At 72.3% G+C, this 88,946-nt stretch carries 76 protein-coding genes and 1 pseudogene; 40 read left to right on the top strand and 37 right to left on the bottom strand.

The genetic code is table 11. The features are described from left to right. Window positions 1-148 precede the first annotated feature (148 nt). Window positions 149-970: a LuxR C-terminal-related transcriptional regulator gene (locus tag AB0C84_RS29610; protein ID WP_361072857.1), complete on the top strand. Its 822-nt coding sequence runs from the start codon at window positions 149-151 to the stop codon at window positions 968-970. On the opposite strand, the gene AB0C84_RS29605 is transcribed toward AB0C84_RS29610, so the two are convergent. Then, complete coding sequence (locus AB0C84_RS29605; RefSeq protein ID WP_361072854.1) at window positions 916-2,367, bottom strand: MFS transporter; 1,452 nt, start codon at window positions 2,365-2,367, stop codon at window positions 916-918. The genes AB0C84_RS29610 and AB0C84_RS29605 overlap by 55 nt on opposite strands. A 501-nt stretch (window positions 2,368-2,868) precedes the next feature. Here AB0C84_RS29605 and AB0C84_RS29600 point away from each other — a divergent pair. Continuing rightward, window positions 2,869-3,711 carry a polysaccharide deacetylase family protein gene (locus tag AB0C84_RS29600; protein ID WP_361072852.1) on the top strand — a complete coding sequence of 281 codons (843 nt, stop codon included), beginning with the start codon at window positions 2,869-2,871 and terminating at the stop codon, window positions 3,709-3,711. 3 nt (window positions 3,712-3,714) lie between these two features. Here the strand turns inward: AB0C84_RS29600 and mca are convergent, their stop codons facing one another. Then, window positions 3,715-4,563, bottom strand: coding sequence for a mycothiol conjugate amidase Mca (mca, locus tag AB0C84_RS29595; protein ID WP_361072849.1), 849 nt, complete (start codon window positions 4,561-4,563; stop codon window positions 3,715-3,717). Continuing rightward, the gene (locus AB0C84_RS29590; RefSeq protein ID WP_361072846.1) at window positions 4,560-4,697 is read right to left on the bottom strand and encodes a hypothetical protein; all 138 of its coding nucleotides are present in this window, start codon (window positions 4,695-4,697) and stop codon (window positions 4,560-4,562) included. The genes mca and AB0C84_RS29590 overlap by 4 nt, the downstream gene beginning before the upstream one ends. Window positions 4,698-5,001: 304 nt before the next feature. Between AB0C84_RS29590 and AB0C84_RS29585 the strand changes: the two genes are divergently transcribed. The 3 genes from AB0C84_RS29585 to AB0C84_RS29575 all read left to right on the top strand — a co-directional run bounded on the left by AB0C84_RS29585 (window position 5,002) and on the right by AB0C84_RS29575 (window position 7,863). Continuing rightward, window positions 5,002-6,303 carry a histidine kinase gene (locus tag AB0C84_RS29585; RefSeq protein WP_361072864.1) on the top strand — a complete coding sequence of 434 codons (1,302 nt, stop codon included), beginning with the start codon at window positions 5,002-5,004 and terminating at the stop codon, window positions 6,301-6,303. After that, window positions 6,267-6,911: a response regulator transcription factor gene (locus tag AB0C84_RS29580; protein ID WP_179845488.1), complete on the top strand. Its 645-nt coding sequence runs from the start codon at window positions 6,267-6,269 to the stop codon at window positions 6,909-6,911. The genes AB0C84_RS29585 and AB0C84_RS29580 overlap by 37 nt, the downstream gene beginning before the upstream one ends. Window positions 6,912-6,975: 64 nt before the next feature. Continuing rightward, window positions 6,976-7,863 carry a hypothetical protein gene (locus AB0C84_RS29575; RefSeq protein WP_361072842.1) on the top strand — a complete coding sequence of 296 codons (888 nt, stop codon included), beginning with the start codon at window positions 6,976-6,978 and terminating at the stop codon, window positions 7,861-7,863. A 17-nt stretch (window positions 7,864-7,880) separates the two neighbouring features. Here AB0C84_RS29575 and AB0C84_RS29570 read toward each other — a convergent pair whose 3' ends face one another. Then, the gene (locus AB0C84_RS29570) at window positions 7,881-8,654 is read right to left on the bottom strand and encodes an enoyl-CoA hydratase-related protein (protein WP_258944642.1); all 774 of its coding nucleotides are present in this window, start codon (window positions 8,652-8,654) and stop codon (window positions 7,881-7,883) included. A gap of 653 nt (window positions 8,655-9,307) precedes the next feature. Here AB0C84_RS29570 and rho point away from each other — a divergent pair. After that, a pseudogene (gene rho / locus AB0C84_RS29565) lies at window positions 9,308-10,405 on the top strand (transcription termination factor Rho); the annotation flags it as partial. A gap of 24 nt (window positions 10,406-10,429) precedes the next feature. Here rho and AB0C84_RS29560 read toward each other — a convergent pair. Together AB0C84_RS29560 and AB0C84_RS29555 are read right to left on the bottom strand one after the other, a co-directional pair. Beyond that, on the bottom strand, window positions 10,430-12,064 hold the full coding sequence (locus AB0C84_RS29560; RefSeq protein WP_361072838.1) for a serine/threonine-protein kinase: 1,635 nt from the start codon (window positions 12,062-12,064) through the stop codon (window positions 10,430-10,432). A 128-nt stretch (window positions 12,065-12,192) separates the two neighbouring features. Continuing rightward, on the bottom strand, window positions 12,193-13,767 hold the full coding sequence (locus tag AB0C84_RS29555; protein ID WP_361072835.1) for an acyl-CoA synthetase: 1,575 nt from the start codon (window positions 13,765-13,767) through the stop codon (window positions 12,193-12,195). Window positions 13,768-13,985: 218 nt separating this feature from the next. Between AB0C84_RS29555 and sigE the strand changes: the two genes are divergently transcribed. Together sigE and AB0C84_RS29545 are read left to right on the top strand one after the other, a co-directional pair. Beyond that, the gene (gene sigE / locus AB0C84_RS29550; protein ID WP_258944667.1) at window positions 13,986-14,534 is read left to right on the top strand and encodes an RNA polymerase sigma factor SigE; all 549 of its coding nucleotides are present in this window, start codon (window positions 13,986-13,988) and stop codon (window positions 14,532-14,534) included. Between the two features lie 25 nt (window positions 14,535-14,559). After that, window positions 14,560-15,390, top strand: coding sequence for an alpha/beta fold hydrolase (locus AB0C84_RS29545; RefSeq protein ID WP_361072832.1), 831 nt, complete (start codon window positions 14,560-14,562; stop codon window positions 15,388-15,390). A gap of 43 nt (window positions 15,391-15,433) precedes the next feature. Here the strand turns inward: AB0C84_RS29545 and AB0C84_RS29540 are convergent, their stop codons facing one another. Then, window positions 15,434-16,003, bottom strand: coding sequence for a TetR/AcrR family transcriptional regulator (locus AB0C84_RS29540; protein ID WP_179845482.1), 570 nt, complete (start codon window positions 16,001-16,003; stop codon window positions 15,434-15,436). A 102-nt stretch (window positions 16,004-16,105) separates the two neighbouring features. Between AB0C84_RS29540 and AB0C84_RS29535 the strand changes: the two genes are divergently transcribed. Continuing rightward, on the top strand, window positions 16,106-17,017 hold the full coding sequence (locus tag AB0C84_RS29535; RefSeq protein WP_361072829.1) for a chlorophyllase: 912 nt from the start codon (window positions 16,106-16,108) through the stop codon (window positions 17,015-17,017). Window positions 17,018-17,059: 42 nt separating this feature from the next. On the opposite strand, the gene AB0C84_RS29530 is transcribed toward AB0C84_RS29535, so the two are convergent. Beyond that, entirely contained in the window at window positions 17,060-17,878 is an 819-nt protein-coding gene (locus tag AB0C84_RS29530) for a dienelactone hydrolase family protein (protein WP_258944647.1), read from the bottom strand. A gap of 93 nt (window positions 17,879-17,971) precedes the next feature. Here AB0C84_RS29530 and AB0C84_RS29525 point away from each other — a divergent pair, with 93 nt between their 5' ends. Continuing rightward, complete coding sequence (locus tag AB0C84_RS29525) at window positions 17,972-18,943, top strand: helix-turn-helix domain-containing protein (protein ID WP_339155767.1); 972 nt, start codon at window positions 17,972-17,974, stop codon at window positions 18,941-18,943. A gap of 70 nt (window positions 18,944-19,013) precedes the next feature. Here the strand turns inward: AB0C84_RS29525 and AB0C84_RS29520 are convergent, their stop codons facing one another. Then, the gene (locus tag AB0C84_RS29520) at window positions 19,014-19,742 is read right to left on the bottom strand and encodes a choice-of-anchor P family protein (RefSeq protein WP_258944649.1); all 729 of its coding nucleotides are present in this window, start codon (window positions 19,740-19,742) and stop codon (window positions 19,014-19,016) included. 89 nt (window positions 19,743-19,831) lie between these two features. Next, the gene (locus AB0C84_RS29515; protein ID WP_361072825.1) at window positions 19,832-20,635 is read right to left on the bottom strand and encodes a L,D-transpeptidase; all 804 of its coding nucleotides are present in this window, start codon (window positions 20,633-20,635) and stop codon (window positions 19,832-19,834) included. A 235-nt stretch (window positions 20,636-20,870) separates the two neighbouring features. Between AB0C84_RS29515 and AB0C84_RS29510 the strand changes: the two genes are divergently transcribed. Then, complete coding sequence (locus AB0C84_RS29510) at window positions 20,871-21,419, top strand: YceI family protein (protein WP_179845476.1); 549 nt, start codon at window positions 20,871-20,873, stop codon at window positions 21,417-21,419. Window positions 21,420-21,506: 87 nt separating this feature from the next. Here AB0C84_RS29510 and AB0C84_RS29505 read toward each other — a convergent pair whose 3' ends face one another. Further along, window positions 21,507-22,850, bottom strand: a complete 1,344-nt coding sequence (locus AB0C84_RS29505; RefSeq protein WP_361072822.1) for an ATP-binding protein — start codon at window positions 22,848-22,850, stop codon at window positions 21,507-21,509. 160 nt (window positions 22,851-23,010) lie between these two features. On the opposite strand from AB0C84_RS29505, the gene AB0C84_RS29500 reads away from it, so the two are divergent. The 3 genes from AB0C84_RS29500 (at window position 23,011) to AB0C84_RS29490 (ending at window position 26,304) form a co-directional block, all read left to right on the top strand. Beyond that, window positions 23,011-24,480: a glutamate--cysteine ligase gene (locus AB0C84_RS29500; protein ID WP_361072819.1), complete on the top strand. Its 1,470-nt coding sequence runs from the start codon at window positions 23,011-23,013 to the stop codon at window positions 24,478-24,480. 70 nt (window positions 24,481-24,550) lie between these two features. Next, entirely contained in the window at window positions 24,551-25,237 is a 687-nt protein-coding gene (locus AB0C84_RS29495; RefSeq protein ID WP_361072816.1) for a response regulator transcription factor, read from the top strand. Further along, on the top strand, window positions 25,234-26,304 hold the full coding sequence (locus AB0C84_RS29490; RefSeq protein WP_361072813.1) for a HAMP domain-containing sensor histidine kinase: 1,071 nt from the start codon (window positions 25,234-25,236) through the stop codon (window positions 26,302-26,304). Before AB0C84_RS29495 ends, AB0C84_RS29490 begins: the two co-directional genes overlap by 4 nt. Here AB0C84_RS29490 and AB0C84_RS29485 read toward each other — a convergent pair. Further along, window positions 26,282-26,836 (bottom strand): NUDIX hydrolase, encoded by a 555-nt coding sequence (locus tag AB0C84_RS29485; protein WP_361072810.1) that lies wholly within the window; start codon window positions 26,834-26,836, stop codon window positions 26,282-26,284. The genes AB0C84_RS29490 and AB0C84_RS29485 overlap by 23 nt on opposite strands. Next, window positions 26,833-27,582 (bottom strand): GntR family transcriptional regulator, encoded by a 750-nt coding sequence (locus AB0C84_RS29480; RefSeq protein ID WP_258944656.1) that lies wholly within the window; start codon window positions 27,580-27,582, stop codon window positions 26,833-26,835. The genes AB0C84_RS29485 and AB0C84_RS29480 overlap by 4 nt, the downstream gene beginning before the upstream one ends. Before the next feature lie 126 nt (window positions 27,583-27,708). Between AB0C84_RS29480 and AB0C84_RS29475 the strand changes: the two genes are divergently transcribed. Beyond that, on the top strand, window positions 27,709-27,960 hold the full coding sequence (locus tag AB0C84_RS29475) for a hypothetical protein (RefSeq protein ID WP_361072807.1): 252 nt from the start codon (window positions 27,709-27,711) through the stop codon (window positions 27,958-27,960). Here the strand turns inward: AB0C84_RS29475 and AB0C84_RS29470 are convergent, their stop codons facing one another. Continuing rightward, on the bottom strand, window positions 27,961-29,238 hold the full coding sequence (locus AB0C84_RS29470; protein ID WP_179845470.1) for a PucR family transcriptional regulator: 1,278 nt from the start codon (window positions 29,236-29,238) through the stop codon (window positions 27,961-27,963). Window positions 29,239-29,520: 282 nt separating this feature from the next. Here AB0C84_RS29470 and AB0C84_RS29465 point away from each other — a divergent pair, with 282 nt between their 5' ends. Both AB0C84_RS29465 and AB0C84_RS29460 read left to right on the top strand, forming a co-directional pair. Continuing rightward, window positions 29,521-30,534 carry an ABC transporter permease gene (locus AB0C84_RS29465; protein ID WP_361072803.1) on the top strand — a complete coding sequence of 338 codons (1,014 nt, stop codon included), beginning with the start codon at window positions 29,521-29,523 and terminating at the stop codon, window positions 30,532-30,534. A 514-nt stretch (window positions 30,535-31,048) separates the two neighbouring features. Next, on the top strand, window positions 31,049-32,890 hold the full coding sequence (locus tag AB0C84_RS29460; protein ID WP_361072800.1) for a glycoside hydrolase family 15 protein: 1,842 nt from the start codon (window positions 31,049-31,051) through the stop codon (window positions 32,888-32,890). Between the two features lie 198 nt (window positions 32,891-33,088). Here AB0C84_RS29460 and AB0C84_RS29455 read toward each other — a convergent pair whose 3' ends face one another. Both AB0C84_RS29455 and AB0C84_RS29450 read right to left on the bottom strand, forming a co-directional pair. Then, window positions 33,089-34,006 (bottom strand): hypothetical protein, encoded by a 918-nt coding sequence (locus tag AB0C84_RS29455; protein WP_361072797.1) that lies wholly within the window; start codon window positions 34,004-34,006, stop codon window positions 33,089-33,091. Window positions 34,007-34,140: 134 nt separating this feature from the next. Further along, entirely contained in the window at window positions 34,141-34,752 is a 612-nt protein-coding gene (locus AB0C84_RS29450; protein WP_361072794.1) for a LysE family translocator, read from the bottom strand. Window positions 34,753-34,857: 105 nt separating this feature from the next. Between AB0C84_RS29450 and AB0C84_RS29445 the strand changes: the two genes are divergently transcribed. Beyond that, complete coding sequence (locus AB0C84_RS29445; RefSeq protein WP_258944661.1) at window positions 34,858-35,310, top strand: Lrp/AsnC family transcriptional regulator; 453 nt, start codon at window positions 34,858-34,860, stop codon at window positions 35,308-35,310. Window position 35,311: 1 nt separating this feature from the next. On the opposite strand, the gene AB0C84_RS29440 is transcribed toward AB0C84_RS29445, so the two are convergent. The 3 genes from AB0C84_RS29440 to AB0C84_RS29430 form a co-directional block, all read right to left on the bottom strand. Continuing rightward, window positions 35,312-36,199: a carbohydrate-binding protein gene (locus tag AB0C84_RS29440; RefSeq protein ID WP_361072791.1), complete on the bottom strand. Its 888-nt coding sequence runs from the start codon at window positions 36,197-36,199 to the stop codon at window positions 35,312-35,314. Between the two features lie 167 nt (window positions 36,200-36,366). Beyond that, on the bottom strand, window positions 36,367-37,701 hold the full coding sequence (ccrA, locus tag AB0C84_RS29435) for a crotonyl-CoA carboxylase/reductase (RefSeq protein ID WP_179845462.1): 1,335 nt from the start codon (window positions 37,699-37,701) through the stop codon (window positions 36,367-36,369). Window positions 37,702-37,741: 40 nt separating this feature from the next. Then, window positions 37,742-44,251, bottom strand: coding sequence for an SDR family NAD(P)-dependent oxidoreductase (locus tag AB0C84_RS29430; RefSeq protein WP_361072787.1), 6,510 nt, complete (start codon window positions 44,249-44,251; stop codon window positions 37,742-37,744). A gap of 358 nt (window positions 44,252-44,609) precedes the next feature. Here AB0C84_RS29430 and AB0C84_RS29425 point away from each other — a divergent pair, with 358 nt between their 5' ends. The 3 genes from AB0C84_RS29425 (at window position 44,610) to aac(3) (ending at window position 50,227) form a co-directional block, all read left to right on the top strand. Continuing rightward, window positions 44,610-47,816, top strand: coding sequence for a DHA2 family efflux MFS transporter permease subunit (locus tag AB0C84_RS29425; RefSeq protein ID WP_361072784.1), 3,207 nt, complete (start codon window positions 44,610-44,612; stop codon window positions 47,814-47,816). A gap of 8 nt (window positions 47,817-47,824) precedes the next feature. Then, entirely contained in the window at window positions 47,825-49,054 is a 1,230-nt protein-coding gene (locus tag AB0C84_RS29420) for a glycosyltransferase (RefSeq protein ID WP_361072781.1), read from the top strand. Window positions 49,055-49,381: 327 nt separating this feature from the next. Then, window positions 49,382-50,227: an aminoglycoside 3-N-acetyltransferase gene (gene aac(3), locus AB0C84_RS29415; protein WP_361072778.1), complete on the top strand. Its 846-nt coding sequence runs from the start codon at window positions 49,382-49,384 to the stop codon at window positions 50,225-50,227. A gap of 8 nt (window positions 50,228-50,235) precedes the next feature. On the opposite strand, the gene AB0C84_RS29410 is transcribed toward aac(3), so the two are convergent. The 4 genes from AB0C84_RS29410 to AB0C84_RS29395 form a co-directional block, all read right to left on the bottom strand. Beyond that, entirely contained in the window at window positions 50,236-53,061 is a 2,826-nt protein-coding gene (locus AB0C84_RS29410; RefSeq protein ID WP_361072775.1) for an MMPL family transporter, read from the bottom strand. A 61-nt stretch (window positions 53,062-53,122) separates the two neighbouring features. Next, window positions 53,123-54,919 (bottom strand): fatty acyl-AMP ligase, encoded by a 1,797-nt coding sequence (locus AB0C84_RS29405; RefSeq protein ID WP_361072772.1) that lies wholly within the window; start codon window positions 54,917-54,919, stop codon window positions 53,123-53,125. Window positions 54,920-55,187: 268 nt separating this feature from the next. Further along, window positions 55,188-55,436, bottom strand: a complete 249-nt coding sequence (locus AB0C84_RS29400) for a zf-TFIIB domain-containing protein (RefSeq protein WP_179845456.1) — start codon at window positions 55,434-55,436, stop codon at window positions 55,188-55,190. A gap of 156 nt (window positions 55,437-55,592) precedes the next feature. Then, complete coding sequence (locus tag AB0C84_RS29395; protein WP_361072768.1) at window positions 55,593-55,868, bottom strand: hypothetical protein; 276 nt, start codon at window positions 55,866-55,868, stop codon at window positions 55,593-55,595. 1,816 nt (window positions 55,869-57,684) lie between these two features. Between AB0C84_RS29395 and AB0C84_RS29390 the strand changes: the two genes are divergently transcribed. Beyond that, window positions 57,685-58,434 carry an IclR family transcriptional regulator gene (locus AB0C84_RS29390; RefSeq protein WP_361072765.1) on the top strand — a complete coding sequence of 250 codons (750 nt, stop codon included), beginning with the start codon at window positions 57,685-57,687 and terminating at the stop codon, window positions 58,432-58,434. 13 nt (window positions 58,435-58,447) lie between these two features. Here the strand turns inward: AB0C84_RS29390 and AB0C84_RS29385 are convergent, their stop codons facing one another. Continuing rightward, entirely contained in the window at window positions 58,448-58,810 is a 363-nt protein-coding gene (locus AB0C84_RS29385) for a YkvA family protein (RefSeq protein ID WP_179845452.1), read from the bottom strand. A 344-nt stretch (window positions 58,811-59,154) separates the two neighbouring features. Here AB0C84_RS29385 and AB0C84_RS29380 point away from each other — a divergent pair, with 344 nt between their 5' ends. Beyond that, complete coding sequence (locus tag AB0C84_RS29380) at window positions 59,155-60,144, top strand: hypothetical protein (protein WP_361072761.1); 990 nt, start codon at window positions 59,155-59,157, stop codon at window positions 60,142-60,144. Between the two features lie 52 nt (window positions 60,145-60,196). Here AB0C84_RS29380 and AB0C84_RS29375 read toward each other — a convergent pair whose 3' ends face one another. The 5 genes from AB0C84_RS29375 to AB0C84_RS29355 all read right to left on the bottom strand — a co-directional run bounded on the left by AB0C84_RS29375 (window position 60,197) and on the right by AB0C84_RS29355 (window position 65,212). Beyond that, complete coding sequence (locus AB0C84_RS29375) at window positions 60,197-60,826, bottom strand: septal ring lytic transglycosylase RlpA family protein (protein ID WP_361072758.1); 630 nt, start codon at window positions 60,824-60,826, stop codon at window positions 60,197-60,199. A gap of 485 nt (window positions 60,827-61,311) precedes the next feature. After that, window positions 61,312-62,334, bottom strand: coding sequence for a hypothetical protein (locus AB0C84_RS29370; RefSeq protein WP_361072755.1), 1,023 nt, complete (start codon window positions 62,332-62,334; stop codon window positions 61,312-61,314). Between the two features lie 259 nt (window positions 62,335-62,593). Continuing rightward, window positions 62,594-63,700 carry a ferritin-like domain-containing protein gene (locus tag AB0C84_RS29365; RefSeq protein WP_179845447.1) on the bottom strand — a complete coding sequence of 369 codons (1,107 nt, stop codon included), beginning with the start codon at window positions 63,698-63,700 and terminating at the stop codon, window positions 62,594-62,596. Window positions 63,701-63,895: 195 nt separating this feature from the next. After that, window positions 63,896-64,540 (bottom strand): hypothetical protein, encoded by a 645-nt coding sequence (locus tag AB0C84_RS29360; protein ID WP_361072752.1) that lies wholly within the window; start codon window positions 64,538-64,540, stop codon window positions 63,896-63,898. Between the two features lie 48 nt (window positions 64,541-64,588). Then, window positions 64,589-65,212 (bottom strand): TetR/AcrR family transcriptional regulator, encoded by a 624-nt coding sequence (locus AB0C84_RS29355; protein WP_361072749.1) that lies wholly within the window; start codon window positions 65,210-65,212, stop codon window positions 64,589-64,591. A 168-nt stretch (window positions 65,213-65,380) separates the two neighbouring features. Between AB0C84_RS29355 and AB0C84_RS29350 the strand changes: the two genes are divergently transcribed. From AB0C84_RS29350 to AB0C84_RS29320, 7 genes are all read left to right on the top strand, one after another. Beyond that, window positions 65,381-66,685, top strand: a complete 1,305-nt coding sequence (locus tag AB0C84_RS29350) for a GH1 family beta-glucosidase (RefSeq protein ID WP_361072746.1) — start codon at window positions 65,381-65,383, stop codon at window positions 66,683-66,685. Window positions 66,686-66,753: 68 nt separating this feature from the next. Next, the gene (locus tag AB0C84_RS29345) at window positions 66,754-67,044 is read left to right on the top strand and encodes a chorismate mutase (RefSeq protein ID WP_361072743.1); all 291 of its coding nucleotides are present in this window, start codon (window positions 66,754-66,756) and stop codon (window positions 67,042-67,044) included. Window positions 67,045-67,077: 33 nt separating this feature from the next. Next, on the top strand, window positions 67,078-68,775 hold the full coding sequence (locus tag AB0C84_RS29340) for a peptidylprolyl isomerase (RefSeq protein WP_361072740.1): 1,698 nt from the start codon (window positions 67,078-67,080) through the stop codon (window positions 68,773-68,775). Then, window positions 68,775-69,500, top strand: a complete 726-nt coding sequence (locus tag AB0C84_RS29335; RefSeq protein ID WP_361072738.1) for a hypothetical protein — start codon at window positions 68,775-68,777, stop codon at window positions 69,498-69,500. The genes AB0C84_RS29340 and AB0C84_RS29335 overlap by 1 nt, the downstream gene beginning before the upstream one ends. Before the next feature lie 86 nt (window positions 69,501-69,586). Continuing rightward, complete coding sequence (locus tag AB0C84_RS29330; protein WP_179845441.1) at window positions 69,587-69,784, top strand: hypothetical protein; 198 nt, start codon at window positions 69,587-69,589, stop codon at window positions 69,782-69,784. 53 nt (window positions 69,785-69,837) lie between these two features. Beyond that, window positions 69,838-70,485: a GNAT family N-acetyltransferase gene (locus tag AB0C84_RS29325; protein WP_361072735.1), complete on the top strand. Its 648-nt coding sequence runs from the start codon at window positions 69,838-69,840 to the stop codon at window positions 70,483-70,485. Continuing rightward, on the top strand, window positions 70,482-71,243 hold the full coding sequence (locus AB0C84_RS29320) for a class I SAM-dependent methyltransferase (RefSeq protein ID WP_361072732.1): 762 nt from the start codon (window positions 70,482-70,484) through the stop codon (window positions 71,241-71,243). Before AB0C84_RS29325 ends, AB0C84_RS29320 begins: the two co-directional genes overlap by 4 nt. Window positions 71,244-71,253: 10 nt before the next feature. On the opposite strand, the gene AB0C84_RS29315 is transcribed toward AB0C84_RS29320, so the two are convergent. After that, the gene (locus tag AB0C84_RS29315; RefSeq protein ID WP_361072729.1) at window positions 71,254-72,309 is read right to left on the bottom strand and encodes an MBL fold metallo-hydrolase; all 1,056 of its coding nucleotides are present in this window, start codon (window positions 72,307-72,309) and stop codon (window positions 71,254-71,256) included. Window positions 72,310-72,413: 104 nt separating this feature from the next. Here AB0C84_RS29315 and AB0C84_RS29310 point away from each other — a divergent pair, with 104 nt between their 5' ends. Continuing rightward, the gene (locus AB0C84_RS29310; protein ID WP_361072726.1) at window positions 72,414-73,214 is read left to right on the top strand and encodes an SAM-dependent methyltransferase; all 801 of its coding nucleotides are present in this window, start codon (window positions 72,414-72,416) and stop codon (window positions 73,212-73,214) included. Here AB0C84_RS29310 and AB0C84_RS29305 read toward each other — a convergent pair. Beyond that, window positions 73,211-73,981: an endonuclease/exonuclease/phosphatase family protein gene (locus AB0C84_RS29305; protein ID WP_361072723.1), complete on the bottom strand. Its 771-nt coding sequence runs from the start codon at window positions 73,979-73,981 to the stop codon at window positions 73,211-73,213. The two genes, AB0C84_RS29310 and AB0C84_RS29305, sit on opposite strands and share 4 nt — an antisense overlap. 107 nt (window positions 73,982-74,088) lie before the next feature. Between AB0C84_RS29305 and AB0C84_RS29300 the strand changes: the two genes are divergently transcribed. Then, window positions 74,089-75,195, top strand: a complete 1,107-nt coding sequence (locus AB0C84_RS29300) for an LLM class flavin-dependent oxidoreductase (protein WP_361072720.1) — start codon at window positions 74,089-74,091, stop codon at window positions 75,193-75,195. Next, window positions 75,192-76,184 (top strand): helix-turn-helix transcriptional regulator, encoded by a 993-nt coding sequence (locus AB0C84_RS29295; RefSeq protein WP_361072717.1) that lies wholly within the window; start codon window positions 75,192-75,194, stop codon window positions 76,182-76,184. The genes AB0C84_RS29300 and AB0C84_RS29295 overlap by 4 nt, the downstream gene beginning before the upstream one ends. Before the next feature lies 1 nt (window position 76,185). Here AB0C84_RS29295 and AB0C84_RS29290 read toward each other — a convergent pair whose 3' ends face one another. The 3 genes from AB0C84_RS29290 to AB0C84_RS29280 all read right to left on the bottom strand — a co-directional run bounded on the left by AB0C84_RS29290 (window position 76,186) and on the right by AB0C84_RS29280 (window position 79,393). After that, the gene (locus AB0C84_RS29290) at window positions 76,186-78,003 is read right to left on the bottom strand and encodes an SDR family oxidoreductase (protein ID WP_361072860.1); all 1,818 of its coding nucleotides are present in this window, start codon (window positions 78,001-78,003) and stop codon (window positions 76,186-76,188) included. Beyond that, complete coding sequence (locus tag AB0C84_RS29285) at window positions 77,996-78,202, bottom strand: hypothetical protein (protein WP_361072714.1); 207 nt, start codon at window positions 78,200-78,202, stop codon at window positions 77,996-77,998. Before AB0C84_RS29285 ends, AB0C84_RS29290 begins: the two co-directional genes overlap by 8 nt. Window positions 78,203-78,289: 87 nt before the next feature. Further along, the gene (locus AB0C84_RS29280; RefSeq protein WP_258941907.1) at window positions 78,290-79,393 is read right to left on the bottom strand and encodes a CapA family protein; all 1,104 of its coding nucleotides are present in this window, start codon (window positions 79,391-79,393) and stop codon (window positions 78,290-78,292) included. Between the two features lie 178 nt (window positions 79,394-79,571). Here AB0C84_RS29280 and AB0C84_RS29275 point away from each other — a divergent pair, with 178 nt between their 5' ends. From AB0C84_RS29275 to AB0C84_RS29250, 6 genes are all read left to right on the top strand, one after another. Then, a complete protein-coding gene (locus AB0C84_RS29275) occupies window positions 79,572-79,787 on the top strand; it encodes a hypothetical protein (RefSeq protein WP_361072710.1) in 216 nt (71 codons plus the stop codon). 114 nt (window positions 79,788-79,901) lie between these two features. Then, the gene (locus AB0C84_RS29270) at window positions 79,902-80,522 is read left to right on the top strand and encodes a hypothetical protein (RefSeq protein ID WP_218905551.1); all 621 of its coding nucleotides are present in this window, start codon (window positions 79,902-79,904) and stop codon (window positions 80,520-80,522) included. Between the two features lie 150 nt (window positions 80,523-80,672). Beyond that, window positions 80,673-82,928: a molybdopterin oxidoreductase family protein gene (locus AB0C84_RS29265; RefSeq protein ID WP_361072706.1), complete on the top strand. Its 2,256-nt coding sequence runs from the start codon at window positions 80,673-80,675 to the stop codon at window positions 82,926-82,928. 106 nt (window positions 82,929-83,034) lie between these two features. Beyond that, window positions 83,035-83,949: a Rieske (2Fe-2S) protein gene (locus AB0C84_RS29260; protein ID WP_179845430.1), complete on the top strand. Its 915-nt coding sequence runs from the start codon at window positions 83,035-83,037 to the stop codon at window positions 83,947-83,949. Window positions 83,950-84,344: 395 nt separating this feature from the next. After that, window positions 84,345-85,025: a hypothetical protein gene (locus AB0C84_RS29255; protein WP_179845429.1), complete on the top strand. Its 681-nt coding sequence runs from the start codon at window positions 84,345-84,347 to the stop codon at window positions 85,023-85,025. 4 nt (window positions 85,026-85,029) lie between these two features. Beyond that, entirely contained in the window at window positions 85,030-85,716 is a 687-nt protein-coding gene (locus AB0C84_RS29250; protein ID WP_361072703.1) for a class F sortase, read from the top strand. A 52-nt stretch (window positions 85,717-85,768) separates the two neighbouring features. Here AB0C84_RS29250 and AB0C84_RS29245 read toward each other — a convergent pair whose 3' ends face one another. The 3 genes from AB0C84_RS29245 to AB0C84_RS29235 form a co-directional block, all read right to left on the bottom strand. Continuing rightward, window positions 85,769-86,008, bottom strand: a complete 240-nt coding sequence (locus AB0C84_RS29245; protein ID WP_179845427.1) for a hypothetical protein — start codon at window positions 86,006-86,008, stop codon at window positions 85,769-85,771. A gap of 90 nt (window positions 86,009-86,098) precedes the next feature. Next, window positions 86,099-86,872 carry a sulfite exporter TauE/SafE family protein gene (locus AB0C84_RS29240; RefSeq protein ID WP_361072700.1) on the bottom strand — a complete coding sequence of 258 codons (774 nt, stop codon included), beginning with the start codon at window positions 86,870-86,872 and terminating at the stop codon, window positions 86,099-86,101. Window positions 86,873-86,978: 106 nt separating this feature from the next. Further along, window positions 86,979-87,767 carry an ABC transporter ATP-binding protein gene (locus AB0C84_RS29235; RefSeq protein ID WP_361072697.1) on the bottom strand — a complete coding sequence of 263 codons (789 nt, stop codon included), beginning with the start codon at window positions 87,765-87,767 and terminating at the stop codon, window positions 86,979-86,981. Window positions 87,768-87,993: 226 nt separating this feature from the next. Between AB0C84_RS29235 and AB0C84_RS29230 the strand changes: the two genes are divergently transcribed. Then, on the top strand, window positions 87,994-88,761 hold the full coding sequence (locus AB0C84_RS29230; RefSeq protein WP_179845424.1) for a hypothetical protein: 768 nt from the start codon (window positions 87,994-87,996) through the stop codon (window positions 88,759-88,761). The last annotated feature ends 185 nt before the right edge of the window (window positions 88,762-88,946 follow it).

The following is an 88,946-nucleotide window of genomic DNA, read 5'->3' as shown; positions in this document are numbered from 1 at the left end:
GGGCGAACGCGGCATCGCTTCGCGATCTGCCCGGCTCCGCTCGCCTCCGGCCTCGCTCCACCGGCCAGGTCACGCGTTCGCGCGCGTGGCCGAGGTTCGTCGGCCCCGCCACTTTCGGGGCGGGGGGCACGCAGGGCATCCTCGATGCATGGGCGATGACGTGGGGGCCGTCCGGTCGGCGGTGCTGACGCTGCAGCGCACGACCGGCCTGCCCATGGTGTTCGGGGGCGCCCTCAGCGGCCAGGACCGGCTGGTGATCACCGAGCTGGTCGGCAACACGACGGACTCGCTGACCGGGCTCGTGGTGCGCCAGGGCAACGGGCTCGGCGGCAAGGCTATGGCCATGGGACGTCCCGCGTGGGTCAGCAACTACCCGTGCTCGGCGTCGATCAGCCACGACTACGACAAGCCGGTCGGGCGCGAGGGGCTGCTGTCGATCGTCGCCGTCCCGATCGTCGTGCGCCGCCGCGTCCGCGGCGTCCTCTACGGCGCGCTGCGGGAACCGCTGTCGCTCGCCGACCGCGTCGTGGGCGCGGCCGTGGAGGCGGCCCGCGACCTCGAACAGGACCTCGCCGTCCAGGACCGGGCGGACGAGGCGCTGGCGCGGACGCCGCCCGGCACGTCGGCGGCGCGCTGGGAGGAGGTCCGGGCGGTGCACGCCGAACTGCGCGCCCTGGCCGAGCGGGTCCGCGACCTGCCGACCCGCGACCGGCTGCGGGAGGCGTCGCTGCGCCTCGCGGCGGCCGGGCTGGACGAGCCGTCCGGGGCGCCGCGCCCCGTCCTGTCGCCCCGCGAGCTGGACGTCCTGTCCTACGTCGCGATCGGCTGCACCAACGCCGAGGCCGCCGAGCGGCTCGGGCTGCTGCCGGAGACGGTGAAGAGCTACCTGCGGTCGGCGATGCGCAAGCTCGACAGTCACACCCGGTTGGAGGCCGTGACCGCCGCCCGCCGCGCCGGGCTGCTCCCCTGATCCTCGCGCCGCGCCGCCCGGTGCCCCGCGAACGAGGCGGCGGCCGCGGCGAGCGCCGTCCCGCCGAAGCCGAGCATCACGGCGGTGAACGCCGGGCCGTGGCCGCCGGGGACGCCGAGGTACAGGGTGCCGAAGACGGCGACGCCCGCGACGCCCGCGAGCTGGAAGTTCATGTTGACCAGGCCGCTGAGGTCGGCCGCGTGCCGGTCCGGGACATGCGCCGTCAGCCGCCCGAGCTGCGGCGCGAACCCGAAGCCGAGGCCGAGCCCCCCGAACCCGAGCAGGGCGGCGAGCGCCGCACCGTCCGCGCGGGTCAGCCCCGCCGTGGCGTACACCGACGCGAGCAGCAGGTAGCCGGCGATGGGCGCGCGGGCGGCCAGGCGGGCGGGGAGGCGCGGCACGAGCGGCCCGGCTATCCCGAACGCGGCGACCCAGGGCACGAGGACCAGACCGGAGAACAGGGCGCTGCGGCCCAGGCCGTCCTGGAGGTAGAGGGCGAGGACGAACATCATCGCGTAGAAGGTGCCGGTGGCCGCGCCGAGGGCGCCGAGCGTCCACGCCACGACCGGGCGGCCCAGCACGCCGAGGGCGAGCAGCGGGGACTCGACGCGGCGCTGCCGTCTGACGAACAGGGCGGCCACCGGCACGCACGCCGCGAGCGACGCCCACGTCCACGGCGGCCAGCCCGCCTCGCGCCCGAACAGCAGCGGAACGACCGCCAGCAGCGCCGCCGCCGACAGCAGGGCCGCCCCGCCGAGGTCGAGGCGCGCGCCGCGGCCGGGCGCGTCCGCCGGCAGCAGCCGGGCGCCGGCCGCGAGCAGCACGATCCCGGCCGGCACGTTGACCAGGAAGACCGGGCGCCAGCCGAGCCCGCCCACGTCGGCCGAGACCAGCACGCCGCCGAGCACCTGTCCGGCGACCGCGCCGCCGGACAGCGCCACCGCGAGCAGCCCCTGCGCCCGCGCCCGCGCCGGGCCGGTGAAATGGAGCTGGATGCCCGACAGGACCTGCGGCACCATCAGCGCCCCGGCCGCCCCCTGCGCCAGCCGCGCGGCGACGAGCGCGCCGGTGGACGGGGCCAGCCCGCACGCGAGCGAGGCCGCCGTGAACGCGCCGAGCCCGAGCAGGAACATCCGCCGGTGGCCGCGGGCCTGCCCGAGCCGGGCGCCGGTCACCAGCAGGACGGCGTACGCCAGCGTGTACCCGGAGACGACCAGTTCGAGGGCGCCGCCGGACGGCCGCAGATCCTGCCTGACGGACGGACCGGCGACGTTCACGACCGCGATGTCGACGTTGACCATGAACTGCCCGGCGAGCAGCACCGCGAGCATGAGGCCGGGCCGCCGGGGGCCCGGGGCCGGGGGTTCGCCCATCGCGGGCGCGGAGACGGAGGACATGGGGGACCAACCCCGGCCGCCGCCACCGGGTTGCAGTGGAGCGGGCCGGCGGGTGGGTTCCCAGGGCCGGTGAACACCGCGGGGCCGCGCGGTCTTCGTCGGATCGACCCGGCGACGGGGTCAGCGGCGTGGGCGTCGTCCAGTACAGATCGGCCCCCGCGGCGCACTGCCTGGTAACGGTCACCGCACGCCGGCTGCGCCGGGCCGTGCTCGCTCGGCCGTCCCGCCTCGTTCCCGGGCAGGGACGTCCGGCCCCCGAATCGCACTGAAGACGGTAACACCTCCGCCGGCACCGTCGTCGCCGTCCGCACGGCGCCGCGCGTGGGCCGCGACACCCCTCCGGACGGCCTGTCCCAGGTCGGACGAGGAAGGCCGCTCGGCCGCCGGCAGTGGCCCGACCTGCGGCTCCGTGCTCGCGCCCGAAATCGGACCACTCGGGTGAGCCGATTGTGATCCCGGAGCGGCCTCCTACCCCCCCAAAACCCCGATAGCGTGGGACTTGTGGAGGTTGAGGACTCAGGTTGGACATCTCGCCGCAAAGCACTCTGGCTGATGGGGGCGGCCGCCGGTCTCGCCGCGCTCGGCGCGGACGGCGCGCGTCCGCCGCACGGATCGGGGGAGCCCGCGTGGGCCGCGCCGACCCCCCGCGCGCGCCCGGTCATCCATCCGACCCCGACGCCCACCCCGACCCCGACCCCGACGCCCCGGCCCGCGCCGTGGACGCCGGCGAAGCTCACCGCGCTGGAGACGCCCGTCCGCGAGCTGTCGCAGCTGTCTCCCCCGCCGCCCGCCGAGTCGATCGCCCTCACCATCGACGACGGCCCCAGCCCCCTGTGGACGCCCCGGGTGCTCGACCTGCTGGCCGAGCACCAGATCCACGCGACGTTCTTCGTCATCGGTGAGCAGGTGAAGGAGTTCTCCAAGCTCACCCGCCGCATCACCGACGCCGGGCACCAGATCTGCAACCACACCGAGACGCACCCGATCTACATCGCGAACATGTCGAAGAAGCGGGTCCGCAAGGAGATCGTGGAGGCGCACGACCGGATCGCCGACGTGACCGGCGTCGTCCCCCAGTTCTTCCGCTCCCCCGGCGGCGCGTGGACGAAGTCGATCCTGGAGACGGTGGCCGAGCACGACATGCTGCCGATCGACTGGGCCGTCGACCCGCGCGACTGGGCCCGTCCGGGCGTCGGCCACATCCGCCGCACGCTCATGAAGGGCAAGGCCGGCAACATCATGCTGTGCCACGACGGGGGCGGCGACCGCTCCCAGACGCTCAAGGCCCTGGACACCGTCATCCCGAAGATGAAGAAGCGCGGCCTGACCTTCGTCGCCCTCTGAGCGTCAGCGCAGACCCGCGAAGAGGTCGTTCTCGGGCAGTTCCGTCTCCACGCTGGAACGGGCGAGGTGATAGTCCTCGGTCGGCCAGACGGCGCGTTCGACGTCGCGCGGGTGGGCCATGAAACCCGCGTTCGGGTCGATCTGCGTGGCGTGCGCGAGCAGCGCCTCATCCCGGACGGCGAAGTAGTCCGCGCAGGGGACGCGGGTGGTGATGTCGAGCCTGGGCGCGGTGTCCGGCCATGCGGCGAGCACTGGGCCGATGGCCGATTCCAGGCCGCGCCCGGTCATCCCGTCGTGCAGCGCCTGGAACCACTCCTTCGAGAAGGCGCCCTGGTAGTAGAGCTTGCCGGGCCGCCACGGCTCGCCCGTCCCCAGGTAGCGGGACGGGTCGGCGGACGCGTCGAACGCCTCCGCCGTCACCTCGTGCGTCCTGATGTGGTCCGGGTGGGGGTAGCCGCCCGTCTCGTCATAGGTGACGACCACGTGGGGACGGAATTCGCGGATCAGCGCCACGAGCGGGCGGGCGGCCTCGGTGAGAGGCGTCCGCGCGAAGCAGCCGTCCGGGAGGGGCTCACCGGCGGCGGGCAGGCCGGAGTCGACGAAGCCGAGGAACCGCTGCCGGATGCCGAGGATCCGGCGCGCCGCCTCCATCTCCGCCCGCCGGATCGCCGGCAGGTCCGCCCGGACCCCGGGCCGGTCCATCGCGGGGTTGAGCACGTCCCCGCGCTCCCCTCCCGTGCAGGTCGCGACCATGACGTCCGCTCCCTCGGCCGCGTACTTCGCGAGCGTGGCGGCACCCTTGCTCGACTCGTCATCGGGGTGCGCGTGCACGCTGAGCAGCCGGAACCTCATCGGTTCTCCTTCCGGGACGGGTAGAAGAGGGCGGGAACGAGGGTCAGGGCGGACAGGGCGACCGCCCACCAGAAGGTGTGGCCGTAGGCGGCGGCGGGCGGGCGGCCGTCCCGAGCGCAGGGCGTGCGCGGCATGACCGGCCACGAGCGCCGTTCCGGCCGGCAGCGGCACCGCGACGTCCGGTCGCCGCGCCGCCGGGGCGCGGACGGGTGCGGTCATGGAACGTCCTCCAGTCAATAGGTCGAGCCTAAAATTAGCTTCGACACACCGAGTTGGTCAAGCCCATTTTTATGTTCGTTCTAGTTATGAGAGCCCGGGCAGGGGTGTACTCAGGTACACCTCATGCTCGGGTTGCGGGCACACTGTGCTGCGAGGGCGCCGCCAGAAGACTGGACTCCAGAAGGCAAGCGACCCGCGGAGGCTCCGGTGAACGGTGGACTGGTGGAAGAGACACGGCTGCAACGGCATGTGAGGGCGCCCTGGCGCGGGCTGGCCCTCTGGCTGCTCGCCATCCCCGCGACGCTCGTCGGCCTGTGGTTCATCACGGTCGTCTCGATGATCACGAGCTTCGTCGGGGTGCTGCTGTTCCCGTCCGCGACGATGCTGCTGCGCGAGCGGCTCGACGCGTACCGGGTCCGCATCAACCGGTGGACCGACGTCCAGATCGCGCGGCCGTACCTGCCCGAGCCGGAGCGCGAGCCCGGCATCGGCGGCGTGCTCAAGCGGTTCGTCGCGCTGATCAGCGACCCGGCCACCTGGCGCGACTACCTGTGGGCGCTCGCGGACCCGATCGTCTCGGTGTTCACCGCGGCGCTGCCCGGGCTGCTGATCCTGTACGGAGTGTGGGGGTACGTGCTCGCCGCCTTCGCCGGCGACATGATCGGGCACTACGGCGGCAGCGACTGGTACACCTACATCCACGTCACCGAGGGGTACGGCCGCGACACCGGACGGGTCGTCTCCACGGTGATCGTCGCCACCGCGTGCATCGCCCTCGGGTACGCCATCGGCCCGAAGATGCTGACCGCCTACGGGCACTGGGGCCGCGCCATCCTCGGCCCGACGCGCAAGTCGGAGCTGGCGCTGCGCGTCCAGCACCTCACCGAGACCCGGTCGGAGGCCGTGGACGCCTCCGCCGCCGAACTGCGCCGCATCGAGCGCGACCTGCACGACGGCGCGCAGGCCCGGCTCGTGGCGATGGGGATGAGCCTCGGCGCGATCGAGCACCTGCTCGACCGGGACCCGGAGAAGGCCCGCATCCTGCTCGCCGAGACCCGTGCGTCGTCGGCCAAGGCGCTGCACGAGCTGCGCGACCTCGTCCGCGGCATCCACCCGCCGGTGCTCGCCGACCGCGGCGTCGGGGACGCCGTCCGGGCCCTCGCGCTCGACCACCCGCTGGACGTCGAGGTCTCCGCCGACCTGCCTTCGCGGCCCGAGCCGCCGGTGGAGTCCGCCGCCTACTTCGCGGTGTCGGAGATCCTCACCAACGCGGCCAAGCACTCCGGAGCGTCCCGCGTCTGGATCGACATGCGGCACGAGAACGGCATGCTGCGGATCACCGTCACCGACGACGGCCGCGGCGGCGCGACCCTGGAAGGCGGCTCCGGGCTGCGCGGGATCGAGCGGCGGATCGGTACATTCGACGGCGTCCTCGCCCTCAGCTCGCCCGTGGGCGGCCCGACGATCGTGACCATGGAGCTGCCGTGCGCGTTGTCCTCGCCGAAGACCTCGCCCTCCTGAGGGAGGGTCTCGTCAGCCTCCTGGAGTCGCACGACTTCGAGATCGCGGCGGCCGTCGACAACGGCCCGTCCCTGCTGAAGGCACTGCTCGACCACCGCCCGGACGTGGCGGTGGTCGACGTGCGCCTGCCGCCGTCCTTCACCGACGAGGGCCTCCAGGCGGCGCTGGAGGCGCGGCGGCAGGTCCCGGGGCTGCCCGTCCTCGTCCTGTCGCAGTACGTCGAGCAGCTCTACGCCCGCGAGCTGCTCGCCGACGGCACCGGCGCGATCGGCTACCTGCTCAAGGACCGGGTGTTCGACGCGGCGCAGTTCGTGGACGCCGTCCGCCGGGTCGCCGCGGGCGGCACCGCGATGGACCCCGAGGTCATCTCCCGGCTCGTGGCCCGGGGCACCCGCGACACCCCGCTCGGCCGCCTCACCCCGCGCGAGACCGAGGTCCTGGAGCTGATGGCGCAGGGGCGCTCCAACGCGGCGATCGCGGAGAGGCTCGTCGTCACCGAGCGCGCGGTGACCAAGCACACGGCGAACATCTTCGCCAAGCTCGACCTGCCCGTGACCGGCGACGACAACCGCCGCGTCCTCGCCGTCCTGGCCTACCTCAACCGCTGAGTCGCGGGCCGCCGGGCGCGGCGGTGGCGTAGTCTGCCCCGCGAGCGGGCCCGGGGAGGGCGCTATGACGGTGGTTCTGGTTCTGCTGTGCCTGGCGATCGCCGGGCGGGAGCTGTACCTGGCGTTCGAGCGCGGGCGGACGCCGGGCGCGCCCGAGGTCGCCGACATCCGCACGCAGCTGCGCGCCCTCAAGGGGACCCGGGACGAGCTGGAGGAGTTCCGCGCGTCCCAGCGCGAGCGCCTCGACCGGCTCGCCGCCGACCAGGAGAGCGACCGCGCGGCGTTCGGCGAGGCCGACGCCCGGATCCGGTCGCTCGTCACGCAGATCAACGACCGGCTGGTGCCGGAGGTGAGCGGCCGGCTGAGCGAGCAGCGGGAGGCCGCCGAGGAGCAGCGGGCGGCCGTCGAGCGGCTGGCCGCCGAGACGGCCGAGCTCCGCGGCCACCTCGCCCGGCGGCTCGACCAGGCCGCCGCCGCGTCCCTCGGCGCCGAACCCGCCGACATGGTCACCGGGTGCCTCGCCGTCGCGCCCGCCGAGGCGCGCCCGGCGCTGACCGGCCCCTTCGAGCGGTTCGCCGAGCACCACGGGCTGCACGTCGAACTCACCGACGAAGACCGCTACTACCTGTCCGGACGCAGCCCGCGTGCCCTGGAACTCGACTTCATCGACCTCGCGGCCGCGCTGCGCGAGCACTGCGCGGAGTCCACCGGCCCCGCGCGGGCCCTTCTTGGCGCGCTGCGCGACGTCGACCGGGGCGGCGCGCGGATCGGGCCGCTGCTCATGGTGCGGACGCCGGAGTCGCTGGTGTGCGGGGTGCTGCCGCTCGCCGAGCTGCGCCGCCCCGACGCCGCCGGGCTGCTCGGCGACCCGGACGCCGCGGCCCGGCGCCTCCACCGCCTCCCCGAGAGCCGCTTCTGCGACGTGTCCGCCTGGCCGGCGCTCAACGCCTGACCGTCACCAGGCGGCCGCTACCGCAGGGGAGCCTTCCAGGGGAACTCGGGCGCTCGGCGTTCGAGGAACGCGGCGATGCCCTCCTCGACCTCCCCGCTCGCGGCGACCTCGGCGAGCCACCGCCGCGTCTTCTCCTCGACCGGGCCCGCGGCGACGATGGCGTCCACGATGTCCTTGGTCGCCTGCTGGGTGAGCAGGGACCGGGACGCGAGGGTCGCGGTGAACTCGGCGACGCGGTCGTGCAGGCCGCCCTCGGGGACGACCTCGTCCAGCAGCCCGATGCGCAGCGCGTGCGCGGCGTCGACCAGATCGGCCGAGTAGAGCAGGTACTTCGCCGCCGACGGCCCCACCAGCCCGACGAGCCGCGCCGTCGCGGCCGCCGGGTAGACGATGCCGAGCCTGGCCGGTGTGATCCCGAACCGCGCGCCCCGCGCCGCGAAGCGCAGGTCGCAGGCGGCCGCGAGCTGGCAGCCGCCGCCCACGCAGTACCCCTCGATCGCGGCGAGCGTCGGCTTGCCGAACGCGGCGAGCGCCCGCTCGGCGACCGTCGACAGGTGCGAGTCGTCGTCGCGGTGGATGTCGTCCAGCTCGGAGATGTCGGCGCCCGCGCAGAAGTTCCCGCCCGCCCCGGTCAGCACCACGACCCGGACGTCCGGATCGGCGGCGAACCCGTCCAGGATGCCGGGCAGCGCCCGCCACATGTCCGCCGACATGGCGTTCCGCTTGGCCGGCCGGTCGATCGTGACCGTCCCGACGCCCCCGGACGCCTCGAACCGCAGCCCCTCGCCCATCGTCCTCCCTCGCCCGCGCAGCGCGGCTCATCGTATTCGCCCGCCGCCCGGGGCCCGGCGACGGGCCGCCGGAGGTGCCGCCGGAGGGTCGCCGGAACCCGGAGGCCGGTTCGATAGTCATAACCACCGTGAGCACGGAGCACCGGGGACGCGGGTCGGGGGACGCCGCGGCACCGGACGGACGCAGGAGGACATCCGCGTGAAAGCCGTCACCGAACCGGGGGAATGCGAAAGCGCCCTCGATTGCTGTACTGTCGAGGCAACGTCCTTGGACTATCACGACTCGCGTCGAGGACGTCCCTTCCCCGCCCGGGCCATCTGAGCGCCCGGTGAGTTTCGGTCCGGCACGCACACGGCGTGCGGGGCCACCGCACAAGGGAGCCGACGTCAGCCCGGTGGACCGAGCTGCATCCTTCGCATTCCTCTCGCGTACGCGCCGCGGGTTCCGCCGCCGTACGCGGACTTCGACCCCGGGCGGCGCCGCCCGCCGCGCGCCAGCCTGAGAAGGGACACGTATGTCCGCCCCCACCCTCGAAACAGAACCCGCGTCAGGCCGCAAGGCCCCCGCACGCGGCGCGCACGCCGTGTCCGCGCAGAGCGCCCGCAAGGACGGGCGGCAGCAGCAGCGGCGCCCGGCCGACGACGCTCCGACCGTCCCCTTCCACGGCCTCCTGTCCCTCCAGGACAAGCACGCCTTCGTCCGCACGTCCGGCTACCTCGCCGGCCCGGAGGACGTGCACGTCTCCCTCACCCAGGTCAGGGCGCACCACCTGCGTCCCGGCGACGTGGTCGCCGGCTTCGCCAGGGCGCCCAAGCAGGGCCGGGGCGACTCCCCCACCCTCGCCCGCGTCGAGACGGTGAACGGCCTCCCGGTGGCCGAGGCGGCGAACCGGCCCGAGTTCGGCGCGCTGACCCCGCTGTTCCCCGACGAGCGGCTCCGCCTGGACACCGGCCCGCTCGCGACCCGCGTCATCGACCTGGTCGCGCCGATCGGCAAGGGGCAGCGCGGGCTCATCGTGTCGCCGCCGAAGGTCGGCAAGACCATGGTGCTCCAGGCCGTCGCGAACGCGATCGCGGAGAACAACCCCGAAGTGCACCTGATGGTCCTGCTCATCGACGAGCGGCCCGAAGAGGTCACCGACCTGCAGCGGACCGTGCGCGGCGAGGTGATCCACTCGACCTTCGACCGGCCCGCGCGCGACCACACCGCGCTCGCCGAGCTCGCCGTGGAGCGGGCCAAGCGCCTCGTCGAGCAGGGCCACGACGTCGTGATGCTGCTCGACTCGATCACCCGGCTCGGCCGCGCCTACAACCTCGCGGCGCCCTCCAGCAGCCGCATCCTCGCCGGCGGCGTCGCGACGACCGCGATCTACCCGCCGAAGAAGTTCTTCGGCGCCGCCCGCAACATCGAGAACGGCGGCTCGCTCACCATCCTCGCCACCGCGCTGGTGGAGACGGGGTCCCGCATGGACGACGTCTTCTTCGAGGAGTACAAGGGCACCGGCAACATGGAGCTGAAGCTCGACCGGGGCCTCGCCGACCGCCGCGTCTTCCCCGCCGTCGACATCGAGGCGTCCGGGACGCGCCGCGACGAGCTGCTCATGTCCCCCGAGGAGCTCGCCCTCTCCTGGCGCCTGCGCCGCGCCCTCCAGGGCCTGGACAAGCAGGCGGCCGTCGAGCAGCTCCTGGAGAAGATGAAGGGCACCTCCTCCAACGCCGAGTTCCTCCTGCGCCTCCAGCAGACGACCTGACCGGCCCCGCGATCCGGCCGGGGCTCAGCCACCGTTCTCCGGCCTGAACGACCTGAGGATCCGGTCGTAGAGGCGCTGGCCCGGCGTCCACTCCGGGTCGGGCGCGTGGAAGCAGAACTCGTACCCGGCCGCACGGCCGCACAGCACGTGCCGGACGGCGTCGTGCACACCGTCCCGCCAGGTGAACTCCCATTCGGCGGCGCCGTCGATGACCTCGGGCACCGGTTCCAGCCGCAGCCGCTGGTAGCCGGGATAGCGGTGCCCCGCCACGGCGCCGCGCTCCTCGGCGCGCAGCCCGGTCAGCGGGTCGCCGGGGGCCGGGGCGATGCGCAGCCCCCGTCCCGTGCCGGCGTCCTTCCAGGTCATCACGCTGCCGCGGCGCTCCGCCTGCCAGCCCACGGGCACCCGCACCGAGTAGGCGCCCGCCTCGTGATACTTCGCCGTCTTCGCCGACACGCCCGCCGCGGGCCGCAGCGCCACCGCGTCGCCCTTGCCGATCGACGTCCACCGGGCCGTCCAGGTGCCCGCCCCGGCCGCGAGCGCCGCGAGCAGCGCCACGCTGACGACCGTCCCGGGCCGCAGCCGCCGCGACGGCATCGCCGGGACGCGCCACCCCGCCTGCCGCGAGCCGCACGGCGGTTTGCCGGGCGGCCTGCCGCCGCGCAGCGTCCACGGGACCCGCGGGCCGCGCGGGACCGGCGCCCTCGGCGCGTCCCTCGGCACCCAGGCGGCGCTGAGCGCCCACGGAACGCGGCGCCGAAGGGCGGTGCGGTGCACGGAGAAACGGCGGGGATGCGGTACCGGCGCGCGGGTGAAACCAGGTTCGGGGGCCGTTCCGATGACCCTTTCCAACATTTCCGCGGTGGCCTCGGCCGTCAATCTGTCCTCCGGCCGCTGCCGCAGCAGTCCTTCGATGACCGAAGCCAGCGGCCCGGCCCGCACAGGGCGCGCATAGTCGCCCAGAAGAACCGCCACCATCGACGCGAGAGCGTGGCAGCGCAGGAAAGGTGAAAACCCCTCGACCGCCGTGTAAAGCGTCGCGCCGAGCGACCAGAGGTCGGACGCCTCCACGCTCGGCAGGCCGTTCACCCGTTCCGGCGGGAGGTAGGCGGGAGAGCCCTCGATCCCGGCGAGCAGGGTGTCGGCCGGCTGCGCGCCCTTCCCGGTGTGGACGGCGAGGCCGAAGTCGCTGAGCAGGACCCGCCCGTCGTCGCACAGCAGGACGTTGCTGGGCTTGACGTCGCGGTGCAGGATGCCCGCCGCGTGCGACGCGCGGAGCACCGACAGGACCGCCGCGCCGATCTCCGCCGCGCGGCGCACGCCGAGCGGGCCGTCCTCCGTGACGAGCCTGTGCAGGGAGCACGACTCCAGGAACTCCATGACGATCCAGGGGCGGCCGTCCTCGATGATGAGGTCGTGCACGGCGACGACGCCGGGATGGCGCAGGGCCGCGGTCGCGCGGGCCTCGGAGAACAGGCGCCTGCACATCACCCTGCGCTCGCTCTCGGTGATGCGCGGGGGGAGGTGCACCTCCTTGACCGCGACGTCCCGGTCGAGCATCTCGTCGTACGCCCGCCAGACGGTGCCCATGCCGCCTCTGCCGACGACAGAGAGCAGGCGATACCGGCGCGCGAGCGGTATCAGCCGATCCCCACTCATGGGGCGGTTATTCGCCGGAACGCGCCCAAGGCACGCTCCCTCGCCATCAATTGATTCTTGACTGGCGGCCGCCGGAGAAAAAGTGCCCGGGCGTGGTATAACCCACACACGGTGACTTTACCAAAACTCTACGCGAGCACACTCCTGGCCCACTTGTAATCGGACTTCCCGACCGCAGTTCGCTGTACCTCGTCGACCAGGGTCATCTGCCGCGGAAGCTTGTAGCCGGCAAGACGTTCGCGGCAATATTCGGTCAAATCCTCAAGGGTCACCGACGCACCCGGGCGCGGGGCGACCACGGCCGCGACGCGCTGGCCGAACCGCTCGTCCGGCAGGCCCACGACGACCGCGTCCTCCACGGCGGGATGGTCCTTGAGGGCGACCTCGACCTCCTCCGGGTACACCTTCTCGCCGCCCGTGTTGATCACCAGGGAGCCGCGGCCGAGCAGCGTGATCGTCCCGTCCTCCTCCAGGCTCGCGAAGTCGCCGGGCACCGACCAGCGCGTCCCGTCCGCGGCGGTGAAGAACGTCGACGCCGTCTTGGCGGGGTCGTTGTAGTAGCCGAGCGGGATGTGGCCGCTTCGGGCCAGCCTGCCGATCTCGCCGGGCCGCACGACGTTCAGGTCGTCGTCGAGGACGGTGATCCCGGGCTTCATCATGAACCGGGCCGTCCCCTCCTTGGCGCCGACGGACGGGCCGCACGCACCGGTCTCCGACGCGCCGTAGTTGTCGAGGAACATGATGTTCGGCAGGTGCTCCCGGAGCGCGTCCTTCGCGCCCTCGGTCAGCGGCGCCCCGCCGGACGCGATCGCCATCAGTGAGGACGTGTCGTGGTCGCCGGAGGCGAGCGCCTTCGCGACCGGGCGCGCCATGACGTCGCCGACGAGCATCATCACGTTCGCCTGCTCGTCCGCGAGCAGCCGCAGGGCCCTGTCCGCGTCGAACACGTGGTCGGTGTAAAGGACGACCTTGGCGCCGCTGAACAACCCCATGAACGCGACCCACTGGCCGGCGCCGTGCATGACGGGCGCGCAGTCGAGCACGGCCATCGCGGGCTGGTCGGCGTTGGAGGCCAGCTCCTCAGGGCTGCCGATGGGGTCGCCGAGGACGTTCCCGCCGCCGAGCGCGCCGAAGAAGATGTCCTCGCAGCGCCACTCGACGCCCTTCGGATAGCCCGTCGTCCCGCCCGTGTACATGATGTAGCGGTCGTCGCCGGAGCGTTCGGGGAAGTCGTCGCCGGAGGCGGCGCCCGCGAGCGCCTTCTCGTACTCGACCGCGCCGGGGATCTCGGCCTCGGACCCGTCCTCCAGCACGACGACGTGCCGCAGCGCGGGCAGCTCGCCGCGGATCTCCTCCACCTTGGCCAGCAGCGAGCGCTCCCCGACCAGCGCCACCGAGTCGGAGTCGGCCAGGACGTGGCGCAGCTCGGCGGCGACGTAGCGGAAGTTCACCGGGATCGGCACCGCGCGGATCTTGAAGATGCCGAGCATCGCCTCGATCCACTCGGCCCGGTTGTAGGCGAGGATCGCCACGTGCTCGCCCGGCCGGACCCCGGCCTCCGCGAGATGGTGCCCGACCCGGCTCGCCCGCTCGCTGAGCTGCCGGTACGTCCGCCGCTCCGCGCCGGCCACCAGCGCGGGGCGGTCCGGCCCCGCCGCGGCCAGGATCTCGAGCAGGTCGGCCAGGTTGTAGCTTCGCGCCATGCCACGTCCTCGCGTGTCGGGGTGGGGACTGCCCCCGATCCTCCATGCGGACCGGCGCCGACTCAATCCTTGTCGACATCCGGTCCAATGAGATGAGTCACATCTCACGTGCCTGATCCGGCCACGCTCAAGGTTCTTACACGGCTCTTATCTGGGTACCGGCATGCTTGGCCGTAACGATTGAGTATCAGACGGGGGTAGTGGTGAGCGCAGGTGCGATGGCGTGGACCCCGCCGACGTGGGAGCAGATCGTCAGCGAGCACTCGACCCGGGTGTTCCGGCTGGCGTACCGGCTGACGGGCAACCGCCACGACGCCGAGGACCTGACCCAGGACGTCTTCATCCGGGTCTTCCGCTCCCTGTCCTCCTACAGTCCCGGCACGTTCGAGGGCTGGCTGCACCGGATCACGACGAACCTGTTCCTCGACCGCGCCCGCCGCAAGCAGCGCATCCGGTTCGACTCCCTCGGCGACGACGCCGCCGAGCGCCTGCAGGGCCGCGAGCCGAGCCCCGCGCAGGCCTACGACGAGCGGCACCTCGACCACGACATCCAGAAGGCGCTCGACGGCCTCGCCCCCGAGTACCGCGCCGCGGTCGTCCTGTGCGACATCGAGGGCCTGTCGTACGAGGAGATCGCCGCGTCGCTGAACGTCAAGCTCGGCACCGTCCGCTCGCGCATCCACCGGGGCCGCGCGCAGCTGCGCACCGCCCTGGAGCACCGCCGTCCCGCCGAGTGCGCCGTGACGAGCATCACTAGTGACCGCTGAGTAACTTCCGGCCTACCCTTCGCCCGTGGACAACGCGCGGGTGAACATCGCTTACGAGCGCCGCGGCGAGGGGCCGCCCCTCGTCCTGCTGCACGGCATCGGCCACCGCCGCCAGGGGTGGGCACCGGTCATGGACCTGCTCGCCGCCGAACGCGAGGTTCTCGCGGTCGACCTGCCCGGCTTCGGCGACTCCCCGCCGCTGCCCGACGGCACCCCCTACACCCTCGACGCGGCCGTCTCCGCCCTCGCGGACGCCTTCGCCGCCCTCGGCCTGGACCGCCCGCACATCGCGGGCAACTCCCTCGGCGGCCTCTTCGCCCTCGAAGCCGCCGACCGCGGCCTCGCCAGCTCGGCGACGGCCCTGTCCCCGGCCGGCTTCTTCAACAGCCTGGAGTTCCGCTACGGCATGTCGGTGCTGCGCGCGTCGCGGTTCGGCGCCCGCGTCCCCGAGACGTTCCTCACCCGGCTGGCCCGCTCCCCGCGCCGCCGCACGCTCATGTTCGGCATGATCTACGGCCGTCCCGACCTGATGGACATCGAGACCCTCACGGGGGACGCCCGCGCCATGCGCGACGCCCCGGGCTTCGAACCCACCCTCCGCGCGGGCCGCTCCACCCGGTTCCTCGGCTCCTGCGCCGACGTCCCCGTGACCATCGCCTGGGGCACGAAGGACCGCCTGCTCCTGCGCAGCCAGGCCATCCGCGCCCAGCGCCGCCTTCCGGGCGCCCGCTTCGTCTGGCTGGAGGGCTGCGGCCACGTCCCCATGGCCGACGACCCCGCCCTCGTGGCGAAGGTCCTGCTGGAAGGCAGCGCGCACCCGCTCCGCGGCGCCCGTCCCGAGGCCGCCGCGTCCTAGGCCGTTCTCCGACGGCGGCCCCGGAGCGATCGGCGGGCCCGGTTCATGCCTCGCGCCGGCATCCGGCGAGGAGGGTGGCGACCATGCGCCTGGCGTCGGCCTGGCCGTAGTCGGGGCCGGTGATGCAGAGGTTGCCGATGGCGCGCATGAGCGTGTAGGCGGAGACCTCGGGGCCGAGTTCGCCGGCGGCGGCGCATGCGTCGAGCAACGTCGCGCAGGCCGGGACCAGGGTGTCGAGCATCAGGGCGTGGAGGTTCTCCAGCCCTGGATCACCGGACCCCAGGGCGGCTCCGAGGCCGTGCTTGGTCACGAGGAACTCGACGAACGCGTCCACCCAGCGGGTCAGGGCGGTGAACGGGGAGGCCGACTCCTCCAGGAGCCGGGGGGCGAGTGCGGTGGCCGTGTCGATCTGGTGCCGGTAGACGGCGGTGACGAGATCCGCCCGGGTCGGGAAGTTCCGGTAGATCGTGCCGACGCCGACGCCGGCGCGTTCGGCGATGTCGCGGACGGGGGCCTGGACGCCCTGTTCCACGAAGACCGCCGCCGCGGCCGCCAGCACGCCGCTGCGGGTGCGCTGCGCCTGTGCTCGGCGCACTCCGGCCGGTTCCGGCACGGGATCCTCCTTTTGCTCGCGGAACAATGTTCCGCTAGTTTGGCGGAACAACGCTCCGCCAAAGTATGGCAGAGCGATCCCCGGAGGAAGCGCAGGTCTCCCATGTCCCACCGTCAGCTCGACCAGCGGATCGTCTCGGTCAAGCCCATCACCGTCCCCGCGCCCGGCCGCGGCATCGACCTGCAGGTGAAGGTCACCGCCCCGATGTCGGGCCGGAACCTGCCGGTCATCGTGTTCTCCCACGGCAACGCATGGTCCCTGGACGCGTACGAGCCCCTCGTCGACCGGTGGGCCGCGGCCGGATTCCTCGTGGTGCAGCCCACCCACCTGGACTCCCGCCGCAACGCCATCGGCTGGGACGACCCGCGCTTCGCCACGGTCTGGCGCGTCCGGATCTCCGACCTTCACGCGATCCTCGACGGCCTCGGCGACATCCTCGCCCAGGCCGGCGGCCTGGAGGCCCGCGTCGACCGCGAGCGCATCGCGGTCGCCGGCCACTCCTGGGGCGCCCAGACCGCCGGCGCGATCCTCGGCGCGCGCGTGCTCGACGCCGACGGCGTCCCCGGAGAGGACTTCTCCCACCCCGCGGTCTCGGCCGGCGCGCTGATCGCCGCGACCGGGACCGGCGACTCGCTCACCCCCTTCGCCGCCGAACACCTTCCGTTCATGAGGCCGGACTACTCCACCATGACCGCTCCGGCCCTGGTCGTCGCGGGCGACGAGGACCGGTCGCGGCTCTCCACCCGGGGGCCGGAGTGGTTCACCGACGCCTACCGCCTCAGCCCGTCCCCGAAGAGCCTGCTCGTCGTCGCCGAGGGCGAGCACACCCTGGGCGGCGTCGCCGGCGAGGCGGTCGCCGAGACCACCGACGAGGACCCCGCCCGCGTCGTCCTCGTCGCCGACGCGATCTCCGCCTACCTCCTCGACGCCTTCAAGGTCGACGACGCCGCGTGGACCGCCTTCGGCGACGCCGCCGCGGCCGGCGAAGGCGCGTGGAGCATCTCCAGCAAGTAGCCCGGCCGGACCGCTCCGTCGCGATCTCGGGGAAAACGGCCTCTAGGGCTTCAGGCGGTCGGTCAGATAGGTGAGGATCTCGTCCCTGGCCTGGAGCGTGGGGTGGCCGTCCTCGTCCACGAGGTGCGCGGTGACGACGCTGTGAGGAGTCGCGACCACGTCGCGGAAGAACGGCGGCGGGTCGGTGTTCGCGACGCCGCCCGGGAGCACGCGTCCGTCGAAGGCGTCCCCGAGCAGAGCTTGGTAGGCGGCGAACCGCTGACCCGTGCACCACCGGTCGTTGTCGAAGCGGTAGGCGAGGACGGTCAGGCCGTCGCGCGCGACGCGCTCCTTGAGCGCGCGGGCGTCGTCGTCGCCGAGTTCCAGGCCGGCGGGGTCGTCCAGCGGCAGTGACGGGTGGTTGACGACCGGCGCTATGACCGCCGGTTCGAGCGCCATGGTCAGGGCGAAGTTCCCGGTGAAGCAGAGCCCGATCGCACCGACCCCCGGCCCGCCGCACTCGGCGTGGGCCTGCCGGGCGAGCCCGCGCAGCCACGCCGTGACGGGACTGGTGCCGCCCCCGGCGAAGGCTCGGAACTCGGCGCTCACGCACGCCCGGCGAACGATCCGCTCCCCGTCCTCGACAGTCGGATAGGCGCCGTCACGGCCGAAGAGCGAGGGGACGTGGACGGTGAAGCCCGCGTCCCGCACCCACCGCGCCAGCCGCAGGACGTCCGGGCTGATGCCCGGCATCTCGGGCATCAGCACGACGGCCGGGCCGGCGCCCGCGACGTAGACCGTCTTCACCACCCCGTCCACGTCCACCTGCCGCCGCGAGAAGTCGGCGATCGCATCATCAAGGCGCCCGCTGTCAGTGTTCATGAGGACAGCGTGGCGGGGCGGCGGCCTGCGCCGGGATAGGCCGGATCGCCATGTTCGGGGGTAATCTCGCCACCGAGCGGACGGGAGGCGGGCATGGGTGCGTTGCGGGTGGGGGTGCTGGCCTATCCGGGCTGTTTCGCGTCGGAGGTGTTCGGCGTCCCCGACCTGCTGACGATGGCCGGGCACGTCGCCGGCCCGGACCGCGCCGGCTACGAGGTGTCGGTGGTGTCGCCGCGCCGCCGCGTCGTCGCCTCCGGGGGCGTGGCGCTGGCCGCCTCCCCGCTCCGCGAGGTCGACGTCCTCGTCGTGCCCGGGTTCGAGCTCCACGCGGGCCTCGACGTGGACGCGAAGCTCGCGGGGCTGGCCCCGGAGCTCGCGGCCGTCCGCTCGCACGCCGCCGCGGGAGGCGCGGTCGTCTCGATCTGCGTCGGCGCGTTCCTGCTCGCCGCGGCCGGGCTGCTCGACCGGCGCCGGGCCACGACGGCGTGGTTGTTCGCGGACGAGCTGGCCAGACGCTGCCCGTCCGCCGACGTCCGGCCGGACCTCCTGGTCGTCACCGACGCGGGAGTGACGACCACGGCGGCGTTCAGCGCCATGTACGACTTCGCCCTGGAACTGGTCCGCCGGCACAGCGGCACCGGCGTGGCCCGGGCGACCGCGCGGATGGCGCTCGTGGACGACGCCCGCTCGTCCCAGGCCCCGTACGTCGACGCCCGGCTCCTCCCGCGGCCCGGGCACGACTTCTCCCGCCGGGTCATGCGGCACCTCGACCAGAACCTCGCCGCCCGGTACGACCTCGCCGGGCTGGCGGACGCTTTCAACGTCAGCACCCGGACGCTGCTGCGGCGCTTCGCGCAGGAGACGGGCCAGAGCCCGCTGGAGTACCTCCAGTCGGCGCGTGTCCGCCGCGCCCGCCACCTCCTGGAGACCACGGACAGGACGGTCGCCGCCATCGCCGCCGCGGTCGGTTACCGGGACCCCGGGACGTTCTCCGCCCTCTTCGCCAAGCTCACCGGGCGGCGCCCGAAGGACTACCGCGTGACCTTCGGGCGTCCCATCGGCTGACGGCCCACGGGAAAGGCCGGGGTCCGCGCGCGCCACGCGGACCCCGGCCTCATGTGAGGGACGGTTCGGCTCAGCCGGTCACCGGGAGGTCACCGGGGACCGGGGTCGGGGCGGGGGCCTCTCCGGGCGGGGTCGCGGGCGACGAGGGCTGGCCCGGCTGGGAGGGCTGGGACGGCTGACCGGGCTGGCCAGGCTGGCCCGGCTGGCCCGGCTGGCCGCTCTTTCCGCAGCTGGCGGACGCGATGCTGATCGTCTGCGTCTTCCCCGCCAGGGTCGCCGACACCTCGATGGCCGTGACCGTGAGGTTCCCGTCGTGCCCGCGGACCTGCTTGTTCAGCGTGACCGTGACGTTGCCGAGGCCCTTCAGGTCGGTGGTGACGGTGGTGTTGGGCGTCGCGCCGACCTTCAGCGCCCGGGTGCCCAGCGTCGCGCCCACCACGTGGGAGACCCCGTTGCCGTTCTCGCACTTGGCGGAGACGGCGTGGGCGGACAGGCCGAGCTTGGCGACCCGCAGGTCGGCGACGGACGCGCGGCCGTGCCCGGCCCAGGCGGAGCCGTTCAGCAGCCGCGCCTGGACGAGCGGGTTGGCGGGCAGTTCCGCCACGCTCTTGCTGGTGGGCCGCTGCGCCGCGGAGGCCACCGAGGACGTCGGCGGGACGACGACGGTGCCGGTGGCGGCGATGGCGACCGCCGAGCCGGCGCCGCCCGGGGAGGCGGAGGCGGGGGCGGCGGACAGGGCGAACGGCAGGGCCAGCGCGCCGGCGACGGCCGCGCACTTGGTGAGTGCCTGCAAACGCACGGTTCTCTCCTCAGGGGGTTCGTGATCGCGGGGATGGGGTGGGGGGTCGTGCGGCCCGGCCGTACGGCCGGGGGTGGAACGCGGGACCGTCAGTCCGTGATCTGGACGGGCGTCCCGAGCGGGACCTTGGCGAGCTTGTTCAGGGCGTCGGCGGGCACCCGTACGCAGCCGTGCGTGACGGCCTTGCCGAACACCGACTTCGACGGCCAGCCGTGGAACGCGACCGTCCCGGGGCCTCCGCCGAAGGTGTCGAGGGTGGCCGAGTGCGCGCCGACGGGCAGGACCAGCGGGCTGAACGTGGGCTTCGCGGGGGCGAGGGAGGCGAGCATGAACGTCCGTCCGGTGGGCGTCGGCGTCTTCGGCGCGCCGATCGCCACGGACCACGAGCCCACCTGGCGACCGCCTTGGGACAGGGTCAGCTTCTTGTCGCCGAGGTCCACCTTGACGGCGCTGGAGCTGCGCGCGGACTTCAGGCCGGAGTCGGGGATCCAGCCCGTCACGCCGTTCGGGCGGCTCGGCAGCAGCACGCGACGCCAGCCGGGGCGGCTCTCCACGACGGGCACCCAGGTCGGGCCCTTGAGCTGGGTGCTCGGCAGCTCCGCCACGGCGGGCGCGCCCGGTTTCGCCGACACCGGGACCGCGTCGTTCGGGTGCACCACGGTCCCGTCGCTCTTGGCGGACGGGGCCTCGTCCCGCGGCAGGTCGTTCAGCGTCGTGTACGTGGTGGCCTCGGGCAGCTTCTCCTTGCCGCCGGCAGGGGCCGCGCCGGCGGACGCCCCCTTGTGCCCTCCGCCGCAACCGGTCACGATCAGGGCCGTCACCAGCAGGGCCGGTGCCGCCGTCAGGGCCGTTCTGGCCGTCCGCCCGGCGGCTCGCGGTGGTTCGTCGTTCACGAAGACTCCAAGTGCTCCCGCCGGAGAGGGGCTCCGGCTCGTCTCTGTGCCCGCTCTCTACGCGCGAGGGCCCGGAGAGGTTGCACGGTGTGGAGAACTAGTCGCGATCCGTGCTTCACCACCGCCTTCCGCCGGTACGGCACTGCCGGGAACAAGCGGGGATTGACATCTGTTTGAACCCTCAACTAACCTTCGACGAGTTCGTTGAAGTTTCAAGCATTGGACAGGAGACCCCATGAGCATCGCCGCCGTCGCCCCCGAGCTGACCGTCGGAACCTGGAACATCGACCCCGCCCACTCCGAGGTCACCTTCGTGATCCGGCACCTGATGACCAAGGTGCGCGGGACGTTCACCGACTTCACCGGGTCCGTGCAGATCGCCGAGGAGCTGTCGGAGTCCACCGCCGCGGCGCAGATCCAGGTCGCCTCGATCGACACCCGCCACGCCGACCGCGACGCCCACGTGCGGACCTCCGACGTCCTGGACGTGGAGAACCACCCGACCATGACGTTCACGACCAAGGGCGTCCGCGCGCAGGACGGCGAGTACCTCCTGGACGGCGAGCTGACGATCAAGGACGTCACCCGTCCGATCACCCTGACGGTCGAGTACAACGGCGTCGGCGAGGACCCGTGGGGCGGCACCCGCGCCGGCTTCTCCGCCGCGACCACGATCAACCGCAAGGACTGGGGCATCGAGTTCAACATCCCGCTGGCGGGCGACAAGGCCCTGCTCGGCGACAAGGTCGACATCCAGCTGGAGATCCAGGCCGTCCGCGCCTGAGCGTCCCCGCTGCCGGAAAGGCCGCCCGATACCGGGCGGCCTTTCCGCTTTCCAGGGGCAGGACCGCCCCGCCGGCAGGCCGAGGCGCTACTCCAGCGGCAGGCGCAGGGCGAAGCGGGCGCCGGACGGGTGGTCCTCGATCCGCAGCGTCCCGCCGTGCGCCCGGGCGATCTCGCGGGCGATCGCGAGGCCGAGCCCGGCGCCGCCGGCGCCGCGGCTGCGCGCGGTGTCCAGGCGGGTGAAGCGCTCGAAGACGCGCTCCCGGTCGGCGGGCGCTACGCCGATGCCGTCGTCGGTGACGACGAGCAGCGCCCGGTCGTCCTGCCTGCCCACCCGCACCGTCACGCACGACCCGGCGTAGCGCTCGGCGTTGTCGAGCAGGTTGCCCAGCAGCCGGACGAGCTGCATGCGCACCCCGCGCACCACGACGCCGCGGGTCAGCTCCGTGACGATCTCCAGCTCGGAGGAGCGGCGGCGGACCTCGGCGCCGGCGAGCGCGGCCAGGTCGATCGGCTCCTGCGCGGCGCTCCCGCCGGTGCCGATGCGGGCGAGCAGCAGCAGGTCGGTGACGATCGACTCCAGCCGGTCGGTGTCGCGCAGCGCCGAGGCGATGACGCCCCGCAGGTCGTTGTCCTCCGGGTGCATGGAGGCGTCCTCCAGGTTGGCCCGGAGCCCGGCGATCGGGGTGCGCAGCTCGTGCGAGGCGTCGGAGGCGAACTGCCGCTGCCGCGCGACGGCCCGCTCCAGCCGGTCCAGCGTCTCGTTGGCGGTGCGGGCGAGCTGCGCGATCTCGTCCTGGCCCGGCGGCTGCGGCACCCGGCGGCTGAGGTCGGTGGCGCTGATCTCCGCGAGCTGGGCGCGGATCGCCTCGACGGGGCCGAGCGTGCGCCCGACGACGCGCCAGGTGATCCCCGCGGCGACGGCGGCCAGCAGCAGCACGCCCGAGCCGAGCACCCCCTCCAGGAGCCCGTTCACCAGGTAGGCCGGCTGGCGCGCGGCCGCGTACACGACGACGGAGTCGGGCGCGGTGCTCACGCGGATGGCCTCGGCCACGAAGCACTCGCGGTCCGGCCACCGGCCGCGGCACCGGGTGAAGTCCTGGACCCGCATGTTGCTCGGCGGCCAGAGTCTGCTCACCGGGGGCCTGTCCGTAGCGCCCGGTGTGGCGTTCGTCACCCGCCCGCCGGGCTCGACGACCTGGATCATGACGCGGCCGCCGGACTCGTCGCGGATCGCGCCCTCCAGCGTCCCGTCGCGGACGCCGCCGCTGACGCGCCGGGCGTCCACCTGCGTCCGGCGCAGCAGTTCCGCCTTGACGGCGCTGCGCACGGCGACGTCCGCGCCGATCGCGGTGACCCCGAGCACCAGTACGGCGATCACGGCGGCGACGAGCGTGTCCCTGGCCCGGATCGACCGGGGGCGCATGCGCATGGGCCCTCCATGACGACGTACCGGTCTCCCGGCAGGACGACACACGCTACCGGCCGGTCACGAAACGGGGAGCCCGAAATTGCACGCAGTGTTTTCACCTTCGCCTCCTGGGACATCCCGTTTTATGACGATTCCCTCCGGAGTACAGGGACGGACACACATGGGCAGGGACGTGGCTTCGGTCGCCATCAGCGGCGAGGACCGGCGGCGGTATCGCGACAAGGTGCGCAGGTGCCTCGACGTACTGGCCCGGATGCTGGGCGAATCCCAGTTCGACTTCGAGCGCCCCCACATAGGCCTGGAGATCGAGCTCAACCTGATCGACTCGCTCGGCGACCCGCTGATGCGCAACGCGGACGTGCTCAAGGCGATCGCGGACCCGGCGTGGGCGACCGAGCTGGGCCAGTTCAACCTGGAGATCAACATCCCGCCCCGCGAACTCGGCGGCGAGGGCACCGGAGCCCTGGAGACGGAGGTCCGCGACCACCTCGCGCACGCCGACGACCGGGCCCGCGAGGTCGGCGGCCGGCTCGTGATGATCGGCATCCTGCCGACCCTGCGGCGGACCGACATCGGCGAGGAGACCCTGTCGTCCAACGCCCGCTACAAGATGCTGAACGACCAGATCTTCGCCGCGCGGGGGGAGGAGATGCGCATCGCCATCGACGGTCCCGAGCCGCTGCGCATGCACACCGACACGATCATCCCCGAGGCGGCCTGCACCAGCGTCCAGTTCCACCTGCAGGTGAGCCCGGACGAGTTCGGCGCGTACTGGAACGCGGCCCAGGCCATCGCGGGCGCGCAGGTGGCGATGGGCGCCAACTCCCCGTTCCTGTTCGGGCACCGGCTCTGGCACGAGACCCGCATCACCCTGTTCGAGCAGGCCACCGACACCCGCCCGGACGAGCTGAAGACGCAGGGCGTCCGGCCCCGGGTGTGGTTCGGCGAACGCTGGATCACCTCCGTCTTCGACCTCTTCGAGGAGAACGCCCGGTACTTCCCGGCGCTGCTGCCGCTGTGCGACGACGAGGACCCCCGCGAGGTGCTCGACCAGGGCGGCATCCCCGAGCTCGGCGAGCTCTCCCTCCACAACGGAACGATCTATCGCTGGAACCGTCCGATCTACGCCGTCGTGAAGGGCCGCCCCCACCTGCGCGTGGAGAACCGCGTCCTGCCGGCCGGGCCGTCCGTCGCCGACGTCGTCGCCAACGGCGCCTTCTACTACGGCGTCGTCCGGATGCTGGCCGAGGAGGACCGCCCCGTCTGGTCCCGCATGTCCTTCGCCACCGCCGAGGAGAACCTGCACCGCGCCGCCCGCGACGGCCTCGAATCGACCCTCTACTGGCCCGGCATGGGCGAGGTGCCCGCCGCCGAGCTCATCCTGCGCAAGCTGCTGCCCCTCGCCCACGAGGGCCTCGACCGCTGGGGCGTCGACCCCGCCCGCCGCGACCGCCTCCTCGGCATCATCGAGCGCCGCTGCGTCACCGGCCAGACCGGGGCCGCCTGGCAGATCGACACCGTCCGGGCCCTGGAGGAGGAGCACGGCGTCGGCCGCCACGACGCCCTGCGCATGATGACCCGCGCCTACGTCGAGCACATGCGCGACAACGAGCCCGTCCACACCTGGTGACACGAAGATCTTCACAGCTCCCGCACACATCACACGACAACCTCACAAACCGGCCTTCTAGAGTCGGGGCGTGAGCGGACACGAGACACGCGTCCTGATCGTGGAGGACGAGCCGACGATCGCGCGGGCCGTGGCCGACCGGCTCGCGGCCGAGGGGTTCGGCGTCGAGACGGCCGGGGACGGGCCCTGCGCGGTCGAACGCGCCCGCGCGTACGAGCCCCACCTCATCGTGCTGGACGTGATGCTGCCCGGGTTCGACGGCCTCGAGGTCTGCCGCCGCGTCCAGGCGGAACGTCCCGTCCCCGTGCTGATGCTGACGGCGCGCGACGACGAGACCGACCTGCTCGTCGGCCTCGGCGTCGGCGCCGACGACTACGTGACCAAGCCGTTCAGCATGCGCGAGCTGGTGGCGCGCATCCGCGCCGTGCTGCGCCGCGTCGAACGCCCCGCGATGGACACCGGCGACGGGGCGGTGCGCGTCGGGGATCTGGAGGTCGACCAGCGGGCCCGCCGGGTCCGCCGCGACGGCCGCGAGGTGCACCTCACTCCGACCGAGTTCGACCTGCTGGCGTGCCTGCTGCGCAACCGGGGCACGGTGCTCACCCGCGCCGTCCTGCTGGAGCAGGTGTGGGACTGGGCGGACGCGTCCGGGACGCGGGTCGTCGACAGCCACGTCAAGGCGCTGCGCCGCAAGCTCGGCCAGGAGCTGATCCGCACCGTGCACGGCGTCGGCTACAGCCTGGAGGCCGCGCCGTGACCGCCGAGGGCGCCCGGTTCGCCCGCAGGCTGTGGGCGCGGCTGCCCCGCCCGCTGGACCCGCTCCGCTCGATCAAGGTGAAGCTCGGCGTCGTGGTCGTCGTGACCGCGTGCGTCGCCGTCCTGATCGTGCTGTGGGGGTATCCGCTGGGCTTCCGCGCGCGGCAGACGATGCCGGTCGGCGTGCTCATCTCGCTGGTCGTCACCCAGCTGCTCGCCCACGGCATGACCGCGCCGCTGCGCGAGATGACGGCGGCGGCGCGGACGATGGCCCGCGGCGACTACAGCCGCCGCGTGCGCGCCACCTCGCGCGACGAGGTCGGGGAACTGGCGCAGGCGTTCAACCGGATGGCCGCCGACCTCGCCGAGGTCGACCGGCAGCGCCGCGAGTTCGTCGCGAACGTCTCGCACGAGCTGCGCACCCCGATCAGCGCGCTTCGGGCCGTGCTGGAGAACGTCGCGGACGGCGTCACGCCCGCGACGCCGGACGTCCTGGAGACGGCCCTCGACCAGACCGAGCGGCTCGGACGCCTCGTCACCCAGCTCCTGGACCTGTCGCGGGTCGAGGCGGGCGCGGCGGCGCTCGACGTGGCCGACATCGACATCGCCGCGTTCGTCGCCGACGTCGTCGCGGAGGCGCGGGCGGGACGCCCGGAGGCGGTGTTCGAGCCGGACGTCACGCCCGGCCTGCGCGCCGCCGCCGACCGCGACCGCCTCCACCAGGTCGTCGCGAACCTGCTCGACAACGCCGCCCGGCACGGTCCGGACGGCCGACCCGTCACGGTCACGGCCCGCCCCGCGGGCCCGCCCGGCGGGCTGGTCATCGAGGTGGCCGACGAGGGCCCCGGCATCCCGCCCGAGGAGCGCGCCCGCGTGTTCGAGCGCTTCTCCCGCGGCTCCGCGCCCGGCTCCGGCACGCCCGGCGGCGGCACCGGGCTGGGGCTGGCCATCGCGAACTGGGCCACCGAGCTGCACGGCGGCGACATCACCGTCATGGACACCCCCACCGGCTGCCGCATCCGCGTCGTGATCCCCGCGGACCCCGCTACCCGTCCGGCTCCATGGTGAGCAGGGCGTACGCGGCGAGGGTCGAGTCGTCGGTGATGCGCCCGTCCCGGACGAGCGCCCTGAACTCCTCCCGCGACACCCACTTCTGCCGCATGTCCTGCTCCTCGGGCTCCCGGTCGGCCTCCCCGGCCTCCAGGTCGGACGCGACGAAGACGTTGAAGCCCTGCCCGCTCATCCCGTGCGAGCAGTTCAGGTACCCGATGCGCCGCAGCGTCCCGGCCCGCAGCCCGGTCTCCTCGGCGAGCTCCCGCCGGGCGAGCTCCTCAGGGTCGGCCTCGCGCCGGCCGGGCGCCGAGCCCTGCGGGAAGCTCCACGTGCGCTTGCCGATCGGGTACCGGTACTCCTCGACGAGGTGGAACCCGTCGCCCTCTTCCGGGATCACCACCACGAAGTCGGGCTTGTCGATCACGCCGTAGATGCCGCGCGAGCCGTCCAGCCGCTCGACCTCGTCCTCCCGGACGACCATCCACGGGTTCTCGTAGACGACGCGCGACGCGACCTGGCGGACCGCGGGCCGCTCCTCGCCGCTCATACGCCCTCCCCGTAGCGGTAGACGAGTTCGTGCCGGTCGCCGACCACCACCCGGTGGGTGGCCTCGACGACCCGGTCGCGCTGGTCGTGGGCGCGGCGCCACAGCGTCAGGACGGGCTGGTCGGGCTTGATCTCCAGCGCCTCCTGCTCGTCCGGGCCGGGCAGGCGGCACGTCACCGACTCCTCGAACGTGATCCGGTAGCCCGCCTCCTCCAGCCGGGAGTAGATGCCGCCCGGGCCCGTGTCGATCTCGCGCAGCACCGGGACCCGCTCCACGACCTCAAGGATCACCCAGGTCGTCGCGGTCTGGACGGGCGGCTCACCCTCGACGCCCTGGACGCGCGCCCGCTCCAGCACCCGCGTCCCGGCCGGGACGTCCAGGCGGAACGCGAGCCGGTCGTCGGCCTCCACCTCGGCGACGGTCGTGCGGGTGAACGGGGTGTGGCCGTCCCGCCGCGCCGACACGTGGAACCCGCGCCAGTCACCGACCTGCCGCGTGATGTCGGACGCCGCGCGCCGCACCCTCGGGGCCGCCCGCACCTGCGCGCCCGCGCCGTGCCGCAGCTGGACGAGGCCCTGCTCCGCCAGCAGCCGCAGCGCCCGCCGGACGGTGGAGCGGTCGGCCTCGTACACCCGCGCCAGCTCCCGCTCGGACGGCAGCCAGGCGGCCGGGTCCAGCTCGCCCTCGACGATACGAGCGGCGAGCGCGTTGCTGATCGCCTGTGCCTTCGCGGGGGGTCGCGGCATACCAGATCCTGCTCCTGGTCGGTGCATTGACCTCATACCGTACAGATCCCACTTGCTCCCGCACCCTCTTGGGGTTGCGGCGAACGCATTGTGGTCAGTGTTTGGTGGTTCTATGGTAGACCTACCATGAACCGACCGAGGGAGCCCCGCTTCATGTCGGCGACCATGTGCATGCCCGGCTGGCACAGCGAACGCTCCGGCACCGGCCTGCGCGCGACCCGCCTCACCCCCCTGTCGGACTACCAGCTCCTCAACGGCTGCCTCGAGGAGATCGTCGCCGCCGACGAGGGCGAGCTGTGGCTGCTGTGCGACGCGCAGACCCGGCTGGCCGAGCGCGTCGCCACCGCCGAGCGGCTGCGGGCCCCCCACCACGCCTGATCAGCCCCGCCGCAGGCTGACGACCTCCCCGGACTCGCCGACCGCCGCGCGGGCCGGCGGCATGATCCGCTCTCCCGCGTTGTCGGCCAGCAGCGCCCGGGCGCGCAGCACGATCTCCAGGTCAAAGCGCAGGTCCGGGTCCAGGAGCTGGTCGCCGAACAGCTCCTCCAGCTGCCGCAGCCGGTAACGGACGGTCTGCGGGTGGACGTGCAGCCGCATCGCGACCTCGTTGGCATTGCGCCCCGACTGCAACCACGCCAGCAGGGTCTCGGCGAGCCGGTCCTGCTGGCTGGCCCGCAGATGCGCCAGTGGCGCGAGCCGCAGGTCGGCCAGCGAGGTGATGAGCCCCTCGTCCTGGAACAGGATCAGCGTGGACATGTGCTCCACGCTGCGGATCACGCCGCTGTCGGCCTCGATCACCCCGCGCTGGACCAGGCAGAGCGTCTTGCGCGCCCACTGGATCGAGCGCGCCGCCTCCATCAGCGGGACGGTCGGGCCGACGACGGCGAGCGTGCCGGACAGGGCGCGGTCCACGAGCTTGGCGCGGCCGGGGCCGTCGGGGTCGGGGATGATCAGGCTGGGGGTGCGGCGGGTGAGGTCGGCCAGCACGTCCGGCGGGAACGCGGGCTGGCGGGTGTCGGCGTGGTGCCGGCCTAGCGCGACCGCGGCGACCGTCCGCGGGACGGGCCAGTGCGCGGCGGCGGCCAGGTCGGCGATCGCCTCCTGCGCGGCCGGCGGATCGGCGAACAGCAGGTCGAGCAGGCGCTTGCGGCGGCGCTGCATCTCGCCCGCGACGGCCGCCTTGGCCTGCGAGAACCCCTCGGCGGCCGCGTGCGCCAACTCGTCCTGGAACTGCATCAGGACCTCGCCGACGGCGCCGAGCGTGCGGGGCGGCACCTGCAGGGCCTCGGCGCCCTCGGTCATCCGGCGCCACGCCACCATGCCGCCGACCCGCATCGCCGTCTGCATCGCGTCGAGGCTGCGTCCCTCGCCCGCCTCGCCGCGGCCGATGGCCCGGAAGAAGTCGGTCACCGGAGCGGGATCATGGCCGGGATCGGCCACCCGCTCGACGAAGAAGTGGAGCACGCGCTCGACGGCGAGGCGGAGGGTCCCCGAGTAGGAGCCGTCCCCGGGCCGGTCGTACTCCCTGACGCGCGTCTGAATCTCCTGGATCATGTCGTCCGCCACCTCGTCGAGGTGGGGTCGCATGTGATCCGCCAGTTCCCTCGGCAGATCCGCCCACGGGCGCCCGCTGGTGGTCGAACCGTCGTTCGCCACAGAACCTCCCAGCTCCGTCCCCCTGCGTTGCGCGCCGTACACACGGGGTAATTACTTACTTATGGGACCTGTGTGGGGCAAATCATGACCCGCGACGTGCCCGAGGCGCAAAGTCTAGGTCGGCGAACGACCAGGTTCGGCCGGTGACGTGAGAAAAATTCACACTCTTCGCCACCGGGGGAAGCGGTTCTGTGACTTCACCGAGACCGGCCTGATCGCCAGGGCGCGCACGCTGGGATCAGGCCCGGCGCGAGGGCACCGGGCCGGACGGGACCGAGACACGTGTTGGCCTACTTCGTCCGGCGCCTCATCGGCGCCGTCCTCATGCTCCTGCTGATCACCCTGGTGACCTTCGGCATCTTCTTCTGGTTACCGAAGCTGGCCGGGCAGAGCACCGACCAGATCGCCGCCGCCTACGTCGGCCGCGCGTCGACCCCCGAGGCGATCGAGGCGACCAAGGAGAGGCTCGGCCTCGACGAGCCGGTCGTGGTGCAGTACGGCGAGTACCTGAAGTCGATCGTCGCGGGCGCCGACTACGACGCCGGCCCCGTCACCGACCGCTGCCCGGTGCCGTGCCTCGGGTACTCGTTCCGCAGCAGCCAGCCGGTCCTCGGAACGCTGCTGGACCGGGCCCCGGCGACCCTCTCCCTGGCCTCCGGCGCGGCGATCATCTGGCTGGCCGCCGGCATCGCCACCGGGGTGCTCTCGGCACTGCGCACAGGCTCGGTCTGGGACCGCACCGCCATGATCATCGCACTGGGCGGCGTCTCCCTGCCGATCTACTTCACCGGCCTGGTCTCCCTCGCGCTGTTCTCCTACACCCTGAAGATCTTCCCGGGCGGCGGCAGCTACCGTCCCCTCACCGACGCTCCCCTGACCTGGTTCGAGGCGCTCGTGCTGCCCTGGGTGACGCTGGCGTTCCTCTACGCCGCGATGTACGCGCGCCTCACCCGGGCCGGCATGCTGGAGACGCTGGACGAGGACTACATCCGCACCGCCCGCGCCAAGGGGGTCCCGGAGAGACTCGTCGTGACCAGGCACGCGCTGCGTTCGTGCCTCACCCCGATCGTCACGGTCTTCGGCCTCGACCTCGGACTCCTCATCGGCGGCGCGGTGCTGACCGAGAACACCTTCAGCATCCCCGGCCTGGGACAACTCGCCCTCACGTCGGTCCAGAGCGGCGACCTCCCCATGGTCCTGGGCGTCACCCTGCTCACGTCCGCCTCGATCGTCCTGCTCAACCTGCTCGTCGACCTGCTCTACGCAGTGATCGACCCCCGCGTCACCCTCACTTGATCCCCTGCCGCGCGGGGAGATGGCAACGTCGTCACCACCCGCGTCAGCATCCCTAGCCGGACGACCTTGACGTCCCGGCGTCTTCGCCCAGGTTGGCCGGATGCGGCCATTTGACTAGTGACTCCGGACACGCCCGGCCCCCACATGGGTCGCGCCTCCCGGCCCTGGCGCCGCCGACCGGGTCGCCCGAGCCCGGGAGGCCGGCGCGCCCGGTCCGGATGCCGCTGCTCCGGCGCTTCCGCCGTCCGGCGTGGCCGTTCCGCAGGCTTGGGAGCACTACCTTCCGATCGATGTCCACGCTCCGAAAGGCCGAAAAGGCTATAGCCGTCCGAGCCGCCAAGGCAATAGCCACTTCGACATGAAGGTATGGCGACGTCCTACCCGTGTCCTCCGAGTTTCGCCTGTGTTGACCTTCCGTTAACTCCTCGGACTGTCTTACTTGCGCGCCATTTGACGCGCACACACAGAGCTCCGGCCAAGCCGGGTTGCTCACGAACAAAAGTTAGGAGGACTCATGTTTTCATCGAGTCCGTTCACCCCGGCGGGCCCGGGCGATTCGCCCCGGCCCCCCGGAATGGGAGAGGTCCCGATCAAGGACCTCGCCTTCCTGTACGACTGCCGCACGGCGGCCGCGGTGTCGCCCGGCGGCACGGTGCTGATGTTCTCCCCCGGGTACGTCGACGACCCGAGCGTCTTCACGAGGCTCCTCGGAGGCAGGGGCCAGTTCAGGCTGGCTCCGATGGGGTGCAGTGTGCCGGACGAGCGGCGCTACATCCCCGGGACGAACGTCCTGGAGACCACGTGGCTCACGCCCACCGGTGACGTCAAGGTCGTCGACGCGCTGGACTGGTCCCCCGAGAAGGGATCCGGCCAGACGCTGCTGCGGCTGGTCGAGGTCACCAGGGGAACGGTCGTGATGGACGTCGACTGCGACGTCCACTTCGACTACGGTTCCATCCCCGCCAGCTGGCAGCGGCGGGAGTACCAGGGCTACCGCGAGGGCCGTACCAGTCACGACGGAGTCGAGCTCGTGCTCCGGAGCGACATGGCCCTCAGGTTCCAGGGCTCCCGGGCGGCGGCCCGCGTCACCCTCCACGAGGGCGACCGCGTCTTCATCGCCCTGGGCTGGGGTGACCGTGAGCTGCCGCGGACCTACAAGAAGGCCCGCAAGCAGCTGACCACCACCATCCAGGGGTGGCGTTCGTGGCTCGCCACGGGCAACATCCCCCAGCACGAGCTCCGGCAGGAGCTCGTGCGGGACCTGCTCGCCATGAAGGGAGCGTGTCTCGACACGGGGGCGGTCATCGCCGCGCCCACCTTCTCGCTGCCGGAGGCGCCGGGAGGTCCCCGCAACTGGGACTACCGGGCGTGCTGGCCGCGGGACTCCAAGGAGGTCCTGGAGGCGCTGCGACTCGCCGGCTTCGAGCAGGAGGGTCACGCGTACATCAGGTTCCTCCTGGGGCTCCCGGACTTCCGGACCAAGCCCCAGATCATGTTCGGGCCGCGGGGCCAGTTCCTGCTGCCCGAGCGGGTGCTCCACCACCTGGCCGGGTACGGCGGGGCCACGCCGGTGAACGTCGGCAACCTCGCCGCGAAGCAGCTCCAGCTCGACCTGATGGGGCAGGTGAACCGGACGATCCGCCTCTTCGAGATGGACCGGCTCACCCCGGAGCTGTACCGGCTGGTGAGGTACACCACCGACACCGCCGGGGCGACCTGGAACGTTCCCGACGCGGGGCCGTGGGAGCAGCGGGGGGAACCCCGCCTCTTCAACGGTTCGCGGCTCATGCAGTGGACCGCCCTCGTCGACGGAGCGGAGATCGCCCGGGCCTTCGGCAAGGTGGAGGACGCCATCCGGTGGGAGGCCCAGGCCAAGAGCTTCTACGAGGAGCTCTTGGAGGAGGCCCAGTACCGCGGCAAGTTCACCGCGGCCAAGGGCATGGACGCGATGGACGTGTACTGCGTCCGTTTCGCCCTCGAAGGGTTCCTGCCGGCGACGGACCCGCTGTTCGTCGCCACCGTCCGGGCGGTGGAGGAGGAGCTGACCCACCTGGGTCTGCACTTCCGCTACCTGAACGCGCAGTACGTCGACGGGCTGGAGGGTGAGGAGAAGATGTTCCTCATCGGCTCCTACTGGCTCGTCGAGGCCTACGTCGCGATGGGCGAGCCCGACCGGGCCCGCAAGCTGCTCCGGGAGCTGCGGACCTTCGACTCGCGCATCCTCCTCCTCCCGGAGGAGGTCGACCCGGAAACGGGCGAGCACTGGGGGAACACCCCCCAGAAGTTCGTGCACGCGGCGCGCGCGAAGGCGATCATGGCCCTGGCCCGCGCCGAGGGCTGGCTGAGCGCCCTGTAAGGGGAGTTCACGCTCATCCCGAGCCGGCCCGCTCCAGAGCGGGCCGGTGACCACCCATCGTGTCGGCCCGCGCCTTCGGGCGCGGGTCGGCACGACCACAACAGAACATCGACAGGCCGGCTCGTGCCCTTCCGGGGCACGAGCCGGTTCTTCTGTGCGCACCGAGGCTCATCGTCCACCGCGCTGCGGGGCAGGGCGTCAGGTGAAGATGTCCTCAGCCGAATCGGCGCTGATGGCACGCTGGATCCAGCGCTCGATCTGCTCGAGATCAGTGCACCCCTGAACCCGAGCCCGGACATCCGCGGGAACGTCGAGACCGCGCGCCTCAAGCATCAGCAGGAGGGCCTTGACCTCCCCCTTGGCCTCTCCCTTGGCCTCTCCCTTGGCCTCCCCCTTCGCTTCTCCCTCAGCGAGGCCCTCGGCGCGACCTTCGGCGCGGTGGGTTATGGCGAACTCTGACTGCCACTCGTAGTTGTCGAGTTTCACCGTTTCCTCCATGAGTTTGCGGGCGGCGTCAGAGAACCGCGACAGTACGTAGTCATAGTAGAGCTTCCCTGTGTCACCGCTGAGTGAGCCGATGGCGGCGGACAGGCCTTGGAGGACGGCTTGCGACTGCGGGCCGTCCGCGTGGGCGGGGGCGCTGAGGACCGCCAGTTCGGGGAGGCGGCGGGCCTGGTTCGGGTCGGTGATCGGCGGCAGCATCCCGGGGTGGACGGTCAGGGGTTCGAGGACCCATCCGGGGTGTCCCATGTCGATCGGGGCGGCGCATCCTCTCGCCGTGGCCGGGTCCGGGCACAGCACGAGGAGCATGACGGGGCAGCGGCGCCGCAGACGTAATGACGCCAGGTAGGCGGGCCAGCTGTAGGACTTCTGCTTGAGGGCCCTCAGCTGGGATTCCACCACGACGCCCATGACGGGAGACTTCGGGTCGCCGAGCAGGACGGTGGCGTCGCAGCGCAGTTCAGCCGGATTCGTGTCGGCGTAGGACTCCGACGCCAGCGTGGCGCGGGCTTGGTCGGACACGTCGAGTCCGAAGACGGTCCGCAACATCTCGGGGACGAGCTGCGGCCTGTTGCGGACCATCTCCAGCGGCAGCTCGTGATTGTTGGTGGGCATGCATGCAAGCTAAGAGTAATCACTTGGCAACATAGAGCTAACGGATCGATTCCCTCCCTACGGGCCATGGAGGGCGGATCTCGGTAGCCCGATCGCGTCATCGGCCTGGTCGCCAGGGGCGGTTGCGGCGCTGGTCAGGGTAGGAGGCGGTCCAGGAGAAGCCAGGCACCTATGGCGGTCATCGCGGCTCCGGAGAGGCGGGTGACCGTGCGGGCGGCCGCGGGGCGGGGGTCCAGGACGGTGCGGGTCAGGGTGCCTAGGCAGAGGTAGAACGCGGCGCAGGTGGTCATGAAGGTCAGTCCCAGGACGGCGAGTTGCAAGGGCACGGGCCAGGCGTAGCGGGGATCGGTGAACTGGGGCAGGAGGGCCAGGAAGATCAGCAGGCCCTTGGGGTTGAGGCCGCTCACGCCGACGCCACGCAGGAAGGTGCCCCAGTCGGTGCCGGCACCGGCCCGGACGTCGAGGGCGGCGGGGCGGGCGAAGGTCGTCGCGCCGTGCCAGATGAGGTAGAGGCCGCCGACGGTGGTGAGGCCGGTCAGGACGGACGGGGAGCCCGCGACCAGTGCGCCGACGCCCGCGGCGACGATCGCGGTCACCGCGCCGTAGCCGGTGACCAGACCGCCCACGGCGGGTACGACGGAACCGCCGCGCAGGCCGGCGCCGATGGTGAAGGCCCAGTCCGCGCCCGGGACGACGATGAGCAGCAGCGCCACCGCCCAGAACGCGAGCACCGATCCCGTTGCCATCGCATTCCTCCCCGGTCGGCCATTACGGGAAGAATACGATTGAAGTGAAAGGAAATGGTTTCAACTTTTGCCCCACTCTAGCCTTTTTGTGGAAGAATCTGCTCTGTGGACGCCATCGATCGGCAGATCCTTGCCGTGCTCCAGGAGGACGGGCGGTTGACCGTCACCGAACTCGCGGCGCGGGTCGGGTTGAGCGTCTCGCCGTGCCACCGGCGGCTGCGGGAACTGGAGCGCGGCGGCACGATCCGCGGATACCGCGCGGTCGTGGACGCCGCCGCGCTCGGCCTGACCTTCCAGGCGCTGGTCTTCGTCACCATGCGGCAGGAGGACCGCGACACGCTGCTCGGCTTCGAGGCCGCCGTCGCGCAGGTGCCCGCGGTGGTGCAGGCCCAGCGCCTGTTCGGCGACCCCGACTACCTGCTGCGCATCGTCACCGCGGACCTGAAGGCCTACCAGGAGCTGGAGGACGACGTCCTCGCGGCGTTGCCGGGGGTGCAGCGGCTGAACTCCACGCTCGTGATGAAACACGTCGTGAACGATCGGCCGCTGCCCACCTGAGCTACTGCTCGACGATCCAGTGGTCGTTCGCGCCGGCGCGGACGAATCGCAGCGACGGGCACAGATAGTCGCCAGGGTTCGGGGTGGCGGTCGGCTGCCAGGGCGAGTCCGACGGGGTCGCCGGGCTCCAGGCGCCGTTCCGGCGAAGCTGGATGGAACTGCTCTCGAAGACGACGTTCTTCGCGTCCGCGCAGTAGTAGGCGGTGCCCGTGCTCGGGTTGCGGGTCGCGTAGATCTCGAAGATGTCCCAGCCGTAGGCGAGCGAGCTCGTGTCCCGGCCCGACTTGCTGTAGAAGAGGCTCCAGGAATTCGTCGTGTAGTTGTAGAGGTACGCCGACCACGCGTTGGTGGAGGCGTTCGTCTTGACGAGCTGGACGCTGTAGGCGGGGTGCCCGTTCACGCTCTTGGTGTAGCTCTGGAGGAAGTTCGCGTCCATCTTCACCTCCTTGGCGGGGCCGTTGCCGCCGCACCAGTCCCAGGCCCAGATCTCGTTCCCGACGGCCTGCGAGTAGACGGTCGTGATCTCCATGCAGGACCCGGCGGCCTTGATAGTGGGCGTGTAGGTGAAGTCGGCGCTGTTGGACACGCGGTAGCTCGTGTCGACGCTGTGGGTGGCCGCCATTCCGTCATGGGAACCCGCGGCCGGCTCGACGCCCCAGAAGTGGTGGATCTGCTCGCGGTTCAGGCGGGAGCGGTGCAGGTCGCGAAACCTCTGCACGGCCTGGGCGTTGCGGGCGTCGGGAACGAATGCGCGGGCGCCCGCGACGTTTCCGATTCGAGGGGCGGACGGGTCGGGAGCGGAGGAAGCCGACGCCGCGGAAACGCTCGCGGCGGGAATGGCGGTAAAGGCGGTGAGAACGGCGCAGGCGAGCAGGGTTCGACGCTGCATCACGCGACTCCTTTGAGCGGGGGCGGTCTGCTAGCGCGCGCTGATACCGTCCAAAAGAATCGCCATCCACGTCTCGTACTGTCAACGAAACGTTTTTCAATCCGCCTTCAGAAGCCGTAGAAGAAAGGGACGGGCCCCGCGCTCCGGGCCCGTCCCGCAGGCACGCGTCAGCGGCGGTAGAGGTTGAGCTTCTCCTCGCCGATGCGCTCGCGCAGCGCCGGGTCGTCGACGCCCTGGCCCTCTCCGGTGGCGCCGCACAGGACCGCGACCTTGCCGATGTGCTGGTTCGTCTGGACGGCGCGGGTCGCGTCCCCGGCCTCGTCCAGCGGGAAGACCGTCGACAGCGTCGGGTGGATCATGCCGAGCCCGATCAGCCGGTTGATCTCGACGGCCTCGTGGTAGTTGAAGCCGTGCGAGCCGATGATGCTCTTCAGCCGCATCCACAGGAACCGGTTGTCGTACTCGTGCCGGTACCCGGTGGAGGAGCCACACGTGACGATCTTGCCGCCGCGCTTGGCGACGTAGACGGACGCGCCGAACGTCTCGCGGCCGAGGTACTCGAACACGATGCCGGGGTCCTCGCCGACGAGCCGGCGGATCGCCTCGCCCAGCATCCGGCCCGCCTTCGGGTGCCGCAGGCCCTGCTCGCCGAGCTCCAGGTCGTTGCGGTTGATGATGTGCTCGCAGCCCTGCGACCGGACGATCTCCGCCTTCTCCTCGGAGGAGACCACGGCGACCGGGATGCCGCCTCCGTTCTTGACGAGCTGCGTGGCGAACGAGCCGAGCCCGCCGGTCGCGCCCCAGATCAGCACCACGTCGCCCTGCTTCATGCGGGCGCCGTGGGACCCGACGAGCATCCGGTAGGCGGTCGCGGCGCAGAGCGTGTTCGACCCGGCCTCCTCCCAGGTCAGGTGGGCGGGCTTGCGGATCAGCTGGTTGGCCTTGACGATGCAGTACTCGCCGAGCGACCCGAAGTTCGTCTCGAAGCCCCACGCGAGCTGGCTCTCCGACATCATGCCGTCGTCGTAGGAGCCGTGGTCCTCCTCGTCCACGTAGGACGGGGACAGCACGACCTTGTCGCCGACCTTCCAGCTCTTCACCCCGCTGCCGGTGCGCACGACGACGCCCGAGCCGTCCGAGCCGAGGATGTGGTACGGCAGGTCGTGCCGGGCGCCGTACCAGCCCTGCCGGCCGAACTTCTCCAGGAACGCGAACGTCGGGACCGGCTCGAAGATCGCCGACCAGACGGTGTTGAAGTTGATCGCGGCGGACATCACCGCGACGACGCACTCGTCGGGCGCGAGCTCGGGCATCTCGACCTCGCCGACGTGCAGGGAGCGGCGCACGTCCTTGTCGGTCTGGCCCTCGAAGATCCCGACCTCGTCCTTGCGGGTGAACGCCGCGCGGAAGCGGGTCGGCAGGTCGATCTCCTGCAGCTCGGGACCGCTCGCGCCGGACCGGACGGCGTCGAGCAGGGCGTGGGACGGGCCGGACTGGGCCATGGGGGTGTCCTCCGTGGAACGGGGTTCGGGGGGGCGGCCCTCAGCGGGCCGTGATCGGCGTGGGGACGGCGTCGCTCTCCCGCCGTCCCGCGAGCCGGGCCTCCAGGTGCGCGGCGAGCAGGCCCACACCGGGCGGATCGAGCAGGTTGAGATGGTGCGCACCGGGGATCGTGACGATCTCCAGGTCGGCGCAGAGCCCGCCGAAACCGTTGGTCCCGTCGAGCACATAGCGCGCATCCCGCACGGCCCAGGGGGTCTCCTCGGGCGCGTAGTAGAGGATGACGTGCCCGTCGTAGGGCTCCGGGTTGTACGCCTCCAGGGAACGGGTGTCCTGGTGGGACGTGAGCTGGTGGGTGAGCGCCGCAGGGGGGATGTGGTCGACCAGCGGCGCCGCACGCTCCATGACCAGCGCGAACTGCGACTCCTCGTCCAGCCCGGACAGCTCCTCGTAGGTGAGGGCGACCTCCAGGCCGTAGGTCTCGTTGATGTAGTCGGCGAACGCGGAGAAGCGGCGGGCGAGCGTGTCGGACTCGTCGTCCACGGCCAGGGGGAGTCCCGCGTCGAACAGCGCGACGAACTCGACCTCGCGTCCCGCCGCCTTCAGCTGCCGGGCCGTCTCGTAGGCGAGGACGCCGCCGAACGACCAGCCGCCGAGCCGGAACGCGCCCTCCGGCTGCGCCTCCAGCAGTTCGCGGACGTAGCGGGCGGCGCGCTCCTCGACCGGGGGCGCGTCCTCGAACCGCTCCAGGCCGTACACCGGCTGGTCGTCGCCGAGGAGGTCGACGAGCTGGCGGTAGCAGGCCGTGGTGCCGCCCGCCGGATGCGCGATGAAGATCGGCCGCCGGTCGCCGGCGGGCCGGTCATCGCGGGGGGACGACCCCGCGCGCCCCTTCAGCGGGCGGACGATCTGCCGCGCCGCCTCCTCGTCGGCCGCCCTCAGGTACTCGGCGACGTTCTGCGCGGTCGGCGTCTCGAACAGCTCCTCGCGGGTGACCTCACCGCCGAGCTCCCTCGCGACGATCGCGACGACCTGGTCGGCGTGGTGGTCCTGCCCGCCGAGGTCGGCGAAGAAGTCGGCGGTGACACCGACGCGGTCGAGGCCGAGGACGTCCTCGAAGATGCGGACGGCGAGGCGCTCGGCGGCATCGCGCGGCATGACGTACCCGGACTCGGCGTTCGACACCGCCGCGGAGGCGGGGGCGGGGGCGCCGGCCAGGCCGAGCTCGCCGGCCGCCCACTCCTCGAACACGTTCACGCTGGCGCCCTGGAGCAGCACCGACGCCGGGACGGTCAGCCCGAGGTCGTGCTCGACGCCGCTCTTGATCCGGACCGCGACGAGGGAGTCCAGGCCGAGGTCGGTCAGCGGGACGGCCGGGTCCAGGCGCTGCGGGTCGAAGCCGAGCACGGCCGCGATCCGGTGCCTGACCTGCGCGGCGATCATCTTGCGGGCGGTGGCCGGGTCGAGGTCCCCGAGCGCGTCCACGCCGGGCCAGTCGCCGGCGTCGCCCGTGCCCAGCTCGTCGGCCGCCGCCGTCAGCGCGGCGAAGTACGGCATGTTCCGGATCTCGGGGAACAGCCCGACCGCGGTGGCGGGGTCGAAGCGCAGCACGCCCGTCGCCGCCCTGCCGTGCACGAGGAGCGCCTCCAGCGCCTCCGCGCCCTCCGCCGGGCTGATCGGGTCGATCACGGTGACCGTCGTCCCGGCGGCCCCGCCGACCCGCGACCACGTGCCCCAGTTGATGGTCGTCCCGGGGCGCCCGTTCGCGCGCCGGTACGCCATGAGCGCGTCGATCGCGGCGTTCGCGGCGGCGTAGGCGGCCTGCCCCGGCGAGCCGAGCAGCGCGGCGGCCGAGGAGTGCGTGACGAGCCAGTCGAGGTCGAGGTCCCAGGTGGCCTCGCTGAGCCGCCGCGCGCCCTCGACCTTCGCCGTCCACACCCTGTGGAGATCGTCCGGGCCGAGGTCGGCGATCAGCCGGTCGTCGATCGCCCCGGCGCCGTGCACCACGCCGCACAGCCTGGTTCCGCCCTCCTGGGCGACCCTGACCAGGCGCTCCGCCGTGCCGGGCCGGGCGATGTCGCCGAGCACGACCCCGACGTCCACGCCGTCCTCGCGGAGGCGGGCGATCACCTTCTCGGCGTCGGCGTCGGGCCCGCCGCGCCCGGACAGGACGATGCGCCCGGCGCCCCGCTCGGCCAGCAGCCGCGCGGTGACCAGGCCGATCCCGCCGTACCCGCCGGTGATGACGTACGCGCCGCCGCGCCGGACGACGCGCTTCTTCTTGGCCGGCGTCTCCGGCAGCACGGCCTGCGCGAGGCGCGCCACCTGCCGGGTGCCGGCGCGCCAGGCGACCTCCCGCGCGTCGTCGCCCGCTAGGAGTTCCGCGACGAGATCCGCGGGACGGTCGACGTCCACATGGGTGGCGCGCTGGACGGTGCGTTCGAACGCCAGAACCCTGGTGAGCGCGCTGACGAACCCGTGGCCGGGCACGCCTTCGCCCGCCAGGGGCAGGGCAGAGCGGGTCGCGACGAAAAGGCGGGGACCGTCGGGCAGCGAGCGGCTCACCCCCGCGACGGCCAGGACGAGCTCTTCGTCCACGAGATCGGCGGACGGGACGAGCACGACGCCTTCGACCGGCTCGTCCATGGCCGGATGGTCGTCCGGCGGCCGGTTCGTCGGCCGGTGCCGGACGACGCGCTTCCCGCGCTCCTCCAAACCGACGGCCGTCGCGTTGCCCAGCGCGTCGTCCATCTCGGCCAGCACCAGCCAGGTGCCGCCTTCGGACGGTTCGGCGCGCTCGGGTAGGGGTGTCTCGTCCCAGACGAGTTCGACGAGCTTGTCGGCGAGCGGGACAGGGACGTCGTGGCGCTCGACCCGGCGCAGCACGATGCCGGTCGCCTCTGCGAGGACCTGGCCGTCCGCCGCCAGCAGCGCGACCGAGCCCGTCACGTCCTCCCCGTCCCGGACGATCTTGGCCTGGACGTGCCCGCCGCGATGCGTCGGCCCGAACACGCGGAGGCTGCCGATCGTCTCGGCCCGCCACGCGCCGCCGTCGCCGCCCGCCGCCTCGTCCGACAGGACGGACAGGCAGCGGTCGAAGACCTCGGGATGCAGCCGGTAGTGGCGGCTGCCGCGCTCGGCGGCGGCGACCTCGGTGGCCGCGCCCGGCCCGGCCGCGGCGGGCGGACGGTGGTCCTCGCCGACGTCCGCGCTGGCCAGCCGCGCCCACGTCCCCGCCGGGGTCAGCGCGTGGATCTCCACCCGCTGCTCCGCCTCGGTGAACGTCGTCGTCACGGTCGTGTGGCCGGCGAGCGCGAGCGGCCGCTCCATCCACAGGCTGTTGACACGGACGTCCTCGACGCCGAGCGCGGCCGCCCCGGCGGCGAGCGCCATCTCCGCGAACGCCGCGACCGGCAGGGCGGGCAGGCCGTGAACGGCCAGCGCGCCCAGCCACGGCTGCGCGGCGAGCCCCACGTCGGCGCGCCAGGCGTGCCGGTCTTCGCCCGGAAGCTCCACATGCGCACCGAGCAGCGGATGCTCGTCACGCCCGGCCGATCCGCGCGCCGACAGGTCGACCCAGTGCCGCTGGTGCCGCCACGGCGACTGCGGGACGTCGACGATCCGCCCGTCCACAGGCCTGCCGATCACGTGGCCGTGCGCGGACAGGGTGGCGAGCTGCGCGTGGAACGTCAGCGTGTCGTCGGTCTCCTGACCCTTCGGCGCCCGCTTGAGCGTGTGGGTGACGAGCGCGCCCGTCCCCTCCAGGGTCTCGCCGACCGCGTGCGCCAGGATCGGGTGCGCGTTGACCTCGACGAACGTCCGGAACCCGTCCTCGGAGGCGGCCGCGACCGCGTCCGTGAGCCGCACCGCGTTCCGCAGGTTCGCCGCCCAGTGGTCGACGCCGAGGGCGGCCGCGGAGTCGAGGTAGGCGCGGGGGTCGTCCAGGGCGGTCGTGTAGAGCCTGATGCCCTCGGCGAGCGGGGCGCCCCGCTCGGCGCCCACGTCGGCGAGGAGTTCGCGCAGCTCGGGAACGAGCGGGTCGACCTGGGGCGAGTGGCCGGCGCCCTCGGCCTGCACCATCCGGGCGAGCCGGCCCTCCGCCTCGGCCCGCTCCACGATCTCCGCGACCTGGCCGGCGTCGCCGGTCACCACGGTCTGCTTCGGCGAGGAGTGCACGGCCGCGTACACCTCGGGCAGGCCCTCGCCGAGGCGCGCGACCTCCGCGGCGGACGCGCCGAGCACCGCCATCGCGCCGCCGCCGACGAGCCGCGTCAGCAGGCGGGACCGGCGGCAGATGACGCGGACGCCGTCCTCCACGGTGAGCGCGCCCGCGACGACGGCCGCCGCGACCTCGCCCATCGAATGGCCGACCACCGCGCCGGGCGTGACGCCGTACGCACGCCACATGCGGGCGAGGGCGACCTGGACCGCGAACAGCACCGGCATCGTGTCGGCCGGGCCGTCCGGCTTGCGCCCCTCTTCGAGGAGAGCCCACAGGTCGGGGCCGCCCTCCTCGGCGAACATGCCGTCCAGGTCGTCGATGGCCTCGGCGAACGCGGGCTCCTCCTCCAGGAGCCGTTGCGCCATGCCCGCGCGCTGCGCCCCGTACCCCGAGAACACCCACACGGGACGGCCGGGCGCCCCGAGCGCCGTACCCGTCACCACGCCCGGGTGGGGACGGCCCTCGGCGAGAGCGGTCAGCCCTTCGACCAGCCCTGCGCGGTCCCTGGCGGCGACGGCGGCGCGGGCCCGTCCACGTCCGGCGCGCCGGTGCAGGGTGCGAGCGACGTCGGCGAGTTTCACGTCCTGGTTCGGGAGCCACCCAGCCAGGAGGGCCGCATGGTCGCGAATGCGGTCGTCACTGGTGTCGGACAGAGGGAACGTCCTGACGACGGCCGGATGGACGGTCGCCTCCTGCGCGGGCGCCTCTTCCAAGATGACGTGCGCGTTCGTCCCGCCGAAGCCGAATCCGGACACGCCCGCCCGTGCTGGACGTCCCCTGTCAGGCCACGGCGTCTCCTCCGCGACGACCGCAAGGCGCAGCTCGTCGAACGGAATGTGCGGGTTGGGCTCCTTGTAGTGCGCGCTAGGCGGGATGACCCGGTGGTGCAGCGCCAGGACCGTCTTGATGAGGCCCGCGATCCCCGCCGCGGACTCCATGTGCCCGAGATTGGACTTCGCGGACCCGATCAGCAGCGGCCCGTCCAGGTCGCGGCCCGCGCCGAGGACGTCGCCGACCGCCTTGGCCTCGATCGGGTCGCCCAGGAACGTCCCCGTCCCGTGGGCCTCGACGTAGTCGACCTCCCGCGTGTCGATGCCCGCGCTCGCGTACACGTCCCGCAGCAGGGCGCGCTGCGCGTCGGAGTTCGGGGCGACGAGGCCGTTCGAGCGCCCGTCGGAGTTGACGCCGGAGCCGCGGATCACGGCGAGGATCCGGTCGCCGTCCCGCTCCGCGTCCGACAGCCGCTTCAGGACGACGGCGCCGCAGCCCTCCGCGCGGACCATGCCGTCGGCGGAGGCGTCGAACGCCTTGCAGTGCCCGTCCGCCGCCGTCGCGTCGGCGAGGTCGAAAGTCATCGTGACGGTCGGCGACAGCAGCAGGTTCACGCCCCCGGCCAGCGCCACGTCGGCCTCACCGTCGCGCAGCGCCCGCACGGCGAGATGCGCCGAGACCAGCGACGACGAGCACGCCGTGTCGACGATCATGCTGGGGCCGCGCAGGTCGAGCAGGTACGACAGCCGGTTGGCGATGATGCTGAGCGCCGCGCCCGTCGCCGTGAACGGTTCGAGGGACGCCGGGTCGGACGCCGTGAACGCGGCGTACTCCGGCGCGGACACGCCGACGAAGACGCCCGTGCGGCTGCCGCGCAGCGACGCCGGGCCGATGCCCGCGTGCTCGAACGCCTCCCACGCCACTTCGAGGACGAGCCGCTGCTGCGGGTCCATGACCGCGGCCTCGCGCGGGGTGATGCCGAAGAACGCCGCGTCGAACTCGGCGACGTCCTGCAGGAAGCCGCCGAGCCGCGTCGTGCTGCCGAGCAGGTCGCCGACCTCGGGGGAGCCGTCGTCGAACGGGTCCCACCGGCCGTCCGGCACCTCGCGGATCGCGTCGCCGCGCCCGGTCAGGAAGCGCCAGTAGTCGTCCGGGCCGGTCAGGTCGCGGCCGCCGCCGGGGAAGCGCAGGCCGGCGCCGACGACGGCGATCGGCTCGTCGCTCGCGGCCCGCGTCACGACCGGCTCCGGCGCCGGGGCGTCCTCGGGGGTCCCGCCTGCCAGCGCGACGGAGAGCTTGTTGATCGTCGGGTGTTCCCAGACGAGGGTGGCGGGGAGGGCCCGCCCGAGCATCTGCTCGAGTTCGCCCGCGATCGCGACCGCGTCCCTGGAGGCCAGACCGAACTCCTCCAGCGGCCGGTCGGGGTCGACTTCGGCGGCGGTGGTCCTGGAGCGGCGCGCGATCTGCTCGATCAAGTGCCGGCGGACCGAATCCTCGCTGATCCGTGTCTCGTCCTGCGCGTTCTCCCGCGCGGCTCCGGAACGATCGTTGCTCTGCATGCGGTGGGGTCCCCCCATGAAACCGGGATCGTTCGTCGAAGCGGAGGGACCACTTTGTCTTACGATGACCGACTCACGATGCGCACCCAGGCCACTTTTCTCCCTCTCGTCTTGTCACGGCGATGACAAGACTCGGCAGTAACCAATGTGGCCTGATGGGATAGTTGTGGTACCACGGCCTGGAGTCAGGGCCGAGTAACGAAGCGCCAACCAATAGTAACAATAGCGACGACTGTTTTTAGGGGGAAGCGGCGGATTTCCGCGTCCGGTGCGGAAGTTCACGCCGTACGGACTGTTGACCCGCGGCCGATACCGATGGGCGCTGGCGGTGGTGGCCGTCAGCGCATTCATGATCACCATGGACAACACGGTGGTCGCGAACGCGCTGCCCACCATCATGAGCGACCTCGACATGTCCAACTCGGCCAAGGACTGGGTCGCCACCGGCTACATCCTGATGTTCTCCTGCCTGATGGTGGCGGGCGGGCGGCTCACCGACGTCTTCGGCTGCCGCGTGACCTTCGTGTCCGGGATGGTCGTCTTCACCGCCGCCTCCGCCGTCTGCGGCCTCGCCCCCGACTCGGCGACCCTCATCCTCGCCCGCGTCGCGCAGGGCGCCGGCGCCGCCCTGGCCCTCCCCGCCACGCAGGTCATGGTCACCGTCGGCCGCACCGACAAGCAGCGCTCCCTCGGCACGATCGTGTGGGTCGGCGCCGGCTCCAGCGCCACCGCCCTCGGCCCCACCATCGGCGGCTTCATCGTCCAGCAGTGGAGCTGGGGCTGGATCTTCCTGATCAACATCGTCCCCGGCATCCTGGTCATCCTGCTCGGCCTCGTCGTCCTCACCGGCAAGGGCGAGAACCGCGACGCCCGCGTCGACCTGCCCGGCGTCCTCATCTCCGCCACGATGCTGTTCGCCTTCACCTACGGGCTGGAGTCGGGGAACAAGCACGGCTGGGCCGACCCGTCCGTACTCAGCGTGTTCGCGCTCGCGTTCATCGCCCTGGCCTGCTTCATCCTGGTGGAGAGCTGGGCCCCCGACCCAATGATCAATTTGCGGTTCTTCCGCAACCGGGTCTTCGCCGGCGGCCTGCTCTCCCAGATGCTCTACGGCATCGGATTCAACGGGATGATCTTCTATTCGGCGACGTTCCTGCAGCGCTTCCTCGGCTTCTCCCCGCCCCAGGCGGGCCTGGTCATGCTGCCGCCGTCCATCGCCATCATGGTCATGACGCCCGTCGCGTTCTGGCTGGCCGGCAAGCTCGGCCCCCGCCCCGCGATCGGCGGCGGCCTCGCCCTCATGGCCTTCGGCATGTTCCTGTTCTCCACCATCCAGCAGGGCGACGGCTACGCCGACCTCATGCCCGGCGTCATGATCGTCGGCGTGGGCGCCGCGATGGGCATGCCGCTCGTCATGTACGTCCTGAAGGCCGTCCCGGAGCAGCAGGCGGGCGTCGCGAGCGGCATCATCAACGTCATCCGCGAGGCCTCGGGCGCCTTCGGCATCGCCATCGTCGGCCTGCTCATCCACCACGTCCCCGACGAGGGCGCGAGCGCCGCCGAGCTGGAGACGTTCCGCAGCGGCACCGCCTCCGGCCTCATCCTCGGCGCCGTCCTCGTCCTCATCGGCGGCCTGATCAGCGGCCTCACCCTCCCCAGCCGCCGGGGATGGCTGGGCCCCAAGCACGGCAAGTCCTCGCCCCTCGTCGAACCCACCCCCCGCCGCCCCGAAGCACCCCCTCGCGACCCCGTCCCCGCCCTGACCGCCCCGGTCGCCGTCGCCACTCCGCCGGGCGAGCCCCTCCCACTCCCCCTCACCTGGGAGGAAGACCCCATGCCCGACCCCACCCCGGGCCCCCACTGGTGGACCGACACCCCCCCGAAACCCCACGACGACACCTACACCTGGACGACCGAAACCCCCTGGCCTCCACCCCCGCCCACCCCCAACCCCTGGAAAGACTGGCCCACCCCCACAGACCCACCGCCCACCGCCGCCGCGGAGCCACCGCCCACCGCCGCCCCACCCCCAGCCAACAAACCCCCCTCGGACACGCCCCCCACCCCACCGCCGCTCAACTTCCCCCCAAGCACTCCCCCCACCCCACCCTCGCAGCGGAACCAGCCGCACCCCCCAGCCCCCAAGCCGTCTGGCGGCACCGCCCCACCCCCGAACGAGCCCCCCGGAAACCTCACGGCTCCCGGCGGTCAAGCAGAACCCCCGCACAGCCCGGGCCCACGCGACGCAAGCGAAACCGCAGGAGTCTCCGACTCCCCAGGCCACGAATGGGCACCGCCGCGCGAAAGCACACCCGGCACCGTCGCCCCTGGAGACCGTCCGCTCGACAACGGCTCAGCGCCCCGCCCCAGCGCCGCCGAACAAGAACACAAGCCCGCCTCCCCACATCTCGGACACGCCGCCAAACACCCCAAGAAAGACCCCGGCCAGGAGGCCGGCCCCGGGCAGCCCACCGAAGGCATCAAGTCCCCCCTCCTCAACAGCTCGAGAACCGCCGCAGAAGGCACCGAGAAAACTCCGACCGACAGCACGACCGCCTCCCACTACAAACACCCAACAGCCCCCGGTGAACACACCGCCCCCGCCGAAAGCAGCGAGCACCGCCCCGACACCCCGCAGACCACCGCAGGCGTCGCCGCCACACGGCCAGCCGAAGACGTCAGAAGGCCACCGCACAAGCCCCCGACCAACCCCACCGAGGGGGGCGAAGCCCCACTCACCAACACCTCGGGAACGACCGCTGAGGGCACCGAAAAACTCCCGATCGAGAGCACGACCGGCCCGCGATACGAACACCCAACAGCCCCCGGTGAACACACCGACCTCGGCGCTCCCAGCGAGGGCCGGCCCAACAGCCCGCAGGCCACCGCAGGCGTAGCCACCTCGCGCCCGGTCGAAGCCACCAAGACGCCAGCTCACAAGCACCCCACCACACCCACCGAGGGCGGCAAGGCCCCATTCAGCGGCAACTCCGGAGCCGCCGCCGAAAGCACCGGACAACCCCCGACCGAGAGCACGGCCGCTCCCAGGTACGAACAGCCGACCGCTGCTCGGTACGGACACCCGGCAGAACCTGGCGAGCGTGCCGATCTCGGCGAAAGCGGTGAGCAGTGGCTCGACGGGCCAGAGGCCAACGCAGGCATAGCCACCACGCGACCGGCTGACGGGCCGAAGGCGGCGCCGCACGAGCGCCCGACCGCACCCGCAGAGACCGCCACGCCCGAGTACGAGTCTCAGGAACCCGGCAATCCGGGAAACGCCACCGAAGCCGCCGCGCGGCCTGCTGAGGGGGCGGAGGCGGCGCCGGGCGGGCGGTCGATTGATCTTCCGGAGGCTGCCTCGCCCGAGATGGGCGACGGGCTACTCGGAGGCGGCTCGGAGGGTGGGGCCGGGGGCGCGGAGTCGTTGGTGGACGGTGGGTCGGCGGGAGCCGATGGCGGGAGTGGGGGGCGGCCCGCGCCGCCTGAGGGGTGGTACGAGCCCTATGTGCCCGAAGAGGAGCCGGCGGAGAAGCCGCACATCGTCCCGCGTAGTGATGCCTGGTAGGAGGTAGCGTGAGCCGGATCGTGATCTTCGCGGCGGGGTCGCGGGGGGACATCCAGCCCTGCGTGGCGCTGGGGCGCGCGCTGCGGGCGCGGGGGGACGACGTGCGGCTGGTGGCGAGTGCGCGGTACTCGCCGATGGTCGTCGCGGCGGGGCTGGAGCTGGCGCCGCTGACGGCTGATCCGATGGAGATTCTCGAATCGGACGCCGGGCAGGAGTTGCTGGCCGGCGGGCGTAATCCGGTGAAGTTCCTCGGCGGCTTCCGGCGGATCCTCGGGCCGATGGCCGAGCGGCTGCTGGCGGAGTGTTCGGACGCCTGTAAGGGCGCGGACCTGATCTTGGGCCCCACACTGGGTTTCCTTCCTCGGCATCTGGGCGAACATCTCGGTGTTCCGTGGGCGTTGATCCATTTCCAGCCGAGCGAGCCGACCGGGGCGTTCCCGCACCCGTTCGTCCCGCAGGCGCGCGTGCTCGGGCCATGGGCGAACCGGGCGACCTTCCTCGCGGTCGATCAGATCGCGTGGCAGCTTTCGCGCCCGTTCATCAACCCGTGGCGGGACGAGGCGCTGGGCTTGCCGCGGCTGCCGCTGCGAGGCCGGCGGGCCGACGGCGGCCCGGTGCTGGCGTGCTTCAGTCCGGTGGTGGTTCCGCGCCCCAAGGACTGGGCCTCCAACGTGAACCTGACGGGCTACTGGTTCCTCGACGAGCCCGAGTGGGAGCCGCCCGGTGAACTCGCGGAGTTCCTGGCGGCGGGGCCCCCGCCGGTGTACGTCGGGTTCGGGAGCATGGTGCCCAAGGACGCCGAGATGACCGGGATGGCCGTGCGGGCGGCCCTGAAGCTCGCCGGGGTCCGGGGCATCGTGCAGGGCGACCCGGCGACGTCGGACGAGGACGTCTTCGCCGTCCGGGACGTGCCGCACTCATGGCTGTTCCCGCGCATGGCGGCGGTCGTGCACCACGGTGGCGCCGGCACGACGGCGGCGGGGCTTCGGGCAGGGGTGCCCACCGTGGTGTGCCCGTTCTTCGGCGACCAGCCGTACTGGGGCGAACGCGTCGCGGCGCTGGGGGCGGGGCCCGCCCCGCTGCCGTTCCGCGCGATGACCGTGCCGCGGCTCGCCAAGAAGATCCGGCGCGCGGTCCAGGATCAGGGGATGGCCGACCGGGCGAGTGAGCTGGGGCAGCGCATCCGGGACGAGGACGGCGTCGGACGGGCACAGGAGATCATCGACTCGCTCCTTTGACGGGACGTCGTACTCACATCGCGCCGACGGGTCCTGCTCCGACGGGGTAGCGAGGTGCCGTGTGCCTTACGTCCGGGAAAGGCAAGCCTCGCGGAAACGTCACGTCGGGGACGGCGCGCCAGGCGCCTCCCGAAGCAGAGGGGTCACGTCGGGGACGTCGCTCCCTGGCGGCGGGCCGACGCATACGGCGCGGCCCGGAAAGAGAGGGTCCACGTCGAGGACGGCGCTCCCGGCGCGGCCCGAGGGGGAGAGGCAGTCGGGGGTGGCGCTCCTGGCGCGGTCTGAAAAGGAGTGGCCGCCGTGGGAGGAGGCGCTTACGTTTCGGCCATGGGTGAGCGCGAACTTCTTGAACGTTCCAGCGGTCCGGTCACGCGCGGGAGGCTCGTTCGGGCTCTGACCCGGCTCGGGCTGGCTGACGGCGACATCGTCATGTTCCACACCCGGATGTCGGCCCTGGGGTTTGTCGCGGGTGGCTCTCAGACGGTCATCGATGCGCTGCGGGACGCGGTCGGCGACAGGGGCACTCTGATGGTGACGTGCGGCTGGAACGACGCCCTGCCGTACGACTTCACCGACTGGCCGGCGGACTGGCAGGCCGCCGTGCGTGCCGAGCACCCGGCCTATGACCCCCGGACCAGCGAGGCCGACCACGCCAACGGACGGCTGCCCGAGGCGCTGCGCCGATGGCCGGGCGCGGTCCGCAGCCGCCATCCGGGCGCGAGTTTCGTCGCCCTCGGCCCGGCGGCGCATGCGTTGATGGACGACCACCCCTGGGACGACCCGCACGGCCCCGGCAGTCCCCTTGCCCGTCTCACCGCGATGGGCGGTCGGGTCCTGTTGCTGGGCGCGCCCCTGGACACCCTCACTCTCCTGCACCACGCTGAGGCGCTCGCCAAGGCGCCGGCGAAGCGGTTCGTCACCTACGAGCAACCCATCAACGTGAACGGCGAGCGCGTATGGCGGCGCTTCCACGACATCGACTCTGAGAACGGCGCCTTCGACTACACCCCGGTCGTGCCCGAAGGGGTGGAACCCTTCGAGACCATCGCCCGCGACATGCTCCACGCCGGACTCGGGCGAGAAGGGCAGGTCGGCGCTGCCGCGAGTCACCTGTTCGAGGCGTCCGACGTTGTGGACTTCGGCGTCCGCTGGATCGAAGGCAAGCTCGCCTGATCAGGGCGTCAGGGTGTTTCGGCTTCTTCGGCCCAGTGCCAGCCTGAGCCGTCCGGGTTGGCGACGATCACGCGTCTGGTGCGCGGGGCGGTGTGCGGCTTCGGTTGCGGTGGGCCGTCTGCCCATGGCGCCCACGGTGCTCCCTCGGGCTTGGACGCGCCAGACCCCACGCCGCCGGGAGCCGTCTGGAAGACCAGCTTCGGCGACTCGCCCGTGCTCGGCTGCGGGGCGGCCTGGAACGCGGCGTTCGCGTCCGGGCGCTGACGGGCGCGCGGCACGTCCCCGGAGGCCTTGGCCGTCCTGCGTGCAGGAGCGTCCTGCCACTCCGGGCCGACGGGCGTGCCGGACGGTCCGGGGTCCTGAGGGGTGAGCGGCTCCGGCGCGGTCCGCATCCCGGCCGGGTCGGCGGTGTCCGGGCGGACGTGCCCTTCCGGCGGCACGGTGCCCGCGGGAGGCGTGGTCGGTTCCTCCCAGTTGATGGCGTACGGGAAGGGCTGCTCGTCCGGCAGGCGGGGCGGGGTCGCGGTGGCGCCGGCCGGGGCGAGGACGCTGCGTTCGCGCAGGTCCATGCGGGCGTGCAGGCCGGCGAGGAAGCCCGGCAGCCACCAGTTGGCCGAGCCCATGAAGCGCATCGTGGCCGGGACGAGGAGGGAGCGGACGAGGGCGGCGTCCACGACGACGGCCACGAACATGCCGACGCCGATCAGCTTCACGACGGTGATCCCGGCCATGCTGAACGCGGCGATGACGAGGAGGAAGAGCAGCGCGGCGCTGGTGATGATGCCGCCCGTGTGCTGCATTCCGGACGCGACGGCGACCCGGTTGTCGTGCGTGAGGTCCCATTCCTCGCGAATGCGGCTCAGCAGGAAGACCTCGTAGTCCATGGACAGGCCGAACACGACCGCGAGGATGAGGATCATGCTGGTGGCCTCGACGCCGCCGGTGGGGGTGAAGTTCAGCAGCCCCGCGAGGTGCCCGTACTGGAAGCCCCAGACGATCGCGCCGAACGAGGCGCCGATCGACAGGACGTTCATGACGATGGCCTTCAGCGGCAGGACGATCGAGCCGAAGAACATGAAGAGCAGGACGAACGTGGCGATCCCGACGACGAGCGCCATCTTCGGCAGGGATCTCATCAGGCTCGACATCAGGTCCATCTGGGACGCGGTGCTGCCGCCGACGTCGATGTGCATCGGGTAGCCGTCCTTGGACAGGCTCATCCCGCGGATCTTGGTGACGAGGTCCTGGGCGTGCTGGTCCATCGGCTCGTACTTGTGCGTGACGGAGATGCGCACGCCCCCGTACGAACCGGAGTAGCCGGTGAACTGGGCCTCGGTGACGCCGGGGAGCGACCCGAGCTGCTTCCTGAACTGCTCCAGGTAGGGCGGGATGGGGTCGCCCTTGCCGGACGGCGTCCAGTCGCGCGGGATGAGGTCTCCGGACACCACCACATCGATGGGCTCAACGGATCCGTTGGGGAAGTCCTTCTTGATGGTCTCCACCACGGCGCGGGTGGGGCTGTCCTTGGGAAGGACGCGGGCGTCCACACTGCCGAACTGGACGTTCAGGAACGGCACGAACATCACGCCCAGGATGACGAGCACGACCGCGAAGTATGGGAGCGGGTGCTTCATCACGCTGTGGCCGAGCCGGTACCAGAAGCCGCTCTCGGGGTCTCGCCGCGCGCGCTTGGACGAGGGACGCCGCCACCACATCTGCCCGCCTTCGACACGCGGCCCTAGGAGGGCCAAGAGCGTCGGCAGCAGAACGGTGGCTCCGAACACCGCGACCATGACGGTGGCTATGCCGGCGAGCCCGATCGTCCGGAGGAACATCTGCGGGAAGAGCAGGAGGCCCGCGAGAGCCGCCGAGACGGTGATGCCGCTGACCATGATGGTGCGGCCCGCCGTCGCCATGGTGGCCGCCAGGGCGGCTTCGCGTATGGGCTTGAGAGCCGTCCTGTGCGCTTTCTTGGCGGCTTTGCGCGCTGCCTTGCCGTTTTCCCGCTTCCAGGGTTTTCCAGGTGGCAGACCTTGCGCGGCCATGCCGCGCTGCAGTTCTTCACGGAAACGACTGATGATGAACAGCGAGTAGTCGATCGCGAGGCCGACGCCCATCATCGTGACGACTTCCAGCGCGAAGGACGTCACGTCGGCCGCGTACGTCACCACGTGCAGGACGGCCAGTCCCCCGACCGTCGAGAAGACGGCCACGACGATGGGCAGTGACGAGGCCACCACGGCGCCGAACAGGATGACGAGCAGGATGAGCAGGGGCGGCATGGTGATGGTCTCGGCGCGGACGATGTCGGCGACGACCTGCTTGCCGAACTCCTCGCCCAGCGGGACGCTGCCGCCGTACCGGACGTCGAGTCCTGGCGCGGCCATGCGGTCCTTGACGGCGTGGTAGTTCTCCGTCTTGTCCGCGGCCTCCTTGCCCTTCAGCTTCACCGCGACGAAGGTCGAGTGCCGGTCGTGGGAGGCGAACGTGCGCGCGGCCTCGCCGTTGAACGACCAGTAGGAGATGATCTCCTCGACCTGGGCCTTGGGCAGCCGTGCGATGGTGGTGACGACGCTCGCCTCGAAGCGCGGGTCGTCCACCGTCATGGTGTCGCTCGAATACAGCACGAGGACGTCGGGGTTGGTGCTGCCGAAGTAGGTCGCGCCGAGCTTGGCGACGAGCGTCGAGGACGCGTCGGGGTCCTCGAAGCCGCCCTCCTTGAACTTGGCGAACACGCCGAGCCCCCAGGCGCCCGCCACCACGGTCATGATCAGGATCAGGACGAGGCTGGTCCAGCGTCGCCGGTGGATGAGACGCCCCAGCCCCGAAAGCATGTTCCTCCTGTTTCCACGGCCGCCCGGAGGCTCCCTCGCCCCCGCACGGCCGGTTCCGTCGTCACCTGCGGGACGCGAGGCGGTCCGCGGTCGTCGCCAGGTCGCCGTCCAGGTAGCGCTGCCGGGTCGCGGCCCGTGCGATCTTCCCGCTGGAGGTGCGCGACACGCCACCCGGTTCGATCAATACGAACGCGTGGACGCTCATCTCGTGCTCGACGTTGACGGCCGCGCGGACCGCCGACTCCACCTCGTCGACGTCGAGCCGACCGAGGGGGACGCGGCGGTTGCGCTCGGCGACGACCACCAGCCGCTCGGTCTCCTCCCCGGTGAGCGCGAACGCGGCCACGTGGTCGGGGCGGACCGCCGGGTGGGCCTCCTGCGCGGTGACCTCGATGTCCTGCGGGTAGTGGTTGCGGCCGTCCACGATGATGAGGTCCTTGATACGGCCGGTCACATAGAGCTCACCCTCGTGGACGACCCCGTAGTCGCCGGTCTTCATCCACGGCCCGGACGGCAGGCCCCCTGGCTCGGACAGCTCGCCGCCGAACGTCTCCTGGCTCCGCTCGGAGTTGCGCCAGTAGCCGGGCGCCGTGTTGGGGCCGTGGACCCAGATCTCGCCGACCCGCCCGTCCGGCTGCTCGACGCGGGCCTCGGGGTCGACGATCGCGACGATCTGCCCGCACGGGCGTCCGCACGACACCAGCGCGGTCGTCCCCTCGGCGCCGTCCTCGCGGAGCCGCAGGTCGCCCTGGGTGAGCGCCTCACGGTCCACCGAGATGATCTTCGGTGGGACGTCCTCGGCGGCGGCCGTGACGAACACGGTGGCCTCGGCCAGCCCGTAGCCCGGCGCCTGCGCGCCCGGACGCAGCCCGGCCGGCGCCAGCGCGTCGGCGAACGTCGACAGCGTCGAGGTGCGGATCGGCTCGGCGCCGTTCAGGCAGGTCGTCAGGCCGGACAGGTCCAGATCGGCGATCTTCTCAGGCGCGGCCATGGACGCGACGTACTCGTAGGCGAAGTTCGGACCGGCGGTGTAGACGTTCTTGCCGGGACGCCCCGCGATGAGCTGCAGCCACCGCATCGGGTTCATGATGAACGAGACGGGGTCGGTGTAGATGGCGTGGTCGCCGCGCACCAGCGGCAGCGCCATCGTCGCGATCAGCCCCATGTCGTGGAACAGCGGCAGCCAGCTCACCAGCTCGGGGTCCGGCTTCTCGGGCGCCCACCCGGCCCACAGCTGTGCGGCGTTCGCCGTCACGTTCCCGTGGGTGATCTCCACTCCGGCGGGACGGCGCGTCGATCCCGACGTGTACTGCAGGTAGGCGACGTCGTCGAAGGCGACCGTCTCGTCGCGCCAGCGGTCCGCCAGGGCCAGGTCGACCTCCTCGGCGAACACGATCTCCTTCGGCTGCGGGACGTCGTGGTCGGCGAGGAACTTCTCCACGTGCGGCAGCGCGTTCCGCGTCGTGACGATCACCGCGGGCTCGGCGTCGGTGTAGGCGCCGATCAGCCGGTCGGCGTGCCCCGGCAGGTCGGGCGAGAACAGCGGGACCGCGATGACGTGCGAGTACAGGGCGCCGAGCATGGTCATCATGTATTCGAGCGTCTGCGGCAGCAGCAGCGCGGCGCGCTCCCCGGGCCCGGTGACCTGCCGGAGCGTCACCGCCATGGCGCGCGCCCGCCGGTCGGTCTCGGCCCAGCTCAGCGTGAGGTGCGCGCCGGACGGGTCGGCCGAGTAGTCGACGAAGGTGTAGGCCGGGGCGTCCGGCTTCTGCCTCGCCCACCGCGCGACCCGCTCGATCAGCGGGGTGCGGCCGGAGCCGCCGGGCAGGAGTTCGGGAAGCAGCGAGCCCAATGCCATTGATCATCTCCCGAGGGGACGGGCCGGACGGGGCCGTGGACGATGCCGTGAGGGGTCGCACTCCGCCGGCGCAGGTGCGCCGCGCCCGCCGGACGACTCTGTCTGGACGCCCCGGTGACCGGCGATGATCACAAAGCTACCGGATGGTAGTCAGTGCGCGATATTAGCTGCCGCTCACATTCGCCGAAGCACGGTTTGTCATCCCCGTGACAAGAGGAAATCGCCTTTCACGCCTGGGCTTCCGGCCGGTCACCGACCGTGCCCGGGGCTACCGGTCGGCGGAGAAGATCTGCTGCATGATGCCCCGCCGGTGCCGCCCCTGGTACGTCGTCTCCGGGTTCACCTCGTCCGGAAGTTCGGCGAGGTAGCGGCTCTCCGCGTCGATGAGCTGCTCCAACTCGCCGCGGTCGAGGAAGACGCCCTTGCATCCCGGGCATTCCTCGATCACGACCCCGTGGCGTTCGTGCGTGTCGAGCTTGGAGTCGCACTTCGGGCACTGCAGCGTCGCGTCTGACATACCGGATCCCCTGTCCGTCACGCCCGCCTTTACCGTCGCCGGTCAGCATACTGACACTGGACCCTTTTCGGGTCGATACCAGGACACTCGTCCGCCGATTCGGACGCGGGACCGGGACGCGCGCCCGTTCGCGTCGCCCTAGCCCCTTCGTCGGCATCAGCCCGTTCTGTCCTGCTCTGCCCTGGACTCGGCGTGGCCGAGCGCCACCCGGCGCCGCGCCAGCACGATGCAGGCCGCGCCCCACAGCAGGCCGATCTCGGCCACCAGCGCCACGGCGAGGACGACCGCCCAGTCCGTCCCGTCCCCCTCCTCCACGCCGGCCGGTGACATCAGGGACGTATGACTCGCGTCCGCCACCGGCGGCAGGGCCGGAGGCTTCACCGGCGGCAGCACGACCGGCGCCGACGGCGCCGGCAGCACCTGCCCGGGCACATTCGGAGCGACCGGAACCCCGGTATTCGGCTGCCCACTCCCGCCCGGCATCCCCGGCCCGTCCACAACAGGCCCGCCCCCAGGCGGCAGACCGCCCCCGCCCGGCTGGGCACCCGCCTCGGGCTTACCGCCCAGGCTCGGCTTCCCACTCTCACCCGGCTTAGCGCCCACACTCGGCTTCGCACTGTCCGGCGGCTTAACACCAACACCCGGCCCCGCACCACCAGACGGCGCCCCACCGTGGCTCGGCTTCACACCATGACTCGGCTTCACACCATGACTCGGCTTCGCGCTGTGGCTTGGCTTCGCGCTGTGGCTTGGCTTCGCGCTGTGGCTTGGCTTCGCGCTGTGGCTTGGCTTCGCGCTGTGGCTCGGCTTGGTGCTGTGAGGCGGCAGGACATGAGATGACGGCTTCGCGCTCTGACTTGGCTTACCGCTGTCGGACGGCACCGCAACGTGAGGCGTCTTTCCATGGATTGTCGCCGGACACGGCCACCCCTCCACGGTCGTACTGCTTCCCACGCACGGCGTAGACGGACCCCCCGGCCCCACCGGCCGCGGATGAGCCCCGGGGGACGGCTTAACACCGTGGCTCGACGAAACACACGGCCGCCCACTCCCACCAGAGTTGCTCTCCACACAGTGCGAGGGTGCGCCACCCGCTCCTGGGGAAGACCCAGACGACGTGACACCAGGCGTCGGGTTCCCCCTGGACGGCGACGGACACGCCCGCCCCCCGCCGCCAGCGTTGCCCCGCACACAAGGCCCACTCAGCTGCGAACTAGGGCTCGTCTTGGCCCCATGCGCCGCCTTCCCACCGGATGGCGACGCACACGGACTGCCCCCGCCCGACGCACCCCCCGCACACTGCAACGGCCCACCACCCGCGCCGGGCTTCGCACTGGAGTCCGGCTTGGCCTGCGCCGGATCGCTGCCAGAAGGTGGCGGGCATGGGCGGGTGGGCGGGCTTGTGTTGCTCTTCTTGCATTGCGTCTGTTTGGTGGCGCCGGGCAGGGGGGCTGTTGGGCACCACTCCGTGGCGGGGCTCGCCTTGTCGTTGGTGCAGGGTGTGAACTCATCGCCGCTCGGGGGGCTCTGGCCGGCGCTGGACGGGTTAGGTGAAGCGCCGTTCAACGCGTTCCGGGCGGTCTTGGTGAAATCGAAGAACGTGCGGGTCGAGCGGCGGGGAGCGTTGGCGGCGTCTGCTACGGCGAGGATGCTCAGGGGTTTCGCGGACGGTCCCTGCACCAGCGAGGCCGGGAAGCGGACGGTCCCCCTGCGTTCACGCCCCTCCGGACCCACATCGCCGAGGACGCAGCGCAGCCCCTGGCCGGAGCCGAGCGGTGAGCAGTCGGCTGTGCGGCTCGTCCAGGACAAGGGGCGGTCGGCAGTGAGGCGCAGGCCGGCCTTGCGGGCGACGCCGCCCCGGGCGCTGACGCGGACGGTGAAGGCCAGCGTGTAGTCGGATCCCTGCAACGTGACGCCGTCGGGTTTCGTGGCCACTCGCAACCGGACGTTCGGCGGGGCCGTCTCCGGCACCGCCTGGGCGACCGGGCTCATCAGCGTGAGCGGCGCGGCCAGCGCGCTGCTCACAGTGATCGCGCCCCAGCGGGCTCCTCGGCGCTCCCCTCGCACACGCTCCCCCTAGCGGTCTCCTCGTGGGCACCCGGGGGCCGCGCTCACGATGTCGGACACAAGGAGTTATTGCCACGTCACTCGCCGGAGTAACGTGTCGCATCCCGGCAACCCACCCTCTTTCGCACAGCGAAATCGAATCTTCGTAGAATCGGGTGATCGCGATGGAGAGGAGTCACGGGTGACGGAGGGCGTTCGGTCGCTGGCCCGCGCGTTCGAGCTGCTGGAGCATCTGGCGGACGCGGGCGGCGAGATGGCGCTGTCGGAGCTGACGGAGGTCTCCGGGCTGCCGATGCCGACGATCTACCGGCTGATGCGGACGCTGGTCAACCAGGGCTATGTCCGGCAGGAGCCGTCCAAGCGCTACGCCCTGGGCCCGCGCCTCATCCGGCTCGGCGAGGGCGCGAGCCGCCTGCTCGGCACGTGGGCGCGGCCGGTGCTGTCGCGGCTGGTGGAGGAGGTCGGCGAGACGGCCAACATGGCGGTCCTGGAGGGGGACGAGGCCGTGTACGTGGCGCAGGTGCCGTCCAAGCACTCGATGCGGATGTTCACCGAGGTGGGGCGGCGCGTCCAGCCGCACTGCACGGGTGTGGGGAAGGCGCTCCTGGCGCAGCTGCCGGACCCTCGGGTCCGCGAGATCCTCGCCAGGACGGGCATGGACGCGCACACGCCCAACACCTTCACCGACGCAGAAGCCCTGCTGACGGAACTGGAGCAGATCCGCCGGCAGGGCTACGCGCTCGATGATGAGGAGCAGGAGCTCGGTGTCCGGTGCGTCGCGGTGGCGTTGCAAGGTGCGCCGACGTTGACGGCCATCTCGGTGTCGGGGCCTTCAGGGCGTATGACGCACGAGGCCGTTCCGAGCGTCGTGCCCATCATGCGCGACGCCGCCGACCGTTTCGCCAAGGAACTGGGGCCGAACGCCTCCTGAGTCCGTGCGGTCGTCAGTCGACGGGCTCGCCGACGATGACGGTGGGGCGCCCGCTGCGCTCCCAGGTGACGAAGTCTCCCGCGGACTTCACCAGCACGGTCGCCAGCCACAGGGCCAGCCCGGTGTCGTCGGCGATGCCCACGACGGGGATGACATCGGGAATGGCGTCGATCGGGGAGATGATGTAGACGAGCCCCAGCGCGAGCAGTCCGAGCGTCCCGAAGGACATCCCCTTGTACTGCCCGCGCAGGACTGACTTGAGCATCCTGGGAACGGCGCGGAAGCGTTCCCAGAATCCTGGCGCGTCGGGTTCGAGCGTCTCGCGGTAGATATGCCAGGCCTGCCCGGCGGCGGCCGCACTGCGCTTCCTGTCCACCAGCACTCCTTGAATCGGGACGTCTGGGCGGGCGCGCCCCCGCAACGCCCACGTACGACTAGGACGCGACGAGTGCCGGAATTGTTCCCTTCGATCGATCATGAGGTGCGGGTCACACCCGGGCCGATCCGGCTCTCGCCAGCACGATCATCGATCGGATCGGGCGATCGCGCTCGATCCGGGTGACCTCAGGTGAGGTGTTCATCACTCTCGTGGTCGACGTGCGGCGGTTCGCGGCGTGTCGGCTGGCGGCCGCTGCGAGCATGGGCGATCCGGGGGAGCGCCGCCTCCGCCCGGCACGACCGGCAAAGCCCGTCGAGCATCGCAGGAGCTGACGTACCGATATGAGCGGCGACGATACGAACCGCCCCGTCCACGGCACCGTGGCAGGCGACGCCTATGTCGCGCTGCCCCCGACGGCCGTCGACGCGACCGCGTCCGGCCCGACCCGGCTGATCGTGGCCTGGCCCGGCTTCGACCCGCCACGGGCGGCGAGCGCGCTGGCGACGGCGATCCCGATGACGGGCGTGCCCGTGTGGCGCGTCTACCTGGACCTGCCGGGGCGCTCGCCCGGCGGTCTCGGCTCCGGCTCGATCCTGGAGACCGAGAGCATCGAGGCGTACTGCGCGGCCGTGGAGAACGCCGCCCGGCGGCTGCCCGACGCGCTCGCGCAGATCCGCCGCGACCTCGACGTCCCGGACGGCCCGGTGGGCCTCGCGGGCTTCAGCGCGGGCGGCGCGGCCGCCCTGCTCGCCGTCGCGCACGGCGTGGTCCCGGTGAGCACCGCCGCGCTCGTCGCGCCCGTCGTCGCCCCGGCGCGGGCCGCGCGGGCGGTGGAGAAGCGGTCCGGTTCGGAGCGCGCCTGGAGCGAGCACGCCGTCGCGCTCGCCGACCGGCTCGACCTCGGGGCCCTCGCCGGCGACATCGCCGGACGGGACGTCCCGGTCCTGCTCGTCGGCGGCGCGAAGGACCGCGTCGTCCCCGCGCGGGAGATCACGGCGCTCCGCGACGAGCTGCGCAGGCACGGCGGCCAGGCGGAGTCGACCACGTTCCGGATGGGGCACGCGCTGGCCGCCGAGCCCGGCACCGAGCCGCGTCCGCCGATCACCGAGGCCGTCCGGGTCGACGGCGTCCTCACCGACTGGTTCCGCGACCGTCTCGCCACGCTCGCGCCCGGGGCGGCCGAGGGGGCCGCGCAGGCCGGGCCCGGTGGCGGGGCGGCCGAGGCGAGCGGTGACACGCAGCCGATGGAGCGGCGGCACGGTTCGTGGTCGTCCGGCACGGGGAACGCCCCGGACGCGCGGACGGGCGCCGGGCTGGGCCACGGGTTCTGACCGCCCGGCGGGCACGCTGCCGCGCCCGCCGGGCGGGTGGTGACCGAGCGGGTCAGCCCTTGGACAGGACCTCGTAGCGGACGGGGATGACGCCCGACCCGGTGCCGCCGACCTTCTTCATGGCGGCCTTGGACAGGTCCAGGCAGCGCCCGCCCGCGTACGGGCCGCGGTCGTTGATGCGGACGACGACCGAACGGTCGTTGTTCTTGTTGGTCACCCGGACCTTCGAGCCCAGCGGCAGCGTCTTGTGCGCGGCCGTCAGCTCGCTCGGGTCGAAGGGTTCGCCGCTCGCGGTCATCTGGCCCTCCCAGTAGTAGGAGGCCTCGCAGGAACCCGACTTCACGACCTTGTACTGCTTCTTCTTCTTGGGCTTCGCCAGGTTCGCGGCCTGGCTGTCGGCCTTCGACGACTTCTTCTTCTTGCTCTTCCTGGGTGTCTTCGAAGGTGACGGCTCCGGAGAGCGGGGCCGGCCTCGGCCGGCGCGGGTGGGCTCGCCGTGCGGACGGTCCGCCAGCGGGTCCGCGGCCTGGGGCGCGGTCTGCGCCGCCTGTGCCGAGTCGGCGGGGCCGTCGCGTCCGGCCAGGGCGAACGCGCCCGCGGCGAGGACGGCGACGGCGGCGCCGGAGACGATCAGGATGGTGCGTAGGCGCGCTCGAAGAAGACGCCTGACAGGGCTACCCACAGAGGAGTCCTTTGTTAGGGGACAGGACCCCGGACGCCCGGCGGATCTCACCGCCGCTCTCTCGCGGCAGGGCCGGGCGACGTAGGCCGTCCCCCGGATCCCCCGCCGCCCGCGGGCTCATCGGCCCGCTTCGCGCCGTTCTCTCAGGCGCGTCCGCATGATCGCGGATCGGCGTCCGGCAGGTGCGGCTGGAAAGGCATCTTCACTTTTCGAAATCGCTGAAGCGCCGCACAAGTCCCTGACCGTACGTTGTGTCCTCCATAGATCAAGCCGTAGAGCCGTTGTTTGTGGGATTTGTCACCTCACCTTTTGCCCGCCGAAGCTGATCAACTTCACCGGGTGACCACATTTCAAGATCGTCTTTACTGCGCGCATACCGCTGATCTCGGACGGATAACAAAGGATCCGGCGCATGGGAACGGGGCGGCCCGACGGAAGATCACTTCCGTTGGGCCGCCCCGTGAGCTGGGACGACAGGCGGCGCGTCAGCCGCGCCCGCCGGCGGCCGGAACCGCCGGAACCGCGGGCACCGCAGGCACCGCGGGCACCTTCGGCACGCCGAGCACGGACGCGTCGGGCATGGACAGCGGGCCGTCCTCCGGCCCGCCGTCAGCCGTCCTGCGGGCGGCGCCGTCACGCGCCTTCAGGACGTCCACAACGTTGCCGACGCCGCCCTCGGGCCGGCCGAGGCCGGACTTGGCCTTGTCCACGGTGCCGCCGGCCTGCCCGACCAGGTCGCCGGACGGGGCGGGCCCGGCGTACCGGGCGGCCCGCGGGAAGAGCACCGAGCCGAGGGGCAGGCCGCCGGGGGTCGCGCCGCCGAGCAGGGACCCGAGGTCCGGCAGCCCGGAGTTCGGCCCCGGGCCCGCCAGGCTGATGGGCGTCTCGGCGGCGCGCGCGTCCGGCGCGGCCGAACGCGCGGCCTCGCGGTTGCCGAGCTTGCCGGCGGGCAGGAGCTTGCCTGTGGGCAGGCCCTTGCCGAGCTTGCCGACGCCGCCGAGCAGCGTGCCGGGGACGTCACCCCCTCCACCGGGCGGGATGGGCAGCGCCGTCCCGGGCTTGCTAGCGCGGGCGTCGCGGTGGGTCGCACCCGGGCAGTCGCCCTGGGGGAGCCCACTGATCGGGGCCTGGCCGACGGACGGCAGCTGCGCGTCCGGCAGCCCAAGCCCGGTGCTCGACCCGAGCGTTTCGTCCGGGCGCACCCGGCACCGGGCGCGGGCGGTGCGCATGCCCGAGCCCGCCGGCGCGGCCCGCAGCAGCCCGTCCGCGGCGCCGGTGCCCAGCTCCGCGGTCCGGCCGCCCGTCCCGGCGACGGGGGCGGGGAGGGTGCGCATGACGGTATGGCCCGTGGAGGCGGTCTCGTACAGGAGCAGCGTGGACGGGCCGGACGCCGCGCTCGGCGCCGCCTTCGCGGGTGCGGCGTCCGTCGGGGCGGCCGCCAGGGCGATCGCGGCGGCGAACGAGGCGAGGACGGAGACCCTGAACAGGCTTCTGGCGGAGCGGTTCATTCTTTCCCCCGGGGTTTTCGGATTGGCCGTGCACCTGTGGCGTGCGCCCGAGCGGCTGGTGAATCCCGGCGCACCGTCGAGCGGGGACGCTAGTACACCGCGCGGCCGGATGCGGCCGATTCGAAAATGACTTGGGGAAACCAGAAAGATCTAGATGAACTGATCATAGCTGTTCGGCGAAATGCCAAATGCCGACAATTTCGGATAAAGCAAAGGGCGGGGGCGTCCCGGAGGACGCCCCCGCCCGGCCGCGGTCCGGCTACTCGGCCGCGCCGAGGGAGATGGCCTCGTCGACCTCGTCCTGACGGGCGGCGAGCTCGGTCGCGTAGCGCTCCTCGTCGACCTTCTCGGCGATCTCCTCGTCCTGCCTCATCAGGGCTTCGAGGTCGGCCTTGGCGTTGTCGAGGACGCCCATGTCCTGGTAGGCGGCCTGCACCTTGTCACCCCAGAGGCCCACGTCCCGGACGCATGGGACGATGCGGCTGAAAAGGAGCGACTGATAGAGCGTGTACATGTCGGAGTTGTCGACGTACTCCATGCACCGGTCGACCGGCATGTCGAGCTGCTCGAAGATCTCGCGGCCCTTGAAGCGGTCGCGCATCAGGTAGCAGCCCTCGACGACGAACTCCTCGCGCTCGGCCCGCTCCTTGTCGGTGAGCTCGGCGTAGTAGTCCTTGAGCGCGAGCCGCCCGAACGCGACGTGCCGCGCCTCGTCCTGCATGACGTACGCGAGGAGCTGCTTGACCAGCGGGTTGGTCGACATGTCGCGGTACAGCCCGAACGCGGCGAGGGCGAGGCCCTCGATGAGGACCTGCATGCCGAGGTAGGGCAGGTCCCAGCGGCTGTCCTCCAGCGACTCGGCGAGCAGCTTCGCCAGGTCCTGGTTGACCGGGTAGTACATGCCGATCTTCTCGTGCACGAACTTCGCGTACAGCTCGACGTGCCGCGCCTCGTCCATGGTCTGGGTGGCGGCGTAGAACTTCGAGTCCAGGTCCGGGACGGTCTGGACGATGCGCGCCGAGACGTTCAGCGCGCCCTGCTCGCCGTGCAGGAACTGGCTGAACAGCCACGAGCCCTGGTGGCGGCCGAACTCGTCCTTCTCCTTCTGCGACATCTTGTCCCAGATGTCGGACCCGAACAGCGGGTTGAAGTTCTCCGGCAGCCCGGCGATGTTGATCGGATCGACCTCAAGGTCCCAGTCGATGCGCTTCTGCGCGTCCCACTGCTTGTCCTTGCCCTTCTGGTACAGGTTCAGCAGCCGGTCGCGGCCCTCGTCGTACTCCCAGGTGAAGCGGGTGTCGCCCGCCATCGGGACGTTCCACGTCTCGGTCGGGACCGGCGTGGCGTAGAGGTCGTAGGAACTCACGGGGGGATCCTCCTCCAGGGGTGACGCCGCACGATCGCGACGCGGGTGTGCACCGCCCTTGGCTTTACATGCCTTCGTAACATGTAAAGCCCGCGGAGGCCAGTGAGTCGCCGGAACCCGTGACGCCGGCGCCACCGAACACGGTCGCCCGCGCCCCGGGAGGGGTGCGGGCGAGCGGGCGGAACGTTCCCGGGGTCAGCGGGACTGGAGGGCGTCCAGGCCGACGGCCTGGGCGATGACGAGGCGGCGGTCCAGGCGCGGGTCGCTGATCTCCACGATGTAGCGGTCGCGGAAGCCGAACTTCTTCTCGACGCTGAAGACGACCTGGTCACCGGCGTAGAAGTCGAAGTGGTACGGCCATGCGAACGGCAGGTTCTCCACGTACGGGATGAACTGCCAGACCCGCCGCAGCAGGGCGACGAACTTGTTGCGCTCGCTGCCGGTCGTCACGCCGAGGCCGGGCTGCTCCAGATGCCAGGTGGAGGCGAGCAGCGACTTCTTGAAGTCCTTGCGGAACACTCCGATCGGCTGCCCGTGGGCGTCCGTGATGTCGTACGCCGACGCGAGGTCGATGCGCTTGCGCGCCTTGAACCCGAGGATCGGGCGCGTCTTGGAGTCGTCCGAGTAGAGGGTGACCTGCTCCTTGAACGCCAGCCGCTTCTGCTGCGCGAAGGCGAGCAGCTCGCCCTCGTCGCCGCCCGGCCCCTCTGCGTGCACCTCGTACTGGTTCACCATCAGGCGCACCCGCTGCCGGATCAGCAGCTTGCGCTGTGCCTGGAGTCTTTCCTCGTCCAGCGAACTCACCCGTTCCGTGTCGGTTTGCGGAGGGGAGTCTGCCATAGCGAGTCCCTTTCATCCGGCGTTTGCCGGATGCGTCCGACGTCCGGGTCAGGTCTCCTGGATGTGCGCGGCCAGGTATCCGTGGATCAGCCGCTCGGCCTCGGCGACGATCTCCGGGTCGCCTTCCGGGCTGCGGCGGAACGCCATCTTCAGCACGGCGTCGCCGGCCTCGACCGAGATGGCGAGCGCGGTCGCGAGGCCCGGGGTGTCCTGGACGCCGAACGTGTCCACGATCATCCGGCGGAGCCGGTCGGCGACCACGGCGTTGTTGTCGGCGTCGGAGTCGAGCAGGTTGACGTCGGCGACGTCGCCGAAGCGCAGCACCCGGAACCCCGGCACGGTCCGGTGCATCTCCACGAAGATCTCGATGATCGCGCCGACCGTGTCGGACCAGTCGCCGAACCGGCCCGCGGTGAGCCGCGCGGAGATCCGGTCGCCGAACTCCTCCAGGTTGCGCAGCGCGAGCGCCTGCGCGACCGCGCGCTTGTCGGGGAAGAACTGGTACACCGAGCCGATCGCCACCTCGGCGCGCTGGGCGATGCGCGTCGTGGTCAGGCCGTCGTAGCCGTCCTCGTCCAGGATCTCGGCGCAGGCGTCCAGCATCCGCTGGACGCGTTCGGCGCTGCGGCGCTGGGCGGGACGGCGGCGGAGCGGGGTTCGGATCTCGGTCACCCTGCCATTGTCCCCCGGTCGCAACGGTGCCGGGCATGCACAGCGTGCCACACCTCTGGGTCGCGGGAGTCTTCCGCCCGCACCACCCCGCCACTAATATCCGAAGGCTATTCGCATTTTCGGTCGGACGGCTGCCCGCCCGACAAACCATGGGGGAAGGAAGCGCGGATGGGTCTTCCGGAGAACTTCCGCTGGGGCGTGGCCACCGCCGCCTACCAGATCGAGGGCGCGGTCGGGGAGGACGGGCGGGGACCGTCCACCTGGGACACGTTCTCCCACACGCCCGGGCGGACCCGCGACGGCCACACCGGCGACGTCGCCTGCGACCACTACCACCGCTGGCCCGAGGACGTCGCGCTGATGGCGGGCCTCGGCGTCGACGCGTACCGGTTCTCGATCGCATGGCCGCGCGTGCAGCCCTCCGGCATCGGCGCCGTCAACGCCAAGGGCCTCGACTTCTACGACCGGCTGTTGGACGGCCTGCTCGCCGCCGGCATCGCCCCCGCCGCCACCCTCTACCACTGGGACCTCCCGCAGCCGCTCGAAGACGCCGGCGGCTGGATGGAGCGTGACACCGCCTACCGGTTCGCCGAATTCTCCTACCTGGCGGCCGAACGCCTCTCCGACCGCGTCGACATGTGGATAACCCTCAACGAGCCCGTGGTCGTCACCGCCTACGGCTACGCGTTCGGCGTCTACGCACCCGGCAGGACGCTCCTGCTCGACGCGCTGCCCACGGCGCACCACCAGCTCCTCGGTCACGGCCTCGCCGTCAATGCCCTGCGCAGCCGGGGCGCGCGCACGGTCGGGCTGACGAACCACTACTCCCCCGCCTGGGCCGCCTCCCCCACCGACCAGCCCGCCGCCGACGCCTTCGACGCTTTCATGAACCGGCTGTTCACCGACCCCGTCCTGCTCGGCCGCTACCCGGACCTGATGGGGGACGCGCCGTTCATCCGCTCCGAGGACATGTCGGTCATCTCCTCACCCATCGACTTCCTTGGAGTGAACTACTACAACCCCACGCGGGTCGCGACGCCGGCCGAGGGCCCGCTTCCGTTCGACCTCGTGGACATCACCGAGTACCCGACGACGGGGATGGGCTGGCCGATCGTCCCGGACGCCTTCCTGTCGCTGCTGCGCACCCTCGGCTCCCGCTACGACCTGCCGCCGCTCTACATCACCGAGAACGGCTGCTCGTTCGCCGACGAGCCGGGCCCGGACGGCACCGTGGACGACCCGTCCCGCATCGAGTTCCTCGACGCCCACATCGCCGCCATGCGGACCGCCGTCGACGAGGGCATCGACATCCGCGGCTACTTCGCCTGGTCGCTCCTGGACAACTTCGAGTGGGCGGAGGGCTACCACCCTCGCTTCGGACTCGTCCACGTCGACTACGAGACGCAGAAGCGCACGCCCAAGACGTCCTACGGCTGGTACCGCGACCTCATCGCGTCGTCCAGGAATCGCTGACGAACCCGGCGTTCGGCCCCAGGCCCCTCCCCTCTCCTCCTGACCGGCCGTGCGGCAGGCTGATGCGCATGGAGACTCCAGAGACGCTCGCGGACGTGCGCACGCGGATCGACGCCATCGACGGGCAACTGGTCCGGCTGCTGGCCGAACGAGAGGGGCTGGTGCGCGCGGCCGCCGCCTTCAAGCGCGACGAGGGCGCCGTCCGCGCGCCCGACCGGGTGGAGCGGGTCGTCGCGCTCGCGCGGGAGCGGGCCGCGGACACCGGGCTCTCGCCCGAGGTCGCCGAGACGGTGTGGCGGGCGATGATCGGCGCCTTCATCGATCTGGAGCTGACCGAGCACGCGACCCGCCGCGGATAGTCTGCTCTCTCCGCTTCGTCGTGGAGGTTCTGAATGCCGGAGTCCCGCCCGCTGCGCGCCACCGATCCCCGCGAGATCGGCGGGTTCCGGCTGACGGCCCGGATCGGCGAGGGCGCCCAGGGCATCGTCTTCCTGGGCGAATCGGGCACCGGGCAGCGGGTCGCCGTGAAGCTCCTGCACGCCGACTTCGGACGGGACGAGCGGGCCCGCACCCTCTTCGACCGGGAACTGGCGGCGGCCCGCAGCGTCGCCCCGTTCTGCACCGCCCGCATCCTCGCGGCGGACGCCGAGGGCGACACCCCCCACATCGTCAGCGAGTACATCGACGGGCCCTCGCTGCGCGACCGGGTCGTCGAGGAGGGCGCGGCGTCCCCGGCGGAGCTGGTCAGGCTGGCCGTCGGCACCGCGACGGCCCTGGCGGCCATCCACGAGGCCGGCGTCGTCCACCGCGACTTCAAGCCGGCCAACGTCCTGCTCGGACCCGACGGCCCGAAGGTCATCGACTTCGGCGTGGCGCGCCCGCTGGAGGCCACCTCCGCCACCCTGACCGGCGCGGTCGGCACCCCCGCCTACATGGCGCCCGAGCAGGTGGCGGGATCCGCGGGCGGAGCGCCGCTGGACATGTTCGCGTGGGGCTGCACGATGGCGTTCGCCGCGAACGGCGTCCCGCCGTTCGGCAGCGACTCCGTGCCGGCCATCATGCAGCGGATCCTCTACGGGGAGCCGGACCTCGGCGCGCTGACCGGGGAACTGCGGACGCTCGTCGCGGCCAGCCTGGAGAAGGACCCCGCCGCCCGCCCGACCGCCCTCCAGGTGCTCCAGCGGCTGCTCGGACTCGGCCCGAACGCGAACCTCCTCGCGGAAGGCACCTCGGCGGCCGCGCGGCCGGCCGCGCCACCGCGGGCGGCGAACTGGGCACCGCCGGCCGCGCCCCACCCGCAGGCCGCAGGCTGGGCGCCGCCGGCCCCCGCGCCCCCGCCGCTTCCGGGAACGTACCCGGGAGGCCCGCCACCGGCCGGGCGAGGCGGCCGGGTGCTCCTCATCACCGGAGCGGCCGCCGCGGCCGTGATCCTGGCCGGCGGGCTCGTCGCCGCGCTCCTCCTCAAGGGCGACGGCGAGGCGGAGGGCGGCGGGCGGGGCGGCGGCGGGACGCCGGTCGCCCGGTCGACGCGGTCCGGTTCGTGCGCGTACCGGCCCGCGACCGGCACGAACACCAAGGACGTCGGGACGCCGCCGACCGCGCTCCCGGCGACGGCCCCGTCCCGCGCCACTGTCGAGACCGGCCTCGGCACCCTCCAGATCTCGCTGGACGCCGGGACGGCGCCCTGCACCGTGAACTCCCTGGCCTACCTCGCGGCCCAGAAGTTCTACGACCGCACCTCATGCCACCGGCTCACGACGGGCACGAGCCTCCAGGTCCTCCAGTGCGGCGACCCCAGCGGCACCGGGACGGGCGGGCCCACCTACCAGTTCGACGACGAGAGCCTGAGATCCGCGCGCTACACGCGGGGGACCGTGGCCATGGCCAACGCGGGCCCGAACACCAACGGCAGCCAGTTCTTCATCCTGTACGGCGACACCACGGACCTCCCCGCGTCCTACACGGTCTTCGGCCGGGTCACCTCCGGAATGGACATCGTGGACAAGGTCGCCAAGCGGGGCGTCGAGGGCGGCGGCACGGACGGCGCCCCGGCGGAGAAGGTGACGATCAACGAGCTGCGCACGTCCTGATGCGCGAGATCGAGGAGCTGTACGCGGCGTTCGCGCACGTTCCCCGTCCCGCCGCGCCGTCCGGATGCCCGTGCTGCGTCGACCCCGAGGAGGGGCAGGCCCTGCTCCGGCGCCGGCCGCGCGACCTCGGCGTCGAGGAGCTGTCCCGGTACGCGGCCAAGGTGCTGAACACGTGGGGCGGCCCCGAAGACCTGCGGTACTTCGCGCCGCGGCTTCTGGAACTGGCCGCCGCCGACGCCTTCATCTGGCCCGACCCAGAGATCGTGTTCGGCAAGTTCGCCCAGGCGGGCTGGCGGACCTGGGGCCAGCGCGACGCCCTCGCCGCCTTCTTCGACGCTTTCTGGACCCGGACGCTGGAACGGTTCCCCAACCGTCCCTCGGTGGACACGTCCCTCTGCGCTCTGGCAGCGGCCGAGGCCGATGTACCCCGCTACCTGGACGAGTGGGGACGGCTGGCATCCGAGGCGCCCATCAGGCATCTGCACGAGTTCGCCGTCCATGGCCTGACCTGGACAAGGGGCACCCCGCGACTGAGCAACGCGTTCTGGGACACCTCGGCTCCGCCCTACCGCCAGGTCGTCGACTGGCTGACCGGCGGCCCCGCTGCGGAGGCCGTCGCCGCGGCCTTCGCCCGGACGGACGACGAGGCGGTCCTGCACCTGCTGGCCGAGACCGACTCCGCGCTGCTCGACCCCGGCGCGGCCCTGGGCGTGACCTGGGCATGACCTCGCCGGGCAGCGGATTAGAACCGGGCTCGCGGCGCGTTGAAAGAGGTGGAAACAGCCCCCGGACCAAGGAGGACGCTCCCTCGATGGCCCTCAAGCGACCGTCCTTCCTGCCGTCCCTGGACGAACTCGAACAGCAGGCGCAGAGCAGGTCGTCCCAACGCGGACGCCCCGGTTCCCACTTCGACCACCCCACCGCGAAGGCCCTGTTCGTGGCCGTCCTGGCCGTGACCGTCCTCGCCCACGTCGTCGGCGGCGTCGTCTTCCTCCTCCTGGGCCACTGACCAGACCCTCAAAACCAGGTGCCCTGGACGGCGGGAAGGGCCATGGTGAAGGGATGCTGGTCGATCACTTCCCGCCGCTCGGGTTGCGGCTCACGACGCCGCGGCTGGAGCTCAGGCTGCCTTCGTCCGAGGAACTCGCCGCGCTGGCCGGCCTCGCCGCCGAGGGCGTCCACGATCCGGAGACGATGCCGTTCATGGTGCCGTGGACGGACCGCCCGCCCGCCGAGGTCGCGCGCGGCGTCGTCCAGCACCACTGGAGGAACCTCGCGGAGTGGACGCCGGAGAAGTGGGAGCTCGACCTCACCGTGTTCCACGAGGGCGAAGTGGTCGGGCAGCAGTCCCTCTGGGCGCGCGACCTCGTCGTCCTCCGGCAGGTCGAGACCGGCTCATGGCTGGGCCGGCGCTACCACGGGCGTGGGATCGGCACGGAGATGAGGGCCGCCGTCCTGCACCTGGCCTTCGCGGGCCTGGACGCCGAGGAGGCCGTCTCCGCCGCGTTCGAGAACAGCCATGCCTCGAACGCGGTGTCGCGCAAGCTCGGCTACCAGCCCAACGGAGTGGACCGCCACGTCATACGCGGTGCCGTGACCATCGAGCAGCGGTACCGGCTCACCCGGGCCGACTGGGAACGCCACCGCACCGTCCCCGTCACGATCGAGGGGCTCGGCCCCTGCCGGCCGATGCTGGGGCTCCCCAAATGACGGCGCGGACGTTCGACGATCTGGTCGCCGAGGCCGCGGCCGTGTCCGTGGCGGGCTGGGACTTCTCCTGGCTGGACGGCCGCGCGACCGAACAGCGCCCGTCCTGGGGCTACCAGCGGCTGATGAGCGAGCGGCTGGGCCGGGCCCGGGCGGCGCTCGACGTCGAGACCGGCGGCGGCGAGGTGCTCGCCGGGGCCGCGAAGCTCCCGCCGGCGATGGCGGCGACCGAGTCCTGGCCGCCGAACATCGCGAAGGCCACCCGCCTCCTGCATCCCAGGGGCGCGGTCGTCGTCGCGGACTCCGGCGAGCCCCCGCTCCCGTTCGCCGACGAGGCGTTCGATCTGGTCGTCAGCCGCCATCCGGCCACGGTCCGGTGGGCCGAGATCGCGCGGGTCCTCGCCCCGGGCGGGACCTACCTCGCCCAGCATGTGGGCCCGGCGAGCGTCTTCGAGCTGACCGAGTTCTTCCTCGGTCCCCAGCCCGAGGCCCGCCGCGCACGGGACCCCGAGGCCGAGAGCGCCGCCGCCCGGGCCGCCGGGCTCGACATCGTGGATCTGCGCGCCGAGCGCCTGCGGATGGAGTTCTTCGACGTCGGCGCGGTCGTCTACTTCCTGCGCAAGGTGATCTGGATCGTCCCCGGCTTCACCGTCGACGGCCACCGCGACCGCCTGCGCGAACTGGACCAGCTGATCCGGCGCGACGGCGTCTTCACCGCACACTCGTCCCGCACCCTCATCGAGGCCCGCAAGCCGTCGTGAGGCGGGTGCGCTACGCGGCGGTCAGACGGTAGGCGGTGCCGCTGCTGCCCTGCACCCAGGCGTCGGGCAGGGCGGCGGCCAGGGCGTGCTGGGCACGCCAGCCGGTGCAGTGGCCGGGGACGACGAGTCCCGGCGCGAGGCCGGTGAGGGCCGCGACGGTGGGCGGGATGACCGATTCGAAGGCCGGGCCGCCGAGGTGCAGCCCGCCGACGAGCGCGTGCAGCCTGTCGACCCCCGTCAGCCGCTGCGCGTGCCGGACGATGTTGACGGCCCCGGAGTGCCCGCAGCCGGTCAGCACGACCAGCCCGCGGCCCCGGACGTCGACGACGAGCGCCTGGTCGTCGAGGACGAGCGGGTCGTGGACCCATTCCCCGCCCGTCCAGGCCTGGTGCGGGGGCGGCATCCCGCGCTCGAACTCGGTCGTCCGGTCCACCTCGCCGGTGATCAGGACGCTGCCGTCCAGCAGCAGCGAGGGCTCGCGGCGCTCGATGACCTGGAAGCCCTCCCCGTCCAGCGCCCGCCTGCTCAGCGTGGGCAGCTCCTCGACGTCCCGGCCGGGCACGGCGAGGCGGCGCCTCGTCCAGACCAGGGGATGCAGCACCATCGGCAGCGACCGAACGCCGCGCAGGCCCATCAGACCCGTCAGCCCGCCCGCGTGGTCGAAGTGGCCGTGGCTGAGCACGACGCCCTGGATGTCTCCGAGGTCGATGCCGAGCCTGTCGGCGTTCGTGACCATCGCGTCGGGGGACCGGCCGGTGTCGAACAGCAGGGTCGCGGAGCGGCCGGCCCGGCGCACCGTGACCAGGGCGGAGAACCCGTGCTCGGCGATCATCCCCGCGGTGGTGCGGGCGCCCTCGAACTGCGGCGCCGCCACCACGCCCGCTCCGGAGCCCGCCCGGCGGGTGCGCTCGTCATCGCCCAGCAGGGCGTCGTAGACGTTGTCGACCAGGGTGACGATCTCGATCTCGTCCACCGGCTCCAGCGCGACGGGATCGACCGCCTCCCCCCGCGCCGGGCGCGGCATCGACGCCGCCGCCTCCCCCGTTCCGCCCGCGGTCTCGCACATGACGGCAGCCTAACGGCCCGTCGCCGGCCGCCCTCGCGCGATGCCCGGGCGGCGTAGACTGAATGATCACGATTTGCGAGGTTCGGGAAGGTCGTGGCGACGGGATGGCGGACTCCGGAGAGACCTCGTCGGTGCCCGGTGTGGACACCGGCACGCCGAGCGTGGCCCGCATGTACGACTACTTCCTGGGCGGCAAGGACAACTACGCCTCCGACCGCGCCGCCGCGGAGGCGGTCGCGCAGGCGCTGCCCACGGTCGAGGGGGTCGCCCGCGCGAACCGCGCGTTCCTCCAGCGCGCCGTCCGCTACGTGGCCGGACGCGGCATCGACCAGTTCCTGGACATCGGCACCGGCCTGCCCACGCAGGGCAACGTGCACGAGATCGCGCGCGTGGAGCGGCCCGGCGCGCGGGTCGCGTACGTCGACAACGACCCGATGGTGACCGTCCACGCGCGGGCCCTGGTCGCCACGGACGAGCTGACCACGATCGTCCAGGCCGACATGCGCGAGCCGGACACGGTCCTGGACGACCCGCAGGTGCACGCGCTGATCGATTTCCGGCGCCCGCTGTGCGTGCTGTTCGTCGCGGTCCTGCACTTCCTCCATGACGAGGAGGACCCGGCGGGGCTCGTCCGGCGCTTCACCGACGCCCTGCCCGCGGGCAGCCACGTCATCCTGTCGCACGCGGCACTGGAGGAGCAGCGCAACGTGCGGGTCGGGGAGACCTACCGGTCGCAGGCGGCGAGCGCCAGCCTCGTGGCCCGGACCCATGACCAGGTGGCCGCCCTTCTCGACGGACTCACCATCGTCGACCCGGGCGTGGTCCGCCTGCATGAATGGCGCCCCTACGGCGGCGAATACATCACCGACGCGGGCTGGACGGCCGTCGCCCGCAAGGACGGTTAAGCGTCGCGCGTGCTCCCGGCGGTGAGGTCGGCCTCGATCCCGTAATGGTCGGACAGGACAGCCGAACGCCCGCTCGGAAGACGGACCTTCTCCTTGAAGACCAGGCGCGTCGTCGCATCGATGCCCGGCCTGACCAGGAGCTGGTCGATGGCGCCGATCTCGGCGTACTCGGGACGGAACGTCGGTTCCGTGACACCGCCGAAGGCGTCACGCAGACCAGTGCTCGAAATGAATTCCGCAAGGTAGGGGGAGTCACGGGGGACGTTGAAATCGCCCATCGCCACCAGCGGTTCCGTCTCGGGGATCCGGGCGACGGCCGCCGCCAGCCGCTCCAACTCCGCCTCCTCGACCCGCGCGTAGACGTTGGACGGGGACCAGTCCATGTCCAGGTTCGCCGAGAGGTGGGTGTTCACGACGGTCAGGTGCCCCTCGGGGAGGCGGATCCGGGTGAACAGGGCGCCCTTGCCCAGCAGCCATTCAGGACGAGCCGGAGGGGCGGGGGCGTACGCCCGGAAATGGCGGCGGACCACCGGGTGGCGGGAAAGGGTCACCAGCCCGCCGCGCACGAGCGGGAACATCGGCAGGTAGGCGATGTGGGGATACGAGGTCGCGACGCGTCGCAGCAGGCGCAGCACCCGCCACGAGATGACCTCCTGCAAGCAGACGACGTCGTAGTCCGACCGCTCGATCGTCTCGGCCAGGACGGCCATCCGGGCCAGGGCCTCGCCTTTGAAAAGGGTGTTGAACGTGAGGACGCGCGCCTGCATGGCGGCCACTGTATGTCACCGCGTTGCCCATCGTGGTGACGCCTTCCGATACTGGGCGCAACGACCGGACCGGCATTAACGGACGCACCGGATAGGAAAGGTTCTGCATGGGATTCCAACTCGGCCTGTTCTCCCCCAACACCGAATCGGGGCTCGCCATCACCACCGCACCGGAGCGATGGCACGCCACCTGGGACGACAATCTACGGCTCGCCCGGATCGCGGACGAGGTCGGCATCGACTTCCTCCTCCCGGTCGCGCGCTGGACGGACTGGGGGCCGGACACCGACTTCCACCGCAGCGCCCTCGATCCGCTGGTGTGGGCCTCCGGGCTGCTCGCCCAGACGACCCGGCTCCGCGTGTTCACCACCGTCCACACCGCGTTCCACCATCCCGTCGTCGCGGCCAAGCAGCTCGCCACCGCCGACCACCTCAGCAGGGGGCGGGTCGGGCTGAACATCGTGGCCGGTTGGCACGCTCCCGAATACGAGATGTTCGGCCTCTCGCTGCCCGGCGACCACGACACGCGCTACGCCCTCGCGCAGGAGTGGTGGGACGTCGTCAGGCGCATCTGGTCGTCCGACGAGCCGTTCGATCACGAGGGGCGGTTCTTCCAGCTCAAGAACGTCGTGGGCAGGCCCAAGCCGTACAACGGGCAGAGCCTTCCCGTCATCAACGCCGGGTCGTCCAAGCAGGGGCGTTCGTTCGCCGCGCGCAACGCCGACCGGGCGTTCACCGTCGTCGGCGGGCCGCAGGACGGGGCCGACATCGTGAAGGCCATCCGCGCCGAGGCCGCCTCGCACGGCCGGGAGGTGGGCGTCTTCACCCTCGGCCACGTCGTGTGCCGGCCGACGAGGAAGGAGGCGGAGGACTTCCGGCACTACTACGCCGACGAGCGCGCCGACTGGCCCGCCGTCGACGAGGTGATGCGGCTGCAGGGGCTGCACGCGCAGTCGTTCACGCCGGACATGCTCCAGGTGTACCGCGACAGGTTCGCGGCCGGCCACGGCAGCTGCCCGCTGGTCGGCGACCCCGACGACGTCGCGGACGGCCTGGCGGATTTCGCTCATGCGGGATTCGACGGTATCGCTCTGTCGTTCCTCAATTACGCTGACGAGTTGGGCTACTTCGCCGCGGAGGTCATGCCGCGGCTGCGCGCCCGAGGTGTTCTGTCCGCCGACCACGAGGAAACGGCCTCCCCGCCAGGACGATGACTTCTTCCGATACCAAGCCGCCCCTGTCCGCCCACCGGCGCGTCCTCAGCAAGGACATGGGAGTCCTGCACGACACCGTCGAGCCGTTCGCCGTCGGCCACGACCTCCAGGCGCTCGAACCGGACGTGCCGATGGACGGCCTGGTCAACGCCCTCGGCGTGGGCTCGGTCAACCTTGTCTGGGTGCGGTACGGGGGCGGCGGCGTCATCGTGGACACGCCGCCCACGGAAGGGCACTTCGCCCTGTGCGCGCCGATGGCGCCCATGGGCGTGGAGTACCGGGCCTCCAGGCGCCGGTCGACCTCGGCGGGCAGCCTCGTCCTGTCGCACGACGAGGCGATGCGGATGACGCCGCATCCGACGGAGGGCTGCCTCGTCATCGCGACGAGCACGGGGCGGCTCGCCGACCATCTCGGCGCCCATCTCGGGCGCGGCCATTCCGCGCCGCTGCGTTTCCACGACGCCGGAGAGGAGGGGCTCGTGCCGTCCTCGATCGTCGAGCGGACCTGGCGCTACGTGTGCGACGTCCTCGACGACGCGGCGGCGCAGGGCGGCCTCCACCCGCTGGCTGAGCGCAGCCTGGAGGAGTCGCTGCTCACGGCGATCCTCCTCGGCCTGCCCCACACGGGCACGCCGAGCCTCGCCGAGCCCGCCGACCGGGTCCCCCACCATCTGGCAGGGATCATCCGGGAGTGGGTGGAGGCGCACCACCACCGCCCGATCGGGGTCACCGACATCGCGGCGGCGGTGGGGCTCGGCGTCCGGCAGCTCCAGGTCGTCTGCCAGACCGAGTGGGGCATGACGCCCACGCAAGTGCTGCGCGGCGTGCGGCTCGACCGCGCCCGCGCCGCGCTCACCGTGGCCCGGCCAGAGCCCGGCGCGATCACCGACGTGGCCGGGGCGGCCGGGTACTTCCACATGAGCCGTTTCGCCGCCCACTACCGGCAGCGTTTCGGCGAGACGCCCTCGCAGACCCTGATGCGGGCCTGAGTCAGTCCTGGGGCCGCTCCATGCCGGTCAGGAGCCGGTCGCCGGCGCGGCGCCCGATCCGGGCGAGGGCCCTGTTCGCGGTGGGCGACACGCGGGAGAGCGCGCGCCACAGGCGCGCCTCGGCGGTGACGAGCACGACCGGCCTGTCCTGCCGGACGGCCCGCAGGATGGCCCGCGCGACCTTCTCCGGCGGGAACCCCCGGCGCTCGGACGCCTGCACGATCCACGCGCGCAGTTCGGTCACCACGTCCGGCGGCATGCCGACGAACCGGGTCCTGCCGACGATGGGGGTGTCGATCACCCCGGGGCAGACGGCGGAGACGCCGATCCCGTAGCGGTCGAGGTCGAGGCGCAGGCTCTCGGTCATCTGCAGGACAGCGGCCTTGGTGGCCCCGTACGCGGGCATGTCGGCGCTGGGCAGGTAGGCGGCCATCGAGGAGATGTTGACGATGTGGCCCCACTCGCCGCGCGCCACCATCTGGCGCCCGAACAGGCGGGAGCCGCGGTACATGCCGTCCAGGTTGATGGAGCGGATGCGGTTCCACTCCTCCTCGGACGTCTCAAGCAGCGACCCCGCGATGGCGATGCCCGCGTTGTTCACGACGACGTCGGGGACGCCGTGAGTGTCATGGACGTCATCGGCGAACCGCTCCATGGCCTCGGCGTCGGCCACGTCCACTCCGTAGGCGTGTGCTTCGCCGTCGGCCGCCTGTATCTCCTCCACCGTGCGCTTGGCGGCGCCCTCGTCGATGTCGGCGACGACGACGCGGGCCCCTGCGGCGGCGAAGGCATGGGCGGTGGCGCGTCCGATGCCACTGCCGGCCCCTGTGATGACGACGAGATCGCCCCCGAAGTCCTTGCCGGGGACTCCCGCCGCGCGCGCGTGGGCGATCGCAGGCGTCTCCGGAGCGCCCTCGATGTGGTCCGCGAACTCGCTGATCCAGCGGGCGACGAGGTCGGGGTGACTGCGCGCCACCCAGTGCCCGGCCGGTGCGCGCCGCACGTACAGGCGCTCCACGGGCCCGCGCGCGGACAGCAGGAGCGCCTGCGACCCGTAGCGGTCCTTGACGGGGACGATGAGCTGGACGGGGACGTCCGTCCGCCCATCGCCGAGCGTCGCCGCGCCCCGGTCCGTCACGGCACGGCCTCTCACGTCGGCACGGCGGCCCATGTTGGCGCGGTACAGGCCGAGCCCGTTGCGGGCGTCCGCGGCCAGCGTGCCGGCCGGATGCCCGGAGCGCGGGTCGGCGCCCTCGCGCAGCCGCATCACCCGGCCGAACCCGGCGGCGAGCACACGGGCGGCGGCCTCGCCCGCCCAGGGCGTCATCAGGACCGGCATGTAGACGCTGCGCCGCGCCTGCCCGAGCACCTCCGCGACGCCCCGCGGCCCGGACCGGACGGACTCACGCGCCCAGCGGGCCATGTGCCGCCGGTCCGGGCCGGAGATGGAGGTGAACGAGGCGACGCGGCCGCGCAGCCGGTCCCCGATGACGGCCTCCCAGCCCTGCACCGAGCCCCAGTCGTGCCCCACCAGGTGGACGGGCTCGTCGGCGCCCACGCCGTCCAGGACGGCCTCCAGGTCGCCCATGAGCGCGTCCAGCCGGTAGTCCAGCGGGTCGGCCGGGGCACCCGACGCCCCGGCACCGCGCACGTCGTAGACGACGACGCGGAACCGTTCGGAGAGCCGCTCGGCGACCTCGTCCCACATCGCGCCCGTGTCGGGGTAGCCGTGGACGAGCACGACCGTCGGCCGGTTCTCCACGCCGCGCACCCGCACGGCCAGCTCGATCTCGCCCGACCTCACCCACTGGTCACGCATCGGCACGCCCGCCTGTCCCTAGGAGCTCGTTTCCCGTGAAACTACGCCCCTGAGGCGGCGTGTCCACAGTTCCCTGGAGGACCGGCCGGCGCAGGTTCGTGCGCGTCTTGGCCGGATCCTCCTCCCGCGGATCGAACAGGCAGGCCTCATGGTGCAGGCCGTGCGGCACGAGGCCTTCGGCCTCCATCAGCGAGTCCATGCGGGCGAGGGACGCGGGCTCGTCGGAGTACGGCCCGCGTTGCAACACCCGCACGCAACACCCGTCGGTGCAGGAGACGTGGCCAGCTCAGGAGGGGCGGGCGCTCAGTCCGGTGCAGGAGCGCAGGCCGTTCCACCGCTTGACCTCCGCCTGGGCGGCGGCGCCCTTCATCGGCAGGGGGATGCCGCCGGAGATGAGCGCGGGGTTCCACTTGTCCTTGGCGACCTTGCCGTTCACCACCTTGAGGAAGAGCACGCCGGACTTCGCCGTCTGGCCCTGCGCGGAGGAGAACACGAAGTTGCCCATGCCGTAATGGACGTACGCGCCGTTCATGTAGCCGCCGCCCAGCGGGATGTGCGCGTGCCCGCCGACCACGACGTCGGCGCCCGCCTCGACGAGCGCCTTGGCGAGCTCCTGCTGGCGAGGCAGCGGGCATCCCTTCAGTTCCGCACCCCAGTGCAGGTGCACGATGACGACGTCCGAGCCCTGGCGCGCCTCCTTCACCGCCTGCACCATGCGCGGGACGTCCTTGGCCGACGCGAGGCCGCCCTTGGTGTCGGTGGCCGTCCACGCCTGGATCAGGTGGTCGTCCAGCACCTGCGTGGCGCCGACGATGGCGATCTTGTTGCCCTTCACCGTGACGCGGTACGGGCGGTAGGCCGCGGCCGCGTTCTTGCCTATGCCGACCACCGGGAACCCGCTGCGCTTGATGGCGGCCAGGGAGTCGCGCAGGCCGCCTTCCATGTAGTCCATGCCGTGGTTGTTGGCCATGGAGGTCACGTCCACGCCCGCCGCCTTCAGCGCCGTGAACGCGGTCGCCGGGGCACGGAAGGTGAACTGCTTGCCGGGCGCGGGCGTCCCCCCGGTCGTGATGGCCGTCTCCAGGTTCACCATGGCGAGGTCGGCCGCGCGCAGCTGCTTGGCGATCGGGCCCAGCGCCGTGGACGGCTGGGCCAGCCGTCCGCGCAGCGACCCCTCGAAGTGCGTGTCGCCGCCGAACGCGATCAGGATCGGCTGCTTGGCGGCCTTCGCCGGCCGCGTCCCGCCCGGCTGCCCGCCGGACGGCGAGGCCGGGGGCGTCGCGCCCTCCGCACTGGACTTGTCCGAGCCGCCGCCGCACGCCGCCGCGGCCAGCGCCACCCCGGCCATGACCAGGGCCGTCGTCCCTCGCACGGCCGTCTTCCCCCGCATGGCCATAGCCTCGCCTCCGTCCGGCCCCCCGTGGACCTGTGGGTCGGGATCGGCCCAGCATGCCATGAGCGCCCCGCGTCCCGACAAAGACGCACAACTCTTTGTCTTGAACCGTTCATGTTTACGGGGATAGGTTGACCCGCATGACCGCAGCCGAGACGCCGAGGCCCCGCACCCGATGACCGTGGCGAGCCCCGCCCGGCCGGAGCGCCGCGCCGCCGGTGCCCACCGCCTGGTGTGCCGGAGCTGCGGGGCGGCCGAGGACGTCGACCGCGCCGCGGAGCACGACCCCTGCCTGGAGCCGGCGGCCGGCACCGGCTTCCGGATCGAGGCCGCCGAGGTGACGTTCCGGGGCCTGTGCCCCGCCTGCCGCGCTCGCGCGGACGGCGACTGACCATCACCGGAGGGGAGGCCCGGCCTCGGGGCCGCCCCTCGCCGGGAGCGGCCGGGCGACCTCCCGCCCGGCCGCTCCCCCTCCGCCCCGTTCTGTGCGTTAACGTGCACGATCATGTCCCTGCGCTTCGACCAGACCGGCTGGGAGCCGCTCCAGCCCGGTGCCTACCGCAACGCCGACGGCGACACCGTCGGCCTCTACGGCTTCGACCTCCCGCCCGACCTGCCCGCCCCGCTGGAACGGCTCGACGACCTGCGCCGCCGCATCTCCGCCACGACCGCCGAATCCGGCGGCGGCCTGATCGAGCTGGACGTGATCACGCTGGACGGGCTCCCGGCCGTCCAGCAGATCGTCAAGCTGCCGCTGCCCGACCGCCCGACCGGGGTGGCCTACATCGCCTCCTTCACCGTCCCGCGCGCGGACCGCAGCCTCGTGCTCAAGATCCAGTGCCTGGAGCAGGGCGTCACCGGCATGCGCGACAGCACCGCCCTCAATCACTACCTGACCGAGTACGGGCAGGGCCACGACCTCCAGGACATGATGCGCTGGTGGGCGCAGCACGCCTACGCCCCGGAGATCCAGGGCGGCCTGCCCCGCAACCTCTCCGAGGACCCGGGCTGGGACCCGCACTTCCCCCAGCACCCCCTGTCCCGCGCCCGCCGCGTCCTGACCGGCCTGGCCCCCAGCATCGAACTCCACCCCGTCTTCAAGGCCGCCCCGCCCTTCTCCGGCTGACCCGTCCGGAGAAAGGACCACACGGCGCGCCGAATAGGGCTTTATAGCGCCGCAACTCCGAAATGCCGTTATGGGTCATGCCTCGCCATGGCGCCGTCCGGGACGGGCGGCCATGATAGAGAGACGGTCCCGTTCACAAGGAGTGTCTCGATGGGCGACCGCACGGCCTTCCGCACCTGCCCCCTCTGCGAAGCCCTGTGCGGGCTCGAACTGACCCTCGACGAGGCGGGGGCGGTCACGCGCGTCCGGGGCGACGAGAAGGACCCGTTCAGCAAGGGCTACATCTGCCCCAAGGGCGCCACGCTCGGGAGCCTCGACGGCGACCCCGACCGGCTCGCGGAGCCGCTCGTGGCCGGCGAGGACTCCGGGTGGGACGAGGCGTTCGCGACGGTGGGCCGGCGGCTGGCGGAGGTCATCGCGCGGCACGGGCGGGACGCCGTCGCCGTCTACATCGGCAACCCGACGGCCCACTCCATCGCGGGGCCGCTGTACGGGTCCGCGATCGTCAAGGCGCTCGGCACCCGCAACCTCTTCACCGCGAGCACCGCCGACCAGATGCCGAAGCACGTGGCGTGCGGGCACATGTTCGGCGACCCCCTGGCGATCCCCGTGCCCGACCTCGACCGCACCGGGCACCTGCTCATGCTCGGGGCGAACCCCCTGGAGTCCAACGGCAGCCTCGCGTCCGCGCCCGACTTCCCCGGACGGCTCAAGGCGATCCGGGCGCGCGGCGGGAAGATCACGGTCGTCGACCCGCGCCGGACGCGGACCGCCGCCCTCGCCGACGAGCACCTGTTCATCCGCCCGGGGACGGACGCGTTCCTCCTGATGGCCCTCGTCCACACCCTGTTCGCCGAGGACCTGGTCAGGACCGCCGAGCACCTCGCCGGGCGCGTCAACGGCCTGGACGACCTGCGCGCCCTCGCCGTCGACTTCGCCCCCGAGGACGTCGCGGCCGTCACGGGCGTCCCGGCCGCGACGATCCGCAGGACCGCGCGCGAGCTGGCCGCGGCCGAGCGCGCCGCCGTCTACGGCCGCATCGGGACGTGCACCCAGGCCTACGGGACGCTGAACAGCTGGCTCGTGGACGTCCTGAACGTCCTCACCGGGAACCTCGACCGCCCGGGCGGGGCGATGTTCCCGCGGCCCGCCCACGCCCCGGTGTACCGGCGCAAGAAGCCGTTCACGACCGGGCGGTGGCGCAGCCGCGTCCGCGGGCTGCCCGAGGTCAACGGCGAGCTGCCCGTCGCGACGCTCGCCGACGAGATCGAGACGCCCGGCGAGGGCCGGGTCAGGGCGCTGATCACCATCGGCGGGAACCCGGCCCTGTCGGCGCCGAACGCCGCCCGGCTCGACCGCGCGCTCGCCGGCCTGGAGTTCATGGTCAGCGTCGACCCCTACCTGAACGAGACGACCCGGCACGCGCACGTGGTCCTGCCGCCACCGCGCCCCGCGCAGACCCCGCACTACGACATCGCGCTGACCGGGCTCGCCGTCCGCGACTACGCGCGCTACTCGCCCGCGGTCGTCCCGCTGCCCGAGGGGCGGCCCAGCGAGGCCGAGATCCTGGCGCGGCTCGCCCTGGCCGCCTCCGGGACCGGCGGCGACCCCGCCCTGCTCGACGAGATGATCATCAAGGCGACGCTGGAGAAGGCCGCCCGGCTCCCCGGCTCCCCGGTACTAGGCCGCGAGCCCGACGAGCTGCGCAAGATGCTCGACACCGGCACCCTCACCGAGCAGCGCCTCGACATGATGCTCCGCCTCGGCCCCTACGGGGACGCGTTCGGCGGCGAGCCCGCCCTCCGCGAGGAGACCGGCGGCGCCTCCGGCGTCACCGGCCTCACGCTGACGCGGCTGCGCACCGAGTACCCGCACGGGCTCGACCTCGGCGCCCTCAAACCGCGGCTGGACGAGGTCCTGTGCACCACGTCCGGCCGGATCGAGCTGTGCCCGTCCACGTGCGCCGCCGACGTCGACCGGCTGCGCTCCGCCCTGCGCGATCCGGGGACGTCCGGCGGCATGGTGCTGATCGGCCGCCGCCACCTGCGGTCCAACAACAGCTGGCTGCACAACGTCCCCGAGCTGGTGCGCGGCTCCAACACCTGCACCCTCCAGCTCAACCCGGCCGACGCCGACCGGCTCGGCATCGCGGCGGGCGACACGGTCCGCGTCACGTCCCGTGCGGGCGCCCTGGAGGCCGTCGCCGAGCCCACCGACACGATCATGGCCGGGGTGGTCAGCCTGCCGCACGGCTGGGGCCACGACCGCCCCGGGACCCGGACGCGGGTCGCGAGCGGGCACGCCGGGGTGAACGTCAACGCCGTCACCGACGAGCAGGAGATCGACCCGCTCTCGGGCAACGCCGTCCTCAACGGCGTCCCCGTCACCCTGGAGGCGGCGCGCTGACCCTTTGTTTAGGCCCTCCCGGCACCAGGTAGGTATGACTGGCCGCGGGCGAACGCGGGAGACTAGGGTCGCAACAGGCGTCCCAGCAGGACCGCGGAGGAGGGGCATGAACCGACGGGTCAACATCTTCCGGCGCGGAGAGAGCCCCCAGGCGACCGCGCGGCTGGCCGACGCCACCGAGAGGCTGGAGCACGCCGGCGGCCTGGACCGCCCCATCAGGGTCCTGTCCGGGGCCGTCCGGCGGGTGCTGCGTCCAGGGCCGGTCAAGGACGCCCTGCACGGCGTCCCGGTCGGCCATCCGGCCCACGCGCCGCTCACCGACCTGCCCATCGGGCTGTGGATGTCGGCCGCCGTCCTGGACCTCGTCCCCGGCACGCGCCGCGCCTCGCAGGTCCTGGTCGCCGCCGGGCTCGCCGGCGCCGTCCCGACCGTCCTCACCGGCATCGCCGACTGGTCGGCCCTGCACCGCGAGCAGCAGCGCGTCGGGCTCGTCCACGCCGCCGGGACGGCCACCGCGAGCATGCTGTACTCGGCGTCCCTCGTGGCCCGCTACCAGGGCCGCGACGCCGCCGGGCGCGCGTTCGGCTTCGCGGGCCTCAGCGCCCTCGTCGCGGGCGCCTACCTCGGCGGGCACCTGGCGTTCCGGCAGGCCGCCGGCGCCAGCCACGCCGACCAGCTCGCCCACCTCGTCCCGCTCGGATGGCACGACCTGTGCGCCGTCGAAGACCTCCCGGACGGGTGGCCCGTGGCCCGGCGCCTCGGCTACATCGACCTGTTCGTGCTGCGGCAGGGCGAGGAGGTGCACGTCCTCGCCGACCGCTGCAGCCACCTCGCCGGACCGCTCCACCAGGGCCGCGTCCTCACCGACGACGGCGCCGACACGTGCGTCGTCTGCCCCTGGCACGGCAGCACGTTCCGCGTCGCCGACGGCTCCGTCGTCCACGGCCCGGCCACGGCCCGCCAGCCGTCCTTCGAGACCCGCGTCACCGAGGACGGCACCCTCCAGGTCCGCCCGGTCTGACGTCTCCGGCCTGAAAGCTTCGATCTGAGGCGCTCGCGCATCCGCGCGGGCGCCTTCGCGCATGCCCGCCCGTCCTGCGATGGTCCGCCGCCCTGCGCGATGGCGCCCGTATAGCCCGGAGGTCGGGGAGATCATGGGATTTTCACTGAATGCCCCCTTTCAGAGGGGAATAGATGTCCATTATGGGGCTTTCGCCAGCGGAATGGAGATTGCCGTTGGCCGTTCCGCGAGAAAGCCTTCACAGTGCGCACTGATCACTATTCTCAATGTTTGCGACCTGCACGACATGCGCGGAATTCCCCACGGGAAGCGTGATCAAGGAAACGATGCCGGACACCTCCGGCATCGAAGATCATTTCGATGGGGGAAGAATGAGGACAAGCGCGCGAACCGGCATGGCACTCGCCGTGGCCGGTGCGGCGGGCGGGCTGTCGCTGCTGTCCGGCGGCGCCGTCGCCGTCGCGGCGACCGGAGCGAGCCACGCCGAGGCGGCCAGCAGCGCCAGCCAGGCGGCCGTCTGCCGGTACGAGGTCACCGCACGGCACGGCCTGGCGGTCCGCACGGGTCCCGGCGTCAAGTTCAAGCGGGTCGGCACGCTGCCGTACCGCAAGCACATCAGCGCCGACTGCAAGAAGACCGGCTGGACCCAGCTGCGCGGCAGCGTCCCGCCGGCCTGGATCGGCAAGTGGGTCGCGGTGCGGTACCTCAAGCCGATCACGGCCGTCAAGGTGTGCCGGTACGAGGTCATCGCCAAGCACGGCCTGGCGGTCCGCAACGGCCCCGGCACCAAGTTCAAGCAGGTCGGCACGCTGCCCTACGGCAAGCACATCGGCGCCGACTGCAAGAACAGCGGCTGGACCCAGCTGCGCCAGAGCGTCCCGCCGGCCTGGATCGGCAAGTGGGTCGCGGTGCGGTACCTCAAGCCGATCAAGCCGCACGGCGGCGTGATGGCCGGTGGCGGCGGCACCTCGATGTCGAGTTTCCCGATGCTGGCCGGCGCCGGTCTCGGGGTTCTCGCCCTGGGCGGCGGCATCGCCGTCGCGGCCCGTCGCCGTCAGGTGAAGGGCGTTTCCTGAGCCCATGGACACGAGAAGGCGTGGTGGCCGGTCGAGCCGTTTCTGGTATCGGCTGGCCGCCGCGCTCATCGCGACAGGGACCGCGATGTTCGTCGTGGGATTGGTGCGCGGCCACACCGATCCTCCGCCGCAGCCGCCGTCCTCGGATCTCATCCAGCCGGCTCCCAGAAGCGCGGCGCCCGAACCGGAAATCGCACTTCGGCCGTCCGTTCCCGAACGCGTCAGAATACCCTCGATAAAGGTCAACGCCCCGATCCGCCGCGTCACCACGGAACGGGACGGGACGCTCGGCGTCCCGCCGCTCACCCGGGTCCGCGAGGTCGGCTGGTGGGAGGACGGCCCGACGCCGGGCGAGAACGGCAGCAGCGTGCTCGTCGGCCACGTCGACTCCAAGTCGGGTCCGGGCGCCTTCTACCGGCTCGGCGCGCTCCGCCCGGGCCGCAGGATCGAGGTCGTCCGCGCGGACGGCACGGCGCCGGCCTTCCGCATCGACCGGATCAAGCGCGTCGACAAGGACGAGTTCCCGACCGACAGCGTCTACGGGCAGCAAGGCCGGCCGGAACTGCGGCTGGTCACCTGCGGCGGCCGGTTCGACCGCAAGCGGGGCCACTACCTGGACAACGTCATCGTCTACGCGTCCCTGATACCCGATCCCCGGAACGCCGTTCCGGGCACGCACCGCAAGTCCTGACAGCGGTCGCCGGGCGGGCCCGGCCGGGCCCGCCCGGACCGTCTCGGGACGGTCAGCCGGAGGGTTCGGCGCCGTCGGAGGACACGGGGTGCTCCACCAGGGCCAGGACCCGGCTCGCCATGAAGCGGGCCGTGCGCACGGGCGTACCCGTCCGGGTGACCTCGCTGACCTCCACGACGCCGCGCCGCGTCGCGATCTCCACGCGGCGGCCCGCCCGGCTCGCCGCGACCTCGTACGTCCGCGTTCCCTCGCCCCCGGCGTCGATCACGATTTCGACCCTGTCGCCCTTCATCCCGCGCGAACCTCCGGTAGTCGAACGTATATTCGACTTATACCCGGAACGTCCGGTTCGCAACCCTGCCGAACAGCGCGAAAGCCCTGGTCAGGCCAGAAGATTGACGATCGCGACGACGCCCACCACGACGATCACTGCGCGCAGCGCCAGCGGCGGGATGCGGCGGCCGACCTTGGCGCCGATCACGCCCCCGCAGGTGGAGCCCGCGGCGATGAGCAGCACGACCCACCAGTTGATCTCCGCGTCGGCGAACAGCCACATCAGCGTGAACAGGATCGCGGCGGTGCCGTTCACGACCGCCGACAGGACGTTCTTGCCCGCGTTCAGGCGCTGCAGGTCGTCGTCCAGCATGATGCCGAGCAGCGCGATGAGGATGATGCCCTGCGCGGCGCCGAAGTAGCCGCCGTACATGCCCGCGAGGAGCACCCCGACCCACAGCGCCGGGCCGCCGTGCTGTGGGCGGTGCTCGCCCTCCCGGCGGCGCAGCATCCACTTCTGCAGCCGCGGCTGCATCACCACGAGGACCAGCGCGATGATGATCAGCGCGATGACGATGACGTCGAACGCCTCGGCCGGCAGGCCGAGCAGCAGCAGGCCGCCGATCACGGCCCCGATGAAGGAGCCGGAGGCCAGGCGCGTCAGCCGGCCGCGCTGCCCCTTCAACTCGTGGCGGTAGCCGTACGCGCCCGTCACGCCCCCCGGGACGAGCCCGATGTTGTTGGAGATGTTCGCGACCACGGGCGGGTAGCCGAGCGCCACCAGGGTCGGGAAGGTGATCAGGGAACCGGACCCGACGACGGTGTTGATGCCTCCGGCGGCCACACCGGCCGCGAAGACGGCGGCCGCGTCCAGCAGATTCACGTCCGTCCCATCCCTGCGTTACGAGTTCCCGACGGTGCGCACATCGTAGGGACCCCGCCGCGCGGCACCGTCGATCGGGGGGTCGTTTTGTGGCGTCCCGCCCGGTTCAGCGGGCCGAGCGGGCGTACCAGCGGCCGTTCTGGCGGTCGATCGCCAGCGGCAGCCCGAACGTCGCCGACAGGTGCTCGCGGGTAAAGACCTCGTCCACCTTGCCCTGGGTGACGACCTCCCCGCGGCGCAGCAGCAGCGCGTGGGTGAAGCCCTCCGGGACCTCCTCCACGTGGTGGGAGACCATCGCGATGGCGGGCGCGGCCGGGTCGTCGGCGAGGGCCGCGAGGCGGGCGACGAGGTCCTCGCGTCCGCCGAGGTCGAGGCCGGCGGCGGGCTCGTCCAGCAGGAGCAGCTCGGGGTCGGGCATCAGCGCGCGGGCGATCTGGACGCGCTTGCGCTCACCCTCCGACAGGGTGCTGAACGTCCGGCGGATCAGGTCGGCGGCGCCGAGGGCCTCCAGCAGCGCGACGGCCCGGTCGAGGTCGGTCGAGTCGTACTCCTCCTGCCAGCGGCCGAGGATCGCGTACGAGGCGGTCAGCACGAGGTCGATGACCGTCTCACCGGACGGGACCTTCTCCGCGACGGACGAGCTGGCGAGCCCGATCCGCGGCCGGAGCTCGAACACGTCGGTGCGGCCGAGCTCCTCCTCCAGGATCTCGACGCTGCCCTCGGTGGGATGCAGCATGGCCGCGGCGATCTGCAGCAACGTGGTCTTGCCCGCGCCGTTCGGGCCGACGATGACCCACCGGTCGCCCTCGTTCACCGTCCATGTGACGTCGCGCAGCAGGGTGGCCCCGCCGCGCCTGACCCCGACTCCGCGGAGTTGAAGCACCTCGCCTGCCATCGCGCGCCTTCGTCCCCAATCCGGTGGTCCGTGCTGCCGCTTGCAGGAAAGAACCTATGCGATCCGGGGCGGCCGTGGCCCCCCGGGATCGGCCCCGGACGGCGGCCCCGGGACGCCGCCGCGCCGCGAGAGGTCCCTTACGTCCGGTGGCACCAGCGATTCGAGCGCTTATCGTGGATCGCATGCCCATTGCGGAACGCACGAGACCGAGAATGAGCACGGACGTATGAGCAGGGCCGTCGCTATCGCCCTCGTCGCCTGGGGCAACGCCTGGCTGACGGGGCACGTCGGCCTGGACGAGGCCGTCGACGAGATCGAGAAGAGCGCGGGCCCGCAGATCGTCGGCGGCGAGCCCGCCGAGGTGACGCTGCGGCGCGGCCTCGGCGACCTGCGCGTCGGCGGGCTGGCCGCGCTGCGGCTGGCGCTGCCGGAGCCGGGCGACCCGCTCGGGCTGACGGGGCCGCCGTCCTTCAACACCGCGGCGATCGAGGCGGGCGCCGCCGTCGTCGCCGTGCTGGACGGGCGGGCGATGGGGCTCGTCCCGTCGGAGGACCGGCGCGGCTCGTCCTACGTCGGCGTCCGCTGGACGACGCACGACGCGTCGGCGGCGCCGCCCGACGTCCCGTCCCTCGCGGAGGCCGACCGGCGGCTCACGCTCGCCATGCGGGACGCCACCGAGGCGCTGCTGACCGTCGACGACTTCGCCGGCGTCCCGCCCGAGATCGGGGACGCCCTGGTCGACCTGCGCGATCCCGACCGCGGCGACCACCCGCTGTCCCCCGGCTACCCGCCCCGCGCCCACCGCGTCGCCGCCCTCGCCGGCCGCCTCTCCTTCGTCGTCGACCTCGCCCGGCAGATGGACGACCGCGGCCTCAGCGCCGACCAGATGAGGCGCCGCGACGAGGCCCTCCGCCTCCTGGACGCCGCCGTACGCCGCGCCCTGGTGGCAGCGTGCAACAGTGCGTTCGACCCGGTGCCTGGAGCGGAGCGCTAGCGCAGCGCAAGGCACCGGGTCGAACCCGCTCTTCCCGGGGGTGTGGGGGGTCGCCCCCCACAGAGAAACTGCCCCGGTGCCTGGAGCGGAGCGCTAGCTGTACTTGGCCATGATCTTGGTGACACCTGACCGGTAGGTGTTTGATCAGCAAGAAGACCTCCGGGCGTAGTGGAGTTTGCACGCTT

The organism is Actinomadura sp. NPDC048955 (genome assembly GCF_040649435.1).
Taxonomy (GTDB): Bacteria; Actinomycetota; Actinomycetes; order Streptosporangiales; family Streptosporangiaceae; genus Spirillospora; species Spirillospora luteofluorescens.
Note: the sequence above shows the minus strand (reverse complement) of the source record. Positions and strands in the feature narration are given on the sequence as shown.

Coding starts and splice junctions, on each gene's coding strand:
- AB0C84_RS29610 (WP_361072857.1), top strand. CDS start 149: ATGGGCGATGACGTGGGGGCCGTCCGGTCGGCGGTGCTGACGCTGCAG.
- AB0C84_RS29605 (WP_361072854.1), bottom strand. CDS start 2,367: ATGTCCTCCGTCTCCGCGCCCGCGATGGGCGAACCCCCGGCCCCGGGC.
- mca (WP_361072849.1), bottom strand. CDS start 4,563: ATGAGGTTCCGGCTGCTCAGCGTGCACGCGCACCCCGATGACGAGTCG.
- AB0C84_RS29590 (WP_361072846.1), bottom strand. CDS start 4,697: ATGCCGCGCACGCCCTGCGCTCGGGACGGCCGCCCGCCCGCCGCCGCC.
- AB0C84_RS29575 (WP_361072842.1), top strand. CDS start 6,976: ATGACGGTGGTTCTGGTTCTGCTGTGCCTGGCGATCGCCGGGCGGGAG.
- AB0C84_RS29570 (WP_258944642.1), bottom strand. CDS start 8,654: ATGGGCGAGGGGCTGCGGTTCGAGGCGTCCGGGGGCGTCGGGACGGTC.
- AB0C84_RS29560 (WP_361072838.1), bottom strand. CDS start 12,064: ATGAGTGGGGATCGGCTGATACCGCTCGCGCGCCGGTATCGCCTGCTC.
- AB0C84_RS29555 (WP_361072835.1), bottom strand. CDS start 13,767: ATGGCGCGAAGCTACAACCTGGCCGACCTGCTCGAGATCCTGGCCGCG.
- sigE (WP_258944667.1), top strand. CDS start 13,986: ATGGCGTGGACCCCGCCGACGTGGGAGCAGATCGTCAGCGAGCACTCG.
- AB0C84_RS29535 (WP_361072829.1), top strand. CDS start 16,106: ATGTCCCACCGTCAGCTCGACCAGCGGATCGTCTCGGTCAAGCCCATC.
- AB0C84_RS29530 (WP_258944647.1), bottom strand. CDS start 17,878: ATGAACACTGACAGCGGGCGCCTTGATGATGCGATCGCCGACTTCTCG.
- AB0C84_RS29525 (WP_339155767.1), top strand. CDS start 17,972: ATGGGTGCGTTGCGGGTGGGGGTGCTGGCCTATCCGGGCTGTTTCGCG.
- AB0C84_RS29510 (WP_179845476.1), top strand. CDS start 20,871: ATGAGCATCGCCGCCGTCGCCCCCGAGCTGACCGTCGGAACCTGGAAC.
- AB0C84_RS29505 (WP_361072822.1), bottom strand. CDS start 22,850: ATGCGCATGCGCCCCCGGTCGATCCGGGCCAGGGACACGCTCGTCGCC.
- AB0C84_RS29500 (WP_361072819.1), top strand. CDS start 23,011: ATGGGCAGGGACGTGGCTTCGGTCGCCATCAGCGGCGAGGACCGGCGG.
- AB0C84_RS29485 (WP_361072810.1), bottom strand. CDS start 26,836: ATGAGCGGCGAGGAGCGGCCCGCGGTCCGCCAGGTCGCGTCGCGCGTC.
- AB0C84_RS29480 (WP_258944656.1), bottom strand. CDS start 27,582: ATGCCGCGACCCCCCGCGAAGGCACAGGCGATCAGCAACGCGCTCGCC.
- AB0C84_RS29475 (WP_361072807.1), top strand. CDS start 27,709: ATGAACCGACCGAGGGAGCCCCGCTTCATGTCGGCGACCATGTGCATG.
- AB0C84_RS29460 (WP_361072800.1), top strand. CDS start 31,049: ATGTTTTCATCGAGTCCGTTCACCCCGGCGGGCCCGGGCGATTCGCCC.
- AB0C84_RS29455 (WP_361072797.1), bottom strand. CDS start 34,006: ATGCCCACCAACAATCACGAGCTGCCGCTGGAGATGGTCCGCAACAGG.
- AB0C84_RS29450 (WP_361072794.1), bottom strand. CDS start 34,752: ATGGCAACGGGATCGGTGCTCGCGTTCTGGGCGGTGGCGCTGCTGCTC.
- AB0C84_RS29440 (WP_361072791.1), bottom strand. CDS start 36,199: ATGCAGCGTCGAACCCTGCTCGCCTGCGCCGTTCTCACCGCCTTTACC.
- ccrA (WP_179845462.1), bottom strand. CDS start 37,701: ATGGCCCAGTCCGGCCCGTCCCACGCCCTGCTCGACGCCGTCCGGTCC.
- AB0C84_RS29430 (WP_361072787.1), bottom strand. CDS start 44,251: ATGCAGAGCAACGATCGTTCCGGAGCCGCGCGGGAGAACGCGCAGGAC.
- AB0C84_RS29425 (WP_361072784.1), top strand. CDS start 44,610: ATGGACAACACGGTGGTCGCGAACGCGCTGCCCACCATCATGAGCGAC.
- AB0C84_RS29410 (WP_361072775.1), bottom strand. CDS start 53,061: ATGCTTTCGGGGCTGGGGCGTCTCATCCACCGGCGACGCTGGACCAGC.
- AB0C84_RS29405 (WP_361072772.1), bottom strand. CDS start 54,919: ATGGCATTGGGCTCGCTGCTTCCCGAACTCCTGCCCGGCGGCTCCGGC.
- AB0C84_RS29400 (WP_179845456.1), bottom strand. CDS start 55,436: ATGTCAGACGCGACGCTGCAGTGCCCGAAGTGCGACTCCAAGCTCGAC.
- AB0C84_RS29380 (WP_361072761.1), top strand. CDS start 59,155: ATGAGCGGCGACGATACGAACCGCCCCGTCCACGGCACCGTGGCAGGC.
- AB0C84_RS29370 (WP_361072755.1), bottom strand. CDS start 62,334: ATGAACCGCTCCGCCAGAAGCCTGTTCAGGGTCTCCGTCCTCGCCTCG.
- AB0C84_RS29360 (WP_361072752.1), bottom strand. CDS start 64,540: ATGGCAGACTCCCCTCCGCAAACCGACACGGAACGGGTGAGTTCGCTG.
- AB0C84_RS29350 (WP_361072746.1), top strand. CDS start 65,381: ATGGGTCTTCCGGAGAACTTCCGCTGGGGCGTGGCCACCGCCGCCTAC.
- AB0C84_RS29345 (WP_361072743.1), top strand. CDS start 66,754: ATGGAGACTCCAGAGACGCTCGCGGACGTGCGCACGCGGATCGACGCC.
- AB0C84_RS29340 (WP_361072740.1), top strand. CDS start 67,078: ATGCCGGAGTCCCGCCCGCTGCGCGCCACCGATCCCCGCGAGATCGGC.
- AB0C84_RS29335 (WP_361072738.1), top strand. CDS start 68,775: ATGCGCGAGATCGAGGAGCTGTACGCGGCGTTCGCGCACGTTCCCCGT.
- AB0C84_RS29330 (WP_179845441.1), top strand. CDS start 69,587: ATGGCCCTCAAGCGACCGTCCTTCCTGCCGTCCCTGGACGAACTCGAA.
- AB0C84_RS29325 (WP_361072735.1), top strand. CDS start 69,838: ATGCTGGTCGATCACTTCCCGCCGCTCGGGTTGCGGCTCACGACGCCG.
- AB0C84_RS29320 (WP_361072732.1), top strand. CDS start 70,482: ATGACGGCGCGGACGTTCGACGATCTGGTCGCCGAGGCCGCGGCCGTG.
- AB0C84_RS29315 (WP_361072729.1), bottom strand. CDS start 72,309: ATGTGCGAGACCGCGGGCGGAACGGGGGAGGCGGCGGCGTCGATGCCG.
- AB0C84_RS29310 (WP_361072726.1), top strand. CDS start 72,414: ATGGCGGACTCCGGAGAGACCTCGTCGGTGCCCGGTGTGGACACCGGC.
- AB0C84_RS29305 (WP_361072723.1), bottom strand. CDS start 73,981: ATGCAGGCGCGCGTCCTCACGTTCAACACCCTTTTCAAAGGCGAGGCC.
- AB0C84_RS29300 (WP_361072720.1), top strand. CDS start 74,089: ATGGGATTCCAACTCGGCCTGTTCTCCCCCAACACCGAATCGGGGCTC.
- AB0C84_RS29295 (WP_361072717.1), top strand. CDS start 75,192: ATGACTTCTTCCGATACCAAGCCGCCCCTGTCCGCCCACCGGCGCGTC.
- AB0C84_RS29290 (WP_361072860.1), bottom strand. CDS start 78,003: ATGCGTGACCAGTGGGTGAGGTCGGGCGAGATCGAGCTGGCCGTGCGG.
- AB0C84_RS29285 (WP_361072714.1), bottom strand. CDS start 78,202: ATGGACTCGCTGATGGAGGCCGAAGGCCTCGTGCCGCACGGCCTGCAC.
- AB0C84_RS29280 (WP_258941907.1), bottom strand. CDS start 79,393: ATGCGGGGGAAGACGGCCGTGCGAGGGACGACGGCCCTGGTCATGGCC.
- AB0C84_RS29275 (WP_361072710.1), top strand. CDS start 79,572: ATGACCGTGGCGAGCCCCGCCCGGCCGGAGCGCCGCGCCGCCGGTGCC.
- AB0C84_RS29270 (WP_218905551.1), top strand. CDS start 79,902: ATGTCCCTGCGCTTCGACCAGACCGGCTGGGAGCCGCTCCAGCCCGGT.
- AB0C84_RS29265 (WP_361072706.1), top strand. CDS start 80,673: ATGGGCGACCGCACGGCCTTCCGCACCTGCCCCCTCTGCGAAGCCCTG.
- AB0C84_RS29260 (WP_179845430.1), top strand. CDS start 83,035: ATGAACCGACGGGTCAACATCTTCCGGCGCGGAGAGAGCCCCCAGGCG.
- AB0C84_RS29255 (WP_179845429.1), top strand. CDS start 84,345: ATGGCACTCGCCGTGGCCGGTGCGGCGGGCGGGCTGTCGCTGCTGTCC.
- AB0C84_RS29250 (WP_361072703.1), top strand. CDS start 85,030: ATGGACACGAGAAGGCGTGGTGGCCGGTCGAGCCGTTTCTGGTATCGG.
- AB0C84_RS29245 (WP_179845427.1), bottom strand. CDS start 86,008: ATGAAGGGCGACAGGGTCGAAATCGTGATCGACGCCGGGGGCGAGGGA.
- AB0C84_RS29235 (WP_361072697.1), bottom strand. CDS start 87,767: ATGGCAGGCGAGGTGCTTCAACTCCGCGGAGTCGGGGTCAGGCGCGGC.
- AB0C84_RS29230 (WP_179845424.1), top strand. CDS start 87,994: ATGAGCAGGGCCGTCGCTATCGCCCTCGTCGCCTGGGGCAACGCCTGG.